Genomic DNA, 115343 nt, shown 5'->3' with positions numbered 1-115343 from the left:
ACGTGCGGCAAATTCCATCGCTTTTTCGTTTTCCCCGATGACGATAGGAACAATTTGTGATCGACTTCCGCAAATATTAAACCCGTTATATGTGAGTTCTTCTCTAAAGTGTTCTGAATGTGTTTGGAGCAGTGAGCGGCGTTCTGGTTCTTGCTGTACAAGTTCCATCGCTGTTGTTATGGCACCGAGAATGGCCGGGGGAAGTGCAGTTGAATAAATGAATCCGCGCATGCGATTTTTTAAATAGTCGATTAGCCATTTTTTTCCGACGACATAGGCACCGAATGAACCGAGCGCTTTACTGAATGTTCCCATTTGGATATCTATTTTATTTTGAAGTTGGAGATGACTGGCATAACCTTCACCGTTTTTACCGTAAATGCCACTTCCATGTGCTTCATCTGTCATTAACATTGCGTTATAACGTTCCTTTAACCGAACGAGGTCTTCGAGATAAGCAAAGTCACCGTCCATGCTGAAGACTGTATCCGTCACGATTAATTTACGTGCTTCAATTGGTGCTTTTTTCAAAAATGCCTCTAAATGATCTAAATCATTATGACGATAGCGTATATGCTTTGCACGGCTTAAAAGAGCTCCATCGACAATGCTTGCATGATTCAATTTATCGCTATAAATAATATCGTTTCGGGACAGCAGGGTGGATATAATTCCAAGGTTCGCGTTATATCCACTGTTGATAATAAGTCCTGCCTCGGCTTTCTTCCAATCGACAAGAGCTTGTTCCGCTTGCTCGTAAAGGGGATGATTGCCAATAATTAAACGTGAAGCCGTTGCTCCTGCACCATATGTATGTATTGCATCCACCATCGCCTTTTTCAGCCGCTCATCCCCTGCATAACCTAAATAGTTATTAGAAGCTAGATTTAGCATCCTGCACCCATTGATCATAAGCCATGGCTGGTCGGCGAATGCCGTCGATACAAGTTCACGTTTTTGCGATATCTCTTCTAAATAAGCCAGTTCTTTCTTTATTTTTTCTTCCCAACAAGGTAATTGTTTTTCACTGTGCATGCCCATTCTCCTTTTTTTATGTTAACTAAAATAAATATAGGTTAACATATAAAATATTCTAATCATGACTCAATGAAACTGTCAAGCTTTGAAAAGGGACTGATAATAAATTAATAATCCAATCTGGGAGTAATCAAAGGTCAAAAAAAGACACTTATCAAAAGCGTGCTGATTGGTTATTTGAACCAAGTCGAGGAACATGAAACTTACATAAAAATAAGTTTAAGGAGAAGGAGGCTAATGATGTTCGATTGGGCAGTGGCTTTGTTAAGCTAATGTATAAAAGAGCTTAGTGAAAATTAGTGCCTTTGTATGTATTAAGCCCGTTCATTGAAGATAATCTAACTTCCAAGGTAGTCTTTTTGTTAAACCTTCAAATCTTTGAAGGATTAAATGGAATTCCATGTTACTATAGAGCAGTGAAATTACCGAATTCACATTAACCATTACATAAAGGAAGGGTAATAAATATGAAAAAGATTTCTTTAGATGTTTTCTTTATATTAATAGGAGCTTTTATTTTCGCTTTGGCAATAAATCTTTTCGTCATTCCCAATGAACTTGGTGAGGGGGGAGTCACGGGGATAACCATCATTTTATTTTATGTTTTTGAATGGTCACCAGGGCTGTTAAGTTTGATCATTAACGCTTTCCTGCTCATCGTCGGTTATAAATATTTGTCGAAAATGACAACTGTATATACAATCATAGCCGTTGCATTTAATTCACTTTTCCTTCATTTAACTGAAAGTTGGACGATATCTTCAGATGAATTGGTCATCAATGCGATATTTGGCGGGGTTTTTGCCGGTGCAGGAATTGGCATGATCATTCGTGTTGGAGGCACTACTGCCGGTACGACGATCCTGGCCCGAATTACGAATAAGTATTTGGGATGGAGCTTAAGCTATGGACTTCTGTTTTTTGATTTAATCGTTGCGTTCTCATCTTATTTCATCATTGGTGCAGAAGGCCTGATGCTCACTATCCTTATGCTTTATATTGGAACAAAAACGATGGAATTCATCATTGAGGGATTGAACCCGAAAAAAGCGATCACCATCATTTCAAATGAGGCGGACCAGATTGCAAAACAAGTAACCGAATTGATGGACCGGGGGGTCACTGTTTTTAGCGGTCATGGATACTATACAAAAGCATCCAAGGATATTTTATATATCGTTATAAGTAAGCAAGAGGTACTAAAGTTAAAGAGAATAGTGCAGTCGACGGATAGCAATGCTTTTATAGCCATACATGATGTTAGGGACGTATTTGGTGAAGGATTCCTGGATATCTCGAAGTCCTGATGCGAATGATCGGGAGGCGGATATGGTATATGCGAATGAAAAGGCCTAATAGGCTTTTTTATTTTGCATTGCAAAAAATCTGTAAATTCCTAATATTTTGTTATATTATGTAAGTAAGAAAACACACAACCTGAGGAGTGCAGCCATTAAATGTGGAGGTGTCCAAGATGATCCTTTTAAAAGTGGATGACAGAAAGTTCGGGAAAAGCAATATCAAGTACAGTGTCGTTGATAAGGAAACGAATGAATTGATCATTAGCGGTGTGTTTAAAGAATTTGGACAAGCAAGCGATAAATATTATGAATTAAAGGATGAATACGGTTCATCCAATGTGAAGATGATATTGAAGTGAAAAAGAGGGGGACCGACGGGTTTCCCTTTTTTCGTAAGCAATGCCACGAATGAAAATGGCCCGTACAATAAATAATCGGATAAAGGAATAATCATAGGTTTCTGAATCATATAATTAGGTTAAGAGAGTTCTTAACATCCTTTTTTTACAATATACTACAATTTTATTGTAAAGTATGGAATTTGGTGGTAATATAAAGCGCATAAATGTAAACGTTTGCAAAGAGTTTTGTGAGGAGGTGATGTAAAAGAAGTACGATAGACTATGATTTTTGTAGAATGAAAGGCTTTTATTTTACTATTTTATGCAAACGTTTTCTTAAAATTGCATGAATCTTATGAAAAAGGGAGAGTCGGTAGGCATGAAGCGTAAAAAATGGTACGGGGGAATTCTTACTGTTTTATTAATTTTTAGTGTGATTTTGGCTGGATGCTCTTCTTCAACTGGTGGAAACAGCGACTCAAAAGATGTCGTGACGCTGGATGTATTTCAATTCAAGGTAGAATTCAAGTCGCAATTCGAGACATTGGCAAAACAATATGAAAAAGAAAATCCAGATGTGAAGATCAAGGTATCGACAGTAGGGGGCGGAAATGATTATAAATCAGCCATTACGGCAAAGTTCGCTTCAGGTGAGGAGCCAGCGGTTTTTAACATTGGCGGACCGGTAGATGTCGAACAATATAAAGATAGATTAACAGATTTAAAGGATACGAAGGCTGCTGCAGCAGCACTTGATGGCACTTTGGATGGCGTGAAAGAGGACGGGCAGGTCCTTGGACTTCCATTTAACCAGGAAGGATACGGCTTAATTTATAACAAACGGATATTTAAAGAAGCCGGAATTAATCCTGATGAAATTACAAATTATGAAGCCTTAGAGGCGGCAGTTAAGAAAATGGATTCACAAAAAGACAAATTGAAAATCGATGCAGTTTTCGCTTATCCGGTCAAAGAGAAGTGGGTGACAGGAAACCATTTATCCAGTGTATTCTTATCACCAGAGTTTGATGGGAATGTGTTAGAAGCAAGCAAGGCTCCAACGGTTAAATTCACGGATGGTGACAAGTTTAAACAACTGGTCGATATCCAAAATAAATATTCCGTCCAGCCGACAGCAAGCCTCGATTACTCCCAACAAGTGGAAGAGCTGTTCTCACTTGAAAAGGTTGCGATTATTCAGCAAGGTAACTGGGTGTATAACACAGTGTATGATATGGACCCTGAGTTAGCTGAAAAGGGAATTGGCATCATCCCGATTCCAAATGGAGACTCTGCAGGCATGCCGGTCGGCGTACCGAACTATTGGGCAGTGAACAAGAAATCGGATGAAAAGGTACAGGAAGCAGCGAAGAAGTTCCTCGACTGGATGTATACATCCGAAGAAGGGAAAAAAGCCGTTTTGGAAGACTTTAAATTCATTCCTGCATATGAAGGATATGACGTAGAAAAAATTGCCGATCCAATTTCAAAAGAAATTTATAAATACTCCCAAGAAGGAAACACGATTGGTTGGGTGTTTAATGGATATCCGGTTGGTTGGAATGATGATCTTGGGGCAAGCGTCCAAAAATACGTAACTGGTAAATTGACTTGGGAGGAACTTGTTCAACAGAACATTGAAAATTGGGAGAAGATTCATAGCAAATAAGTATTGGGAAATGCAAGTGACCGATCGGCATGAAAAGTGTGCCGATTGGTTGTTCCTTGTTATAGAAAAGTCGCCTAGGGAAATTGCCTTAACCAGGGATTCATCAAATAACCCAGTCATGATCTAAAACCATTAACTATTAAATCATTTCAAGGAGGTCGGTTTCGTTGAGAAATCGGGATGCCGCATATTGGCTGTTTTTGACACCTGTTCTTGCTGCACTCATTTTGGTTGTGATCGTGCCACTCATCTACGGATTCTATTATTCCTTTACGAATTGGAACGGTTTAGGGACACCGGATTTCATCGGTCTTAAGAATTATATAGACTTGTTTACGGATAAAGGGTTCCTTGATACATTTTGGTTCACCATTAAATTTTCCGTAGCGGCAATTGTGGTAATCAATATCATCGGATTAAGTTTAGCTCTCATCGTGACTTCGAAAATTAAATCAAGCAACATACTGCGGACAGTTTTCTTTATGCCCAATTTAATTGGCGGCTTGATTCTCGGCTTTATTTGGCAGTTCATTTTTATTAAGGTCTTCGGTGCGATTGGTGATTTGACTGGGATCGAAGCATTTAATGGATGGTTATCAACGACTGATACAGGTTTTTGGGGATTGATCATTTTAACATCATGGCAAATGGCCGGATATATCATGATCATTTATATTGCCTATCTGCAGGCTGTTCCTGAAGACTTGATCGAAGCGGCAAAAATTGATGGAGCTAACAGCTTCCAGCGTTTTCGCCATATAACTTTTCCACTAGTGGCACCTGCTTTTACCGTCAGTTTGTTTTTGACGCTTTCCCACTCGTTCAAGATCTATGATCAAAACCTTTCTTTGACGAATGGAGCTCCCTATAATTCAACTGAAATGGTTGCGATGAATATTGTAAAATCGGCCTTCACCGAAAACGATATGGCATATGCACAGGCAAAAGCCGTTATCTTTTTCGTGATCGTGGCGGTCGTTTCGCTGACACAAGTCTATTTCAATAAAAAACGGGAGGTTGAGCTGTAATGAGGGGAAAATGGAAATTGTGGCTAATTGGATTCATCGGATTCATTATGGCCATATTATGGCTCACTCCGTTTTATTTAATGCTTGTAAATGCCTTTAAAATGAAACGGGATATATTTGCCGATACACTCGGACTGCCTGAAACCTGGACATTCGAAAACTTCACTCAAGCTTTCGAGCAATTGGATTTCCTCCGGACTTTATTCAATTCTTTATTGATATCGGGCGTCAGTGTAGTCATCATCATCATTTTTTCTGCGATGGCAGCATACGCTCTTTCCCGAAACAAAAGTAAAATAAGTTCCCTGCTTTTCTTCGTATTTGTAGCAGCCATGCTAATTCCGTTTCAGTCTGTGATGATACCGCTCGTTGCCCAATTCGGACAGCTTGGGATGTTGAACAAGGCCGGACTGATTTTCATGTATTTAGGTTTTGGCTGCAGTCTTTCGATATTCTTATATCATGGTACCTTAAAAGGGATTCCCATCTCACTTGATGAGGCAGCAAAGATTGATGGTGCTAACCGGTTTCAAGTATTTTGGTATATCATATTTCCATTATTAAAACCGATGTCGATTACAGTTGGTATCTTAAATGTCATTTGGATATGGAATGACTATTTGCTGCCATCCCTTGTTATTGGCGGAGCGGGATCGGAGACCATTCCGCTTAAATTATTCTTCTTTTTCGGTCAATATACGAAGCAATGGCATCTTGCCTTGGCTGGACTTACTTTATCCATCATTCCAGTCATCATTGCATACTTTTTTGCTCAGAGGCAAATTATCAAAGGAATTGCAGATGGGGCCGTTAAATAACTATTTAAATATAGGGAATATTAAACCATGTGCGGTGAACGGGGAGTGTTGATGAAATTGTCTGTTACTATAAAAGACGTTGCCAAAAAAGCGAATGTCGCTCCATCAACGGTATCGCGTGTAATCCATAACAGCCCGACAATCAGTGAAAAGACAAAGCGTAAAGTACGCAAGGTATTAAAGGAAATGGGCTATCATATGAATGAAAATGCCCGGAACTTAGTCACGAAGTCAACTAAGGCCATTGGGATCGTCATGAAAAGTTCGGCAAGGGAATCACTTTATAATCCCTTTTTTCCAGAAGTGATCCGGGGCATCGGGGATTTCTGTAATAAAGAAGGGTACAGTCTTTCTCTGACAACCGGCGAGACGGAGGATGCCATCTTTGAGGATGTCGTGAAGATGGTTCAGGGCAGAAGAGTGGATGGCATGATTGTTTTGTACTCTAAAAAGGACGATAAAGTGGTGCCGTATTTATTAAAGCAGGGCTTCCCGTTCGTTTTGATCGGGAAGCCAAGCACGAACATGAGCGGTATCACATTCATTGATAACGATAATGTTCAAGCGGCCAGGGAAGTATCGGAGTTTGTAATCAGTCTTGGACATGAGCGAATTGCCTTTTTAGGGGGCAGTCCCGAGTTTGAGGTGATCCAGGACCGCTTGACAGGCTTTCAACAAGCGATGGAACAGGCCGGGTTGGATATACGACAGGAATATATCAAATTGATTCCTTTGAATCGAACGGATGGGATAAAGGCGATTGACGAATTGCTGGAATTGAAAGAGGCACCAACCGCTTTTTTGGTTATGGATCTTTTATTGGGTGTTCTCTTGCTTGGAGTGTTGGCTGAAAAGAACTTGAAAGTGCCACAACAAATAAGCGTCGTCTGTTTTAACCACTCAGAATTCATAGAATTTTTAAGTACGCCGCTGACAACGGTTGATATCCATACGTATCAGTTAGGGTATGAGGCGGCAAAATGCGTGTTCGATCTAATTGCAAATCCGGAAATGATGGAAAAGAGTATTAGCATTCCTACCAAAATCATAAAGCGGGAGTCGCATTTTGTTGTCGAAAAGGAAATTAAAAGAAAAATGTAGAAATGTTTTACCAATTAAAGCTTGATTTTTGCTAACATAAATTTACAATATAGATTATCACTATTATTTTTAAAAAATCATACTTTGAAGGCATAAAGTATGTTCTTATAATTTGATCTTCTCTAACGCAAACGTTTGCGTTATGAATAAAGAGGTAATAGTTAAACATGCAAAGCAAGTTGCCGTGAAATGAATCTTGAATGGAGGAGGTTTTTCATGAGAGTCCTAGTATGGAATGAGTTTCGCCACGAGAAAACAAAGCCTGAAGTAGCAAAAGTATATCCGGATGGTATCCATGGTGCAATTGCCGGCTTTTTACAAAGTGGGCAGGTCGAGGTGAGAACCGCCACTCTAGATGAAGAAGAGCATGGATTAACCGAAGAAGCACTGAAACAAACCGATGTACTTCTTTGGTGGGGGCATATTGCACATGATGAAGTTCAGGATGAAATCATTGCAAGGGTTCACAAGCGAGTACTCGAGGGAATGGGTCTCATCGTCCTCCATTCTGGTCATTTTTCAAAGATCTTCAAACGATTAATGGGCACGACTTGCGATTTGAAATGGCGGGTGGCGGATGAAAGGGAACGGCTCTGGGTTGTCGATCCAAGTCATCCTATCGTTGATGGAATCGGAGAATATATAGAGCTTGAGAAGGAAGAGATGTACGGGGAACATTTTGATATTCCTGCACCAGATCAATTGATATTCGTCAGTTGGTTTGAAGGCGGGGAGATATTCAGAAGCGGTTGCACGTATCAGCGGGGGAAAGGGAGGATTTTCTATTTCCGTCCAGGTCATGAAACATATCCTACCTACCATAATCCCGAGATTCAACGAGTGATTAAGAATGCCGTTAATTGGGTCAAGCCGGAATTTGGAATCGTAACGAACTACGGGAAATCCGAACCGTTGGAATCCATCTCAGGCAAAGGGCTGAAGTGAAGGAGAGAACAAAATGGGCAAAGTGAAGGTAGGAGTCATTGGATGCGGGAGTATTGCAAAAAACAGGCATTTTCCGGAGTATGATGCACATCAGGAAACGGAGATCATTGCCGTTTGTGATATTGTACCGGACCGGGCGAATGCAGCAGCACAAAGGTATGGCGCGCAAGCATATACTGATTATATAGAACTTTTGAAGAATGAGGAGATAGAAGCGATCAGTGTATGTACCCCGAATTACCTGCATGCACGCATCACAGTTGCGGCCTTGGAAGCTGGTCAGCATGTCCTTTGTGAGAAACCAATGGCTACTTCTTTAGTAGACGCTGAAAAAATGAATGCAGCAGCAGCGAAAAGCGGCAAAATACTAATGATTGGTCATAATCAGCGTTTTGTTCCCTCTCATCAAAAAGCGAAGCAGCTTATTGAGAGCGGGGAGGTAGGGAAGGTCTATAGCTTCCGGACGGCTTTTGGACATTCAGGGCCGGAAACCTGGAGCGTGGACGGACGGGAAAGCTGGTTTTTTAAAAAGGATCAGGCAGTCATTGGTGCAATGGGCGATTTAGGCGTTCATAAAGCTGATTTATTAAGGTATATCCTTGGAGAAGAATTTGTTGAAGTGGGAGCCTTTGTGGAAACGACTGCCAAGAAAAATACAGACGTTGATGACAGTGCGGCCTGTATCCTCCGGACGGAGAGCGGTATCATCGGAACGCTTACCGCCAGCTGGTCTTATGCAAAAGAAGACAATGCTACGGTCATTTATGCGGAAAAAGCGGTATTGCGCCTTGAAGACGATCCGAAATACTCACTGATCATCCATCATGATAATGGAAAGACAGAAACCATCCAATTAGGAAGCATCCAGACTAATGACTCAGAAGGACAGCATGATTCCGAAGTGATCAGCCACTTTGTAAAATGTGTGGTGGACAATGAGGAGCCACTTGTCTCAGGAGTTGAAGGATTAAAATCATTAAAAGTCATTCTTGGCGCGATGGAATCAAATGCATCCCGAAAAATCATCCGCTTATAAAGGGGTTAAAAGTCATCATGTACAAATTAAAAATGGGTATTATCGGTGCTGGCGGAATTGCCCAAAAAAGGCATATCCCAGCTTTTCAAAAATTTCAAGATAAAGTGGTTTTATACGCCATTCAGGATATAGATGAAATGAAGGCGCGAGAAGTGGCGCGTGAATTTCATATCGAGAAGGTTTTCACCAATTATGAGGAAATGTTTGCCGAAGTGGATGCTGTTACGATTGCAACGCCAAACAAGTTCCATGCGGAGATTTCCATTGCTGCTCTGCAAGCGGGTGTACATGTGTTATGCGAAAAGCCAATGGCCATTACAACTGAGGAATGTTTAGCAATAACCGAGGCTGCAAACATATCGGGAAAAGTTTTATCGACAGCTTATCATTACCGCTTCATGAAGGAAGCCCAGGCTGCAAAGAAAATGATTCAGGCCGGTGAAATCGGTGAACCATATGTAGCGCGTGTACAGGCAATCAGACGGCGAAAGGTCCCTGGCTGGGGAGTGTTTACAAGCAAGGAATTGCAAGGCGGGGGAAGCGTGATCGATTACGGCTGCCATTTGCTTGATTTGGCTTTATGGCTGATGGATGACCCAGAACCGATTGAAATCGTAGGTTCGACATATAATTATGTCAGTAAGGGTGTCGATCAAGTCAATTTGTGGGGAAATTTCGATGCCTCTGTATTTGAAGTGGATGACCATGCCACTGCATATATCAAATTTGCCAACGGAGCATCTCTATTATTCGAAACATCTTGGGCAGCGAATATCCGTGAAGAAGCAACTGTTTTAAGTTTATCCGGAACGCAGGGCGGACTTGATGTGTTCCCGCTGGTCTTGAATCAGGCTAAGCATGGCATGCTTTTAAATAGTGAGGCAGTATGGATGCCAGGGGAGGATACACCAGACCTGCAGCAGGCAGAAAACTTTATTAATAGCTGCCTAGGGTTGGCAGAACCATTGGTAAAACCATCGGAAGCCATGAAAGTTTCGAAAATAATCGAAGCCATTTATCAAAGCTCGGCAAGTGGGAAGGTCATGAGCATAAATTAATGAAAAGGTGAGGTGGGGCTTGTGAAATTAGGGATTTTTACAGTGCTATTTGCTCAAAAATCATTCGAGGATATGCTTGATCATGTCGCAGATTCCGGATTAAAAACAGTTGAAATCGGTACAGGCGGGTATCCAGGCAATATCCACTGTCCGCTCGATGAACTGCTGGAAAGTGAAGAAAAACGCCAAAAATACCTCGAAGCCGTTCAAACAAGAGGATTAACGATCAGTGCATTCAGCTGCCACGGCAATCCAATCTCTCCAGATGAAGCATTCGCTAAAGAAAGTGATGAAACACTGATTAAAACAATCAAGCTTGCATCCTTACTGAACGTCCCGGTAGTCAATACCTTTTCTGGTACAGCCGGTGATCACGAAGGAGCTAAATATCCAAACTGGCCTGTCGCCCCATGGCCGAATGAGTATACAGATGTGCTGAAATGGCAATGGGAAGAAAAGTTGATCCCCTATTGGAAAAAAGCAGCCGCCATTGCCGATGAGCACAATATAAAAATCGGTCTTGAACTGCATGGTGGCTTTCTCGTCCACACACCCTACACCTTGTTAAAACTGCGGGAAGCTACATCTGATGCAATAGGCGCCAACCTTGACCCAAGCCATCTTTGGTGGCAGGGCATCGAACCAGTCGGGGCCATCAAAATTCTAGGGAAAGCGGGAGCAATCTATCACTTCCACGCAAAAGACACATACTTGGATCAGGATAACATCAATATGTATGGTTTAACCGACATGCAGCCATATGGAAATATCCAGAGCCGTGCCTGGAACTTTCGCTCTGTAGGATGCGGCCACAGCCTGCAAGAGTGGTCCGACATTATGAGCGCCCTTCGCACATACGGTTACGATTACGTCGTCAGCATCGAACATGAAGATCCGCTGATGTCAGTTGAAGAAGGATTCCAACGGGCTGTTACCAATCTGAAAACTGTACTCATCAATGAAAGCCCAACTGATTTATGGTGGGTATAATTTGTAGCCCATAACGAGCAGCCTAATGCAGGTTGCTTTTTATTTTGGCCCTTACTCGTGAAAAAGTGGAATTCACGAGTAAATGAGCAAAATTCACGAGTAAAAGTGCGAAACTCACGAGTAAAAGCGTGAAACTCACGAGTAAAAGCGTGAAATTCACGAGTAAAAGTGCAAAATTCACGAGTAAAAGTGCAAAATTCACGAGTAAAGTGGAATTCACGAGTAAAAGCGTGAAATTCACGAGTAAAAGTGCAAAATTCACGAGTAAAAGCTTAAATTCACGAGTAAAAGTGCAAAATTCACAAATAAAAGCTTAAAATTCACGAGTAAAAGTGCAAAACTCACGAGTAAATCAGCAAAATTCACGAGTAAAAGCGTGAAACTCACGAGTAAAGTGGAATTCACGAGTAAAAGTGCAAAACTCACGAGTAAATCAGCAAAATTCACGAGTAAAAGCGTGAAACTCACGAGTAAAGTTGAATTCACGAGTAAATGAGCGAAATTCACGAGTAAAAGTACCTAAATAAGAATAAAATAGCAAATTATTGCTGAAAATTCTTCTGAAATAAAAAAGAGATGCTCCCGGAAATCTGGGGCATCTTCTTTATCATCTTTGCCTTGGAGTATAATCCAATTCCTTAAATAGTTCCGTCAATTCATCCTCGGTTAGATCACGCCATTGTCCGATCGCCAGTCTGTCCAGATGGATGTTCATGATCCGGATTCGATGTAAATCACGGACTTCGTACCCAAGTGCGGAGCACATACGGCGGATTTGTCTGTTCAGTCCTTGCATCAAAGTGATGTTAAATGTATATTTGGTCAACTGTTCAACCTTACATGGGAGTGTTTTCGTATCCAAAATCTCCACTCCGGATGACATATCTTTAATGAAGGAAGCGGTAAGTGGTTTATCCACGGTTACGATGTATTCTTTTTCATGTTTGTTTTCTGCACGAAGGATTTCGTTTACGATGTCTCCATCATTTGTAAGAAGGATCAGACCGCTTGAGTCTTTGTCCAGCCGTCCGATATGAAAAATGCGAAGCGGATGATTTACAAAATCAACGATATTCCCTTTTATGTGTTTTTCCGTAGTACTTGTAATCCCTATCGGTTTATTCAGTGCAATATAGACATTTTGCTGTTCCACTTTTATCGGCTTGCCATCTACACGAACATCATCACCGGGTTCAGCTTGACTGCCGAGCTCAGCTACAGTTCCATTAATCGTCACACGGCCCTCGGCTATCCATTTGTCTGCGCCTCGTCGCGAGGTAATTCCGGATTCACTGATATATTTATTGATCCTCAACTAAAGCACACCTTTACATTCAGATTTTCTTCTTTAAAGGATAACGTAAATCATGGTGCATAGACAAGGGGAAAAGACAAGAAAGCATAGTTGGTGAGAATTACTGAATGTTCTTTACATGTTCTTCGTGAAATCTGCCGGATATTCCTATTTCTTTTTGCTTGTCAGGTAGACGCCACTGAAGACAAATAGACCTCCCAGGATTTGGACGATGGTAATAGTATGACCCAAAATCAGGCTAAGAATGGCGGTAAATACAGCTATCAGATTTAGATAAATTCCAGTCTGGCTAGCATTGATATGACGAAGGGAAATATTCCAGAAAATAAAGGAACCGACAGACGGGAAGATTCCAATATATAAGAGCCCCGTGACGGCTTCACTGCTTAAATCAAGGTTCATTCCCGAGCCAATGGCGAATGGAGCGACGAGAATCAAACCGAGAAATACGGAAACGGCAGTGGCTGAGATGATCGGAATGTCTTTCAGTTTTTTACCGATTATTGAATAAAAGGTCCAAACGAGAATCGCCAGGATCATCAATAAGTCGCCTTTATTGTAAGTGAGCTGGAAAATATCCAGAAGGTGTCCTTTTGTCAAGACCAATAAAACGCCGAATAAAGATATGATGAGTCCGAGTGCATGGAGGGATGAAATTTTCTCCTTTAACAGCCAAGCGGAAAAAAGCACAATTAAGGCAGGGTTCATGGAATTGACAAGAGCGGCATTCATGGAAGTTGTATAGGTCAGAGCCCAATAAAGGAAAAAATTATAACTGATGATTCCGAGCACACCCATGACTAACAGCAATCTCCATTCTTTCCATACACTCTTCCAATTTGGCTTTTCAATCCATTGGGCTAAAGGAAACAATAAGAAAACGGCTATTAGCCATCGCGTAAATGTTAGTTGGATCGGGGAAAGTTCGGTCACAACGTATTTTCCGAAAATGTAATTGCCGGCCCAAAACAAATTTGCCAAGATAAGAAATAAAATAACAATAGATTTTTTCATCAGACTGCCTCTTCCTTAATTGGTGGAATATTCACTAAATATATCAAAACGGAGTACCTAAGCAATATAGCGAGCCTAGTAGTCAATTTTTATACAAGGATGAACCACAGAGCAGGATAAATAAAAAAAGGCCGTTCAACTTGAGCTGAACAGCCTTTTTATGTTAAGCGAAAATGGCACTGATTTCGGCAATTTCATCCATGGTTAAATCGACATCCAATGCTTGTAAGTTACGTGTGACCTGTTCTGGCTTTTTCGCTCCGGGAATCAGTACATCTATCGAGTGCCGAGTTAAATACCAAGCTAGTACGACATCTGCGACATCGGTATGCTTCCTGTTGGCAATCGCCCGGACTTCTTCCACTTTTTGCAGGTTGCTTACAAAGGCTTGTCCTTGGAAAAGCGGACTTTTTGCCCGGCCGTCCTCGAATGTTGATTCCTGATTATATTTGCCGCCGAGCAGACCGGAAGCAAGGGGGAAATAAGGAATGAAGGAAATATTATTTTCAGCTGTATATGGCAGCAGGTCTTGTTCTGCCTCCCGTTTGAATAGATTGTACTCGGATTGCAACACATCGACATAGCCGTCTTTATTCGCTTCCTTTAATTGTTCGAACGAAAAGTTCGAGACGCCGATCGACTTGATTTTGCCTGCATCCTTCAATTCCTTTAAGGCACCTACCGCTTCATCTTTAGGGGTATCCTCATCAGGGAAATGGATATAGAATAAGTCGATGTAGTCCGTTTGGAGCCTTTTTAGACTCGATTCCACAGCATTTTTCAGAAAGGCCGGAGAGTTATCAAAGACGATGTTGCCATCGGCAAATTTATGTGCCCCTTTAGTGGCAAGGACTATGTCCTCGCGTTTGCGACTCTCTTTAAGGATTTCACCGATAAGTTCTTCTGAACGCTCAGGACCGTAAATGTAAGCTGTATCCCAAAAGTTGATTCCCTCTTCCAATGCCGTTCTCAAAACATCCCTTCCTGTATCCTCACTTAGATTAGGGAACAGGTTATGTCCGCCAATTGCATTCGTGCCAAGGCCAATCGGATTTACATACAGATCTGTTTTACCAATACGGGTTTGCTTAGACATATTACTTATCATCTCCTTTGACCCCATCATAACAAAAAGTGGATGTCGATTTCCAAAATAAAGCAGTGCAGGCGTGTACAAAATAAGCAGATGACCCGTAAAATCACCTGCTTACTTCATTATTATAGTGTTTCGATTTCCAACTCTTCAGCTCGAGCCGTTTGTCCAAATTGACTGAGAAGCAAACCAAAGGCTGTACCGACGAGAGCGGGGATGATCCACTCCATTCCGTAGGCAGAAAGGGGAAGGACAACACTCAACGTTTGCACGGGTCCTAATTCTAAGCCGAAAGCATTCAGTCCATCCATCAAGGCGAAAACTCCTGTGAAAATCATTGCACTGCGATAAACCTTCTTCGGGTTTTTGAAATGACGGCTGAAGAATGTCAGGACAATCAGGACGATGGTTAACGGATAAGCCATCACAAGGAATGGTACAGATACTTTTAAAATTTGATTCAGACCCATATTTGAAAGGATGAAACCGACGATTGTTACAATCAGAATGACGGTTTTATAGTTCAGCTTGGGGAAAAGTTTCGAGAAATACTGTCCGCAAGCAGTCGTCAACCCGACGACGGTGGTGAAGCATGCTAAAGTGAAAATGATGCCGAGAAGGACCTTCCCGCCAGTTCCAAGTAAAAGGGTGGATGCGACAGTAAGGATATCCGTTCCGTTTTCGAAGGATCCATCGGCTGCCATGCGTGCTCCCATTACACCTAATGAGATATACACTAAAGAAAGCAAAACACCAGCGATGAGACCAGCTTTTACTGTATATCTCGTCAATTGTTTTCGTTCGGAAATCCCCCTTTGCTGGATTGAAGTCAGGATGACGATTCCAAAAGCCAAGGCAGCTAGTGCATCCATCGTGTTGTAACCTTCAATGAACCCTTTCGAAAATGCTCCTGCAGCATATGCTTCGGTTGGGGCTTGGAATGGAGCATCAAGCTTTACGAACCCAACGACACAGAGAATGACCATGGACAGAAGTAGAACGGGTGTAATCCAGCGTCCCATGAAGGTTTCCATTTTTTCTGGATTCAATGAAATGGCATAAGCCGTGATGAAAAATATGGTTGTGAAAATGAATAGGAATAGTGATTGATTCATTGAGTCGCCCAAATACGGCTTGAAGCCCATTTCATAGGCAACATTCGCATTTCTTGGAATGGCCAGAAAAGGCCCGATGCTTAAATAGATGACCACCATGAACAACGTGCTGAATAGAGGATGTACACGGGCCCCGATAGTTTGTGCCCCGCCTTTAACAAGTGAGACTGCAAGAAGCACCAAAATTGGCAGGCCGACTCCGGTTACAACAAAACCGGCAATGGCTGGCCAGAAGGAAGTTCCTGAAGATGCGCCCAAAAATGGAGGGAATATGAGATTCCCCGCTCCGAAGAACATTGAGAAAAGCATAAGGCCGATAAATAATGTGTCTGTTTTTTTCATGGTGATTTCTCCTTTTTTTTAAAAATGATAACTCTCGCCGACTGGCCTGAAAAAGGCTAATTAAAGTGTTTTGTGCAAATAAAAAACTCGCCCCTGAAAATCAGGGACGAGTTTGTGCTCGCGTTACCACCCATATTCCGCACTAAAAAAAGCTGCGGCACTCAGTCAACGTACGTATTCATACGTGATCCATTGTAACGGCGGAAACCCGTCAAAGCCTACTGCATTTTCAGCTTTGCATCTCAGAGATGATTTTCGGATAGGCCTTGGACATCGACTTCCACCACATGTCGACTCTCTGTGGAACAGGGTTCTCATCTTACTCTTTCTCTTCATAGATTTTTTAATATATAGACAATTTAGCAAATTCTGATTATGAAGTCAATATAATTTATCATTAATCCTTTTAAAGGAGTAGGAAATTAGTCCCCCATTGGCGAAACTTCCTATATCCAGAGGATATTTTCAAGAAGAATAGGATATTACTCCCTATTATCTTTCTAATCGCAACTATATTATAATAGAAGGCAGAACACTAAAGGAGACAACAGTATGTCTGAAAATAAAAAATTAAGCCTGGCGGATGCAGTCAAACAAAAACTGGCTCAAAAGCAAGCGGGATCAAGTAAAGATAAATTGGAAACAGGCGTTGTGAAGAAAACGAAACAGCTTAAAAGCCAGTTGACCAAAAAGCCGAATAACCAACGTAAGCGTACAGGGGTATAATCCTAATTTGTCAAAGGACAACGACTGTTCGGAGCTTATCAGAGAGCAGTTACCTTTTATGAATGAGGGTACTGCTTTTTTATATGAACGAAAAAAATGGGAATTTAGTAATGGACGAGGTAAAGTGATTATTTTTTATTACCGTTTTTAGGTAGTTGAAGGGCTGGGCTTCTGGTAATTTAGAGGTATAAAGAATGGTTCGCCCAGCTCTATCTGATATGTGGTAAAACTAGAAAAAACATATTTTCTCGAATATGGAAATGACATTTCTGTATCGGTTTATTAAAAACATTACAGTTCCATTTGTTTCTGTTTTAAAATTGTAAGAGTGGTGACATGTTGTTACCATATTGTTTTGCTAAAATAATATTTTAAGGTTTTGTAAATGACTTTTTAACTAAAGGAACCTATAGATTGAATGTTAGGTCTACTAGAATGCTTATAGAATCAGTGATTATCCTTTAATTGAAAATATGAAATATATCGGGGGAATAAAGATGGACGAACGGCTGATCGGAAAAAAATATTTTGAAACGATGATTGAGGATACAAGGAAGCATCCGATTCAAGCTTTGGGTGAAATGTTTCTCGTGGAACAAAAAAAGGAAAGAGCGGATTTAACCGCAATTCGATTTGCTCAAGGAGAAGTATATTTTCAGCATCATGACTATGAAGCAGCCATTTTTAAATGGGAGAACATAGAAGGGGAACTTGGTTCATGGGCGAAGAAAAACATCGCTGATGCTTACTTTGAACTGGAAATGTACTCTACCGCAGAGGATATCTATAAATCCGTCAATACGGATGAAGCGGTCTTAAAAACAGAGGTTCTTTTGCAACTTTTTTCGCTGTACATAGTGGAATCGAGAAATGACCTGGCTTCCAAAGTCGTGAAAGAAGCAGTCGAGTTTCAACCGGATTACCCGAATGTCACGGAAATCGCACGCGCCTTTTTTGAAGAACAAAAGGATTGGAACAGTGCAGTGGTATTAGCGGCTAATGAAAGTATCCGTACAGAATCAGTGGGCTGGTTCGATGTGCTGAAGACGTATATCCAGCAGGGTGTTGCCCAATCGATTGATCCGGATTATTTTTCAACTGTCCTTGGTTCGCTTTACACACTCGACCAGGAACGTTTCGAAAAGGTGACGGTTGCCCTTTGGAAAAATTATAAATATACGGATTCTTATTTCGAATGGCTAAGAGTGATTAATAACTTGATAGATACCATCGAATTGAACCATGCTGATGTATGGGATGAGCTTTCCGTCTATTACAGGGATGCATATGCAGGTCTTTTAGAAGGAACGCACCTAATCAAAGATTTAAGTCCTGTCGTGCCAAGGTTACTGGAAAACTGGCTCAAAATCGCAGATGGGGAGCTCTCGCTGTTTGCGGCGGCATCCGCGTTGTCCTGGAATGAAATCTTCCCGGATACAATCAATGCGCTGGTCATTCAGGATGCAGAAAGCCTGTTGGCGAAATCGCCTAAATTAGGAGGCGGACTGGAAGCGGGAGAGAAACTGTTCAATTCCATTATCCAGTGGGCTGAAGATAATGATTTAATGGTTGGCAATAAGCTTAAATGGATGGTCGAGGGGCTTAAGGATACCGATAATTTCAATCTTCTTCTTGTAGGGAGTACAGGAAATGGCAAGACATCCTTCATTCAGTCAATTGTTGGCGAGAGCATTGCCGCTGAAGATCATTCGTCATTAGTCAGTGTCAAAGACGGGGATGATTTGGAAATCCTTGAAATTACCGATACAGATAGAAAGGTTGTCATGGAGCTAACTGAATTAGATGAAACACGCCGCCAGCGCGGGACTATTGTTGATGTGACAATCATAAGTGACTACCTAAGAAATAATGGTCTGCGATTATTGGATACACCGGGGTTCAATGGGGAAAAAAGCGTGGAATCGGATTTCCAAGGCTATTTACATGGCAGTGATGGACTGATGTTCGTTCTTGACGCCCGGGCGCCTTTCACCGGCAGCGAACGGGATCTGTTATTGGAAATTCAAATGATGGCTCCGAAACTGCCAATTCATTTCTTATTAAATAAAATGGATACGATATACAGTGATCAGGTCGCAGTCCGGATGGAAGACGAAACATGGGATAAAGTGAATGCATATTTCCCGAATGCGAAAGTATTCGCTTTCTCCAAACTGTATGATAGCAAGCAGCAATTGAAGGACCTTTCAGCCTTCCTTCAATCGAATTATCAAGAGGATAATTGGAAGGAAAGAAGATCTGAAAAAATCCTTGCATTCATTCGTAAAACTTTATCTTATCTGTTAGAAAAACGGGCAGCCAATGAGCGGAAATGCGAGCATTCCATCTCTTGGAATGAACAGATGGAAGTCAAACTGAATGGGGCGGTCAATCAACTGGCTGATTTGGAAAAAGAAAAAAGTGAAAATATCATAAGGTCGTATCGTCTGCTTAAGGATGAAGTGAAAAATCAGCTTTCTTCTAAAATTCCTGAATTACTGAGGGATTGCTCTAAATCATTAACGGAAAGCAGTGATTTCAGTCAGGTCCATGTGCAGTTAAACCAAGAAATGAATGAGCGGATTCAAAACTTCATTTCTGATAAGATCATGCCTCAATATTACCGTTCTCTTCAAGACTGGATTGCCAGTTCCCAAATGGAGTTCTCACAAAGCCAGCAGTTTATGGATGAGATGAGTGCCGGATTCAATGAATTATACAAAGAAGAACGGATTACGCTTGCTGGTGACTTCAGGGTATTGGATGACTGGCGCCGTGATGCCGATCGGATGACAAGTAGTATCCGCATCGAAAACGTTAATATCCTTTTGCGCAGGACTCCATCACAATTGCTGCTTAAAGGAGCAGGGAAGCTGTTTGGGGCGATACCGCAAAATAAAGCCAATATGTACAATCGTTATAAGAAATATCTGGAAAGTGAAGATTACTTGGATGTTGCGGAAATGATCACGGAACGTTTCCTTACCCAATTTGGATTGTTTGAAAAATCTTTGGATCGGGACATCGCACTTTTCTATCGCAGTTCATTTGCCTTACTTCAAAAAACGATTGAACAAACGCAGACCGAGATAAAAGACTTCCAGGCTGCATTGGAGCATATGAAAGAAAATCCGGAAGTTTACCGTGACCCGATCACTTTGTTTGAAGTGAAATTAAGGCAGTTGGAGAGGCTTGATAAAATCGAGAAAAAGCGTCTAGCCCAGCTTCAAAGGAAATAAAAAATAACGGGGAACATTTCAAATATTCAAAAATCTATTGACTTTACGACTATATCCCTATAAAGTGATAATTACGAAAACGTAACACAATATATCTCTTATCAAGAGTGGCGGAGGGACTGGCCCTAAGATGCCCAGCAACCGTTCCATTAGGAATTGGTGCTAAATCCTGCAAAACAGAAATGTTTTGACAGATAAGAGAGGGACAAGTCTGCAAAACAGCCGATTAAACCTCTCTATATTAGAGAGGTTTTTATTTTGGGATTTACACCGACTTAACTGATAAGACTAATTAGAAAACATGGAGGGAAAACAAGATGAGAAGGTCTATTAAAGGGATATGTATTTCAGCCATCGCTTCAGCTTTGCTTTTAACGGGTTGCTCTACTGGGGAGAGTTCCACAGAATCGAAGAAAGAAGAAAAAGTATCATTTGAAAATGTACCGGAAAGATTTGCAGATGGGGATGGTGCCAAGATCAAAGTGATCCGTAAAATTGGCGGTGATGATCATACGGCCCAATACTTGGCGGGGGCGAAGGAAGAAGGAGAAGCACTGGGATTTCAAGTGGATACATATACAGCCAATGGTGATACGGCTAAATTTCATGATGCGATAGCGCAGGCTTTGGAGGAAGATTACGACGGCTATATCATTTCCCATGGTGATGATGCAGCAACTGTGAATGACGTTCAAAAGTTGGTTGATGCAGGTAAAAGCGTTGTCACGTTCGATTCAATAAGCGATCTATCTAAAATAGATGGTGTGACATTAACTTCACAGGATGATGAAGCGTTGGCAACCCTGGCTTTTGATAAACTGATAAAAGAGCAGAAAGGTGAAGCGGCAATTGCATATCTTTGGGTGGATGGTTTCCCACCAATGGTAAGAAGAAATGCAGTCTATCAGGAAAAACTAAAAGAAAATCCTGGGATTAAAGAAGTCGAAAGATTCGGAGTGGCATCTGCCGATACTTCGGTTCAGACACAAAATGCTGTAGCCGCAATGCTGAATAAATACCCTAAAGGTAAATTGGATGCCATTTTCGCAACATGGGATGCCTTTGCCATCGGTGCAGCCCGGGCAATTAAAGAAGCGGGCCGAGATGAAGTGAAGATATATGGTATTGATGTATCTAACGCAGATCTCCAGGAAATCCAATCGGCTGATAGCTCATGGTCCTACACGGCAGCAGTCGATCCCAAGTTGATCGGTGCAGTGAATATGAGGATATTGGCTAAAAAATTGGCGGGCGAAGATACGCCGCAAACCTATGACTTAGAGGCTTCACTTATTTCACAAAAGCAGATCCAAGCTTCAAAAGAAGCGGTAAACATGGCAAATCTGTCTGGTATTGTCGATGGATGGGGTGCCTCCACGGAATTTGAAGAAGATTGGATGAAAGTTTTGAAGGATCATTATAAAAAGTAAAAAAGAGACACTCTCTTTCCAGTGAAGGGGGTGTCTGTTCAATAAGGGGGAATGGACATGGGCACGCAACTAGAAATGAAGAAGATTTCGATTGAATTTCCGGGGGTGAAGGCGCTGAGTGAAGTTGATTTTTCCGTACAATCAGGGACAGCCCACGCATTGGTCGGTGCAAACGGAGCAGGGAAATCGACGTTAATGAAAGTTTTATCGGGAGCCGATGTTCATTATTCAGGTGACATTTTTATTGATGGGATGAGGCGGGATATCCGCTCGCCAAAAGCGGCTCAGGAACAAGGCATTCAAATTGTTTATCAGGAAGTGGATACAGCCCTCATCCCTTACTTAACGGTTGGGGAAAATGTAATGTTGAATGATATGGTCCAAAACATGGGAAAAAAACAGAGGGTCCAATGGAAAGAGCTGCACAAACAAGCCTCTCATATTCTTGAAGATATGAACATTCGTGTCCCTTCGAAAAAGCTGGTAAGAGACCTTACCTTGGCAGAAAAACAGATGGTCCTGATAGCAAGAGCCGTTTCGACAGAATGCAAATTCCTTATTCTCGACGAGCCAACTGCTCCGTTAAGTCATACGGAGACGACAGAACTTTTTCGAATTGTAAATGAATTAAAGCAAAAAGGCGTGGGAATCATTTTCATTTCACATCGTCTGCCTGAGATTTTTGAAATCTGTGAGGAAATTACGATCATGAGGAATGGGGAGCGTGTCACTTGTCGAAAGAAGGGGGACATAACCCGTAACGAAGTGGTAGAGAATATGCTCGGTAAAGCCATGGATGACCAGTTTCCAGAAGTCAATGCTTCGATTGGAGACGTCATTCTGGAAGTGAACGGATTGTCAGATACCGAGAAAGTCAGGAATGTCAGTCTGAATATTAAAGCAGGCGAGATAATCGGCTTGGCAGGGTTAGTCGGGGCGGGAAAAACGGAACTCTGTAAAACCCTTTTCGGTCATACTTCGATCACAGCGGGGGAAGTAATCCTGAATGGTCGAAGGCTTTCTTTGAAATCACCGCACGAAGCAGTAAAAAGCGGTCTGGCACTTGTACCTGAGGAACGCAGGAAAGAAGGGGTCCTCGTTCAGGAATCAGTCTCGGCGAACTTGACCGCAGCCAGTCTCGGCAAATTCTGCAAGACGTTCAGCTTCGTGGATCGTAAGGCGGAAAAGGAAAAGGCGAAGGAAATGATCGCAAGTCTCGGCATTAAAACTCCTTCAGGGGAAGCGAATGTCGAAAACCTTTCAGGTGGTAACCAGCAAAAAGTTGCCATCGGAAAATGGCTTATGGCCGATGCGGATGTATACATATTCGATGAACCAACGAAAGGGGTCGATGTTGGAGCCAAGAAGGATATATTCGAATTGATTGCAAAGCTTGCAAGGAATGGGAAAGCGATCATTTATGCATCATCCGAGCTTTCCGAAATCATTGGCATTACCAACCGGACATATGTGTTATATGACGGGAGCACTGTCATCGAATTAGAAACGAGCAAAACGAATGAAGAAGAACTACTATTCTATTCAACAGGAGGAAAATAGGATGAGCATACCCATTCCTGTTACACAGACAGCGAAAGCGAAGAAGAAGCTGGAACTATTCGACTTTTTCTATAAATACGGCACAATATTGACGATTATCATTCTGATTGGAATTTTTGCCGTGTCCAATCCATCTTTCATTCAAACGAATAATCTGATCAACATCCTGCGTTCCATTTCAATCGTGACCATCATTGCGATCGGCATTACGATATCCCTGACCGTGGATGGCTTCGACCTTTCCGTCGGCTCCGTCGCATCATTGGCCAATGCCATCGTCATATCAATGTTTGTCTGGTTTTCGCAGGATACATTAATCGCCATATTTGCTGCGATCGGCGCCTCACTTGTCGTAGGAGCTTTGAATTCATTCATGATCGTTAAATTGAGAATTCCCGACATGCTGATGACATTGGCTACCATGTTCATTATCCAGGGAATTGCCCTTACTTATACAAAAGGGGCAACGGTTTCGCAAAATATGGTCATGCCCGACGGGACATTCGCAACAGGACTGATCAGCCCATTTTTCGCCAAAATTGGCCAGGTACCATGGATAATCCTGATCATGGCAGTCATTGTGATTGCGACCCATATCTTTTTGACTTATACGAAGCACGGTCGTTATATGTACATTATTGGGGGAAATAAGGAAGCGGCGAGACTTTCCGGGATATCGGTTAATAAATACAAAATCCTTGCCTATCTGCTTTCAGCTCTATTAGCTGCAATCGGGGGGATTGTCCTAGCTTCAAGGGTCATGACATCGGAAATCAATTCAGGGTCCCCCTATTTAATGGATGCCGTTGCAGCAGCCTTCATTGGTTCCTCCGTTTTAGGAGCGGGAAAACCGAATGCATTTGGAACCTTTGTCGGTGCAGTCCTGATCGGAATCCTTCAAAATGGTTTGATCATGATGTCCGTTCCGTATTATGCGATGGATATCGTCAAAGGAACAGTGCTGGCCCTTGCGCTCGCGGTAACCTATTACAAACAAAAACACTAAAATGAATTCGTTACGTTAATCTACAAGAAAACTATCATTGGGATTGTTGATTATTGATAAAGATCCTGTTGGATATGCAACAGGATCTTTCCTTTTTTAAAAGGGACGGGTCATGGATATAAATTTACGTAACTTCATCATTTTACTTAATAATAATGAACTCTTTTTACTTTCGCTAAAATGGGGGCAGGAGGACCTTTTGCTCCCTCATTGTTGGAGTATAAACAGTGACCACAAAAAGTAAATTTTTATAGGGAACTTACTTTACCTTTTAATAAAATTGATAATGATCTATTGTAAAGTATGAACATTCATATCCTACTTATCTAAAGGAGAGTGTAAACTTATGCGTGAAACCTGTGTTCCGACTGGCGTGAAACCAAATGACACTGGCTTTGGATATACGTTGTCCTTAATAGGCGGTAAATATAAAATGATCATAATGTATTGGCTGTCTGAAAATAAGGTTATGCGGCATAATCAGCTGAAGCGAAGTATCGGTACCATTTCCTTTAAAACACTAAGCATCATGTTAAAAGAGTTGGAGGCAGACGGCCTTATCATACGCAAGGAATTTCCCCAAATACCCCCAAAAGTAGAATATTCATTATCTGAACGTGGTTTATCTCTCATTCCATTATTAAATTTGATGTGCGAGTGGGGAGAAAAAAACAGTTTGCCAGCTCAGGAGACTGTACAGCCGTAGGTGTAGCTATTTTGATTAATTCAAAAGAAGTATTTCCCTAACAAGGAAATACTTCTTTAATGAAACTGCCTATTAAAGGTTGTCGACAAAATTCAAATAATCTTGTGCACTATTTTCCAATTCGCTTGCGGACGGCTCATTTTCAGCACCATAAAACGCAAAGAATGAACGATAATCTGCATTGCAGTATAGGAAGGTAGTTTCAAAGGGAGATAATAAATGTTCAAGTGTATAGCGATATCTTCCCTCTTCACTAAAATCAACTTTGTTAATTCCGGCAGATACAGCTAAAGCAGCTTTGCGATTCTTTAATTTATCGCCTCCATTTGAACCATAAGCCCATCCATAAGTAAAAACATCGTCAAGCCATCTTTTTAGGAGAGGCGGACAATTAAACCAATAAAAAGGGAACTGTAAAACAAGATTACTATGTGATTCGATTAATTGCTGTTCTTTTTCCGCATTAATGTTTCCGTCAGGGTAAACCTTATTCAATTCGTGTACTGTATACTTTTCCGGATACTTCCTGAGCTCTTCTACCCATCGCTTATTTATTACGGATGTTTCTAGACTTGGGTGTGATACGATAACAAGAGTTTTCAAAGATTTCTCCTCCTTAATTATTATTTATCTTAAGTATAAAGTGCACTCTGCAAGTACGTAAGTATGCACTTTTAGTATAGGTACTTACCTAAAGGAGAGTGTTAAATCAGGTATAAGTCTTTAAAGAGATTAGAAAAGAATGAATGGATTTCTTTTTACTGGGGGGGTGAGCAAGGACCTCGTTCTTTGTCGTTCAGCTCTTTTCCTTTTGGTCTAAAGTGACCGGTAGTTGCATAAGATTTTTTTTACTTTATAATTAGTACCAGGTATTAATATCAGTTATAAAATTGATGCAATTCATAACACGAGGTGGTTATTTTATGTTCAAATCCAAAGCACGTATTACTGCGATAGGTTCTTATGTTCCAGAAAAAAGGTTAACAAATAAGGACTTAGAGAGAATGGTTGAAACCAATGATGAATGGATTGTTAAACGTACTGGTATTAAAGAGCGAAGAATTGCACATGAAGAAGAGTTTACTAGTGATATAAGTTATAAAGCTGTAAAGGATTTAATGGAACGGTATGATAAATCTGTCGAAGATGTTGATATGATTATTGTCTGTACCTTTACACCTGATTTTAACACTCCAAGTGTAGCTTCTTTAGTCCAAGCAAAGCTAGGTATTAAGAATACTGGAGCTATTGATTTAAACGCAGCTTGTGCAGGATTTACTTATGGGTTGCATGTAGCTAATGGATTAGTAACATCTGGTTTAAATAAGAAAGTTCTTGTTATTGGAGCTGATACTTTATCTAAAATTATGGACTATGAGGATCGAGCCACTTGTATTTTATTTGGAGATGGTGGAGGAGCAGTTCTTGTAGAATATGATGAAAAACAGCCAAGTTTTATTTCTTCACATTTATATTCGGAAGGAGAAGGCGGAAAAAATTTATATAGTACAAACCTATCGACACGTATAAATGGTGAAGACTTGAATAATAGTGGTAACCTTGTTCAAAATGGACGTGAGGTTTATAAATGGGCTGTTACTACTGTTCCAAAAGGAATGCAAACTGTGATGAAAAATACTGATTTTCATTTGAATGATGTTGATTGGTTCGTTCCGCATAGTGCAAATTTAAGAATGATTGAGTCAATATGTGATAGAAGTGGCTTTCCAATTGAGCGTACTTTATATAGCTTAGTGGAGTATGGAAATACTTCTTCAGCAACCATACCATTAGCTTTAGATCAAGGAGTAAGTGAAGGAAAGCTCAATAATGGTGAGAAGATTTTATTATATGGTTTCGGTGGTGGGTTAGCACAAGCAGGATTGCTTATCAATTGGACCCTATAACACTTTTTTCTGCTACTGATCAGCCGCTTTGTTCTTATTGATATAAAGGGTCAGTTTAAGTTAACTAGGATACTAAAATAACAAAAGACACCGTACTAATAGGTATGGTGTCTTTGACTTATCTTAAGGGATTTCAAAATCTCCAAATGGGCGGAAGTCGTCTTTAGTAAGAAGTTTGGGTTGGTTAGTGATAAGTGAACAGTGAAAAGGGCCAAAATATCATGTTTACTCCTATATGTAGTGGGAATGCTATTTACAGTAAATATCCCTGGGATTTGAGGAGGAAATTTTAACATGCTTGATGCTAAGACCATAGAAATCGTTCAATCAACAGCACCTGTTCTAAAGGAACATAGTAAACCAATAGGAAAGAGATTTTATGAAATACTATTTTCAAAAGCTCCTGATTTGTATAACCTTTTTAACCAAACGAACCAAAAAAGAGGAATCCAACAGGAGGCCTTGGGGTATGCTGTCTATGCTGCAGGTGAACATATTTCGAACCTTGAAGCGATAAAACCGGTAATTAAAAGAGTTACTGAGAAACATCGTGCCATAGGGGTCAAGCCTGAACAGTATCCGGTTGTAGGTGAAACGTTGCTTCAAGCAGTTAAAGATGTGTTGGGTGACACAGCCACAGATGAAATCATAGAGGCATGGGGAAAGGCCTATGGCTATATTGCCGATGCCTTTATTGATATTGAAAAAAACCTTTATGAGGAAACAGAACATCAGCCTGGTGGATGGGAAGGATATCGAAACTTCAATATCGATAAAAAGATAAAAGAAAGTGATGTGGTAACCTCCTTTTATCTAAAGCCTACAGACGGAAAACCCATTGCCTCCTATCATGCTGGGCAATACTTAACACTTAAGGCTGAAATTCCTGGCGAGAAATATACGCACATACGCCATTACAGTCTTTCGGATTCACCTGGTAAGGATTACTACCGAATTAGTGTTAAACGTGAAGATGCCCATGGAGATGCCCCATCTGGAATTGTATCTAACTATTTGCATAAACAGCTGCAAGTTGGAGATACGCTGCAATTTTCTGCTCCTGCAGGTGACTTCGAACTGGATAACACCGAATTACCCGTTGTTCTAATTAGTGGGGGTATTGGAATTACACCTTTGCTTAGCATGTTAAATACCATTATAGAAAAGCAACCACAACGTCAGGTTACGTTTATCCATGCAACAAGCAATAGTCAAACACATGCTTTTAAAGATCATCTGCAACAAATAGTGAATGAACACCAACATATAAAATCATATGTAGTCTATGGTGCACCAACAGAAGCCGATCGAGCCTCTGGACATTTTGATAAAGAAGGATACGTGGGTTTAGACTTCCTGCAATCTATCGTTCCATCAAAAGAAGCTAATTTTTATTTCTGCGGACCTATTCCTTTTATGGAAGCAATCAATGAGGCCTTGAATAAATGGAGTGTATCGAAAGACCATATTCATTATGAAGTATTTAGTCCACTCGCTATTTTAGGAGAAAAATAAGTAAACTAAATTTGTGAATAAAAAGGGTCTTTCATTGAAGTGAACCCAAAAAGTTAGGCACTTGCAGCCTTGAGGACATGAACCTGGTAATCTACCGGGCTCATGCCTTTTAATTTTATCTTGATTCGTTGATGATTTTAGTAATGGAAATATTCTTCTAGTTCTTGTTGAGATGCTTCATGTCTTTTTTGTGCAATAGATTTAGGTTTTTTTTTCCTTAATGGTATAAAGTAAAAAAACTGCACCTCAAATTGTTAGTTGGTGACTAACGATTGGGGTGCAGTTCATTTTAGGGTTCTCTGTTATCCGACACTTGAAATTAAGTTACTTAACATTTTTCTCGGAAGCGTCTGTATTCTCTATCGAACCATTCTCTTGTTTATTTATTGCATTTTCAGCGATATTCAACTTTTTTCTCATTGGGAAGTAATACAAGACAGCTGGGACAACTAAACCAATAATCCAAGCGATATCTGCCCCTTCAAAGACCTTGGCTATCGGTCCTACATAGAATGATGTATTTATAAAAGGGATTTCCGCCAAGATTGATACAAGAAATGCCATACAGGTAATCCAATTTATTTTCCCATATTGACCGTTCACATCAAAAATATCTTTTACATTGTAACGGCCATGTCGCAGCAAATAATAATCAACAAGATTAATGGATGTCCAGGGAATTAAAAAATAACTAATAAAAAAGATGAAATTCAAGAAAAAGGATAGAAAATTACTCTGACCCAGTAAGCACAATACGGTTCCTGCAACTGTTACACAGAATATCATTCCTATTCTAACTTTCGGTGTGACCTTTAATTTAATGAACGGTTCAATTGTCGTTATCGTTGCCATGAATGCCCCATATAGGTTAAAGACATTTATAGCAAGCTGTCCAAAGATGATTATAAAGAACATGATTAAAGCAAAATTTCCAAACAGGCTGGCCAAATTACCGCCAGAGTGATCAAGGAAGTTAGGAATGGCTATGGTTAAGGTTGCGCCTAATGTCATCATCCATATAGTCCCGATGACTGTGCCAGCGTAACTATACCAAAATGTATGGGCAGTGGGTGTGGTTATCGGTAGATAGCGAGAATAGTCTGCAACGTAGGGGGCATATGCCAATTGCCAAGTAGCAACCATACTGACCGCCAGCAAAAACACTGGTAAATCCAAATTCCCCATTGCCCAACTACCTGCCGGAACTTGCAATTGGAAGACTATATATGTAGCTACAATATAAATACAGAGAGACGCCCAGGACAATAATTTTTGCATTTTATGAATTAAGTTATAGCCATAAATGGTGGCCACGAAACAAAGTACATTTAACAGTATTATGCTCCATGTTTGGTCGATTTTTGTTAAGCTGCTTAAGGTTTGCGCTGCAAGCAAACCGCTGCTGGCAAAGAAACCTAAATAGACAAACATAACGAGAAACAAGGGGAAAATGGCTCCGATTACACCAAATTGAGCTCGGCTTTGGATCATTTGCGGAATTCCGAGCTGAGGTCCTTGAGCTGAATGGGAGGCCATGAAAATGGCGCCTAATAAGGTACCGACAATTATTGCAGCCAGACTCCAAAATAAATTAAGACCTAATGTAATGGGCAATGCCCCAGTCACAAGGGTGGTAATATGCATGTTTGCCCCAAACCAAATTGGAAATAAATCACGGGCCTTGCCATGACGTTCATCTGCCGGAATATATTCTATACTGCGAGTTTCAACTTTCATCAATTTACCCCCTATCAAATTCGGTATACTACCATGTACCATGCAAGCTTATTTTATAGAATCACTATAATTGTAAGCGTATACAGATGTCAATATTTTCAGAAAAAATAATTTTTTAGGGAATTACCCTAAATGATCAGTTCATTCATCTAGTAAATTTCAATAAATCAGATTAATTATTAGATTGAAAGATTGAGAATATGAAACTCTTGTTTGAAAATTATGGAACAGTGTATCTACGAATAAAAAATAAAATTTTATATTTTTTGAATTGACAGTCTATTTAACATGACCTATAATTGCACTTATCAAGAGCTTGCATGGTACATGGTACAAACTTTTAGAAGGAGGGGCTTTTCATTACAGCTATCTTAACGTTGGGGATTACGGCTCAGGTTACGAACGCCATACGCGAATCAATAGTAACTGGAGAATATGAACCAGGACAAAAATTATCGGAAACTGTTTTATCTGAATATTACAAAGTTAGCAGAACCCCTATTAGGGAAGCATTTAAACAGTTAGAAAGAGAAGGGCTAGTCGAGATCATTCCAAGAGTTGGAACGTGTGTGACCAAGCCAACTGAAAAGGAACTAAATGAGTTATTTACTTTAAAGGAAGTAATGGAAGGGCTTGCAGCGGGTTTGCTTGCAGAAAGCGGCGGTGCTGAAGACATTAATAAACTTAAGCAAGCGGTGTCCGACATGGAAATTGCTATACAAACTTCGGATAAAAAGCTATATGTCGAGGCTAATGATGTTTTTCATTCAGTCATTCAAGAAGGCGCCAATAACTCTAAATTAAGTTACATGCTGAATTTGCTGCTCAATCAAATACCTTATAGACAGTATGTCTTTTTAACCATTGAAGATCCGGTTCGCCGTGAGAGATCACTAAAGGAACATCAGGCGGTCTTGATAGCCATAGAAAAAGGCAATCGGGAGGAAGCGGAGAAGGCAATGCGAGAGCATGTAAAAGCAAGTGGAATGCAGCTTAAGATGGACATAGCAAAAAAACTTGGTCAAAAAAAGTGATATGAGGGGGAATGAGTTTTATGAAATTTGGAATCTTTGCAAATCTTGCAGGACAGGGAAGACATGATGAGTATTATAAAGTGTTGGATGAAGCCCGTGAGCAAGCGATTTACTGTGATGAAAATGGTTATGATTCGATTTGGTATACCGAACACCACTTTGGTCATGAAGGAAATGAACTGATTTCTAACCCGATCTTAATGGGTGCCGATATTGCTGCACGTACAAAGAACATTCGAATTGGCCAAGCTGCCAATGTCGCCACTTTCTGGCATCCACTGCGTTTGGCGGAAGACATAGCAATGCTTGATCAGTTAAGCAAAGGTCGTGTGGAAGTGGGCCTGGCTCGTGGATTATACGGAAGGGAAGCGGCTAATCTAAACACTTTGGCAGATCCAGCAAATCAAGAACAAAACCGGGCACTGTTTGAAGAAACATTGGAAATTTTAAAAAAGGCTTGGTCAAACCGTTTCTTCTCACATCAAGGTGACATCTATCAATTTCCTCCTAAAGGGTTAAAGTGGAGTCACCCTATGAGTCCATCAACTTCGGAATTCATGGATATGGAAAAAGGCGAAATTGATAAAATATCCCTTATGCCTAGACCTTACCAGCAATCACTTCCTCTGTGGCAAGTAATTGATTCACCGCGTTCTATTGAATTGGCTGCGGAAAACGATATACAAGGAATGTTTTGGATGCCTACCGTCAAAGAACTAAAAGGCCGTTTTGAACTGTATCGGGAAAGGGCTTCCAAAGCAAAAGGCTATGAAGTCCCACTTGGTCAGGGTATTGCTTTAGTACGTGATGTATATGTAGCGGAAACCATGGAACAGGCTCGTCAAGATGCGGCAGAAGCAGTATTGAACAATTATCGCTGGATTTGTCACTGGAGGGGGCTAAGCAACCTTATGGATCCGGGCGAAACAGTAAAGGAAGGACAGGAATTGAACTATGAATTCTTACATCCAAGAAATTTATTGTTTGGTACACCTGACTATGTAGCAGAGAAAATTCAAGAATTGAAGGAAGAGCTGAATTTAGAAACATTACTGCTTTGGGTCAACCATAATGGTTTGCCACATGAAAAAATGATGAAAAGTTTAAAATTGTTCACGGAAGAAGTTATGCCAAAATTCACAGAAACTAAAATGGGGGTAATGTAAATGTTAGATATTCGTAAAGTGTATACAGCTATTGAAGAAACACGTATTGAGGGCGGTAAAAAAGTAGAGAATCCCATCAAGATGATAATAACTATGGCGGTTATCAAAAACCCATGGGCTGGCAGAGGGTATGTTGATAATTTAAAACCGGAAATTGACGAATATGCACCGCAAATTGGTGAACTATTAGTTGCTGAACTATTTAAGCACATTGATTCGGCTGATGATGTCGAGGCATTCGGCAAGGCAGCTGTCGTGGGAGTGGATGGGGAAGTTGAACATGCATCAGCTTTTATCCATACTTTGAAATTCGGTAACAAATTCCGGGACGCTGTGAAAGGAACGAGTATCTTGAGCTTTACTAATAAGCGTGGTGGAGCTGGAACTGCGGTGCTCATACCGATGGTACATAAGACAGATGATTCTGAACGTTCTCATTTCATTACATTCGAAGCTTCTATACCTGATGCACCGAGGGCCGATGAGATTGTTGTTGCTATTGGGGTTTCTACAGGAGGACGTCCTCATCCAAGAACAGGAAACAGGCATCAAGATATGGTTGAAATGGGGCTGGTTTAATGCCAACTGCATTGCATGGAAAAGTTTCACTTCATTATGAAGAGAAAGGGATTGGTCAATCGCTTATCTTTATTCATGGTGTTGGTCTTGATCTTACGATGTGGGAAGAACAAGTTGAAGATTTGTCGAAACATTTCCGTGTTATCACATATGACATGGTTGGGCACGGAGGATCTGAGCATCCTCCGGGTCCTTATTCCCTTTCTCAGTTTGTTGAGCAGTTAGCAGAACTGATGAATCACCTACGAATTGAGAGAAGTCATATTATTGGTTTCTCCATGGGTGGTATGGTCGCTCAGGCATTTGCATTAAAATATCCGGATAAAGTGAAAACGCTAACAATCATGAACGCAGTGGCCAATCGGACGAAGGAACAGAGGAAAACCGTTTTAAAAAGAGTGGAAGAAGTGAAAATAACGGGACCTTTAGCAACAATTGAACCAGCCATTAAACGCTGGTTTAATCCAGAATTCTTAAACTTACAGGAAGAAACCGTCAGTAAGATTCGGAAAAGACTTCAGACAAACGACGCTGCTTCATATTTAGCTGCCTATACACTATTTGCAACAGCGGATGAAGATTTGTGGCCGCAGATTCACCAGATTAATATACCGACCCAAATTATAACAGGGGAGCATGATGTAGGTTCAAATCCCGAAATGGCGAGACAAATGCATGAAAAGATTGTACATTCAGAACTAATTATAGTACCTAATATGAGGCATATGCTACCGATGGAAGGATCCAAAATAGTGAACGAAGCTATTAGGTCGTTTATTGAAAGGCAAAAGCAAAGGGGTGACTCGATGTGAAAGAGCTGAAGAAATATCAGATGTATATTAACGGAGAATGGGTAGAATCATCAAGTGGTGAATATTTCGATAGTTATAACCCTGCAACTGAAGAAGCTTGGTGTCAAGTCGCAAAAGGGAATGCTGAAGATGTAAATCGTGCCGTTCAATCTGCGCATAATGCATTCTTGCATTCAGGATGGACTGATATGACATTCACAGAGCGGGGGCGCCTGGTTAGAAAGCTTGGAGAGCTGATTGCTATACACTCTGAAGAGCTTGCGAAAGTCGAATCACTGGATAATGGGAAGTTAATACGTGAAATGCGTGGTCAGGTAAAGTATTTACCTGAATTTTTCTATTACTATGCAGGGCTAGCAGATAAAATCCATGGTCAAACCTTACCTATTGATAAAAAAGATATGTTCGCTTTTACGTCCAAAGAGCCGCTGGGGGTAGTAGCCGCCATTACTCCTTGGAATTCCCCTCTTTATTTAACAACCTTGAAGCTTGCACCTGCACTTATAGCAGGAAATACTATAGTCATTAAACCTTCAGAAATGACTTCGGCATCTCTATTGGAGCTGGTGAAACTGGTTGAAGAGGCTGGTTTTCCACCTGGTGTAGTCAATGTTGTTACCGGATTTGGAATGCCTGTAGGCGATACACTCACCTCCCATCCTCTTGTAAGGCGTGTGGCCTTTACGGGAGGTTCGGAATCAGCACGGCATATTGTTCGTAATTCGGCTCAAAATTTTGCTCAGGTATCACTTGAACTTGGAGGGAAATCACCGAATATCGTGTTTGAGGATGCTAACCCGGATAATGCCGCGATGGGAATCATAGCTGGTATATTTGGTGCTTCGGGACAAAGTTGTGTGGCTGGTTCACGTGCATTTTTACATGTCGACATTTACGATGAAGTGATGCAAAAACTCGTAGACCGTGTATCGAAAATTAAGATTGGTGATCCTTTTCGAGATGATACTGAAATGGGACCGCTGGCAACGCAAGCCCAATTGGAGCGTGTCCAAAAATACGTAGCTATCGGGTTAGATGAAGGTGGAAAACTTGTTTGCGGAGGTAAAAAGCCTGAATATTTAGATAAAGGATGGTATTTTGAGCCCACTATTTTCGAGCATCACGATAACGATTCCCGCATTACTAAAGAAGAAATATTTGGTCCTGTGTTAAGTGTTATCCCTTTTAAAGATGAAAAAGAGGTTATTCAATTAGCAAACAGTACTGATTACGGATTAGCGGCCGGAATTTGGGTGAGTGATATTGCAAAAGCCCATCGAGTCGCGAAAGCTATACGTGCTGGAATCGTTTGGGTGAATACCTATCGAAGTATTTCACCAATTGCTGCAATCGGCGGCTCTGGCCTAAGCGGTTATGGAAGAGAAGGCGGTTATGAAGCGATTCATGAATATATGCAAGATAAAGTGGTTTGGATCAATACATCATCTGAACCGATTCCTGACCCGTTCATAATGAGGTAGTGAAATTTGAAGGGTAGACGCCTTTTATCGATGTGTATTAATAAGGAGGAAAGTGAAATGAAATTACTAGGAATTTCAGGAACGATCATAGGAACAAAGACGAAAGTTGTTATTGAAAAGGTTTTAGAGGAAGTTAAGAATAACCATCCAGATATCGAGGTCGAACTGCTTGATTTGAAAAAGTATGATGTTCAATTTTGTGATGGCCGTAATCCGTCAACATACACCGGAGATACGAAAAAAGTAATTGATATCGTTACCTCAGCAGACTTTTACATTATAGGAACACCAATATTCCAAGGATCGATTACGGGTGCTCTTAAAAACTTATTTGATTTAATCCCCCCGAAGGATTTCCGTAATAAAGTAATGGGGCTTGTGGCTACTGGTGGAACCTACCAGCATTATTTAGTCATTGAAAATCAGCTGAAACCTATAGCCAGTTATTTCCGAGCATTTGTTGCACCTGGCTCTGTTTATGCTCATAACGACCATTTCAATACACAAAACGAACTGGTTGATGAGGAAGTTTTGGAACGTATTTCAATGCTGGGTGAAGAAGTCGTTTTTATGCAAAAAGCATTGAAGAGTACTAAACCAGAGCACCAATTAAGCTAAAAAATAGTAGATTTACAAAATGAAAAAACTCCAGCTGATAAATCGTTTTGGAATTGAGTACATTTCAATTAGCAGAGCTAAGTAGCAAGGAGGGGACAAATTGCTATTAGATGTAGAAGAGATAATAAACTTAACTGATTTATCCTTTATTAAAGTCTGTAATGAACAGTATGGGATTAATAGAGGGGTTTATAATACCATTGATGCTTGGTTTTATAAGCAAGGAATTAGTAACATTCTAGAAAGAAGAAATAGCATATTATATTTTCTTGAATTTATTAAGCAAAGTTCCGGGAAAGAAAATAACCACTATAAATTCGGTCACGGTGGATTAACGACAAAATTAGAAGAATATTATTTTCTAAGATTGGAATCGACCGTTTCAAAAATTGCCTCTAATCTTTAGATGAAGCACATACAAAGAGTGAAGGGTGGCTGAGAACATGACAATCATAGATAAAGTAGAAAAAAAACATTTACTAATTAAAGGGGAATGGGTGGAGGCCAAGGAGTATAGTCAACTTCGATCTCCTTTTTCAGGTGAAGTCATAGCTGAAATCCCCTTGGCTACAGACGAGGAAACCGACCAAGCTATCGAAGCAGCGCAAAAAGCTACAAAGGTGATGGCAAAAATGCCGGCCCACCAACGTGCGAAAATCCTTGAAACATTGGCCCAACTTCTTGAGGAGCGCGCAGATGAAGCCGCTCAAATCATATCTATTGAGTCAGCAAAGCCGGTTACAACCGCGAAGGGCGAGGTGGCGCGGACAATTGAAACGTACAAGTTTGCCGCTGAAGAAGCGAAACGAATTCATGGAGAAACGCTTACGCTGGATGCCGCCCAAGGTGGCGAAAACCGACTTGGTTACACTGTACGTGAACCAATTGGAGTGATTGGGGCCATAACACCTTTCAATTTCCCTATGAATCTAGTCGCCCATAAAGTAGGTCCGGCCATCGCCGCAGGAAATACAATTGTATTAAAGCCAGCAAGCCAAACGCCTTTATCCTCTCTATTCCTTGGAGAACTATTACAGGAAGCAGGATTGCCTGCAGGAGCATTAAATGTGGTCACGGGTGGAGGAAGAGTGGTTGGAGACAAGTTGGTCACAGATTCTAGAGTAAGCATGATTACTTTTACCGGTAGCCCAGGAGTTGGGATTGGCATCCGCAACAAGGCAGGATTGAAACGAGTGACGCTGGAGCTGGGATCCAATGCAGCTGTCATCATTGACAGTGGTGTGGATATCGATAAGATTATTTCCCGTTGTGTGACTGGGGCATTTTCAAACCAGGGACAAGTATGCATTTCTTTGCAAAGGGTTTATGCTCATGAAGAAGTCTATGATCGTTTTGTTGAAAAGTTTATAGAAGCAACGAAACTATTAAAATTAGGTGATCCGCTTGATCCAGAAACGGATATTTCCGCTTTGATTTCCCCGAATGATGTTGATAGAACCCTCAATTGGATTGAGGAGGCGAAACAAGATGGAGCCAAGATTGCAACAGGTGGAATAGCGGAAGGCAATATCCTTCATCCGACCGTCATATTAGATGCTGATGCATACTCAAAGGTATCTTGTCATGAAGTGTTCGCCCCAATCGTGTTGATTAACAAGGTTCAATCAGTAGAACAAGCAATTGATTTAGTGAACGATTCCAATTACGGCCTGCAAGCAGGGATTTATACGAACGATGTACGTACAGCACTGGATGCGGCAGAAAATTTACAAGTTGGTGGAGTCATGATCAACGACATTCCGACATTCCGTGTGGATAATATGCCGTATGGTGGAGTGAAGGAAAGTGGAACTGGCCGTGAAGGATTAAAATATGCAGTGGAAGAAATGACAGAAATGAAGCTGGTTGTCTGGAACCGAAATTAGGGAGTGGAAAAGCATGGCTTATTATGCAGCAATTTTACATATGATTGATGCTGAAAAAAATATAGAAGTGCGCCCACAGCATATCGAGTATTTAAACGAACTTGATCGTAAAGGGAAGGTTTTTGCAAGAGGGCCTTTTGCAGATGGCTCAGGCGGCTTGGTTGTCTATATTGCAGACACATTTGAAGAAGCACTCTCATTAGCGGAAAATGATCCCCACGTTGTATATAAAGTTCGTAGACTGGAATTAAAAGAGTGGAACATTTAATAACGAAACGTTATGAGTGCGTGTCATTGCATTATAAAGAGGGTTGCCTCAGCAACCCTCTTTATAATGCATGTGCAGGTCAACTCCATAAATAAAGTTCTACCAAAAGTGAGTAACTATATTAATCAGACCTTACGACCCTTTGATAACTGCCGGTTGTTAAATGCGAAAGTATTAGTGCAAAAAGGTTCAAAGAGCGAAATAAATCCTTCGTGAAGTTAAACAAGCGTGGATTACACCGATATATATAAATAGGTTTAAAAGTCTTGTCTATACAAGGCTTTTTTTGAATTATGGTCAATTGGCAAATTCTTGATATATGTGATGGCAAGATGGCTTATTAGATTAAACAATTATATGATTGAGTAGCTGCTTACAATAAAATTTCTGAAAACAGCTGGAACGTTTTTTTTGAGGGTTTGTTAAATATGCACGTTGAATTCCACTCCAGGCACTCGCTTTCCGCGGGCGGTCCGGGAGCCTCCTCGGCGCCTTTGCGCCTGCGGGGTCTCCCCTGGACTCGCTTTTCCCGCAGGAGTCTCGCACCTTCCGTTCCAATCAACTTTGTGTTAAAAATTTAGATAGAAACCCTATTGTCTACAAAGGGGGGGGCGGAATGGTCTTCATCCCGAAGCATGATTTTAAAACTCTTCATGGTTTTTTACTGTAATCCTTAATGGATTGCAGAAATTTGCGACACTCCTGCCGAAAAACTGGCTAGTCGAGACACCAAAGGCGCTTGCTTTGATGAGGCTTGGCAGACAGCCGGCAGAAAGGAAGCGGATTTCTGAAATCAACTGAATCTTTTTAAAAGAAAAAACTGTAGGCAAAACTCCTTTCCTTCGAATTTGTCTACAGTCTGTGAGAGGCTGCTTACATAGCTGCTTTTTTTGTTATTTCCAAAGTCACCGCCGCTTTTTTTTGACTGTCTGCAATTTCTTTTTAGTTTGAACTTTCTACAGCAGTTCCTGAAAATTAAACTGATTCCCTTGATATATCAAGGTTTTCTTCGGTGTCACTCATAAGTTGCATAGTAATGCGCTTATTACTATCTTTACTTTGCATAATTCATCTCACAATACTAGGAGTAGGAAAGGCGATGAACTCATTATGATTTTTAGCGAACGATTAAAAAAAGAACGGGAAAAAAGAAATTGGTCACAAAATGATCTTGCAGAGAAGATTCACGTGAGTCGCCAATCTGTGTCCAAATGGGAAACGGGAAAAAATTATCCAAGTATTGAAGTACTCATTAATTTAAGTGATTTATTTCAAATTACGGTAGATGAATTATTAAGGAGTGACGAGGAATTGAAAGAAAAAATAATAAGGGAAAGTAAGCAGTTAGCATTTCCAAAAAGGAAAATGTTTTTTGATATCGTGCTATTAATAGGAGCATTTTTGTTAGTGTCTAAATTAACCATTTTTGGTCTTAACAAATTTGCTGGGACCGATATTACAATTTTAAAAAGCATGCCAGTTGTATCGAACTTTTTACCATTAGCTTTGATGGTTATTGGTGGTGTAGGTTCAGACTATTTGAAAGATAAATATGTAGATTGAAAGGACCCTGCATATAAAACTGCATAATGAATCACAAAATGGAATCTTTTTTTCCTATATTAGGAGATGGGGAGACTATTTGATTGAACTTGATCATAAAAGAACAGAACCTTTGAATTTTAGGTTCTGTTCCTATTTGTTATTTGAACTTTTGCACTTCTTCTTTTCCCTCGAATTTGTTATCTTTCAATATGCCGATTTCTTCAATATGGTTTCGTGCCGTTTCATCCCCTAATTTATAAATGAGGGCATAAAGTCTTTTCATGGCTGCATCGTATTTATCATTTGCCCGGTCATGATGATAGAGAAGGTAGGGCACATGTGAACGGGCATATGCCTCCAGGTCATCTGTCCGGTGTTCCTCCAAGCATTGTTTCAATTCTGCAAGTTCCTCATCAGTTGCGTGTATAGTGAAGCTCGGATTCTCTTCAAGTTTTTGTCCGAGTACGTCGCCGCTGACCAAATCGACATGGTAGGTCTGTTTTTCCTGTATCATTCTGCACATCATCCTTTCAAGCATTTATCTATTCTGTACCACTATTTGTAAAAAGTTAATCATGAACGTAAACATTTCCTTAATGAAAAAGATAGGAAATAGAGGTATCGGATTTCTTATCAAATGGTTTAAGATGGATTTACAGAATATTATGGAAAAGTGAGGGAGTGACATAGTGAAGAGGTCAATCATGGTTATTTTTTTTGTGTTGATTGCTTCAGGCTGCGTAACAAGGAATTATGATTCCAATATGGATTTAGGGAAAAGTCAGTTGAATGAGGAAAATTATTTAGAAGCCCATGAGGCATTTGAATTAGCTTATAAAGAAGCAAAAACACCGGAAGCAAGGGAGTTAATGGATCTTTCAGGTTTTCTGGCAAGTGGGATGAAGTATTACGACGAACAGGATTTTGGTTCGGCCAAAAGCGATTTTGAAAAAGCAACCGCATATAAAGCAAAATATCGGGAAGGTAAACAAATGGTTTCAAAGGCGGTGGAAATGCACCCGGTATCAAACTCCGCCACGATAGAAACTGTAGAGGGGAATGACGAACCGGTGGAGGAAGCAACTGAGGACGGATCCAAAGTAGAAGATAAGGCGGCAACGGAAACAAAAGGCAAAGGAAGCAAGGATTCGGTTAGTACATTAAGTAAATCTCAGGCGGAGAAGCTTGTGAAGGATTATGTGGACATGGGAAATTTCCCGAATTTGCATATCGAACATGATCATGATTCCGAAAAGGGAGATTATATTTTTCATGTTTTCGAGGTGGATGAACCTAGTCAGAAAAGTGGCCACAAAACCACTTGGGGCTGGTATGGCGTGAATAAGAAGACTAAAGAAGTTTATGAAGTCATGTAAGGATAACTGAATGGTCGGATTAAAGGCCCCTGTTGAGGCCTTTTTTATTTTGTGGCGCGGCAAAGTACAGGATTCGATAAAATTTTATAATTTTTGTAAAAAGGTCACCTTATTCTTTATTTTCTTAAGGATTTTTTAATATTTACTGTTTATGATTGAGCCAAGTAAAGGACAATCCTAGGAGGGGTAAAGATGGAGAATTATAATGGTGATGAGCAAGTCAGAGTCAAGGCAGAACGGAAAAAGGGTAAATCTCTTTGGGTAACCAGTCTTGTTTCCGGAGCGGTTGCTTCTATGGTTACATCGTCTGTATTTCTATTTGGCGGGGATTTTATAGATCATGGGAAAAGTTCAGTGAATGAGGCAACAGAAACGGCAGGTGTACAGCAAACGGAAAGTGTTGAAAAGGATAAAAGTGTCACGGCGGAAAAGTTATCGACAAGTACGGATTCAAATGATAGGGCAAAGATGGTCGAATCAGCATCCAAATCAATTGTAGGGGTCGTGAATTTACAGGAGATGCAAAACCAGAACCCGTACCAACAGCAAAGCACGGAGAGCGAAACGGTTGAGAGCGGCACTGGCTCAGGGGTCATTTATAAAAAAGCTAATGGGAAAGCCTATATCATTACGAACAATCATGTTATTGAAGGAGCTAAGGAAGTCGAAATTTCATTGTATGATGGACAAAAAGCAACGGCAACGGTTGTCGGCGCGGATGCTTTGACAGATTTAGCGGTTTTGACAATTGATGCCTCGAAAGCACCGGAGGGAATTAAATTCGGTAATTCTGATAGCATGCGTCCAGGTGAAGAAGTATTGGCAATTGGCAACCCACTTGGACTTGATTTTTCACGATCGGTTACACAAGGGATCGTCAGTGCGACCGGACGCTCCATTTCAGTCGATACCTCGGATGGGGAGTGGGAACTTGATGTCCTTCAAACAGATGCAGCGATCAACCCTGGCAATAGCGGCGGTGCTTTGATCAACACCGCTGGGGAAGTGATCGGCATAAACAGCTTGAAGATTTCCGAAAACGGTGTGGAAGGCTTAGGGTTTGCCATACCAAGCAATGATGTGATTCCGATTGTTACGGAGCTGATTGAAAATGGAAAAATCACGCGTCCATATTTAGGAGTCAGCTTGGCCAGTATGGAAGAACTGCCGCAATATTATATTCAAAATGTTCCTGAAGCCGTGAAGTCCGGTGTAATGGTGACGAGTATTGAAGCAGGATCGGCTGCAGCGAATGGAGGGCTTAAGCAACAGGATATCATCGTTGAAATTGATGGAACGAAAATAAATACAGCCGCTGCATTAAGGAAGTACTTATATACAGATAAGAAAATCGGCGATAAAGTAAAGGTTAAAGTATATCGGGGTACTGAAGAGAAAACGGTAACGTTAACCTTGCAAAAACCATAGAAGGTAGTTAGCCCCCTGATTATTCATCAGGGGGCTTTTAATTGGAAGTCGAGAAGTTTTTAGTAGTATACAAAAGGTTAATATCGGAAAAAATAGATAGTGTATTTGCACTGTTTTTCGAATTTTTCATATAGTCTTTAATACCTAAAATCTAATAGCAGCGTGTTCTACTTGTCAAGGTTTTCATTGTGAATATGTTAAAATATAGAAAAGATTTGACAAATTTGTGAAATGTCATAAAATAGAAAGAAAGGGGATGAAATTATGGAAGCTAATCAGAAGATGTTAGATGCAGTGAAATGGGTATCGGGCACAGGTTGTGTAATCGGAATTATTATTTTTGCTTTAAGTTTCTTTGTAAGCGATTACAATAAAGATTATATATTTACCGCCGTTGGAATCGCCATCACACTAAGCGCAGCTGCAATTTTTCTAGTTGGTATATTTTTTGTCCTGACAGAAGAAATGGTAATGAAAACACATAAAGGTGAAAGAATTGTACCGGAAACGACTAAAATCATAAAAATGAAGTCAAAGGCTAACACTCAAACAAAAAGAAGTACAGAATTCAGTAACTAAAACGAGGAATATAGCATAATGAACTTGCATTCTATCATCAGATTTACTAACATGGATGAACGCCTGTCTAAAGAATTTAAGTCAAAGTGATCCGAATGATTGAATGCGCTTTCATTTTGTGAAGGACTTGGATTAATTATCAGTTGGCTACTTTTTAATTCAATACAATATACTGCACTCGTCATGTACCAAAAAAATATTTCAAGTAACCCTTTGTATTTGAAATACATACGATGTGCTTGGACATTCAAACCAAACTGCCTGAACGCCAGGAAGTTTTCACTTTGCATTTTGAACTATATCCACGAGAAAAGGACACTTTTAAAAAGTCCTTTTTTTGTGGTTTTTTTATGCACTTTTCCTTGAAGATACAAAAGGGATGTCGTTGATTTTTGAGTAGTGAGTTTCCAAAAGCGGAGTTTATTGAACCACAAAATGTATTTTTTTGTAAAATGGTTGTTGTCCTGTCCTACTGATATTGATTGATAAACAACTTGACTAGTTGTAATTAGTTTGACTGACCCCTGAATTACTTCACCCAAGACTACTGCTAAACGGCTGTTTAGGAACACTGACAGGGCAATAAGTATTGCGAGGAGAATAAAGCCAATTACATTTCACACTCGTTATTTCCTTATATATATATAATATTGACCAGTGTTGGATCATAAGGGTATTGAAGCATGGAAACAACATCGTATATAATGCGGCTACCATTTACCAACTTCCATGGCCGAGTGAAAAAAATCCGCTATAAATCATGTTTTCCAACGATAGATACCTAATTAACAGGATAGGTAATATAATTCATAATCTTTATAAGTCTTAAGGCAATAAACGTGGTGAATATAATGTGAAAATTTTATTTCATTATATTAGAGTAATATTAAACGGAAAGTGACCGAACTGTCAGCAATCCTGTTCTAATAAGTGAATTTTCCATGGGTAATTTATTAAACAATTATTATATTTCATTTGTTGAAGATTTTCGAACATTTCTGTTCATTTACCATCTTCTTACTGCTCTTTATTGAACTTTATGTGACAGATGTCACTTTATATTGTCTTTTTTTACACTTGGGATTAATATTGGTATGTCGGGTTTGTGAACATGGTAACACTTTGTCCGAATAATTACCAATTGGAATTTTATTATGTAAGAAAGGGGTAGTACTATGAAAATAAAATGGGCTCTATTAACTATACTTTTTACAATTGCCACTGTGCTAACCGGTTGCGATAACCCATTAATGGTCTTGGACCCTAAAGGGCCAGTAGCTGCAACACAAGCAGATGTTATTATGATTTCGATATGGACAATGGCCTTTGTCGTCCTTGTCGTTATGGTACTGTATATCTTCATGATAATGAAATATCGTGCTTCCAAACAGCGTGATGATTATGAACCACCTCATATTGAAGGAAGTAAGGTTCTTGAAATAATTTGGGTTGCGATCCCGATTTTGATCGTCGCTTTCCTATCCGTTGTTACTGTTAAAACAACAAATGAAGTTGAGGCAACACCTAAAGGGTACGGAGATCAAGAACCTTTAGTCATTTACGCTTCATCTTCCAACTGGAAGTGGCATTTTAGTTATCCGGAAGAAGATATCGAAACGGTCAACTATCTGTTTATACCGACTAACCGACCAATCGAATTTAAACTTTACTCATTCGGTCCAATCTCAAGTTTCTGGATTCCACAACTTGGAGGACAAAAATACGCGATGTCGGACATGGTTAATACGTTGCACTTAGCAGCTGATGTACCAGGTGAGTATATGGGTCGAAATTCAAACTTCAGTGGTTCAGGTTTTGCTCAGCAAACGTTCAACGTTAATGCATTGTCAGCAAAAGATTACGATAAGTGGGTAGATGAAATTAAAGCTACTGCTAAACCGATTACTGAGGAAAAATTCAATGAATTATTAAAACCTGGTCATGTGGGACAATCCACTTACACTGGAACTCACTTAGAGTTTTCACCAGCTCCTGAAGGGGAAAATGCTGGTCATGACCACGGATCTTCTGATACTGAAGAAAATGATTCCAAGGATTCACACGAGGAACATTCAGAACACAGCAACATGAATCACTAAGAATTAATTTCATTCGATAAAACAACTAGGTTTACAAGATAAGGAATATTTTCCTGAAAGGAGTCACAAAAGTATGGATTACTTTGATCGATTTGCCGTACCTCATCCAAGTCCTGCGATTTATGCATCCATGATTGCCATTGGTTTAACCATGATTGCGGTTGTTGCCGGAATTACCTATTTTAAAAAATGGGGTTACTTATGGCGTGAGTGGTTAACAACGGTTGACCATAAACGTATTGGTATCATGTACATCTTGGCAGCACTGCTTATGCTTTTCCGCGGTGGCGTCGATGCTCTTATGATGCGTGCTCAAACGGCTATTCCAGATAACGGTCTTTTGGATGGACAGCATTATAATGAGGTATTTACAACACACGGGGTCGTCATGATCCTGTTCATGGCTATGCCATTTATCATTGGGTTAATGAACATTGTTACACCATTACAAATTGGAGCGCGTGACGTAGCATTCCCACGTCTGAACGCAATAAGCTTCTGGTTATTCTTCATGGGGGCAATGCTATTTAACATCTCTTTCGTAGTCGGTGGTTCTCCTGATGCAGGTTGGACATCTTACTTCCCGCTGGCAAGTAACGATTTCAGTGAATCAGTCGGTTCGAACTATTACGCGATTTCACTTCAAATCGCTGGTATTGGTACATTAATGACTGGTATCAACTTTATCGTAACCATCTTGAAAATGAGAGCACCTGGCCTGAACTTAATGAAAATGCCAATGTTCACATGGTCTATCTTGATTACAAACTTCATTATCGTTTTCGCTTTCCCTGTATTGACAGTGGCACTTGCGTTGATGACAATGGATCGTCTATTCGGAACTCAATTCTTTACGATGGCCAATGGCGGTAGCGATATGCTTTGGGCGAACTTGTTCTGGGTTTGGGGACATCCTGAAGTTTATATAGTAATTCTTCCAGCTTTCGGTATTTACAGTGAAATCATTTCGACATTTGCACGTCGTAACCTGTACGGGTATAATTCGATGGTTATCTCCATGGTAGCTATTTCTACATTATCTTTCGTTGTATGGGCTCACCATTTCTATACAATGGGTCATGGTGCAATGGTTAATGGTATCTTCTCGATTACCACGATGGCAATTGCCGTCCCGACTGGTGTTAAGATCTTCAACTGGTTGTTCACACTTTGGAAAGGTAAAATCGTATTTACCGTTCCAATGCTATACTCTTTAGCTTTCATTCCGATTTTCACGCTCGGTGGGGTAACAGGGGTAATGCTTGCCATGGCAAGTGCTGACTACCAATACCATAATACAATGTTCTTAGTAGCTCACTTCCACTACGTTTTAATCCCTGGTACTGTATTTGCCGTACTTGCCGGTTTTACGTACTGGTGGCCAAAAATGTTCGGTTTCATGTTGAGCGAAAAAATTGGAAAATGGTCGTTCTGGTTCATTATAGTCGGCTTTAATGTAACATTCTTCCCGATGTTCATCACTGGTTTAGATGGGCAGGCACGTCGTATGTATACGTACTCTGAATCAACAGGATATGGTCCATTGAATATGCTCTCTTTCGTTGGAGCGATTGGTTTAGCGATAGGTTTTGCACTTATTGTGTACAATATCTATTGGAGTACTCGTTATGCATCAAGAAATATCTCAAACGATCCATGGGATGCACGTTCTCTAGAGTGGGCTACACATACACCTATCCCTGAATATAACTTTGCAATTGTGCCAACAGTTGCTTCTACAGAAGCATTCTGGGATTCAAAGAAAAAAGGCTTTAAATTATTTGGCGGTAAAGTAGAAAAGATTCATATGCCAAATAACAGTGGCGTGCCGTTTATCATGAGCTGTATCTTCTTCGTTTGGGGCTTTGCTTTGGTATTCAGCATGTGGATCATTGCAATCATTGCAACGATCGGTATCTTTGCTTGTATGATTCACCGTTCATTCGAAAAAGATCACGGACGTTATATCTCTGTTGAAGAGATCGAAGAAACTGAAAATAAATTGCGAGGTGCTAAGTAATGAAAATAGATAACTCGCTGCCACTAGAATATAGCACGGAAGAAAATCGCTTAAAGATTTTTGGATTCTGGATTTTCCTAGGAGCAGAAATAGCTCTTTTCGCTACACTGTTCGCCACTTATTTTGTTTTAGTTAATGGTACTGGAAATGGTCCAACAGGGGAACATCTTTTTAAAGTCCCAACACTAATGTTTCAAACAATCTTTCTTTTAACTAGTAGTTTTACCATAGGTCTTGGAATCAATGCAATGAGACTTGGCAGGCAGAAAGCAACGATTGGTTTCTTCATTATCACCCTTATTCTTGGTTTAGGATTCTTAGGAGTCGAAATTTATGAATTCGTGGAGTATGTACATGAAGGAGCAACGATTCAAACAAGTGCTTTCTTATCTAGTTTGTTCACATTACTAGGTACGCATGGAGCTCACGTTACACTTGGTTTATTCTGGGGAACCTTCATCACCATGCAGATTAAAAAGCGTGGTATGACTCCACAGACAACAAACAAGGCTTTCATCTTTTCACTTTACTGGCATTTCTTGGACGTTGTCTGGATTTTCATCTTCAGTTTCGTCTACCTGAAAGGAATGATGTAATATGAAAGAATTATTCCCACGGGGCCAAGTTATGGGATTTGCTTTTTCGCTAGTTCTGACTTTGGTCGCACTATCAGTTATTGTGTTTGATCTCTCACTTAAAATGGCTGTGATCATCCTACTTGTTACAGCTTTCATGCAAGCTGCACTTCAATTTGTTATGTTCATGCATGCAGGAGAGTCTGAAGATAAAGCATCGATTTACACAAACGTTTATTACGGATTGTTCGTTGCATTGGTTACAATTTTCGGTACATTGCTAACAATGGTTTGGGGATATCAATAATCCATTCCGGAAAAACTGGGCGTCTTAATGACGCCCAGTTTTTTTGTTTTTAATTTACAATATACCGCTCTATCCACTTCATACTTTGAAGATGTGGATGAACCCATTTTGTTTAGTATAACCATTTCGGAACATTATATTTATAAACGAAAAATTTCCCCCTTTGGAAGCGTGGCCGTGCGTTCAAGTGCGATGTTTTACAAAAGTAAAACGTTAATAGAACATACGCATTTTCTAAGAAAAACTGTCAGACCTTTTGGCGATATAAGTATTTATAAACGTAGCGGAGATGATGAAATTGACATTGCCGGTCTTGATTTTGACAATTATCTTAAGTTTGTTAAAAATATTGGTTACCTGTCTTCCAACCGATGCAGTTAATTGGATTATCAGCAAATTTAAAATACACTCAGAAATTAGTGACGAGAATGCGATCGTAACCTTTGACGGAAAACGTTTGGAAGGTGAAGAAAAAATTCAAGTCATTAATTATTTTAATAACTAGATTTTTGAAAAAAAATCATATATTCCCTGGGAACGAGCAATTGTTTTTACATCCAGAGCACAGTGGGACTCCATTGGTCATAGATACTAAAAGAAGCAAAAAGGATGTTAGGTTATTTGTGTACATTTACAATGACCACGTGGATGTAGTTAAGCAGTACAAGAAGAAAGTCATTTCTTATAGCCTGCTTTCCGATAGCCTCCAAGAACGTTCCGTGCCATTAATAAGAAATTTAGTTTAAAAGAACATAAAAAAGACGGTCCTTAAAAAGACCGTCTTTTTTATAAGTCTTTTATAATGTAATCCATTTCAATTTAGGTACAATTCTAGATTACTTGGTATTAAGAGGTTAACGTACACACTGAAGTCTCAATTTTAGTTTATTTTGGAAAAAGCAATTAAAAGTGAGGGAATTGCTGTAAGAGGTTCTTTAATCGTGCATATGAAAGTATTTAAATGGTATTAAAAAAGCAGGTATCTATTGCGATGCCTGCCTTTTTATGCTTTCCATTGTTTTTCAACTTGATGAAGGGCTTGTTGTAAAATTACTTCATGATCAGTACCCGGTTTAGTTAGGACGTTTGTTTGATAAGATTTCCCTTGGAAATCAACTGTTACTGTAACTTTTACCATTATGCATCTTTCCTTTCTTAATTCAGAATTAAATGAGGTGGTTGTACCTAATTCTTTAATACCCGTGGCAGAGGGTTTTTCAAACATTTCAAAAGCTGTAAAATATAAAGAATTAATATTCAAAATTATCTGATATTTTTAGGGATGTGTCAACATATTTTTTTGACCAACCCCATTTCCCTGCTAAATACAAAAACGACCTGGCTTGTGTGCACATGACGGCCAGGTTGTTTTTGCAAAAGAACTATATTCATATTTTTGTTAAGATAATGCCTATTAATGCTGCAAGTACGCCGGCAATTTGATAGTTTTTAAGTTTTTCCTTGAATAAATAACATCCTGCGAATACGACAACTAAACAGTTCAGGCTGACGACAGGGAAGATGATGCTTGCGATGCCGGTGTTCAACGCAAAGAAATAACATCCATAGCCTATAGTGCTTAAAAGGCCTACTAAGGAACCGATTCTGACTTCCTGTAGCTTGATTTTTTCCTTTTTAAAGGCCAAAGCCGAAAGAAGATAAAGAGTTCCGCCTCCATACATTGATACCAGGATATCAAGGGAATTTAAATGAAGACGTGTTGATGTCGTCATAAGAACGCCGAGCACACCAAAAGATAAAATGGATAATAATGTGTGCATCATCCAAGGGACATATTGATGGTTACCTTTAGCATTAGGTGTATACTGAATGACTAATGTAGCAAGAAACATGCAGACGATTCCAGTCCACTGCAAAGTAGAAATATGTTCGTGAAAAATTAAAGCTGCACAAAGAATAGGGAATATTGCATTCGCTGCGATTAATGGGGATGTCAAGCTTGCCGGCCCTTTTTCAAAGGCGCTTGCCATCTGGATATTACCATTAGCGTTCAGTACCCCAATGGCTCCACCAAGCATGATGGACAGCCAGTTAAACTGTAAACCATCCACAAATACTCCATAAAATATGGCCAAAATAAAAGCTGAAAAATAAAAGAAAAATTGGATATGTACTTTTGAGTAACCCTTTCCGCTACTCCATTTAAAAATGCTGTTATTGATTCCGAAACATAAACTAGTGATGAGGGCTGCAAAAATCCACATTGACGTAATCTCTTCCTTCATGTAGGATAAACTTCTTCTACATTTTAAGCTGAATGCATGCAGGAATCAAACCAAATTTAAAAAGTATGATTGACAGATTAGATATTTTTTTCTATATTTACTATGACAATTTTAAAATATTTCCCGATAAACGGGAGAGGTTCATAGCATCACCCTCTTAAAAAAACTATGGCTTTGATATTTTTCGCGAATCAACCATATCTTTGAGGAGATATGGTTTTTGTTATATAGAGGCCCATTTTATGAATCTCCCTGAAACGTGGGATTAGGAGGACTTTTAATGTCTGGAAGAAAAGAAGAAGAATTAAAAAAAGATATCACACTGCTTGGGAATCAAGGAACAAAATATACATTCGACTATGCGCCTGAAATCCTTGAGTCATTCGATAACAAGCATCCGAACCGGGATTATTTCGTCAAATTCAATTGCCCGGAATTCACTAGCTTATGTCCGATAACGGGCCAGCCGGACTTTGCGACCATCTACATCAGCTATATTCCAAGTGTGAAAATGGTGGAAAGCAAGTCATTGAAACTTTATTTATTCAGCTTCCGCAATCACGGTGATTTCCATGAAGACTGCATGAACATCATCATGAATGATTTAATCGAATTGATGGATCCTAAATATATTGAAGTCTGGGGCAAGTTTACACCTAGGGGCGGAATTTCCATCGACCCTTACACGAATTATGGGAAACCAGGTACGAAGTATGAGGAAATGGCGGATTACCGCTTGATGAACCATGACCTATACCCGGAAACAGTGGATAATCGCTAAAGAATAGGAGAGACAATGGGCAAATGCCCGTTGTCTTTTTTAGTTCTCGATCAGTGGTCTTGCCTTTTTGTCCTTTTTATAAATACAAATGTCCTCCTATAGCGGAATTTCCACTTGATTGTTTCGAGAAAAAGCGTAATAATAGGGAGAGCTAATTATGACAGAATATTTACGAAAATAGGGGATGTCGAGATGAAAGTTGCGAAGTTTGGTGGAAGTTCACTTGCGTCAGGTGAACAGTTGAGAAAGGTGTTCGAAATTGTTGTTTCTGATCCAGAGAGGAAAATTGTAGTCGTTTCAGCTCCAGGGAAACGCAATTCCGATGATATAAAGGTGACGGATTTATTGATTGAAGCTGCGGAACAGCAGCTGCGCGGGGATAACGGAGAGCATTTGATAGAAGATGTGGTATCCCGCTATGCGAGCATTGCTGAAGAACTGGATATATCCGAGAGTGTCATCACTGGGATCCATGAAAATTTAATGGCACTGTTGCATGCGGACCAGACTGACCCGAAGCGCTATTTGGATGCCTTGAAGGCCAGTGGCGAGGATAATAATGCGAAGCTGGTCGCAGGTTATTTCCAAAGCCGCGGGGTAGTGGCGCAGTATATAAATCCGAAGAAGGCTGGCTTGATCGTAACGGATGAAGGTGGATTTACCAAGGTGCTGCCAGAGTCTTATGATCGGTTATATGCTCTGCGTGATGAGCCTGGAATCGTAGTATTCCCAGGATTCTTCGGTTATACGTTAGATGGTGATGTTTTAACCTTTTCAAGAAGCGGTTCCGATATTACGGGTTCGATTCTTGCGAATGGGGTCAAAGCTGATTTGTATGAGAACTTCACGGACGTGGATGCCGTTTATGCGGTGAATCCAAATGTGGTTTCCAATCCCAAGGGAATCCGGGAATTAACTTATCGTGAAATGCGTGAGCTTTCTTATGCAGGTTTCTCGGTATTTCATGATGAGGCACTGATTCCAGCCTTCCGTGCGGGAATACCTGTCCATATTCAGAATACGAACAATCCGGCGGCACAAGGGACCCGCATTGTGAGTACACGGGATAATACGAACGGGCCGGTCATTGGTATTGCAAGTGATAAAGGATTTTGCAGCATTTACATTAGCAAATATTTGATGAACAGGGAAGTTGGTTTTGGACGGAAACTGCTGCACATCCTCGAAGATTATGGAGTTTCATATGAGCATATTCCATCAGGCATCGATGATGTGACGCTTATTCTAAGGCAGGACCAGATGAAGGGTGAAGCCGAGAAGAAAATCATTTCACGGATTAAGAAAGAGCTTCATGCTGATGAAGTGAATGTGGAGCATGATCTTGCCTTGATCATGGTTGTAGGGGAAGGAATGCGGCATAATGTCGGTACAACGGCAAGAGCGTCAAAGGCCTTGGCCGAAGCAAAGGTGAATATTGAGATGATTAACCAAGGCTCTTCGGAGGTAAGCATGATGTTTGGTGTGAAAGGGCATAACGAAGAGACGGCAATTCAGGCATTATATCACGAGTTCTTTTGAGAATAATAGTTCAGTGACCTCCTTTTAGAAGGGGGTTTTTTGTGAGTAATCTTTTAGTCACTATACATACGGCTGGACTTTTCATCTGGTTCTTTATGATAGTGGCAATGACCGTATGGGGATAATCATTCCAAGCTAACAGACGCGCTGTAGGGTTCAGCGCGTCTGTTTTAATTCAATATTACCCATTTGTCAAGTGGCTAAAGCAATTGGAGGAGAACGGAGTTGACGCTCTTGAAACGGATAAAAAGGGGCGTCCAACCTCTGAATACATATCTTTCACCAAATCATAAATGAAAGAGGGTGTCAATGTCAGCATCAAGTTTACTAGCCAAATGATTCACTGGCACCAATTGATTTAAAGTAATCACTTCGAGTGGATCTTGCTGAATAGAATCATGTTTAGAAAGCATCCTTATCACCTCAAGTTTAATATTTCTATATAATACAAAAAAGACTGTAGACAAGCTCGATTTTCATCGAGTTTGTCTACAGTCTGAGCCTCCAAATAGAAGATTGGAGGCTTTCCTTTTATGTTAGTCCATAATTGTAAGGAGTTGATCGATCGCGTTCCTTGGACGTGGGGCAGGAATCATATCGGGATAGCCGACATGAAGGCTGCCGACGATCTTCTCGCCGGGTTTCACGCCTAAAGCTTCACGAAACTCCATGCTGTGTATCATGCCGTATGTTTCCCATATCATCCCAATTTCTTGTTCCCAGGCAAGCAGGCTGAAGTTCTGGATCAATGCACTTGTGGCCGCATAATCTTCTTCACGTGTCATGGGATTCGGATTCTCTTCCATGATCACCGCGACAAACATCGGTACACCTATAAGTTTATTATATCCTCGCTGACCGGCCGCTTTTTTCTTTTCAGGTTCCTTCTCTTTGCCTGCCATGAATGCACTGGTTGCTTCCGCGAGTTTTAAACGGCTATCACCATGCACCACGACGAAGCGCCATGGTTGGGTCATTTTATGGTTCGGTGCCCATGTCGCAGTTTCCAATAATGATTGGATGGTATCAATAGGAACAGGAATGTCCTTAAATCGTTTAATGCTGCGCCGTTCTTTAATGATATCTTCTAGTTTCATGATCATCCTGCTCCTTTAATCATATATGTAAGTTTAATAGTTGAAAAAAAATAATCCCCGGCTGCCTAATATGCTTCCAACGTGAATAAATTACTTGAATAAAGAGGGGGCAATATTCTAGTGACTTGCATTCGCTAATGAGCATATAATTTTACTAGGCACAGAGAAGCCGGGGCGACATTGTAGCTATGTACAATATCAAAAGGGTACGATAATAGAATATCGTAATTGCTTATCAAATTTCAGAGATCGATAATGAAATTGAAAATCATTATCAATTAGAATTTTCGCTTATTTCCTTTAATTTGTCAAGGGTATATATTAAAAAAATTTCAATATATTTACCAATCCTATATAATAGTTAAATTCTTTTAAAAAATCTGTATAAAAATGTATAATGAGAGGATGAAAAGATGCTATCTACATATGAAGAATCGAAGGGTGTCATAGATGAAAAATTTGTCCTCATTTCTTAAGCCCTACTGGCTTTTGATCATTCTTGCTTTATCCTTAATGATTGTCGAGCTCGGGGTAGAGCTGTTGCAACCTCTATTTATAGCAAAAATAATTGATGATGGCATTTTGCAGAAAGATTTATCGGTGGTGATTAAATGGGGAAGTGTCATGGTTGGACTTTCCGTTTTTTCATTCCTTGGCGGGATCGTTAATTCCTTTACGGCATCACATGTAAGTCAAAGCTTTGGACATGATGTAAGGAAAAGCCATTTTGGTAAAATACAGGCGTTTTCTTTTGCGAATTTGAATAATATCCCGACTTCCTCGTTGATAACAAGGATGACCAATGATGTGACCCAACTTCAAAATACGGTTTTTATGGGCCTGCGTATCATGGCAAGGGCGCCATTGATCGTAATCGGCGGGGCGATAATGGCTATTACGGTCGATTTGAAACTATCCCTTGTTTTGGTCATTTCAATTCCGGTTCTTGTCTTCTTCCTGGGATGGGTGATGAAACGAGCGGCCAAGCTGTTTAAGCTCGTACAGAATAAACTCGATAATGTCAATGGCGTCATGAGGGAGAACCTGATAGGCATGCGCTTGATCAAAGCTTTTCTTCGTAAGGAGCATGAAATCGGCCGATTTGACGATGCGAATGAAGAGTTGAAAAGAAAGACTGTGACTTCCCTTCGTTTAATTGAAACGACGATGCCTGTGCTGATGCTTGTCATGAATGTGGCGATTCTGATCATTCTCTGGCTTGGAAGTGAATTTATAACAACGGGAGATATACAGGTAGGGGAGGTTGTGGCGATTGTCAACTATGCCACGAGGATTGCGGCATCCCTTTCCGTTCTTTCATGGCTGATCATGGTCATTTCCCGTGCGAAGGCTTCAGCGGATCGTGTGACGGAAATATTTGAAACCCCGATAGATATTGATGAAGGCAAGGCGGAAAGCAAGAGTGGGGCCGTCAATGGGGGAGGCATCAAGTTTCTGGATGTATCTTTCCGCTATCCTGGAACCGATACCCCGATATTGAAAAACTTGAGCTTCTCCATCGATCCGGGAGAATCGCTTGCTATCATAGGAGCGACAGGATCAGGGAAAACATCACTGTTTCAGCTGATTCCGAGATTATACGAAGTTGAAAGCGGCTCCATTCGAATTGATGACCAGGATGTGAAAGATATTCCCTTGAATTCGCTGCGGAAAAGGATCGGCTATGTACCGCAAGAGGCCCTGCTTTTTTCAGGAACCATAAAAAACAATGTCGCCTGGGGAAAAGAAGATGCCTCGATGGAGGAAATCGTGACAGCGGCCATGCATGCTCAGGTACATGAGACCGTAATGAAACTTCCGAAACAATATGAAACCCAGTTAGGACAAAAAGGTGTGAATCTGTCCGGAGGGCAAAAACAGCGCTTATCGATTGCAAGAGCATTGGTGCGCAGACCAAAGATTCTCCTTCTGGATGATAGTACGAGTGCACTGGATTTGAAAACGGAAAGTAAATTGCTTGCCGCTTTAAAGGACTATACATGCACAACGCTCATCATTACACAAAAAATCAGTACAGCCATGGAAGCAGACAAAATATTGTTGCTGGAAAGTGGTCAAGTGCTTGCGCTGGGGAAACATCAGGATTTGATGCAAACAAGCAATCTTTATCGAAAAATCGTTCACTCACAGTTTGGGGAGGAGGGGGTTTCTCTTGAGTCGAAGAATATCTTCCGATAAGGCAATGACTAAACCGGTCAACTCCTGGAATACGATAAAAAGGATCATTCCCTACTTAGCAACGAATAAAAGCCTGCTATTTTGTGTCCTTTTCATGGTACTGATAAGCTCGGTTTTGGGATTGCTTGGCCCATTTCTTGTTGGAATGGCCATTGATGATTATATTGTCACAAGAGATAGCGGGGGGCTGATCAGCCTTCTTTTCGGGCTTCTCGGGGTCTATATATTCTATTCCATATCTATGTGGCTTCAGAATTATTGGATGATCGGAATCGCGCAGGATACGGTTTATGCAATGCGCAATCAATTGTTCAAAAAGCTTCACCAGTTGTCCATTCCCTTTTTTGACCGGCGTCAGCATGGGGAATTGATGAGTAGGGTCACGAATGATATAGAAAATGTCAGTTCCACTTTGAATAGTTCAGTCATTCAGATTTTTTCCAGTGTGCTGACACTGGTCGGTACGATCGGAGTTATGCTGTATTTGAGCCCTTTATTAACTGTTTTAACCTTATTAATCGTTCCTCTTATGGTCTTCGGTCTGAGGTGGATAACAAACCGGACGGGAAAGCTGTTTAAACAACAGCAGAAGAATCTTGGAGAACTGAATGGGTTTATAGAAGAAACGATTTCCGGACAACGGATCGTAAAGGCTTTTTCACAGGAAGATAAAGTGATCCGGGATTTTGTCATCCGGAGTGAAAACTTAAAGAAAGCTGGCTTCCTATCACAATCATACTCTGGGCTGATTCCAAAACTGATGAATTTACTGAACAACTTAAGCTTCACGGTAATAGCCGCTGTAGGCGGGTTTTTGGCGCTGAGTGGCATAGGGACGGTTTCCATCGGGGTCATTGTCATTTTCACTGAGTATTCAAGGCAATTCACCCGTCCACTCAATGACCTGGCTAACCAATTCAATACCCTTCTCTCAGCTGTTGCCGGTGCGGAGCGGGTTTTCACCATACTTGATGAAAAAGAAGAGGAAGTGGATGAGAAACAGGCCTCTGAACTTCGTGATGTCCGTGGTGAGGTGGAATTTGAGGGTGTTTCCTTTTCGTATAATGATGAAGGGCAAACGATATATGATGTAGATTTCCGTGCGGAAAAAGGGGAGACCATCGCGCTTGTAGGTCCTACTGGGGCAGGTAAGACTACGATCATTAATCTTCTTGCCCGTTTTTATGAGCCGAACAGAGGCCGGATATTGATTGATGGCCAGGACATCCAACAGGTGACGAGGACCAGTCTCCGTAAGCATATGGGCTTCGTTTTACAGGATTCTTTTTTGTTTCAAGGTACGATTCGTGAAAATATTCGCTACGGTCGACTGGATGCCGAAGATGAAGAAGTGGTGAATGCAGCCAAGCTTGCCAATGCCCATTCCTTTATCATGAAACTGCCGGATCGGTATGATACCATCTTGAATCAGGATGGCAGTGGAATAAGCCAGGGACAGCGCCAACTATTATCGATTGCCAGGGCTATTTTAGCCGATCCCGTTCTCTTGATTTTGGATGAAGCGACAAGTAGCATAGATACGATTACAGAGCTTAAAATCCAGGAGGCTTTACACCGTTTGATGGAGGGAAGGACAAGTTTTGTCATTGCCCACAGATTGAATACAATTCAGCAAAGTGACCAAATCCTTGTACTTGATGAAGGAAGGATCATTGAAAAGGGATCCCATGAAGAATTGTTGCGGCAGAGAGGTTTTTATTACGAACTATTTCGCAGTTCATTAAGGGGAAACCAGCTTGGATGAAGAAAGAATGTGTGCCGTCAGGGCGCGCATTTTTTGTGTTGGTCCCATTATAACGACCTTAAACTTGGGGATTGCCCTCCATTCAGTTAAAGATGCACTTTAAAAATGTGGATTTTTCAACCAAATGCGGTTTTTATAAAGCGTGAAATCACCAATTCCATCCTGGTGGGAATAGAGGGAATTATCGACAAAATAATGGAAAATACTTTACAAATTGACCAATTTGCTATTGCTAAAAAACCTTTTGGTAACATATAATTCAGAATATATATAAAATTCTTTAAATTTAATGGGTTAGGGGAGAAATATAGCCAGGGCCCCTTATGAATGAGGTTTTTTATAGTTGCACACCAGTTCAATAGAGAGGAGATGGAAAAAAATGAAAACGCTTAAGTCAGTCATTCTTTGGGGGATCATATCTGCGTTGGGTGCGGTGAGTTTTGGTTTCGTCGCGCTAAACCGGGGGGAAAGCATCAATGCCATGTGGATTGTCACTGCAGCACTCTGTGTTTATTCAATTGCATACCGCTTTTATAGTAAATTCATTGCACGGAAAGTGTTTGAGCTAGATGACAATCGCCAGACTCCATCGGAAGCGAATAATGATGGGAAAGATTATGTTCCTACAAACAAATGGGTGTTGTTTGGCCACCATTTTGCAGCGATTGCCGGAGCTGGCCCTCTCGTTGGTCCCATCCTTGCAGCGCAGATGGGATATTTGCCAGGGACACTATGGCTTGTAGTCGGAGTTGTATTGGCTGGTGCCGTACAGGATTTCATCATTCTCTTCGGCTCGATGCGTCGTAACGGCAAATCATTGGGAGAGATGATCAAGGAGGAAATTGGACCGATTACAGGCCTGATAGCGATGATCGGTATCCTGGGTATCATGATCATTTTATTAGCGGTACTTGCCCTGGTTGTCGTGAAGGCGCTCGTGGGAAGTCCATGGGGGATGTTCACGATTGCCTCGACCATACCGATCGCTGTGCTTATGGGCATTTACATGCGCTATATAAGGCCAGGCCGGGTTGGCGAAGGATCGATTATCGGAATCATACTATTGATGCTCGCGTTATACTTCGGTCGCTTTGTATCCGAGAGCGCAACATTGGCGCCAATGTTCACTTTCACTGGGGAAACGATTGCCATCATGTTGATTGTATACGGATTCGTTGCCTCCGTTTTGCCTGTATGGATGTTATTGGCACCGCGTGATTACTTAAGCACATTCTTGAAAATCGGTACGATCATCGGACTTGCACTTGGTATCTTTATTGTCATGCCGAGCCTTGAAATGCCTGCTGTCACTCAGTTCATCGATGGAACAGGACCCGTATTTTCCGGAAACTTATTCCCGTTCCTATTCATTACGATCGCTTGTGGGGCGGTATCAGGTTTCCATGCACTCGTTTCTTCAGGTACAACTCCTAAAATGATCGAACGCGAATCCCATTCACGTCCAATCGGATACGGGGCGATGTTGACTGAATCCTTTGTAGCAATCATGGCGATGATAGCAGCCTGTGTACTGACTCCTGGTATCTATTTTGCCATTAATAGCCCGGGTGCCGTTGTGGGAACAGAGCCAGCTCAAGTGGCCGCTACGATATCCGATTGGGGTTTCATTTTGACACCTGAGATGATTACCAGCCTTGCCGACGATGTTGGGGAGGAGACCATTATATCCCGTACTGGAGGAGCTCCAACCTTTGCTATCGGCATGGCCCATATCTTCTCGCAAGTGATTGGCGGAGCGTCCCTGATGGCGTTCTGGTATCATTTCGCGATCCTGTTCGAGGCATTGTTCATATTGACCACCATTGATGCTGGAACCAGGGTAGGGCGTTTTATGATACAGGATATCATCGGGAGCTATTACAAACCTTTTGCCGAAACGAATAAATGGCTGCCCAATATTATTGCGACTGCCATTTGTGTAATCGGTTGGGGGTACTTCCTTTATCAAGGGGTCATTGATCCTCTTGGCGGAATCAATACCCTTTGGCCATTGTTTGGAATTGCGAATCAAATGCTTTCCGCCATTGCGTTGCTGCTTGGGACGACGGTCCTTTTCAAAATGGGCAAAAAAGCGTACACATGGGTCACTCTTGTACCTACTACATTCTTGTTGATAGTGACCATGACGGCTGGGTGGCAAAAGCTGTTCCACGAAAACCCGGCTATTGGCTTTTTGGCACATAAGGATAAGTTTAAAGAGGCCTATGATAATGGGGAAATTCTTGCTCCGGCAGCTAACCTTGCCGAGATGAAACGGGTTATCGTCAATGATTATGTCGATGCTGCCCTGTGTGCGATTTTCATGATCGTTGTGATCACGGTCCTGATTTCTGCAATTCGGTTATGGATAAAAGTCTTGAAGAACCAGAAAATAGATTTACATGAAACACCTTATGTATCAAGGTCGTCATAAGGGAGGGAAGGCAATGTTGAAAAGATTAATTAAAATTCTCAGCTACAGAAAGCAATTCGTCAGTTTGCTAGTCGGGGTGCCAAGTTATGATACTTATGTGGCGCATATGAAAATGCATCATCCTGAAGATCCTGTGAAAACCAGGAAAGAATTTTTCTGCGAAGCCCAGGATGAGCGGTATAACGCAAAGGGCGGGAAAGTGTCTCGTTGCTGTTAATGATATTTTTTAAAAGGGTCCTCAATAGGAGGGCCTTTTTTAATGGGATTTTGTAGAACGGGACATAAGTAGAGGGGGAAATGTAATGGGGATGGAGTTGTAAAAGTGTTGAAAAGTATTTAAAAACGAAAAAATCCATATTCTCTGATCCTTTATTCATAGTTATGTTATATAACCTTACATATTTTCATGGAAAACAAAAATTAAGTTGAATTTTTAGAAAATTAAGTATATGATAAAAAACATAACATAATAGTGTTAATAAACATAACATATACAAAAACAAGGGGGAAAAAACAGTATGCAAATGGCGGATTCGGTATTCATGTTTTTGGCGACGATGATGGTTTGGCTAATGACACCAGGGATTGCCCTATTTTATGGAGGGATGGTAAAAAGTAAAAATGTCCTGAATACGGCAATGCATAGTTACATGCCACTGGCTGTCATTTCGATTCTTTGGGTGCTGATTGGATATTCATTATCGTTTTCACCTGGTAATACATTTCTGGGCGGTCTGGACTGGGTTGGTTTAAAGGATGTAGGTTTTGCACCAGGACCATACAGCGAAACAATTCCTCATAGTTTGTTCATGTTATTCCAAATGACTTTTGCCGTGTTAACAGTCTCGATCATTGCAGGTGGCATTGCCGAGCGGATGAAGTTTTCAGCATTCCTGATTTTTACGATCCTTTGGTCTTTATTCGTATACGCTCCCGTTGCACACTGGGTATGGGGAGGCGGCTGGTTAGCGGAACTGGGGGCACTTGACTTTGCAGGTGGCAACGTCGTTCATATTTCTTCAGGGGTTGCGGGTCTGGTTTTGGCGATCATGTTAGGTAAAAGGAAAGAGTCGGGTGACAGTGCACCACATAATCTTCCGTTAACATTCCTTGGCGGTTCATTAATTTGGTTCGGTTGGTACGGCTTCAACGTCGGGAGCGCACTGACAATCAATGAAGTGGCGATGAATGTATTCGTAAATACAGCTGTTGCAGCAGCTGCTGGTATCATTGGCTGGCTGATCGTTGAGTATATGGCTAATAAAAAGGCAACATTGCTGGGTGCAGTATCAGGAGCTATTTCTGGCTTGGTAGCCATTACACCTGCTTGCGGATTCGTAACGCCCGCATCATCAATGATTATCGGGGTCGTCGGCGGTGCCGTTTGTTTCTGGGGCGTTTTCTTCCTGAAGAATAAACTGGGTTACGACGATGCACTTGATGCTTTCGGATTACATGGGATCGGTGGGACATGGGGTGGTATCGCTACAGGTTTGTTCGCGACCACTTCTGTAAACGACAGCGGTGCAAATGGTTTATTCTATGGCGATTTCAACTTATTGTGGAAGCAGCTTGTAGCGATCGTCGCGACATATATTTTCGTTGCCGTGGTCACTTATATCGTTGCGAAAGTCATTAACCTTTTCGTGCCATTGCGTGTAAGTGAAGAAGATGAGTCAATGGGGCTCGATCTTACACTTCATGGAGAAAAAGCTTATCACGAATCAATTTAAAGGGGGGGCTCATATGTCCGAGGTTTTAACGAAAATAGAAATCATTACACGTCCTATCAAGTTTGAACAATTCAAAGCGGAACTTGCAAAAATTGGGGTAAGCGGAATGACAGTATCGGAAGTAAAAGGAACGGGTCTTCAGAAAAGTTATGTGGAAACATATAGAGGCAGAAATCGTGAAATGTCATTGCATGACCGAATGAAAATCGAGATCGTCGTGTGTGAGGTGCCAGTTCAGGATGTTGTGGATGTAGCAAGGAAATTCTTGAGTACCGGTAAGCCTGGTGACGGTAAAATCTTCATATATGAATTGGCGAATGTTGTGAATATCCGGACCGGAAAAGAAGGTCATGATGCGTTAAAGAATGACATCTGATGCTGTGATTAGTTCGGCGAATGTGCCGGATACAGTAGATTAAGGAAAGGGAGCTGAAAATGGGGAGACTGGTCCGAATTGTTAATGCGAAAAAACAGAAGATCGTTAATACGCTCATTTCAGAGGATGTATATCAACCTGATGACCGACCCTTTTTATTGGAATTGCCACTAAAAAACTTAGAAGAGATATTATCCCTTCGAATAAAATCCTCGTTTCAAAATTCCCGTTTTAAAAAATAACCTTTCGGCCGTTATCCAATATTGGGAGAGCGGCTTCTTTATGCGTATGATGCCCCAACCTCGGCTGTGGAGTTTAATGTTAGTCATAAGGATACCTTTTTCTAGAATCCCCCATGGAAATCGGGGAGCTTTCCAACTATAATGAATAAGGATATAAATTTAAATACTATTTTTTTGCTTTTTTTGACGTTTTTCGCTTAGTTACTTCCATTTTTCTTTATTTTACGAAACGTGGATTCAAAAAAATGTAAGTTTTCCAGAAAACGATGAATTATTTCATGAATGCCCTGTTTAATAATAGGGAAATTATTAATATGTTCTTTTAAGAGGTGAAAGGAAATGGATCAATTTACGGTCGAATCCGTTTTGAATATCATCAGGGAGTTTGTACCGAAGGATGCTTCAATTTCTGTGGCTGATTCTGAAAAATACATTTATTATCAACCGAGCAAACAAGTTGACTTAAGAATAAAACCAGGTGATTTATTCAGTGAAAAAACAGCGACATATAAAGCGCTGAGCGTTCGTAAAAAAATAGGGGTGCAAGTTGAAAGTAATGTATTTGGCGTACCTTACTATGGGCTGAGTGTTCCTATCATGGACGAGGGCAATCCTTTAGGGGCGGTAACGGCCATCTTGCCGTCAAAGCCATTAATTTTACCGACATCATTCTTGACCATTAAAACAGATGACCGCTGGATACCGCTTCCATATGATGAAATTATGTATTTGGAAGCTCAAAATAGGAAAACTAAGATTCAGTCCGAACGTGTGAGTGGATTTCATAAAATGAACTTAAGTGAATTGGAATTCATTTTACCTAGTGATTTATTCATTCGTGTGCATCGTTCTTACATCGTCAATATCAATTATATACAAGAAATCCTTCCCGATTTTCATTCTACATTTTTATTGATAATGAAAGACAACTCCAAAATCCAGGTCAGTCAAACATATGCAAGTCAATTTAGAAGGGCTTTGGGGTTTTAGTGATTCTCCTTTGTGTGAAAAAAATGCTGGTTTATGCTCTATTTAAGGCTTTTCATTCGAAATCGAATGTGATGATTACACAGGATTGGTAAAATTAAGTGTAAGAAAAGCGAAAAATGGGGGTCTTTTGTATGAACGAAAGCGTTTTCAAAAAAATTCGCAACGAACAATTTAAGGGGAAAGTAGTTACAGCGGAAGAAGCAGCTTCATGGATTAAAGATGGGATGAAACTCGGTATGAGTGGATTTACGCGTGCTGGAGATGCTAAAGTTATTCCGATGGCTCTAGTTGAAAGAGCTAAAACAGAAAAATTCAAAGTTGACGTATATACAGGTGCCTCATTAGGACCGGAAGTCGACCAACATATGGCGGAAGCAGGTATCATAAACAAACGTTTGCCGTTCCAAGCGGATAAAGGTATTCGCAATAAAATCAATGCTGATGAAGTCACTTATGTGGATCAGCATTTATCTCATACAGCTGAACAAGTTCGTCAAGGTATCGTCGGACCTATAGATTTTGCAATCATCGAAGCATTGGCGATTACGGAAGGTGGATTAATCATTCCGACAACTTCTGTAGGGAACTCAGCCATATTCGTTCAAGAAGCTAAACATGTAATCATTGAATTGAACGTGTCCCATCCAGAAGGATTAGAGGGGATGCATGATATATATACACCAGCTAAACAAGGGGAACGCGAACCGATTCCTATGGCTAAAGCAAGTGATCGCCTTGGTTCGATCGGTATTGCGGTTGATCCTGAAAAAGTAATGGGAATCGTCGTTTCCACAGATCTTGATGCACCATCTACAATCGTGCCGCCAGATGAAGAAACTGCAACAATCGCTAACCACCTTATTAACTTCCTTCGTGAAGAAATCAAGGCTGGACGTTTAACTGAAAGCCTTGCTCCGCTTCAGTCGGGTGTAGGGTCAGTTGCAAATGCGGTATTCGCTGGCTTCCTTGATTCTGAATTTAAAGATTTGGAAGTTTATTCAGAAGTGCTTCAAGATGCGGTATTTGATTTAATCGATGCTGGAAAAGTTAAATTCGCTTCAGGTTGTTCGATTACATTAGCTGAGGAAAAAGGTAAACAAGTTTACGGCGAGCTTGAAAAATACCGTGATAAACTAGTTCTTCGTCCACAAGAAATATCTAACCATCCTGAAATCATCCGTCGCCTTGGCTTGATTTCAATCAATACAGCGTTAGAGTGTGATATCTATGGTAATGTGAACTCGACACATGTTTCTGGGACAAGAATGATGAATGGAATCGGTGGATCAGGAGATTTTGCCCGTAACTCACGCCTAGGCATTTTCGTAACGAAATCATATGCAAAAGGCGGCAAAATTTCTAGTATTGTTCCTTTCGTTTCACATGTGGATCATACTGAACATGATGTGGATGTATTAGTGACAGAGCGAGGGATCGCTGATTTACGTGGTTTGGCACCAAAAGAGCGAGTTGAGTTAATCATAGAAAACTGTGCGCATCCTGACTACCGTCCACAGCTTCGTGCATACTTCAGTGAAGCTGTTGCGCAAACTGGTGGGCATCAAACTCCACACATTCTTGAAAAAGCATTTTCATGGCATACAAACCTAGCTAAAAACGGTACGATGCTTGAAGCAGTACTTCAAGATCAAAAATAAGACTTAAAACCACCCCGCCGATACAGCGGGGTTTTTTTATTTGGGTCCGTATCCCTTATTGGTGAAAATAAACCCATGAACCTTTCGCCACCACTGGAAATAGAATAATTTAAAATGAAGCTTAACCATCAAAAAGATAGGGAACTGTATCTTTAGGCTTTTTCTTTTATTTTTGTATATAATTATTCATTCAAGTTATGGAAATATGGTAAACTGCTAACAATGAGAGATTATCATACATAGGATTTTTCGTATTTATGATGTTGTTTCCTTAGAAATAGGGAGTTAAATAGAATGGTTATAGTGGAGGAGATAATTTGTTCAAGACAAAATTACATTTTTGGACGTTAGAGTTATTACTATTGTCTTTACTTTTTTATGTTGGTACAAAGATTTCTTTTCTTTTTGAACCGATAGTCATCTTTACATCTACATTGTTCTTTCCAATCTTGATTTCAGGTTTTCTCTACTTTTTGTTCAACCCCACTGTTGATTTCCTGGTTAAGAGAAGGGTGCCTAGGGGATTGTCGATATTATTGCTATATGTATTTTTCCTGGGATTGATTAGTTTGTTGGTCGGTCTGGTTGGCCCATCACTATCCAAACAGGTCACAGATTTAGTCAATAACCTTCCGGATTATTTCAATCAAACAAGGAAGTTCATTGAAGACTCAGCTGAGTCGAAATGGTTCTTGTGGACGGTGGAACAAGATTATGTTCCTTTGCAAGAAGTAGGAGATTCGCTTCAAAAATATTTGACGAATTTACCGAGTAATATAACGAATAGTTTGTCTTCGGTTTTCAGTGTAGTGACGAATATTACGTTAGTTGTCGTGACGGTTCCTTTCATCCTGTTTTATATGCTGAAAGATGGGGATAAGCTTCCGGCCGCCATCATGAAATTCGTACCGGTTGGCTATAGAAAACCGGCTTTAACGGTACTTAAGGAAACTGGCGGGACGCTTACCACATACATACAAGGGCAGATGCTTGTTTGCATGTTTGTCGGAATCGGAACGTTCATCGGGTATTTGATCATTGGTTTGCCTTACGCGTTCTTATTCGCGCTGATTGGTGCTGTAACCAATATCATTCCATATGTAGGTCCGTTTATTGGAGCGGCTCCTGCGGTCATTGTGGCGTTGATTCATTCACCGACCGAGGCGTTATTGGTCATTCTGGTTGTAACGGTCATTCAGCAACTGGATGGTAATTTCATATCACCGTTAGTCATCGGGAAGAAATTGAACACACATCCGCTTACCATCATCATCCTTTTGCTCGTCGCCGGAAACATTGCTGGTATCATCGGCATGATTTTGGCCGTTCCGACTTACTCTGTTGTTAAAACGATTGTTTTGAATATCGTAAAATTCATCAGGATCCGAAAAGAGGAAAAGCTTGAAGAAGATATATTGGAATGAAAAAACGGGTCCGACTCAATTGAGTCGGGCCCGTTTTCAGTGCGCCTAAATAGGTTACAAACCTAAAGAAATATATTTTACTTCCAGGAATTCCTCGATGCCTTGATGTCCACCTTCGCGGCCGAGCCCGCTTTGCTTGAATCCGCCAAATGGAGCTTGCGGAACGGAAGGGAGTCCATCGTTCAAGCCAACAATACCGAATTCAAGTGCCTCGGTGAATTTGATGCCCTTGGTGATATTTTCAGTGAAGACGTAAGCTGCCAAGCCGAAGATGGAGTCATTTGCCCTCTTGATTGCCTCTTCATCAGTCTTAAAGGAGGCGATAGGAGCTAGAGGACCAAATGTTTCTTCCTTCATGCAGAGCATGCTGTCATCAATGTTGGATAGTACGGTTGGTTCAAGAAAAAGGCCGTTTATTGATTTACCGCCAGCTTCGAGCTTAGCACCGCTGCTGATAGCTTCATCAATTTGTTTTTGAACCTTATCAACTGCATTTTGATCGATAAGAGGACCTATATCGACGCCATCCTCCAGTCCATTTCCTACCTTCAGTTCTTTGACCTTGGCAACGAGCTTTTTGATGAAGGCATCTTGAATGGCTTCGTGGACATAAATACGATTTGAACAGACGCATGTTTGTCCTGCGTTACGGAATTTTGAACTGATGATGCCATCAACCGCTTTATTAAGGTCGGCATCCTCAAGAACGATTGCTGGTGCGTGACCCCCGAGTTCAAGCGAGATTTTCTTTACAGTGTCAGCTGAGCCCCTCATAAGGGTTTTACCGACTTCTGTAGAACCGGTGAACGTCAATTTACGAACCCTTGTATCTTGAAGCCAAGTTTCGCCGATTTCTGATGACTTTCCTGTCACGACATTGATGACTCCTTTTGGAATGCCAGCTTCTTCAGCTAATTCAGCCATTTTTAGAGCTGTTATGGGAGTCAGGTTTGCCGGTTTAATGACGACTGTGCAGCCGACTGCAAGCGCTGGTGCAACTTTTCTTGTAATCATGGCTGCAGGAAAGTTCCAAGGCGTAATGACAGCTACAACTCCGACAGGCTGTTTTGTCACGAAAAGCCGCTTATTGGATACGGAAGCAGGAATCGTTTCGCCGTACACCCGTTTTCCTTCTTCGGCAAACCAAGATAAAAAGCCATTTGCATATGTCATTTCACCAAGAGCCTCTTTAAGGGGCTTGCCTTGCTCTTCCGTCATGATTTTGGCTAGTTCTTCTTTATTATCATCAATCAATCGATGCCATTTCCAAATTAGTTCAGCACGTTCGTAGACTGAGAGTGCAGCCCAGCCTGTAAAGGCTTCATATGCGGCATCGGCAGCCTTAGCCGCTTCAGTTGCACCGCCTTTAGGAACGGTGGCAACTACTTCATCCGTTGCCGGGTTCCTCACTTCAATTTTATCCAATCCAAAATCCGACCACTCACCGTTAATAAATAAACCGTAATCCTTCATGATAAAACCTCCTAATTTGGTTAAATCCATCAAACTACTAAAACTTTTAACTATATACTTTTACCTGTTACATAAAAGTATAAACACTTTTCAATGATTCTGAAATTTATTTGATTGGCTATTTATAGAAAATCGGCTATTCATTGATAGAAAAGGAGCAAGACATAAAAAAAAGAGGTGCAAGTTGCACACCTCTTCATTCAAGATTCGCTTATTTTTCCGATGAGACGGCAACTTCACCCATATCGCCTGAGATGGCTTGATTTGGATTGAACTCACCTTCCGATTTAGAAATGACCACTGTAGCAACACTGTTACCGATTAGATTAGTGATGGCACGTGCTTCAGACATGAAGCGGTCGACTCCCAGCAGTAATGCCATTCCTTCAACTGGAATCATTGGGAAGGCAGCTAATGTTGCAGCAAGTGTAATGAAACCGGATCCCGTTACACCGGCAGCTCCTTTTGATGTTAACATCAAGATTCCTAGAAGGGTCAATTCCTGCCAGATGCTTAAATCGACACCATAGGCTTGTGCGATGAAAATCGCTGCCATGGATAAGTAGATGGATGTGCCATCAAGGTTGAAAGAATAACCTGTTGGGACAACTAAACCGACTACCGATTTTGAGCAACCGTATTTTTCGAGTTTTTTCATCACGCTTGGTAGAGCGGATTCCGACGAAGATGTTCCTAAAACTAAGAGGATTTCTTCTTTTAAAAAGGCTATGAACTTGAAAATATTAAAGCCGTAGATTTTTGCGATCGTACCAAGGATAAAAATGATGAATAGTGCCATTGTGATATATACACTACCCATTAATTGTCCTAAAGAGCTTAGAGAACCAAGACCGAACTTACCGATTGTATAAGCCATTGCTCCAAAAGCCGCCAATGGAGATACTTTCATGATCATACCGACGATGCCGAAGAAAATATCGGCAATATGCTGAAAGAAAGATACGACTGGCTGCACTCTCGGTCCCATTGCCGCCATTGATAATCCGAATAATACAGCAAAGAATAGAATAGGGAGTAAGTCTCCGCCAGCCAGTGCGGCAACAGCATTATCAGGAATGATATTAGAAATGAAAGCAACGGCGCCATGTTCCGTTTCGGAAGCTGCTGTTGTATATTGTGATACATCTCCGCCCTCGACTGAATCGATGTTAAAGCCTTTACCAGGTCCCAGCAGATTGACTACGATGATTCCGATGGCAAGTGCAAAAGTGGTAACGATTTCAAAATAGAGCAGGGCCTTTCCGCCGATGCGGCCAACCTTTTTCATATCACCCATACCGCCAATTCCGATTACGACGGTTAAGAAGATGATTGGTGCAATGACCATTTTAATCATTTTAATAAATAAATCAGCTAATATCTTCAGCTGTTCACCGAAAGCAGGAAAGAAGAAACCGACTGTTATACCTAGAATGATACCGATGATGACCTGAACTGTTAGATTTTTTAATATTTTCAAGGTGCATTCTCCTTTGTTATATGATAGCGCTTTCTAAACTTTGTTATAGTGTAACAGAAAGAAGAATCAGAATATTCTTTTGGTGATATTGTTTTCTTTTTGTTCTTTTTGGTCTTGGGATTTTTAATACCTGAAGGGTGGAAGAGGAATTAAAGTGTCTATTAGGATTCATGATAGATTAATAAACTGCAATAAAAAAATACCGGTGGGGCGCCGGTATTGGGAAAAATCAATTTTCGAATGGTTTTATGAGTGCATAAAGGGTTCCAATCACAGGAAGTCTCAAACCTGCCTTGTCGGCAAGGCGCAGTGCACCGCCCTGTAAATGTTCCACTTCTAGGGTAAGGCCCTTCCGGCGGTCCTGGTGCATGGAAGAGGTGGATTCATCAGGTAAACCTGCCATGTTTTCCAATGCCTGTGCAATATTCTCCACAGTAATTCCGACGCCATAGGCATTTGCGAGCTCCTTCATTTCAACAAGGACCTTTTCCAGCAATCCATTGGTTTCAGGGAATCTCCGTATCGTGCCGATAGGGAGGTTGGAGGCAGTTGTCACACCGGAGAAAGCGGTGATGAACATGTATTTGATCCACATCCTGATTAATATGTTTTCCGTTCTGCCAGCCTTCATGATAGCTGATCCGGCCGCCTGCTCGAATTCATCGCAAATCTCTTTTTGTGACGGATGAAGTGGGCCATAGATTAAATCGTGATTATCATTGGAGTGAATGACATGACCTTTTTCATCAAGAGTGGCGATGATGAAGGCACTTCCTCCCAAAACGGCTTCATCGCCCAGTTCTTCCTGTAAAATGGATACATGTTCCAATCCATTCAAGAGTGGGAGGACCTTTGCGCCCTTTTCAACAAGGACCTTTAAATCTGTAAGGGTGCCCTGCAGATGCTGACCTTTTACGGCGAGAATCACAAGGTCGACCTTTTCAATATCATTTACGTTCTCTGTGATATGAAGGTCGTTAAATTGGTAGTTTCCATGTGGGCTGGTTATGCTGATGCCATTTTCTTTCAATTGTTTGGCGCGGTTTTTTCGGACAAGGTATTGAACATGCTGCCCCGCCTGCTGCAACCTGCCTCCAAAGTAGGAGCCGAGTGCCCCGGCCCCTATAATGACAATATTCAATGTGCACACCTCTCTTTTAATTAAGATGTACTAATCATAACATTGACTGAAATTTCAGTAAATAATTCCGTTTGAAGGTTATCTGGTTGTTTAGGTGTTTGTAAGAATGGGAAAAACAAAAGACCAGCCTGAATTAGGTTTCAGGCTGGTGCTTATCATTATTTATAAATTTTTACTTTAACGGTTTTTCTGCCCCAATTGATAGCTTTGGAGTGAGAAGAGTAGAAGACGTCAATTTTATTCCCTTTGATTGCGCCGCCTTTATCTGCCGCAATGGCATCCCCGTATCCTTCTACATGAACTTTTGTTCCTAGTGGAATGACCTTAGGGTCGACTGAAATGGCTTTTGCGTTAGGGTTTTTCTTTAAGTTAAGACCTGATGCTGTAATACCGCTGCAACCTTTGCAGTTCGCAGTGTAAGCTGTTGCCTTCACAGTGATCGTTTTATATTTCTTGGCTGATGATGTTTTAGCTGTAGCCTTAGGTTTAGCAGATGTCGATGTTTTCTTGACCTTTAAAACTTGTTTTGGATGGATGTTATCTTTTTTCAGGTTGTTCCAACTTTTGAGTTGATTGACTGTTATATTATGTTTATTGGCGATACCCCATAGTGTGTCGCCGCTTTTAACTTTGTATGTAGTAGTAGCAGCCGATGAAACTCCGGAAAAACTAAATACCAAAAAGAAAGCAGTGAATAGTGGAAGTAGTATTTTTTTCAAAATGAATAGTCTCCTTTGTTTTAAATCGTAGACTTAGAATAACAGGTATTTATGACAACAATGTTTCGCTGGAATAGTAATTGTGTTACAAAAAGGTTTCCCTTGATAAATAAATGTAATATAAACTAGGACAAAAGGACTTATCTATTAATTGTAAATATATTATTTTTTATGTCAGAATAAGCGAATTTTTGGTAAATAGTGCTGGTCTTATGGCGTATCCTGTTTAATGAGGTAAAATATGGATATGTATTCCTTGGATTAAAAGTCCTGTATATTTTGTAAAAAAACAACGCAATAATGAACAATTGAGTGCCTTTTATTTTAGTAGGAAAGGATATTCGGAGCATGAAAAAAGCCCGCATCTATGTGATGCCGGCTCGAACTGTAGACAAACTCGATGAAAATCGAGTTTGTCTACAGTTTTTTTGAGAGTATGTAAAAATTCGAACGTTGATTTCCATTCCAGGCACTCGCTTTCCGCGGGCGGTCCGGGAGCCTCCTCGGCGCTTTTGCGCCTGTGGGGTCTCCCTTGAACGCGCTTTTCCCGCAGGAGTCTCGCACCTCCGTTCCAATCAACTGTGTTTTATGATTGAATTCCTTTTGCCTACAAACTGATCCGACATCTATGTGATGCCGGCTTTTTTCATGCTTTGGATTAATTTAAAACAAATTCAGAAGCGAAATCGACTAGCATTTTTTGAAAGACTGCCACTGAGTCGAGGTTGACGCATTCCCTATCTCCATGCCAGTTCTCACCTTTTGGACCGAATTCAATGGCTGGGATATCATATGCCGCAAAAAACACGGTATCTGCGGAGCCGTGCTGCCCAAAAATGACAGCGTCCTGCTTTGTGTTCCTTTCGATAATCGGGCGGAGCAGAGTGATGAATGGGTCTGACTCTTCGGTTTTCACAGGTTTACTATACATATTAAGGTGGACATTATTTCCTGTCACACTTTCGATCTGAGCAATGATATCTTCCATTGTTTGCGTAGGAAGATAGCGTATATCAAGACTTAGCAAACAGGCATCCGGTACCTTATTATAAACATCCCCGCCTTTTATTTTTGCTAGGTTAAGTGATGGGGAAGCGTAAAGGGGAGTATGATCCCGGGTGAAAGGAAGTTCCTTTATTTTTTGATAGAGATCATAGGCCTTTTCAATTGCATTCACGCCTTCCCATGGGCGGCTTCCGTGTGCGGATTTGCCGGATACTTCAATATCGAGACGAAGGGCACCCTTTGCCTGGAGTCCGATTCCCAATTGCGTAGGTTCAGCACAGATTACAAAGTCCCCTCTATAACCATGTTTCGCTAAGTATCCGGAACAGTTCAACCCGCCAATCTCTTCATCCGATACGATCTGTAGCTGGATTTTCAAACCTAAGTCCTTATCTTTCAGTTCGGTAAATGCACACATCATCCCTGCAACTCCCGCTTTCATATCGGCTGTCCCGCGTCCATATAAGTTTCCTTCATGAACCTCAGGGAAAAATTGATCCGGCGTTCCGCTGACAACATCGACATGGCCATTCCAAATTACGGTTTTATCTCCGCTGCCAATCTCGCTAACAAGCATTTTATAACCGTTATTTACGATCACATTCACGGTAAGCCCTTGTTTTTTAAGCCAGTCCGCACAGTAATCAACTGCTTGGTTAGCTCCTTCTTTCGCTGAACTGTCAATAGATACTAAATCTTTAAGTAACTCGATGAGCAAAAAGAAAACCCCCTAAAAATGTGCATACTCTTATTATATATACCCTTTCTAAGTAAGAGTTAACTCAAAAATATTTTCCTGTTAAATAACGTTTAGCCTTTTCATCCCCTGGGGTATGTAAAGGGGGAGCGACAATTTACATTCTTTAAGGAGGATGATAGATATGGATAAACGTATAATTGGTGTATATGAAACTGGAGAAGAAGCCATAAAGGCTGTTGAATCATTACAGGCCCAAGGGTATGATCGTGAAGATATTTCGGTGGTAGCTAAAGATAAAGAAGAATTAAATACAGTGAATGAAGAAACGGGTACAAAAGTTGAAGAGGGGCTCGCAGCTGGTGCGGCGACCGGAGGTATTTTGGGCGGTGCTGCCGGATTATTAGCTGGTGTGGGTGCGTTGGCTATTCCGGGAATCGGACCAGTACTGGCAGCTGGGCCGCTTGCTGCAACATTAGCCGGAGCGGCAGTAGGTGCTGGTACAGGAGGATTGGCCGGTACATTAATCGGTATGGGCATACCTGAAGACGAAGCTAATCGTTATGAAGCGGATGTAAAGAGTGGAAAGCTGCTTGTGTTAGTCGATTCGGATGCGAGAAAAACCAGTTCTTCTTACTCAGGAATAACTGAAACCGATGAAACGCTAACGAACAGTAGAAGAACTCTATAAATCGTAAGGTAAAAAAGGACGGATCCCTTAGGACCCGTCCTTTTTTTGATTAGAATATGAATTTCTTTATTTCTTTGTGCATTTCCTGGGATAGGGCATCCAATTCACTAGCCAGGGCATTTAATTGTTCCATGGAAGCATTCGTTTGTTCTACGGAAGCTGATACTTCTTCAGTTCCTGCCGCAGTTTCCTGACTGATCGAATTTAATCTTTCTGCATTGCTCTCCATACGTGTGACCTCGTTTACCATATCGTCCATCATCTTTTTTATTTCGTCGAAATTGCTGAATGTGTTCGCGATAATGGATGCAATGTGACTGAAGGCAGTTTCCGTATCCGTTACAGAAGTATCCTGAAGATGGATTTTTTGATTGACTTGATCAATCAAATAAACGGTATTGGTTGTATCGGTTTGCATGGCTTGAATGATTTCAGAGATTTCTTTCAGTGAGTTTTCCGTCTGTTCGGCCAATTTCTTCACTTCATCGGCAACCACTGCAAACCCCTTTCCGTGCTCACCAGCCCTGGCTGCTTCGATGGCGGCATTCAGAGCGAGTAAATTCGTTTGTCCTGCAATCCCGCTTATGGTCTTTACGATCGCACTAATATCATTGGAGCGTGCATCCAATGATTTGACTGCCGTACTCATCTTACTGGAAATCAGTGACGTTTCATTGAATTGCTGTTTTAGGCCTTGCACTTGTGTGATTCCGTTTTCGGAAGCCTTGAACATATTTTCGGAATCCGTGGCCATTTTGCTCGCTTGTGCTTCAAGATCATTGATCTTGTCAGCCAATAGCTTTACAGCCATTTCGTTATTCTGCCCGACTTCAATTTGGTCTATGGCACCTGCCGCTATTTGTTCCATCGTCAAGGCCACCTCGTTAGCCGCCGCTGAATTTTCATCTGCACTAGCCACTAGCGTCATGGAGGATTCCGATACTTTATCGGAAAGGTTGTTGACAACCCCTAACATATGACTCATATTCCTGGTCATTAAGCTGGTGTCTTCAGCAAGTTGCCCAATCTCGTCTTTCCTGGAAATGGAATTATTGGATGTGAAATCGCCTTCAGCCATTTTTCGTATGGATTCCTGCAGCTTTTTAATGGGATTCGTTAGCGAACGGGTGATGAAGATGGCAGATAGTGCAGTGACCGTAAAGACGATCAACAGTGTGATGATATTATCGATTATCATCGGACTTGCACGGACTTTCACTTCATTTTCATCCATTACCCCTGCTATTCTCCATCCAGTTGTCGGATTGGTGGCGTATCCGATAATCTGGCTTTGCCCTTCGTATTCCTCGATCATTGATCCGGATGCACTTTTCATTTTTTTGAACATATTTTCCTTTGATATATCCTGTTGGATTTTTTCCTTGTCTGGATGTGTAACGAATGCCCCTTTCTTATCCAGCAAAACCGTATAGCCCGTTTCATCGAATTTCGTTTGATTGACCATCGTGATCAATGTATCGATCGAGATGTCAATACCGAGCACGCCTATTAATTCATCTCGATCATCATATATGGCTTTTGCTGCCGTAATGACAAGTGCATTCGTCGCCTGATCCGTATAAGGTTCCGTCCAGATGGTCTTGTTTTTTTGGTTCAATGCCGATTGATACCAATCCCTTTGTCTTGGATCAAAGTCAGCCGGCAATTCAGCTTTTGGGAATATCAATGTTTTTCCGTCGTTCTCTGTGCCAAGGTATAAACCATTTATTTCAGAATTGCTTGACTGTGTAAGGGAAAACTCATCCATTATCGATTCGGGGTTCTTATCATAAGTACTCATGATAGGATACTTTCCGATCCTATCCAATTGATTTTCCGTTTTTTGAAAGAAGATTTCGAAAGAATCGTTCATTGACTTGACTTGTTCTTCCGTCGTTCCGGTAAGGTCCTGGGTCGTCAACTCGATACTATTTTTATAGCTCATGTAAGAGATGGCCATTCCGCTTATCATGATCAAAGCTAAAAAAGGAATCAAAATTTGTTTTTTTAGCGAATTAAAATACCAGTCTGTCAGTCTTTTCATTTGGACAATTCTCCTTATATTCCTCAAAATAATTTAGGTTCTATAAGATATTTCGGTCTGTTTTGACTTTTTTGAAGTTTTAAGTTAGAAAATTTCCAATATTAATTTTGACGTGAGTGGGGGATATAGAGGATAAAAAAAGAGCTGACTGCAATGGTCAACTCTTTCATTCATTGATTGCTATTCGACTTGGATATTTTTTGTCCTGCCCATATACCATGTGTAAAACTCGTCTGCATATTCAACGGATACATCTTGGAGCTTTGTATGGTGTACAGGCTTGGAGCGGTTGATCGTTTCAATTGTGGCAAGACCGAAAAGCTTTTGCAACTTCGAACGTTCCACCTCAATTTGAATGACCTTGCTTCTTTTGGTAATGAATAGTGATGTTTCCAAACTTCCGGATTTGAACTGAATGAACTCATCATTTAACAAGTAACGGCTATTTTTGTAATCCATTATTCTCAATGAATAAATGAGGACGAGTAAAATCAGCGAGATATACCATAGGGAGGGTTTGAAATAATAGATCGCCAATGTTGTGAGAATCCAGAAAAAGCTGGGCCGCAGCATTCGGATTTTGAAGGCCTGTTTCGATAGCGGCTTCATTGACCGTTCCACTTTGTAAGCGGGTAAAATCTCTTCTACCATCCCATATGCCCGTTCGATCGATAAAAAAGGATAGAGTGTATTCGTTTCCAGCTCTTCATCGCCTGTATTTCCTGCACTGACCAGTTTCACTTCTGCCAAGCCTAGCAATCTTTTAATGATTGATTGGGTGATTTCTACAGCTTGTACTTTTTCTTTCTGAATGGAAAAAGCGGATTCATCCAGTACACCTTTCTTTATATATATACGCTCGTGATCGGATGAAATTTCATATTTTCCATATTTGACGAATGTGGAAACGATTCCGAAGGCAACGGCGACACATATGAGGCCTGCAAGAACGATGGTTATGATCCACCACGTATCCAATAACTTGGCAAGAAACCCTTCGGCATTCTCCAAATTAATAAAATCATCGAGTGTATTATATAAAGTAGCCAATATTGGGATAAGAGCCAGGAAGCTGAGTGATGTAAAGGAAGCTTTCAGCACATCTTGTTTGGTTGGTGTGAAATGGATCGTTTTTCCATGGGTTGGTTCTGCTATTCGTTCTTCGGGAATATCCACTTCGATAACCGGAATTTCCGGTTTTGAAGCATATTCCCCCTCAAGCCGTTCGGCCTCTCTTCGGGAAATCACCTCAAAAGGTACGGTACCCTGATCACCCGTCATCCCCGTTTCGAATGTTAAAGAGGTTAATCTGAAAATTTTATGAAATAACGTCGTGCGTTGCTGAACATTCTGTACCTTATGAAGCGGGACCGTTCGATACGATTTCGAGATAAGCCCTGAAGTAATATATATGGTTCCTTCTTTGATTTGGTATTTATACGTATACCATTTTAGGATGATGGAAATGACTTTCCAAATCAGATAAACTAGAAAACCGATTTGGAGTACCTTCATATACGTCTTTTCAGAACCGAAATTCAGGACATAAAGCATGATGATGAAAAACGCATTTCCTTTCAGCAATTTCCAAAACTCGAAAGGGATTTTGAAAGGGTGTAATCGTTTTGCATGTTCTTCCATCATTAATCCACTTCCTTAATTTTTGCGAAATGGGCAATTTTATCTCGTAATTCATATGCTTCTTTCTCGGGGATGGCAGGTATGTCATGAGAGTCCCCCATTGTTCCGATGCTAAGGGAATAAAGGTTATATTTTCGCAAAAACGGTCCTTGGTTCAATTTGACGGATTGGACCTTCGTCATCGAAATGAGTTCATGCGTTTCACTCCAGGCTCCACGTTTTGTTTGAATGAACTCTTCGTCCACGTCGTAACGCCAATACTTTTGCAACAAGATCGGTTCAATGAAGATGGACCAGATTGCATGAAAAAAAGATAATACGATAAGTCCGTTTAAAATCCATCCAATCCATTCTTTCCAAGTGAAATAATCATCAACAAATAATAGGATGCCAAGGACGGCGAGGATAATGAGATTGGTAATGGCTTCAGTCATCCGCCAAACCTTCACTGATTCTTTGGAAATTTTCTTGGTTGGTGGCTGTATCTTTGAATACATATTTTTCACTCCTTACTATGTCTTTATACTTATACGGATTAACCGACAAGAAAGTTTCCTATTATCCTTTTGGGCCAAGAAATCATGAAGTCGGGGTTCCTATCGATTCCGTGGAGTGGCGGCAGAATAATCCTCCAGTTTCCTGAGTATGTATATATAAGGACTTCTAGTGGATCTTTTCTTTTTATATGACTGTAAATTGGACAAGATAGAAGTGGTGAGCTTTTAGAGTGGGAGTGATAGGTTTGACATACAAAAGGAAGTTGGGTTTTATATTCTTCCTGTTTTTGATTTGTTTTTTTAATGGAGAATCGATGCAAGCTGCGAATGATGATGAAAACCTAGGGAAGGAAATTCAACAAATATTGGATGAATCGCCGGGATTGGCTGGCGCGTTAACGGGAATTTCCATCCGTTCAGCTGAAACGGGGGAAATGATTTATGAACGGGGGTCGCAAACGAGATTGCGTCCTGCTTCGAACCTTAAGCTATTGACTGCAGCAGCTGCGCTGGAAACTTTAGGGGAAGATCATGCTTTTCAAACGGAACTATACATAAAAGGAGTACAAGTTGGCCATGTTCTGCAGGGCAATGTGTACCTGAAAGGAAAAGGAGATCCCACATTATTGGAAAAGGATTTCGATGAGCTGGCAGCCTCACTGAAGCACAAACAAGTTAAGGTGGTTCATGGGGATCTTATAGGCGATGATTCTTGGTATGACGATGTTCGCTATTCCAAAGATTTAGTTTGGAGCGATGAACAGGAGTATTACGGGGCGGCCGTTTCAGCTTTAACGGCTTCCCCGAATGAAGACTACGATACCGGTACCCTCATTGTGGAGATATCCCCTGGGAAAAAGGCTGGTAAAAAGGCAACGGTGAAGCTGAAGCCGGAAACGGATTATGTGAAGGTCATCAACAAAACGAAAACTGAATCGGAAGACGGCAATAAGAAAATTGAAGTCGAACGGTCTCATGGCACACAAGTCATTACGGTGACGGGGACCATCCCGGAGCATGCCGGGGTGACCAAAGAGTGGATCTCGGTGAAAAATCCCACAGAATATGCCCTGAGCCTATTTGAAAACTCAATGAATAAACATGGAATTAAATTGTTGGGAAAAAGGAAAAAAGGGAAAACGCCAGTAGGTGCGGACATGATTGCCACTCATCAGTCCATGCCGCTTTCACAACTGCTTATTCCTTTCATGAAATTGAGCAATAACAGCCATGCCGAGGTTTTGGTGAAAGAAATGGGCAAAGAGGCAGAAGGGGAGGGAAGCTGGAAGGACGGTTTGAAGGTTGCTCGAAATCAGCTGAAGAGTATGGGTCTCGATATGCAAACGATCATGATGCGTGATGGATCTGGAATTTCCCAAGTCAATATGATTCCAGCGAATGAAATAACGAAGCTGCTGTATGCCGTACAGGAAAAAACGTGGTTTCCTGCTTACTTGAATGCTTTGCCGATTGCAGGCAACGAAAATCGGATGGTGGGCGGTACGCTAAGAAAGAGGATGAAAGGGACATATGCAGCCGGGAATGTTCGCGCTAAAACAGGGACGATTTCAGGAACGAGCTCCTTATCAGGTTATGTTACGACCAAAAGAGGGGAAAAAGTCATATTTTCGATCATCTTGAATAATTTTGTAGAAGAAAAAGGCATTACGGCAATCCAGGATAAGATAGCCGTGATGCTCGCAGAAAAGGAAAACCGGTTGGGGAGTGGCCTTTAGTATCCATTCGGAAAACAAAGTTTGAAGTTCAGGGAAATCTGCTAGAAACAGATCGGCATCTGCCAATTCATTTTCTTCGGCAAATCCGAATTGGCAGAATGCAGCCGATGAGCCATTTTATTTGCTGACTCGATGTCGATTTCGATCGCAAATCGGAATGGCGTACTCAATTCGATGGTCATTCAATAACATTGCCAGCACCTCCTTCTAGTTTTTTTTCATTTTATCCTCTCGAGGAAGGAATTTGAGGGAGGATGAATAGAAATAAGTAGTATAGGAGGAATGCTCATGAATTTTCCAACACTTGATGGACAGTATACGATTAGCAGTCTTATAGCTGAAATTCACGAAATTCCCAAAAAACGATCTCCATATATTTTGGCCATAGACGGCCGGGGCGGATCTGGAAAAAGTACACTCGCTTCCCGTATCCAAGCTGAGTGTCCTGGTAGCGCGGTCGTTCATATGGATGATTTTTATTTGCCATCATCAGACAGGGTCCAACTGCCTCCATCCCAAAAGCAGATTGGTGCGGATTATGATTGGAAACGGGTGTTAAATCAAATTCTGAAACCGCTTACGAATAGGCGAGATGCAAGGTACCAAAGGTATGATTGGAAAACGGACACTATGGCCGAATGGCATGAAGTTCCTGCTGAAGGCCTTGTTATTATAGAAGGAACATATTCCATCCGTAAAGAATTGGCAGGGTACCATGATTTCACGATTTGGGTGGAATGTCCCCGCGATCAGCGTTTGAAACGGGGGCTTGAGCGGGATGGTGAAGAAGCGCGGCAAATGTGGGAGGATAATTGGATGGTGCATGAAGATCTCTATGTGGGTGCGCAAAGGCCTCAAGAAAGAGCGAATCTTGTTGTGGACGGAACGAGCTGAATCCTTGGATTTCTGGAACTCGCTTTTAATTGTAAGGGTTTACCTATAAAATTGTATGTATGTTTAGTTAAAGCTGGAAACTTAGGGGGAAACTATGTTTACTAATGAAGAACAAGCTGCCGTATATAAAGCCATTTATAACCGAAGGGATATCAGGAGTTTTTTGTCTAAGCCCATTTCAAAGGATATACTCCGCAGAATTTTGGATGCTGCACATCATGCGCCGTCTGTAGGGTTCATGCAACCTTGGAGTTTCATCGTGATTTCATCTCAGGAAACCAAGAACAGTTTGGCATGGGCAGCGGATAAAGAAAGAAGGGCACTCGCTATTCATTATGAAGGAGATAAAGAAAATAAGTTTCTTAGCTTGAAAGTGGAAGGGTTAAAAGAAGCACCTTACACCATTTGTGTTACATGCGACCCGACACGGGGCGGCTCCCATGTTTTAGGGAGGAACTCCATTCCAGAAACGGATATCCTATCCACAGCCTGCGCGATTCAAAATATGTGGCTGGCTGCCTGTGCGGAAGGATTGGCAATGGGGTGGGTAAGCTTTTATAAGAAAAATGATATTCGTGATATTTTGGAGATTCCGCCGCATATAGAACCTGTCGCACTCCTGTCGATTGGCTATACGGATCAATATCCGGATAAACCCATTCTTGAACTTGCTAATTGGGAAAAAAGAAGGCCGATGGATGAACTTATTTTCAAAGATAAATGGGGTAATAAATAAAACTATATATTATGATTCTAGCCCCTGTTTCAGGGGTTTTTTGTTGGGAGGAATTGATTTTTTTACATAAAAAATGAAAGGAAGCAGTGAAAAAATAGAAGACCCTCACGATAGATAAATCCTTTGTAAGAGTCTTTTAAAATACAACATTCCGTAATAAATATGGACATAAAATTTGGTTTGAATTTAAAATCTGCGCCGTTTTGAAGATCCCGGTATACCGAGACCTTCACGGTATTTTGCAATAGTGCGGCGGGAGATCTTCATCCCTTCATTTTCGAATATTTGACAAAGTTTCTGATCTGAAAAAGGCTTTATCTTATCTTCATCAGCAATCAAGACCTTTATTTTTTCTTTGATGGTGGTCGTTGATTCGGTTGCTTGGCTGTTCACGCGATTTATCCCTCTAGTAAAGAAGTTCCTAAGTTTAAAGAGACCATGCGGCGTCTGGATATATTTATTGCTCGTCGCCCTGCTGATTGTTGATTCATGAACCTGAAGTTTTTCCGAAATGTCTTTCAGTGTCATAGGTTTTAACCCCGTAATTCCCTTCATGAAAAACTCTTGCTGCTCGTCCACTATTGTCGCTGCCACTTTGTAAAGTGTCATTTGCCTTTGTTCGATCCCTTTTAAAAGTAATTGGGCATCATTTATGTGCCCTTTTATATAATCTTTAGCTAGATTGACAGGATTCAGAGCGATGTGGTCCTTGTAGAAAGGACTGATGGAAAGTTTAGGTGTGCAGCTATCATTGACCGTTATCAGAAAGCCTTCTTTTTCTTTTTCCACATAAACGTCCGGAATGATGTAATGAGTCAAATCATTGGAAAAGTGACTGACGGGACGCGGGTTTAACGTACGGATGAAATCCGACGCTTCTTGTACTTCCTGAATGGTCACTTTGTATAGGGCGGCAATTTTCCTGTAGCGTTTTTCTGCTAAGTCCGTTAAGTGCTTTTTAACGATCTTTTCCGCCAATTCATTACGATCCTCATCCTCATGCTCACGCAGCTGAATGAGTAAGCAATCGGTCAAGTCTTTAGACCCGACTCCAATCGGGTCAAGGGATTGCAAAACTTGAATCATTTTTTCTATTTCTTCGACGGACACGGAAAAATGCGAGGCAGTCCAATTGGTATCCAATTCAAGAAATCCATATTCATTTAAGTTCCCAATTAAAAATTGGAGAATCCTCCTTTCAATTGCTTTCAACGAACTTAGTAAACTCAATTGTTCTAGTAAATGGCTTTCCAATGTTTCTGTGTTGATTGAATAATTGTTGATTGGGTTGTAATTATTGTCTCCGTTGAAACTTTTACTTTTAGAGGACCGTTTCAAAGAATTTATTTTAGGTGTAAGAATGCTAGATTCAGTAAGTGATGCGAGGGGGTCTTTAAAGCTTATTTCGAGAACGGGATTTTCGTAAGCTTGCCGGTTTAGGAAACCTATTAGTTCATGGGTCGAATATTGAAGGATCTTGATCGATTGCTGTAATTCAGGGGTTAATGACAGTTTCAAAGTTTGTTTTTGGTATAGTTCAAATCCTACCTGCAAATATATCAACTTCTTTCGTTTAGATTAATATGGCGGCTCAAGAGGGCTGGAAAAATATTAACATGATAATAATACAAATCTTCCGAAAATTCAACATTGTGTGTTAGGTTTTGTAACATCAATTAGTAAATAAAGAGGGGGACGAATTTATTCTAATGAATGGGCGTTGGGTGATTCGAATATGAATTGAATGATTTATATATGAATCAACACAAACTCCTAATGATTTATATATGAATCGTTTTTAACTTGAATGCCTTTAATATAAGGCTCATATAATTTGGCATGCATCTTGCTATATCTAAATATATAAATAAAAAATAAACTAGCTTGAAAAAATCCACTACAAGAGAAGGGTGTTTTTTACATGATCAAAGAAACGACGGGTATTCAGGAATTAATCGATTTGGATAAAAAGCATTTTATTCATCCGACTACGGCAATCGAGCAACAGCAGGCAGATGGTCCAAGTTTCATCTTTAAGGAAGGGAAGGGAATATATCTTACGGATGTCACGGGCAGGACTGTCATTGATGGCATGGCTTCACTTTGGAATGTGAATATTGGACATGGACAAGAAGAGATGGCTGAAGTCGCGAAGGAACAAATGACGAAGCTAGCTTTCACCTCAAGTTTCGCCACTTTCAGCAATGAGCCGGCAATCCGGTTGGCGGCCAAAATCGCTTCCATCGCTCCTGGGGATTTGAATGCAGTTTTCTTCACTTCAGGTGGATCGGAGTCGAATGATACGGCCATCAAACTTGCTCGTCATTACTGGCTTTTGAAAGGGCAGCCTAATCGTCAAAAAATCATTTCCCGCTCGAAATCCTATCATGGAGTGGCAATGGGAGCTACTAGTGCGACTGGCCTGAAGCCGTTCCGAGACTTCACGAATTCAATCGCACCGGATTTTTACCATGTAGACGGTTCCTCCATTGAGGAGTTGCGTAAGGTCATAGAACAGGAAGGGCCGGAAACGATTGCGGCATTTATCGCTGAACCGATTCAAGGGGCTGGTGGCGTGAACCTTCCTCCTGAAGGCTATTTTAAGGAAGTAAGGGAGATTTGTAATGAATACGGCATTTTAATGGTGACGGATGAAGTCATTACAGGTTTCGGAAGAACAGGGACTTATTTTGGGATTGAACACTTTGGTGTTGTACCTGATATGATGTGCTTCGCAAAAGGTGTGACGAGCGGATATGCACAGTTAGGCGGGGTCGTCCTGAATGATAAGATGCATCAGGACTTCATTGCCCTTTCAAAAGGCACGCTTTTACACGGCTACACATACAGTGGCCATCCTATGGCATGTGCGGTTGCTTTGAAAAATATTGAAATAATTGAACGTGAAAACTTGATAGAAAACTCGAAAAAGCGTGGTGAAGAGTTGCTTGCCGGCTTTAAGAAGCTTCAAAGCAAACACCCGATTGTTGGTGATGTCAGGGCACTTGGATTAATTGGAGGCATCTCCATCGTAAAGGACAAACAAACAGGCGAAGGCTTTGAGACACAGCTTGCTCCAAGACTGGTTGCTGAAGCGGCGAAGAATGGTTTGATTTGCCGGTCTGTTACGTTTGACCAAGATACACTCGTATTCGCACCGCCTCTAATCATTACTAAATCTGAAGTCGAAAGAATAATTGAAATCCTTGATGAGACATTTACTGCTGTCGAAAAAGAAATTTTATAAGAGGTGAAAGTGATGGTCATGACGGAAACGCTGAAAAAGAAATTATTCATTAATGGTAAATGGCAAGAAGCTGAAAAGTTCACGACACTAAAGTCTCCATATAGCGGGGAAGTTCTAGCGGAGATTCCTTCGGCAAGCCTTGAAGATGTAGAGTTGGCAATAGAATCAGCCTATCAAGCTAGAAAAACAATGGCAGCTTTACCTAGTCATAAACGCGCTGCAATACTTGAAAAGCTTGCGAGCCTTTTGGAGAGCCGCAAAGATGAGGCAGCTGAAATTATTGCTAAAGAGGCAGCGAAACCGATCAAAACGGCAATTGTTGAAGTATCCCGGACGATTGCCACATATAAATTTGCAGCAGAGGAAGCAAAAAGGATTCATGGGGAAACATTGACGATGGATGCTACAGCTGACGGAGAAGGAAGGATAGGATACACAGTCCGTGAGCCTCTAGGCGTTGTGGGTGCAATTACCCCTTTTAATTTTCCGATGAACCTGGTTGCCCATAAAGTAGGCCCGGCCATTGCTGCCGGAAATACACTTGTCCTGAAACCTGCGAGCCAAACACCGCTATCTTCGCTATTTCTTGCTGAACTATTAGCAGAAACGGATTTGCCGGCTGGTGCGTTTAATTTAGTTACCGGAAGCGGTTCGGTAATTGGTGATAAATTAGTCACCGATTCACGGGTGAAGAGCATTTCATTTACTGGAAGTCCGGCTGTCGGAATCGGGATCCGTAATAAGGCAGGATTAAAGAAAGTGAGTCTTGAACTAGGTTCGAATGCGGCTGTCATCGTTGATAAAGGGATCAATATCGATAAAATCATCCAACGCTGTGTATCGGCAGCATTCGCTTTTCAAGGGCAGGTCTGTATTTCCTTACAGCGCGCATATGTTCATGAAGAGGTATATGATGAGTTCGTCAAAAAATTCATAGAAGCAACGAATGGCTTGAAACTAGGAGATTCTTTGGACCCGTCTGTGGATCTTTCGGCATTAATCAGTGCTGGTGATGTACAGCGAAGCCTGGATTGGATCGGGGAAGCTAAACAACACGGTGCGATCGTTGCAGCAGGAGGTAAATCTGAAGGGAATATCCTGCATCCGACTGTGTTGCTGGAAGTGGATGCAATGCTTAAGGTATCTTGTCAGGAAGTCTTCGCTCCCATTGTTTTGATCAATAAGGTTTCATCTGTTGAGGAAGCGATTGACTTGGTCAACGATTCCGAATTCGGATTGCAGGCCGGGATTTACACAGAAAATATCAATCTGGCTCTTTCTGCCGCAGAAAAATTGGAAGTCGGCGGTGTTATCATTAATGATATCCCAACTTACCGTGTCGACAACATGCCGTATGGCGGAGTCAAAAAAAGCGGGACTGGCCGCGAAGGGTTAAAATATGCGATTGAAGAAATGACGGAAATGAAACTGGTCATTATTAACCGAAATTAATCAGAAAAGAGATGAGCAGATGCTCATCTCTTTTTTTGAGCTGCAGGTTTATTTTTCTATGAATCTTGAATGAGGTTGAGATGAAGGATTGCCCATATGTTATGCAAAAATGAATAGGTAATTCACGATTGAATTTAAATGAGACAGGAAAGGGTAAAAAAACGTGTTTTACCTATTATTTCAAACTGGCATGAATCTTGCTCATATCTTATATATAGGTAGATAACTTAAAACCGAGGAGGAATTTACATGCAGGAAACTTTGCAAAATAACACGAAAAAAGAGGGAACGGGAGCACGGGACTTAAAGATGTTCATCAATGGGGAATGGGTGAATTCGACTTCAGGAGAGAAGAGGGATGTATTGAATCCGGCCACCGGGGAAGTTATTGCCAAAGCTGCGGAAGGAACACAGGAAGATGTGGATGCAGCGGTCGAGGCAGCAAAATATGCTTTCTATGAAGGTGGTTGGTGGGGAACTCCTGCAGTGGAAAGAGCTCGCATTTTATTCAAAATAGCCGACAAAATAGAAGAAAAAGCTGAAGAATTAGCTGCGTTGGAAACATTGGATAATGGGAAACCATTGCGTGAGGCTCGTTATGATATAGCGGATTCAGCAGCCTGTTTTAGATATTATGCAGGATTGGCTACAAAACCGACAGGTCAAACTTTTGAAGTTCCTGACGGTCAGCAAGCGATGGTCGTAAGGGAACCAATCGGTGTATGCGGGCAGATCGTTCCATGGAATTTTCCGCTAATGATGTCAGCATGGAAACTCGCCCCGGCGCTTGCTGCAGGAAATTCGGTTGTGTTCAAACCATCTGAGATCACCCCTGTGACAGCGGTCAAACTATTCGAAATCATGGATGAAGTCGGATTGCCAAAAGGTGTCGCAAACCTTGTGTTAGGAGCGGGGCCAGTTGTCGGGCAAGCCATTGCCGAACATGAGGAAATCGATAAAGTGGCCTTTACAGGAGGGACGGAAACAGGACGTAAGATCATGGAGGCTTCACTGGGTAACCTAAAGAAGGTGACATTGGAGCTCGGCGGGAAATCGCCTAATATCGTATTTGCCGACTCTGACTTTGAGACTGCCGTAGATTATGCTCTATACGGGATTTTCTGTAATCAAGGACAAGTGTGTTCAGCAGGTTCCCGTTTATTGCTGGAAGAGTCCATTTACGATCAGTTCATTGCAAGTCTTACTGCGAAGGCGAAAAAGATCAAAGTAGGTTCAGGTTCTGATGAAAGCAGCCAGATGGGTCCTATCGTTTCAGAAGCCCATATGAACAAAATATTATCGTATATCCAAATCGGAAAAGAAGAAGGTGCCAAAATAATCGTCGGTGGAAATCGAATGAAAGAAGAAGGCTTGGATAAAGGTTACTTTGTCGAACCTACTATTTTTGTTGATACGACACCGGACATGCGGATTGTGCAGGAAGAAATTTTTGGACCGGTGCTTGTCGTTCAAAAGTTCAAGGATGAAGCGGAAGCACTTCAACTGGCCAATGATACGAAATATGGTTTAGCGGGAGCGGTGTTCACGAATGATATCGCAAAAGCGTACCGTGTCATAAAAAAAGTGCGTGCCGGCATCACGTGGATAAACTCATATCATCCAACTTATAACGAAGCTCCTTGGGGAGGGTTCAAGCAAAGTGGAAATGGACGCGAACTGGGAACTTTCGGTTACGAAGCTTACACCGAATTGAAGCAAATCAATAACAACTTGGATATCCAGCCAACAGGCTGGTTTGATGAAGAGTAAATAAGCTTGACGAAAAGGCTGTTCCTTGTGGAACAGCTTTTTTTTGTGGAATCACAGATAAAATGCCGGAAATCAGAGATATAATCCGAAAAGTGCAGATATATTTCAAAAACCGCAGATAAAATGCCGAAATCGGACATATAACTCCGAAAACCGCAGATAAAATGCCAAAATCACAGATGAAATTCCGAAAACCGCAGATATATTTCAAAAAGCGCAGATAAAATGCCGAAATTGGAGATATAACTCCGAAAACCGCAGATATATATCAAAAAGCGCAAATAAAATTCCGAAAACCGCAGATATATTTCAAAAACCGCAGATAAAATGCCGAAACCGGAGATATAATCCGGAAATCGCAGATAAAATGCCGAAATCGTAGATATAACTCCGAAAACCGCAGATATATTTCAAAAAGCGAAAATAAAATGCCGAAACCGGAGATATATTCAAGGATTGCTAAACATTGATTTACTTTTGCTGGACTTTTTCAAGATCAACCCGTCCTGAAAAGAAAACGGCGCCATTACCCATATCTGCGAGGCGATCTGGGGTAAGGGAATTGATGTGTTGTTTTGTTTCAGGTGTATTCTGCCACAAGCCTTGGCTGACAAGAACGCCGGGTAACACATTTTCACCGGGAGCAGCGGTAAGTAAACATTCACCGCGATCGTTCCAGATTTTAACCATATCTCCGGAGGATATCCCCATTGTTTTGGCATCAGCGGCATTCATGTGCAGTTTCGGTTCCTTTTCCATGGAGATATGTTTGGCATTATTTGAAAAGGTTGAATTCAAGAAATTGTGATTAGGTGCCGGAATGAATAAAAATGGCAGGTCGCTGTCTTTTATGATTGGCGTATATGTTGGCAAAGGCTCGTATCCATCCTGCTTCATCCGTTCGGAATAAAGTTCGATTTTACCGCTTGGTGTCGGGAGTTTTCCTGGGAACATCGGCTGCATCTTGGCTTTGACAAATTGATTCCTTGAAAGGGAGTCATAGGTGATGCCTTCTAAATGCGGGTTATCGGGAAAATCCAGCGCCTGACGTATCATATCTTCCTCAGAATCTCTAAATGCTTGTTCCTCAAATCCCATTCCAGCAGCTAACAGTTTGAACAATTCAACATTCGATTTCGACTCGCCATATTTTTCGACTACAGGTTTTTGTATTTGCACGTAATTATGCCAGTATGAATTATAAAAATCCTCCGTTTCATAAGATGATGTGGCAGGCAGGACGAGGTCGGCAAACATGGCCGTTTCGGTTAAGAATAGATCATGTACAACTGTGAATAGATCTTCCCGCATTAGGCCTTCCTGCACCTTATTTGCATTCGGAGCGACAAGTGCTGGGTTGGAGCCGTATACAAACATGGAGCGAATCGGGTTTTCCTTTTCCAGGAGAGCTTGACCGATTTGGTTCATATTAATGGTCCGGGTAGCTTTATTATGCAATAAATCAGGACGTCTTAAGGCATTTGTATTAAAAGCCAGATATCCAGAATTTCCTTTGATGGCTCCGCCGCCTTCGGTCATCCATTGGCCGGTAAGTGCAGGCAGGCAGGCGATGGTACGTACCGCCATGCCTCCATTGTCATGGTGCTGCAGGCCATTGCCTATCCGAACGAATGATGGACTTGTGGTGCCGTACATCCTGGCTAATTCATATAAGTCATCAATTGGAACGCCAGTGATCGCGGAGACGGTTGCAGGGTCATATTGGCGGACGTGTTCGCGCAATTCGGCAGCACCAACTGTGTATTCATCCAAAAAGGGCTGGTCGACTAGATTCTCGGCATATAGTATATGCATTAATCCGAGGGCAAGCGCACTATCGGTGCCAGGCAAAATCGGAATGAACCAATCTGCCCACTTGCCGGTTTGGTTTTTATGTACGTCAATGACAACTACTTTGGCCCCGTTTTTTCGGGCTTGCTGGGCAAGCGTTACTTGGTGCATATTTGTGCTCACAGCGTTAATGCCCCACATGATGAAAAGCTTTGTATGAATCGTTTCTTCTGGATCGATGCCGAATGAACCACCCATTGTATAGCTGTATCCGACTGAGCCTGCCGCGTTACAAATGGAACGCTCGAGCATGCTTGCACCGAGTTTGTGGAAAAAACGGCGATCCATCCCCTCAGCGCTGAGGTTGCCCATGTTTCCGTAAAAGCTGTAGGGAAGTATGCTTTCCGGTCCGTGCATTTCAATCAGGTCTTTCCATTTGGAAGTGATTGTGTCAATGGCCTCTTCCCAGCTGATTGGAGCAAAATTCCCGTCCCCTTTCGGACCGATGCGCTTTAATGGCTGTTTTAAGCGATTGGGGTCATATAGGCGAGCGGTCATGTTTCGAACTTTGTTGCAAATATTCCCTTTTGTGACTGGATGATCAGGGTCTCCTTGAACTTTAATGATTTTCCCGTCTTTTTTGTGCAGCAGTAAACCGCACTGATCAGGACAGTCAAGAGAGCAAACAGAGGGAAAGACTCCATCTGGCTGATTGATATAGGATTGCATGGCGTATTCCTCCTAATAATTTAATCTAATAAAAAGAATTTTCTTAATTATATTGAAAGTGAAATCGTTGAAAGGTGCAAGAACTTCTTAACATATGTTTTTTTTTCTGATAAGCTTACAAGATGAAAATTAACCTATAAATAGGAGGATTCATTTTTGGATTATGGAATTATAATATCAATAGGAATATACATGGCAGGCATGCTGTTAATTGGTTATTTTGCCTATCGGAAAACGGCCAACTTAACCGATTACATGCTTGGCGGCCGGAACTTGGGCCCGGCTGTAACTGCATTGAGTGCAGGGGCTTCCGATATGAGCGGCTGGCTGTTGATGGGTCTTCCCGGTGCTATGTACATAAGCGGGTTAAGTGCTGGCTGGATTGTCGTCGGCCTGTGTACAGGGTCTTATTTAAACTGGTTATTTGTGGCACCAAGACTTCGGACATACACGGAATTGGCCGGCAATTCGATTACGATTCCTGATTTTTTGGGGAATCGGTTTAAAGATGGCTCCAGGGTCTTAAAAGTGGTATCAGCATCGGTCATTTTAATTTTCTTCACCTTTTACACATCTTCAGGCATGGTAGCAGGCGGTGAGCTTTTCCGCTCCGCTTTCAATTTGGATTATCGGTGGGGCATCTGGCTGACGGCGAGTGTTGTTATTCTTTATACATTATTTGGCGGATTCCTGGCTGTTAGCTGGACCGACTTCGTACAAGGTACAATCATGTTCATTGCCTTAATTCTAGTGCCAGTTGTCACGATTGTAAATATTGGTGGCTGGGATCCTACCTTCAATGAAATAAGATCGATCAACCCGAATTTATTGCATGTCTTTGAAGGAACATCAACCATTGGAATCATATCTCTTCTGGCATGGGGACTTGGTTATTTCGGGCAGCCTCATATTATCGTTCGATTCATGGCGGTTTCATCTGTTAAAGAATTGAAAAGTGCACGCCGAATCGGTATGGGCTGGATGATTTTTGCTATCGTCGGAGCGATGTTCACCGGATTGGTGGGGATAGCTTACTTTAACCTGACAAACAGTCCTTTAGGGGAAAAAAATGCTGAGACCGTCTTCATCATTTTATCTAAAGAGCTGTTTCCTTCTTTAATTACAGGCTTCTTGTTGGCTGCTATTTTGGCAGCGGTCATGAGTACGATTGCATCACAGCTTTTAGTATCGGCAAGTGCTTTGACCGATGATTTCTATAAGCAGTTCATTCGGCCGAATGCATCTGATAAGGAATTAGTGCTGGTAGGCCGGTTTGGTGTATTGGCAATATCCGCCATTGCCCTATTATTGGCTTTTAATCCAAGCGGTACGATCCTTAAATTGGTGGGTTATGCATGGGCTGGCTTTGGAGCGGCCTTCGGTCCTGTCATTCTGTTTAGCCTGTACTGGAAACGGATGACGAAATGGGGAGCGCTGGCGGGAATGGTTGTCGGTACGGCAACCGTGATCGTCTGGGATATGATCGATAAGTTCGCTGAAGTATACGAAATCATTCCTGGTTTCATCGCTGGTTCAATAGCGGTAGTCGTTTTCAGCTTATTATCGGCCAAGCCTACAAAAGATATAGAAGAAGAATTCAATCAAGCCATTAAAAACCTCTCTTGATCATTGAAGGTCCAGTTAAAATGCTGCTGTTTTTTTTAGCGATATAAAACAATGAATGCAATATATATGGTACAATACCGATAGAGTCCTTATGTTGAAAACATGAGGGCTTTTTTTGAGTGATTTGGGAATAATAAACCAAAAAACAATACAAAGGAAAAAATATGAACCAATCTCATAAAATTGCATGTAAAGTGGCTTTTATATATATAATCATTGGGGTCTTATGGATTTTCGTTACGGATTATATCTCTATGACACAGGCAAGGGCAGATGTTCAGATATATGCAATGTTCCAACATTCCAAAGGGTGGATGTTCATTTTCATAACTGGGCTTTTCCTATACTTCATAATCAGGTATTGGACGGGGAAAATGTTGAGGTCCCAACAGGAATTCATTCTGAAGGATGAACAGTATCGGTCGCTGTTCAAGCATAACCCGGATTGTGTGCTTGAGCTGGATCTCGAAGGAAATGTCGTTTCGATAAACCCTGAAGCTGAAAAACTATTAGGTCATAACAGTGACGATGTGAAAGGCAAGAATGCGAATCATCTACTCAATTGGAATGAAAGTGATAAAGTATCTGTATTCTTTAAACAGTCCCTTCAAGGGGAGGCTGTAAAATTCGAAACGACCATTCAGAATGGCAGCGATGAAGAACGGATAATCCGTGTAACTTTTTTACCGATCATCGTTCACGCGGAAATGCTTGGAGTATATGCAATCGTTCGGGATATTACTGAATTGCGGCGCGAAGAGGAATTGATGATCATGTCTGAAAAGCTATCTGTAATCGGACATCTGGCTGCAGCGGTCGCACATGAGATAAGGAATCCGCTGACATCGTTAAAAGGATTCGTTCAGTTAATGGATATGACGCAGGAGGTAAACCCGCTGCATTCTGATATCATGTTGAAGGAAATTGACAGGATTAATATTATCTCAAGTGAACTTTTGATTCTTGGGAAGAAACAGGATGTAGCATTTCGCAGGATCGATCTTGCCGACAGTTTACAACAGGTATTCACGTTGATGAAAGCAGAAACGAATTTGAATAATATCGAAATGGGGTTCAGGGTTAAAACCGCCGAACCGATTTATATTATGGCTGATCCAATTGAAATTAAACAGTTGATAATCAATATCGTCAAGAACAGCATTGAAGCGATTGAGGATAATGGGAAAATTGATATATCACTGCAAACCAGCGATGGACAAGCTGTAGTCAGCGTTAGTGATAATGGCATGGGAATGGTGCCCGAGCGCCTTGAAAGGATTGGTGAGCCTTTTTATTCGACGAAGGAAAAGGGCACAGGGATCGGGCTAGCGATTTGCCGGAAAATCGTTCATCGACTTCACGGGGAAATGCATTTTGAAAGTGAGATAAACAAAGGGACGACGGTTACAATTCGTATTCCGTTGGCTACTGGACAAGAATAAATGGTACTATGAAAGATAGGAAAAGTTATATTTTAAAGGAGAACGATATGAGCGAATTACCTGAATTAGTGAACGATAGAAAACCATATATACAAGAGGTCTGGAAAAAGTCCGGATTCGGACAACTTACCCCGATTCAAACGAAAGCGATTCCGGTGATTGTCGAGGGAAAAGACGTCATGGCTGAATCACCGACTGGTACGGGAAAAACATTAGCATATTTATTGCCATTGCTAGAAAAGATAGATCCTGAAAAGAAATCGCCCCAAGCTTTGATTTTGGCATCATCACGTGAACTGGTCATGCAAATTAATGAAGAAATTCGCATTTGGTCAGAGGGAAGCGGCATTACGGGTGCAGCATTCATCGGCGGTGCTAATGTGAAAAGGCAGTTGGACAAACTGAAGAAGCGTCCCCAGGTGATTGCTGGAACACCGGGGCGTATTTACGAATTGATTGCCCAAAAGAAGTTGAAGATGCATGAAGTTAAGACGATAGTACTTGATGAAGGTGACCAATTGATCACTCCAGAGCATATGGGTACGATCAATAATATTATCAAAACAACGTTAAAAGACCGGCAAATCATGGTATTTTCAGCGACCTTGCCGGAGGAAACGGAAAAAGCCGCCCGGGGATTCATGAATGAACCCGAAATGATCAAGGTCGATAAGCATGAAAAAATGGAATCAAAAGTGGATCATCTTTACTTTGTTGTTGAGAGACGGGAAAAGTCCAAGATCCTCGAGAAAATAACAAGAATTAAAGATGTGAAGGCCCTTGCCTTCCTGAATGATATAGCAGAGCTGAGTGTCTTACATGAGAAGCTGAGTTATAAAGGTATTGAAATGGGCGTGCTTCACGGTGAATCAAATAAAGTCGACAGGGAGAAAGCGTTGCGCAAGCTTCGTTCCGGAAAATCCCCGATGCTGATAGCAACGGATGTAGCGGCAAGGGGGCTTGATATTAAAGGTCTTACTGCGGTCGTTCATATTGATATGGCTGACAACATCGAACAATATATCCATAGATCTGGGAGAACTGGGCGAGCAGGTACAGATGGCACTGTCATTTCAATTGTAACGGAAAGAGAAGAGCGAGAGTTGAAAAAAATGGGTCGTGAACTGGAGATTCCATTAACGAGAGTAACCTTCTATGGTGGAAACATCGTAGTCGATGAATGATACGGAAAAAGGGACGGCCATGGCGGCTGTCTTTTTTTTTGCAAATGCCCGTTAAGATTTAAAATTAAAAAGTTGCTCATTGTGCAGAATCTCCACGACATGCCTTTTCCGCTTTCTGAATATGGTGGGATTCCAGTAGAAAAGTGCTTGTTATTGCTGAATCAAATTGAACGATGGGTGCCTCGGCAAAAGGGCTGAAATAATCCAATAAAGATCAGGATAATATCCCTTCATAGCATTTGATACTATAAATATTGGATTGTGAAATTATACTAAATTCAGGAGTTCATTAATGGGGGATAATCATGAATGAAAACGCTTCCTTTATATGGTTTTTTGACATATGATAGCAATAGACATAGGTTAGGAGGAGACGGTATGACAGGAAAGTATAAACAGTTTGAAACGGCAGTCATCCATGAAGGATATGACTCGAAGAAGCATTTAGGAAGCTTGGCAACACCCTTATTCCAAACCTCAACATTCACTTTCGAAAATGCCGAGCAAGGGGAAAGGCGTTTTGCCGGTATGGAAGATGGATATATTTATTCCCGCCTAGGAAATCCAACGGTACAAGTGCTTGAAGAAAAGATCGCCGCTTTGGAAGGCGGGGAAGCTGGCCTAGCTTTCGGTTCAGGCATGGCTGCCGTTTCAGCAGTACTTTTTGCGTTAACAAAAACAGATGACCACATCCTGTGCTCACAGGGGCTATATGGTTGTACATTTGGCCTTCTGCAGCTAATGAAAAATAAATACCGCATCACACATGATTTTTGTGAAATGGATTCAGAAGAACAAGTAAGGAAAATGATCCGGCCGGAAACGACCTGCATATATGTAGAAACCCCGATCAATCCGACGATGAAAATGATTGACTTACAGATGGTGGTGAGAGTTGCGAAGGAATATAATGTGACGGTAGTAGTCGATAATACGTTTTCGACTCCCTACCTACAGAGACCGCTTGAATATGGCTGTGATATCGTCCTTCATAGCGCTACGAAATATCTTTGCGGGCATGGTGATGTCGTTGCAGGGCTTGTCGTTGGTAAGAAGGAATTCATGAATCAGGTAGCCGGGACTACACAGAAGGATATCGGTGGAATCATTTCACCATTCGATGCCTGGTTACTATTACGGGGGGTAAAGACCTTGCCTGTCAGGATGGATCGTCATTCGGCCAATGCAATGGCAATCTTTCAAGAGCTTAAGAAACATCCAAAGGTGAAAAAGGTATATTATCCAGGTGATGAAGCTTCACCGGATCATTATATAATGCAAAAACAAATGAAACATGGCGGCGGCCTTATCTCTTTCGAATTGCATGGCACAAAACAGGATGCACAGGAATTCCTCAATAAATTGAAACTTATCAAAATTGCTGTAAGTCTAGGGGATGCCGAAACATTGATCCAGCATCCCGCTACCATGACGCACTCTGCCGTTCCTGAAGATTCACGGGAACAAATGGGCATCAGTGACCAGCTTGTCCGTCTTTCAGTTGGCCTTGAGGCTTGGGAGGATGTCTGGCAAGATCTTCAGCAAGCATTTTAGGGTACCATATCCCTCATTTGTTCCTCCTGTTTTTAATGAAGATGGTGATGGATACGATAAAAGTGATGGCAGCCAGGATATAAGAAATGTCTGTGATTACCGGATAGGCGTCGCTATTTCGTATCCCGATGCCTATGAACGCCCAAACGAATACGAGAGGATAGCACCAATCCCGGTATTTACCTGCAAAAACAAAGGCCAAGGCTGTTGCTGCAATCAGCAGGACAATCGTCCAGGTTATACTGGAAACCCCAAAACCGTCCCATTTGATATAGGTGAGGTAATAAGAAATGTCAGCTATGGCTGCAACACTTACCCAGCCTGTATAAACGGAAAATGGAATTAGGTCGAAAGTAGCATGCTCCACTTTTTTCATTCTTGTATAAATGACCATTAAAGTAGCCAACAGAGCAATGATAATGAATACGGATAACAAAAAGCGTTCATAGTGCCAAGCCAAAAGCCAAGCGCCATTCAGGACACAGCTTAAAGCGAACCAAGGGAAGGATGCCTTATAAGCAGGGCTGTTTTGATGTTTACTTAAAAACTGCCTGAATACCCAGATGGCGAGCAGGAAATAGATCAAGCCCCATATGGAAAATACATAACCGGCAGGAGTGAAAAGGACATCCAGTTTATCGGAAATCTCTCCCGATGTTTGGCCGTTCAATGGCAGGAAATTGGCTAAAAAATTCATCGTGACGACGAACAGATAGAAAATCAAGTTAATGATGGAAATAATCATGGGCTTCCTCCTTGTATGATTTGTGATCCTTCTAACCTTATTCCACATATTTAGCCTGGTTAACCTTTTCGGAGAACATCGGGGGTACTTGGGGGTCATTTTTCCATAAAGAGAGGAAGTTCCTGTAACAATTGAACCATTTAAGGTTAGAAATTTTACATCTTCACTTTATGGTGATAAAATATTCAAAGATTCATATTATTTTAGTCCTTCGGGGTCGGGTGAAAATCCCAACCGGCGGTGATGAAGAAATTCTAAGCCCGCGAGCCTGATAAAGGCAGGATTTGGTGAGATTCCAAAGCCGACAGTACAGTCTGGATGGGAGAAGGACGTGTGGAACCCAAGTGTATACGTACGCCTAATTTTTCGAAAATGAAATTATTAGGCTTTTTAGGTATACAATTTTTTTCACTCATTTCTCCTGCTAACTCCTTAGGTCATCCTAAGGGGTTTTTTATATTTTATAAAAGGGGGAAAAACATGTTTACGGGAATCATTGAGGATATCGGTACCGTACATTCCTTGAAAAAAGGAAAAAGCAGTATGGAGTTATCGATTCGTTCTGAAAAAATCCTTGAAGATGTGCATCTGGGGGATAGTATTTCAGTCAACGGGGTCTGCTTAACGGTAACATCCTTCACGAAAAGTTTGTTTACGGTCGACGTGATGCCGGAAACGGTCAAAGCTTCCACGATCCGGACGTTAAAATTGGGATCACCTGTTAATCTCGAACGAGCAATGAGTGCACAGGGAAGGTTTGGCGGTCATTTTGTTTCAGGTCATATCGACGGAACCGGAACGATCATAAAAAAAGAACGGAAAGAAAATGCCGTATATTATGTAATCCAATTGGAAGAAGGGCTTAGTACCTTCTGCATTCCAAAAGGTTCCGTGGCCATTGATGGAACGAGCTTGACGATATTTGGGATCGAAAGGAACCTTTTGACTGTATCATTGATTCCATTGACTCATCAGGACACCATATTGGGACAAAAAGCGGCTGGCGATATCGTTAACATCGAAAACGACATGATAGGGAAATATATAATACATCAAATGAAAAATGGCAATCCAAAACCAGGACTGAATTTAGAGTTTTTGGCAGAGCATGGATTCTAATAAAAGGGCGGTGTAATGATGTTCCATACAATAGAAGAAGCAATAGAAGATTTGAAGGCTGGCAAGGTAGTAATCGTATCCGATGATGAAGACCGTGAAAATGAAGGGGATTTTGTAGTGTTGGCCGAAAAGGCGACACCGGAAGCAATTAATTTCATGGCGACTCATGGACGTGGTCTGATTTGTACAACCATCACTGAAGAACTGGCAGCGAAATTGAAACTGCATCCTATGGTAGGTGAAAATACCGATCATCATGGCACTGCTTTTACGGTAAGTGTCGATCATAAAAGCACCTCTACAGGAATCAGTGCTTTTGAAAGGTCCTTGACCATCCTTGAACTTCTTAATGAACATTCTGTCGCTGAAGATTTCCAAAGGCCTGGTCACACTTTTCCGATAGTCGCTAAAGAAGGCGGCGTATTAAAAAGGGCAGGACATACGGAGGCATCGGTGGACTTGGCGAAGTTATGCGGTGCCGCTCCAGCTGGTGTCATTTGTGAGATCATGAATGAAGATGGATCGATGGCCCGCGTATCCGATTTAGAAGTCATTTCTGATAAATTTAACCTGAAATTCATTACGATAGCCGATTTGATTCGGTATCTTGAACAAAATGATACAATTGGGAAACAGGAACTTGAACTGAATATCCCGAAAGCTTGAAGGATTATAAGGAATTAAAACTTAACGTGAAAAAAGATGATATTGTTTTTTAAAATTAGGAGGAATTGGACATGGGGAAAACTATTGAAGCACAATTAATCGGATCAGGATTGAAAGTCGGAATCGTGGTAGGAAGATTTAATGAGTTTATCACAAGCAAGCTTTTAGGAGGGGCATTGGATGGCCTTAAGCGTCATGGCGTTGATGAGAATGATGTGGACATCGCGTGGGTCCCGGGTGCTTTTGAGCTTCCGTTAATTGCTAAGAAACTTGTGAATACAGGTAAATATGATGCTGTAATCGGTCTTGGAACGGTAATCAGGGGTGCCACTTCACATTATGATTATGTCTGCAATGAAGCAGCTAAAGGCATGGCTTCCGTTTCATTGGAAACAGGTGTACCGGTTATCTTCGGTTTGCTGACAACTGAGAATATTGAACAAGCCATTGAACGTGCAGGAACAAAATCGGGTAACAAAGGCTATGAAGCTGCGGTTAGTGCCATTGAAATGGCCAACCTTGGAAAATTAATAGAACAGTGATTTCACATAAGGAAGCCGCAGGGAATAACATTCCTGCGGCTTTTTTAATTGTCAGATTGGAAATACCCCGATTTCAAAGTAATGTGTTTTTATATATAAATCTTGGAAAATAAAGAATCATTAGGAAATTTCAAAAAAAAAAACGAACAAAAGCATCACGTAATGGAAGCATGATAAAATATGCGGATATGATTATGCTACAATTGTAAAGATTGCAATTGAAATTCATGACTTTAGGGAAAAGTAATTTTATTAGTTATTAGGAGGGGTTTGTGTGTACCATCTCTTTACACATAATGATTTAGATGGAGTCGGCTGCGGCATTGTAGCTAAGCTGGCATTCGGAGAAGAAGTAGTGGTTAGTTATAATTCAATTGGCCGCCTTAATCAGAATGTAGGAGCATTTCTTGAGCAGGCCAAGATTGAAGATACATTGATCGTTACTGATCTATCGGTTGATGAAGATAACGAAAAAATGATTACTCAGTTTGTGGAAGATGGAGGCAAGGCACTGCTGATTGATCATCATAAGTCAGCACTGCACTTGAACGAACATGATTGGGCAGCTGTAACTGTCGAACAGGAAGATGGTAAACAGACGGCAGCGACATCATTATTCTATCAGTATGCAGTTGAAAATAAATTGCTGGAACCTTCAAGCATTGTCGCTGAATTTGTTGAATTGGTCCGTCAATACGATACTTGGGAATGGGAAGTCAATAAAAATACAACAGCAAAACGATTGAATGACCTGTTTTTCATGATTCCGATAGAGGAATTCGAAATGAAAATCGCAAATAAGCTGTCCACGGCTGAAAGTTTTACTTTTGACGAAGTGGAGCAAACCCTTCTGAATGTTGAAGAGAGTCGAGTAGATCGGTACATAAACAGGAAAAAAAGAGAAGTCTATCAGGCTACTGCCGGTCCCCATACAGCTGGTGTGGTCCATGCAGAGTCATACCACTCTGAATTGGGTAATGAACTGTCGAAAGAGTTCTCGCATCTGGATTATATAGCCATCCTGATGGTAGGAAGTAAAAGAATCAGCTTCCGGACAATCCACGATGATATAGATGTTTCTGAGGTTGCCGGCAAGTACGATGGGGGCGGTCACCAAAAAGCAGCCGGTTGCACCATGTCCGAAAAGGCATATAGCCAATATGTCGAAAAGACCTTCCATGCCGAGCCCCTTAAACGAGACGCACATAAGAATCAATTGAATGTAAAGGAGTCCCCAGAGGGTTGCCTATATTCAACGAGAGACAAACAGGACATATTCATCTATGAAGATGAAGAAGAGGAATGGATTGTTGAAATCAACGGAAAACAACAGAAAAAAACATTCGATACATTTGCGGAAGCGGAAAAATACATGAAGCGGAAATACGCTGCATGGCTGGCCCATGATGAAAGATATGAAGAGTTTATCAATAAGGGATGAATAGGAAAGCGGCTGTCCAAATGGGACAGCCGCTTTTCAATCTTCCATTGTCATTCATGATTTACCTTTTAAGCGGGACAGGATGAACGATCGTGCGGGACTGTTTTTTCGGAATGGAATTTTGGCGATGTAGAATTGCATTGATTTCTCCGCCGATCACAAAAATCAGACCACTCAAATACAACCATAGCATCAAGATGATCACGCCTCCTAAACTGCCGTAAGTGGAAGAGTAGTTGGCAAAGTTACTGACATAGAATGAAAATCCAAGTGATATTCCCAGCCAAAGTACAGTTGCGGTCACTGCCCCAGGGATGACATGTTTAATGGGAAAACTTTTATTCGGTGCAAAGCGATATAAAAAGGCCAGGACAAGTGAGATGACCACAACCGCGATAACCCACCGTAATAAGCTGAATAATATTTGCATTTCTTCAGGGATTGGAATGACTTGCTGTAATAAATCAATGATGACCTTTCCGAAGACGGGGAGACCCAACATGACGATGAATGCTACAACAAGGCCTAATGTCAATACAATGGAAATGATGCGGGCTTTGATGAAATTCCTTGTTTCTTCAACATCATAGGCGATATTCATGGAATGGATGAACGCATTCATTCCGTTGGAAGCGGACCAAATGGTTCCAAGGAAACCAAGAGTCAGTAAGCCGCCGTTCCGTTCAGATAATATGTTGATGATATTTTTCTCGACGACTTCCATCGTTTCCGCAGGCATGAAGGTTTTTATCGTGTCAAGGGCTGTCTGAATATCGATGTTCAGATAAGGTAATATGGACAGAAGTAAAATGAGCAAAGGGAATAGTGCCAGTAAATAGTAATAAGCTTGTTCTGCAGCCAGCCCGGTTACACGATCTTCCTTTATTTCTTTAATCAGTTTCTTTGAAAATTTTATCGACTTATTCATCTGGGCATCACTCCTGAATAGTTACTTAGGTTATCTCTTCTTTTCCCTCTGTTCATGTAAGTTAATCCTCAAAAGAAAAAAAATTGAAAGTTCTAATCCGCGCGCATGTAGAAGCTTGTGATAATGACATAATCTCATAATAACCAAAAACAAATTTGGGGAGAGGCAAATCAATTTTAAATGCTCCAGCAAAGTGCAAAATCGTAATGGTGGAAAGGTGAAGAAATGGCAAGCCAAGGATGATGCCGATACCCTTTGGAAGGTTTTACGATTAACTGTAAATAGGTGCTGTTGATGCTTCAAGACTACGAATAATATGGCTAAACACTACTACTAGGTATGATTTTATGCCCTCTTTATAACAAGTATAATAATAATTATGGTAGCAAGTTATGGAAGGTAAACAGAAAAAAGGCCAGACAGCAAAGCCTGGCCTTTTTTCTCTATTGCACTTCTTTTCCCTGCTCCTTTTGAACCTTTGGAGGGGTCCATTTGAATACTTTATTTAGGATATTATAGATGTGTTTGGATTCTTTTGTAAGGATCGGCCCAAGAATCGCTAAGGTTAAAACATAAAGTGCCGCAAACGGGGTTAGTATAGGCATTAAACCGCCTGCAATGCCTAAGTTGGCTAAAATGATGGAGAATTCGCCGCGTGAAACGATCGTTAAACCGATGTTTGCGGAAGCTCTGTGAGATAAACCGGATTTGCGTCCGGCAATCATACCAGCTGCAAAGTTACCGATTATGGTGATGATGACTGCTCCAAGAACCATCCAGACAGCTCCCCCAAGGGTCGTCGGATCGATACTCAAGCCAAAGCTGAAGAAGAATATGGCCCCGAAGAAGTCTCTAAAGGGAATGACAAGTTTCTCAATCCTGTCGCTATGTTCCGTTTCAGAAAAGACTAGGCCGAGCAGTAATGCACCGATGGCTTCCGCAACATGAATCGTTTCCGAGAAACCGGCAATGAAGAATAGTAATGCGAACACGACGATGATAAAAATCTCATCAGAGGTTATATTGAATAATTTGTTAAGGACCCCAGAAGCTTTCCGGGCGATAACAAAAAATATCAGCATATACCCAATCGCGATAAATGTAGAAAGTAATGTTCCCCAAACGGAACCAGAAGAGCTTAATACCAATCCGGATACGACTGATAAATAAACGGCGAGGAAGATATCTTCAAACATGATGATGCCAAGGATTAGCTCCGTTTCATTGTTACCGGTCCTTTTAAGGTCCACAAGTACCTTTGCCACAATGGCACTTGAAGAAAAACTGATGATCCCGGTTAATATCAGAACCTCTTTTAATGGAAGACCGAGCAGGAAACCATACAGCAAGGCCATTCCCACGTTGATTAAAATGTAATAGGTTCCGCCTGTCACGATATTTTTTCCGGACTTCATGAGCTTTTTCACGGAAAATTCAAGCCCTAGGTAAAACAGAAGGAATAAAATACCGACACGACCGAGGAATGCAATGATTTCATCACTTTCAATGAAACGCAGGTCAATTAATCCGAAGTGCGGGGCATGGGGGCCAACGAGCATCCCGATGATAATCAATAGTGGAACATTTGATATTTTGAATTTACCTGCTACGAGAGCGGCTAATGCCACTAGAAGTAGGGCAGTACCCACTTCAAAGACTAAATGGTCCATATGAGCTTAGTCACTCCTTTCGTCAGTCAATAATTCTCTTGTCAGGTTTCGGATATCTTTTCTTTCACCGGATATCACAAGAGTGTCGCCTGTTTCGATGATGGAGTCGGGACCAGGATTACTCAATTGTTTTTTTCCTTTTTTAGAATGGGCGATGACGGTCACGTTATAATTACTCCTGATATCAATCGAACCGATCGTTTGATTGATGGCCTTTGAACCTGGTTCGACTTTGAACCATTCAATCACCAAGTCACCCAATGACATTTCAATTGTTTCAAGTGCTTGTGGTTTATAAACCATGCCGCCTATGATGGAAGCCAATTGCCGGGATTCCTGATCGTTAAGGGTGATGCTCGATATGACGTCCTCATGTTCATTATCAAAATGGTATAATTCCCGACGGCCGTCATCGTGAATGACGATTACTAACTTTTCATCATTTCTCGTTATGATTTCGAATTTTTGGCCAATACCAGGAAGTTCACTTTCTCTAATTTTCACTGGAATTCCTCCTTAAAATGTTGGTTAGAGTAATAGAAGATAGCTGGATGTTTATAAGTTAACGTCAATATTCGTCTTGAATTTCTTCTCCTTGGATATGCCGATGTATTTTAATGTCTCCGATGGACTGGAATGATGGTAATGCTTCTGTATCAAGGCCAGTGAAACTCCTTGTTTATAGGCATGGTAGCCAAAAGTTTTACGCATCGAACTTGCTCCGAATTTGCCTGTCAGCCCTGCACCTTCCACAGCATCATGGATGATTCGGTGCGCCTGTTGACGTGTTATCGGCTTTTTTGTCTTAGGGGAAAGAAATAAAAATTGACCTTCGATAACCTTAGAGCCTTTAAGGTATTCTTGTAACGCGGTACGGACTTTCAGGTTCAAATAAATTTGATTGACTTCGTCATTTTCCGTCCGTTGTTCATAGAACTCCTTGATTTTGCCCGTTTCATCCAGAACGCTGGCCACGGTGATTTCAAGCATTTCATTTATCTTCATACCTGTATTGATGCCGAGTACAAACAATAAATAATCCCGACTGGAGTGAGCGCGTAAGTATGTTTTAATTTTGCTGATTTGATTGATATCCTTAAAGGCTTCTACATATTCCATAGATCTTCTCCTCTTGCTAATGTAACATAATTACATTATAACACAAGTTATGTAACATTGCATACATTTAGTCCTGCAGGTGATTCCTATCCAAACAGTAATGCATGCTGTCGAACGTAAAAAAAACCTTTTCCTTATTCTCTGCTCAAACGAGATAAAATATTTCAGGGGAGTTATTTAATGTGGAGATTGCTGTATGCATCATCGGGGACATCAGTCTGGAACAAAAAAAAAAAACCCCAAGTTGGGGTTTACTCATTTTTTTAGTATACGGCTTTTTGTAGTTTGTGAATGACCTCAAGTGAAAGCCCGGTTCCGATGGCAACTGATTCAAGCGGGTTATCTGCAAGTTGGACTGGGACGACAATTTCATTCGTCAGCCATTCTTGTATCCCATTGAGAAGTGCACCCCCGCCGGATAAGATGACACCTTGATCGACGATATCCCCGCTCAATTCAGGAGGACAATCTTCCAAAGTGGCCCTGATTGCTTCCAGTATATGAAGAAGCGATTCCTGAATGGCTTCCTGGACGTCAGTGGATGATATTGTAATCGGCTTTGGAAGACCCGTTACAAGATCGCGGCCCCTGACTTCCATGCTAATCACGGAATGTTTAACGAGTGCGTAGCCGATTTCTTTTTTTATTTCCTCGGCTGTTCTTTCCCCAATCAGCACATTATGTTTTTTTCTAACATATTGGCTGATATCTTCATCCAATTGATCTCCGCCAATTCTGATTGAATTGCAAGAAACGACGCCGCCATAAGAGATGATTGCGACCTCAGTCGTTCCGCCGCCGATATCAACGATGACATTGGCAATGGGCTCTTCGACAGGCAGGCCCGCACCTATTGCTGCTGCTACTGGTTCCTCGATAAGGTGGACCTGTTTCGCTCCGCAGCTTTTGACTGCATCCTGAATGGCCCTTCTCTCAACTGATGTGGAACCTGATGGTGTACAGACCACTACACTAGGTTTGCGGATCGATAAACCTAGGGCCTTACTTGCTTTTTTCATGATTTCCCGAAGCATTTGCGCGGTTACATTAAAATCCGCAATGACACCATCCTTAAGCGGACGGATTGCCACGATATTTCCGGGTGTTTTCCCGATCATGTTTTTTGCATCCACACCGACTGCCAATACTTTATTAGTCTCTATATCAATGGCCACCACAGATGGCTCATTAAATACGATTCCTTTATTTTTACTGTAAACTAGCGTATTTGCAGTCCCTAAGTCAATGCCTATTTCTGTATTTGATAACATTTAGTCACCCCTCCATAAGAGTTTGACCCCTATATACTCATTCTACCTTTTATTGCGAGTTTGTGGGGGTGGGAAATCTAGTAAATGGTGGAATTGCCATGCCATTTCTTTTCATAGAGCGAAAACATGATGAAATATAAAAGTGCACCGGCGATGGCAAGAGCGCGGATAATGGCAATTGTCGCCAACATTCTGCCTATTGTAAAATATTGCCCCCTCATATGTGCGTTTTTAGTATATTTCACACTGCGCCCCTCGCTTTAGTCGAAAACAAGCGTGGATGGCAGCTTTGAATCAGCTTGTTTTATGTTAAGATATAGATGAAAATCCGCTTAGATAAAGAAGGTAATCTTGTGAGTGCAAATTTAATCGAGAGTAAGAGTTTTAGAGTCATCTTTACAGCTTTCCTAGCTTTCCTGGGTGGTTATGCATTTGATAGCCTTGGAATTTACCTCCCATGGATGCTTGGACCATTATTCGTCGTGATGATCGCGAAAGTGAAGTTAAGGAAGTACTTGTTTTGGTCTAAAACCTTTAGAAGTACTGGATTGGTCATTCTAGGTTTACAATTGGGCAGTTCATTCACGAAACAATCGTTAAATGAGATGATTGAATTTTTGCCTGTTATGCTTTTTACGACAATCGCAATCATTTTATTTACAGTTTTGACTGGCTGGTTTGTCGGGAAAAGAATGAACTTAACCTTGGGCACATCCATGCTTGGCAGTTTTCCGGGAGGACTTTCCCAGATGGTGGTCTTAAGTGAGGAAATGAAGGATAGTGATGAAACGGTTGTAGGTTTCATGCAAACACTGCGGGTCATCCTGGTGATATCCATTGTTCCTTGGATCGTGACCCATGTAATGTCAGTTGGATCAGGTACGGTAATGGCCATATCGGAGCGGCCGTTTTTCTTATTTGATTATGATGGGAAATTAGCCATCATGATGTTGTTAACCTTGCTATTATTCATCTTCATCACAAAGAAAGTGAATTTTCCGCTGCCTTTTTTGCTAGGGCCTCTCATGGCTGCAGCACTATTCAATTTAGCAGGCCCAGGTGCTCCGCAGATTCCTGATTTTTGGTTGAACTTGTCACAATTGTTGATTGGCGCACATTTAGGCTATACACTGAAAGTTGATAATCCCCGACTTTTCAGAAAGATGTTTGGGGCTGTATTCGTCAGTAATGTCCTATTGATTGGATTTTGCTATTATCTTTCCATTCACTTTGCCCCGATCTTATCTTTGCAGCCGAATGAATTATTTTTGAGCATGGCGCCAGGCGGCGTAGCCGAAATGGCCGTCACAGCCATGTCTGTGCATGTGGATTTATCCGTTGTCACTAGCTTTCATTTATTCAGGATCCTATTCATTTTATTTTTTCTGTCACCCATCATAAAATGGCTGGTTGGAAGAAGCAAGGGAAAACAAGAACAGGGACAAAGCTGACAGGCTTTGTCCTTTTTCTTTTTGGAAAAACTGAAGAGTGAAAAGAACAAATGCCAGGCGTTATGCGGAACTCACGAGTAAAAGCAGGAAATTCACGAGTAAACTACTGAAACTCACGAGTAAAAGCAGAAAATTCACGAGTAAACCAATGAAACTCACGAGTAAAAGCAGGAAATTCACGAGTAAACTACTGAAACTCACAAGTAAAAGCGCATATTCCAGACGTTATGAGAAAAGTACGAACGGAACATGCTTGAAATTCAATTCTCGAAAGAATATTGTACCCGAACCATGGAAATGTGCTGTTGAATAAGCTCATGTAGGCGCCGGAGTTGGTAGATTTTGTGAGAATTTAATGAAAAGTGAAATCGAATAGTAAAATAATCCTCACCTTTTTTGAACTTCATCCGATATAAGGAGGAGACGAGACTTTAAATGAATGGGTGAGTATTATGGATATAACATCAGTTTTGGGCGTAGTTCTCGGTATTGTGGCCATCTTGGTCGGAATGGTGTTGAAAGGCGTAAGTGTAACGGCGTTGATTAACCCGGCGGCTATTTTGATCATTATTGTAGGGACGATAGCTGCTGTCGTAACGGCTTTCCCTTTGTCGGAATTAAAAAGACTACCAAAAATATTCAAGATTTTATTCTTTGAACAAAAATTGACAAAGCCTGAAGATTTAATAAGAACCTTTTCGGAATGGGCGGTCATTGCCAGGAAAGAAGGATTATTGGCATTGGAAAGCATTTCGGATCAAGTGGATAATACCTTTTTGAAAAATGGTTTGAATCTTGCAGTCGAAGGTCAGAGTGCCGATTATATTCGTGATATTTTAGCAGAGGAAATAGACGCGATGGAAGAACGTCATTTAAGCGCGGCAGCGATTTTCAGTCAAGCCGGTACATACGCACCGACGCTCGGTGTATTGGGTGCGGTAATCGGGCTGATTGCTGCATTGGGGAATATGGCTGACACGGAGGCATTGGGACATGCCATATCTGCCGCATTCGTCGCAACCTTGATGGGGATTTACACGGGGTATGTGTTATGGCATCCATTTGCCAATAAGCTCAAACGGAAATCGCGGCAGGAAGTCCGAATCAAAGAAATGATGATCGAAGGTATTTTATCGATCATCGAAGGGGAAGCGCCAAGAACGATTGAACAGAAATTAACATCCTATTTGCCTGCTGGAGATCGTAAGAAGTGGTTAGAAGGCGATGTGAGAGAAGATGGCTAGGCGCAAAAAGAAACAAAGGCATGAAGAGCATATCGATGAATCATGGCTGGTTCCCTACGCCGATATCTTAACATTGCTTCTTGCGCTTTTTATCGTCTTGTTCGCTTCAAGTTCGGTTGATGCAGTAAGGTTCCAGCAGTTGTCCAATGTATTTAACCAGGTTTTTACAAGCGGAACGGGCTTTATGGATTTCCCAAGTGATTCCCCCAGCAATGAGCCGACGTCACCAGAACAAAGAACAGGTGCAGAAGATCTTGAGAAACTAGGGAAAAACGAACAAGAAGAACTTATGGAAGTTCAGGAGCGTGTAAATGCCTACATCCAAAAAAATGATTTAACGGATAAATTGGGAACGAACCTTACTGATGAAGGGATGTTGATTTCAATTAGGGAAAACGTGCTATTCGAATCGGGGGTGGCTGAGGTGAGACGTGAAAACCGAAAAATCGCTAAGGAAATCTCGGATTTACTGGTCATGGACTTACCCAGAAACATTATCGTAAGCGGACATACCGATAATATTCCCATTAAAAATTACCAATATGAATCCAACTGGGATCTGAGCGTGATGCGATCCGTGAACTTTATGAAACTTCTCCTAGAAAATAAAGAGTTGGATCCCGAAATGTTCAGTGCTAAAGGACATGGGGAATTCAAGCCGGTTGCTTCTAATGAAACGAAAAAAGGAAGAGCGAAAAACCGGAGAGTTGAAATCCTAATTGTTCCACGGACAGCGATAAATGAGTGAAAACCTGTCAGGAATGGACGGGTTTTTCTTTTTGAAGGAGAATATATATGGAAAGAGAATATACAAATGTGATGGAAGAAATCGTTGTGACATGGGTGCAGGTATTAATGTCAGGTACGGAATACCAAACATTTTGTTCGTGCAGGAAATGTAAGAATGACATCATCACATTATCATTGAATAACCTGCCTAATTACTATGTAACCACGGAAGAAGGGCGGAAAAGGATATTTGGAAATTTGAATAAAGAAGAAAACAGGAAATGGATCAATAAAAGAATCATCAATGCGATACACGTTGTTGGCCAGTATCCTAAACATTGATCAAAAGGCTGCCATTATCTTTTTTCCTCCGATATTAAAAAAGGCAGACAGTGACCACCGAAGGGATTTAGGAAATATAGCGGTATATTACTCATAAACAAAAGGGACAACCATTAATTATGTGTTTTATTTATGGTGGCAGAGGGAACATAAATAAAGTACAAAGTTGGTTCATTCGATCAAAAATTGAGGAGATGAATGATTATGGGTAAAAATATCGCATGTGTTGTAACGAATATGTTTGAGGACTCGGAGTATAGTGAACCGGCAAAAGCATTTGAAGAAGCCGGCCATACGGTAACGACGATTGAAATGATAAAAGGGAAAACTGTTAAAGGGAAACAAGGGGAGGTAGAAGTCGAGATTGATGAAAGCATCGACTCGGTGAAACCAGAAAATTTCGATGCATTATTCATCCCCGGTGGGTTTTCCCCTGATCAACTGCGTGCTGACGAACGCTTCGTATCTTTTGCCAAATCGTTCATGGATGATAAAAAACCAGTATTTGCGATCTGTCATGGACCGCAGTTGCTGATTACGGCTAAAACACTTGAAGGACGCCACGCAACAGGATATACATCCATTAAAGTCGATATGGAGTATGCAGGTGCCACATATTTGGACAAAGAGGTTGTGGTTTGCGGCAACCAGCTTGTAACCAGCAGGACACCTGAAGACCTTCCGGCATTTAACCGGGAATCGCTCAATCTATTGAAATAATGAAAAATCCCGGCAACTGCCGGGATTTTTCATTTTAAAGGATTCATATACTTCAATCTTTGCAGTAAAATAAAAGGAGAGACGAATTAAAAAGGAAGTGTCACGATTGATCGTATTAAAATCTGCACGTGAAATTCAAGCGATGCATGAATCGGGTAAAATTTTGGCAGCTTGTCATAGGGAGATTGCAAAGTTGATTGTTCCTGGGGTGACAACATGGGAAATTGAAGAATTTGTTGAAGGATTCTTAAAAAAACATGGTGCGAAGCCGGAACAAAAGGGTTACAAAGGGTATGAGTATGCGACATGTGCCAGCATAAATGAAGAAATTTGTCATGGTTTTCCTCGTAAGACCCCTTTGAAAAATGGAGATATCGTAACGATTGATATGGTCGTCAATTATAACGGGGCCCTTGCTGACTCTGCCTGGACGTATACGGTCGGTAAGGTTTCAAAGGAAACCGAACATTTAGTGAATGTGACGAAGGAATCTTTATATAAGGCGATTGATGTATGTGTGGAAGGCAATCGGATTGGAGATATAGGTCATGCCATACAAACATATGTCGAAGCGGAAGGCTTCTCTGTCGTTCGTGATTTCATCGGACACGGGATAGGAAATGTCATTCATGAAGAGCCGCAGGTTCCGCATTATGGACTGCCAAATAAAGGTCCGCGTCTTAAGGAAGGCATGGTATTCACCATCGAGCCAATGGTAAACGTAGGTACATATAAAGCAAGCCGGGATCCGAATGGTTGGACGGCATCCACTGCAGATGGGAAATACTCGGCACAATATGAGCATACGATTGCCATTACGAAAAACGGTCCGCTTATACTGACCGAACAATGAACAAAAAAAACAGCATCAATTATGATGCTGTTTTTTCATTTTAATCAATTGGACGTTCCAATGAATACAAATCTTCTTCAATATTTCCTAATCTGTCCTCAATGATTTTTTTAGCATCTTTGATACCTTCATTATAAATAAAGGGAGCAATATTTTCGAAAATGAACTGCAAATGATTTTCAGCAGCGATTTCACCGATTTCCTTGCCTTGTTCCTGATACACATATTCTTGGATGCTTTCGATCATCTTGCGGCGCTTTTCAATGGGAAATTGTATGAACATTGTGCCCTCCTTCATATTTGTTCTAAAAACCATGTAATGAATTGATCCGAATCCAAAGGGAAGACGGGTACTGAAGCATGATTCCTTGTTCGTTCCAGACATTCGGGCCAAGCCACAGCTGCTTTTACATTAGTAAGCCGTTCCAATAACAGGAGGTCACTTTTTTCTTTGATTAAAATGACCTTAGGAAAGTCCTCTTGCTTATAACCTTCAATTAAAATCACATCAGGGAGAAATAGACACAGTAATTGAACCAGCTCAGTGATAGGGGCTTTCCCCTTGAAATTGCCGAGCAGCTCGATTGTGCCATCTCCTTCAACAAGTGAGGCGGCCGCCCCTGCATGAAAGTGTTTATTGGAATCCTTCGTGCCTGTGACATCTGGTTTTCCGCCATGTCCATGATGTTTTAAAACGGCTGTCTCTAATTTTGCTTCGCGAAGCTGTTTGATTATATTCGTTATGAAGGTCGTTTTTCCTCTATTTTGGTAGCCAACCACCTGGAAAATAAAGGGCTTCACCAAGGCCATTTGCATCCTTCTTGTTCATCGAGAAGCAGGATGTCCACAAAGTCTCCAGTTTGGAAACCACGTGTCCCCCCAGGTAAGACGGTCAGTGAATTGGCACCTGCCAAGCTTGTTGTAATATTGGATTTATCCACACCGCTAGGAATTACCTTCAACTGGCCAGATTCGTAAAATAATCGGGTCCGAAGCAAACGTGAGAATGGATTGGGTTTTAAGAAGTCTTCTGCCAATTGTGCCGTCTCTTTTCGTAAATGCGGATGCTCCGAAAACAGCATGGTGCGGATGATCGGTCTTGCAAATAGTTCAAAGCCGACATAACTGGCGGATGGATTGCCGGATAAACCGAATAAAAATTTGTTATTATATACGGCTACGGTCGTCACGCTGCCGGGGCGCATGGCCACTTTGTTGAATAAGACATCAGCGCCGATTTTTTGATAAATATCCGGGAGAAGATCAAAATCACCGACAGAAACTCCTCCTGTCGTGATGAGCAGATCCACTTCCTCCAAGGCAGTTGAAATGGCATCGTAGCTTAATTCGAATTCGTCCTTTAGCTTTCCATAGAAACGGACTTCTCCTCCGGCCCTCTGAATTTGGGCGGAGATGGCATGTGAATTGCTGTTGCGAATTTTACCGGGCTGCAACGGTTCATTAACATCAAGAAGTTCAGACCCCGTAGCGAATAATCCGACGACAGGCTTAGTGGCAACTGGCACTTCGGCATAACCGAATGTTGCGAGCAAGCCGATGATCCCTGGATTGATCGCTGTTCCTTTTTTTACAAGTACATCGCCTTTCTTTGCATCCTCACCTTGAAAAGAAACGTTTTCGCCTTCCTTAAGCGAGCGTTTAAATGATATGTACTTCTTTCCGTACTTTTCGAATTCCTTCGTAAGCTCGAGCATGATTACGGCATCACACTCAGCTGGCATCTGAGCTCCAGTCATGATCCTTGCCACTTGATTTTTTTGAACAGGAATATTCGATACCATACCCGCAGCCAACTCTTCAACCACTTCGAACTCGAGAGGATTATTTATGGAACCTCCAGCCGTATCCTTGGACCTAAGGGCGAATCCATCATATGGCGAGCGGTTAAAATGCGGAACATCATTTGTAGCTACAATATCTTGAGCCAAAAAACGGTCATGGCTTTCCTCGAGGGGAATCAGTTCCATATGTCCTGTTAATTTATGCTTCATCACTTTTTCCACTGCTTCTGCAATACTGATGGGCGTTCTTCTTTCTACCATGCTTACAACTCCTGTCGGTTTTCAATTTCTATATCAAATGTAGCAGAATTTTTTTAAAAATGAAAAAAATCCTCACCGGTATGGGAGGATTTGAATGTTACTTATTACGCAGTCTTCCAAGTTCTTCAGCGATAGCTTCCATTTCACGGACACTGAAATTCGTTTTTTTCATCACCATTGTATAAATATCGTGCAGTTCTTCGTACATCTCGATATCAAAATGGGTCGATTTGATTGCACCAAAGTTCATTACTTTTAATTTATCCTTGATTGCTTCAATCATATACTCGACACTTTCGGCTGTGTTTTGCGTTAAATCCATTTCCCTCATCCTTTCATACGTTCCTAAATTATTTTCATCTTTGCATGATTACCTTGAGAAGTCAATGAATATTCGGGTGGGAAGCGAAGCCTAATCCCCGATATACTTGGTCATCTCCACGTTTTAAAGTGTGAGAGTTTGGGAAAAGATAGGAAAAAAAATATTTAAACATTGTATAATGGAGATAGCTACCATAATACATCAACTAATATATGACGAGGAGGAGAATATATGAGCAACATTCGAGAAGAATATAAGTGTGCCAAGAAAAGCAAATTTATGCAAGCGGTCTTTATTGGGGCGTTGGCTGGGGCAGCGATAAGCCTTTTTGATAAGGATACGCGTAATTCTGTATTGGAAAACAGTAAAAGCTGTATGGGTAATATGAAGGAATTCATAAAGAATCCCAATGGGGTGCTTACACAAGTACGTGAAACATCATCAAAGGTCCGTTCCACTGTTGAAAAAATTTCCGATGATGTCTCCTTCATTTCCCAAAAGGTGGAGGAAATGAAGGATATTCCTTCGCAAGTTGCCCAAGTGGTGATGGAGACGAAGGAAGTTTTTGCTGCAGAGGAAGAAGAGCCAACTTCAAGTCACCATGAACGGATTTCCTTAAATTAGAAAATGGGGTGGTGGTATGGCCAATAAAAAAGAATGGCTGAAAAGCTCATTCTTCATGACTTTCATAAAACGGTTACAGGTCGATGATGTGTCGGGGCTTGCCGCACAGCTGTCTTATTTCTTTTTACTTTCCCTGTTTCCGTTACTTATTTTTTTATTCACCTTATTGGCCTATCTGCCATTTTCCCAAGAAGATATATTGAATACCGTCCGTACATATGCGCCTGACGATTCGATGAAAATCATTGAGGCAAACCTATCGGAAGTGATGGAAGCGAATGGGACTTTATTGTCGTTTGGTGTCATCGGAACGATATGGTCGACATCGAATGGGATGAATGCAATCATTAAAGCATTTAACCATGCATACGGTGTAAAAGAAAGTCGAACTTTCTTTATTTCCCGGGGAATGTCGATTCTTCTCACTTTAGCGATGATTTTTGTTTTTATTGTCGTTTTATTGCTGCCGGTATTCGGAAAACAAATCGGAGTGTTTTTATTTGCCGAAATTGGACAATCCGATGAATTTCTTACGATTTGGAACCAACTTCGATGGGTGATCAGTACGCTTGTATTTTTAATTGTGTTCACCATCCTTTATTGGATTGCCCCCAACATAAAGCTGAAGTGCATAACCGTACTGCCTGGTGCTATCTTTGCAACGGCAGGATGGAGTCTCGCTTCCTTTTTGTTTTCATTTTATGTGGAGAACTTCGCTAATTATTCCGCAACATATGGCAGTCTTGGAGGAATAATCGTATTAATGGTCTGGTTTTATTTGTCGGGGCTCATAATCATAATGGGCGGGGAAATAAATGCTCTCATTAGTGAAAAGGAAAAACCGGAATGTGGATGAGCTTCCTGGAGTTTCCGTAATAGCGGACTATCATGCTGCGGATACTATTCAAGAAATGACAACTTTTGTAGAGGAGGAGTTCATTCATGAGTAAAAAGGATGGCAGCACAAAGCAAAAAGGAAAAAATAAAGGTTCGAACCATAAAACATCAGGTTCTGCAAACGGTAAGAACGGATATCACTAAATGAAAAAAGCATAAAAAAGGGAGCCCTCGAGGGCTCCTTTTTCATGCTTAGTTTCTCAAAAGTCTTAAGCTGTTCAGTATAACGAGAATTGTGCTTCCTTCATGGCCAATCACGCCATATGGGAGGTCTAGAAATTGAAGGAAATTGGTTGCTATCAGGATCATGATGACCGAAATTGAAAAGATGACGTTTTGTTTGATGATCCGATTCATCTTCTTGGATAATTTGACAGCTTCCGCAATGCGCGGCAAATCATTCTTCATCAGAACGACATCCGCTGTCTCCAAGGCAACATCCGTGCCTTCACCCATTGCAATTCCAACAGATGCTGTTGCTAGTGCAGGTGCATCATTGATGCCATCCCCAACCATTGCTACAGTGCCAAAATGCTCTTTCAGCCTTTTCACTTCAGTCACTTTGGTTTCAGGTAGGCATTCGGCAATATATGCATCAATATGGCTCTCCGAAGCAATCGCTTTAGCCGTTTTTTCCCCATCCCCTGTAAGCATGACGGTATGGATGCCCTCATTTTTCAAGGCTTCGATGGCTGTAACGGTTTCTTCACGCACGACATCTTTCAAAGTGAGTATGCCTGCAATTCCTTGATCATCTTTTG

The 115343-nt window shown here is 41.2% G+C and carries 108 protein-coding genes, 2 pseudogenes, 3 riboswitches and 1 other annotated feature (2 of these 114 only partly in view); of the genes and pseudogenes, 73 read left to right on the top strand and 37 right to left on the bottom strand.

All coding sequences use genetic code 11. The annotated features are described in order from the left end of the window. Window positions 1-1035, bottom strand: the 5' portion of a protein-coding gene (bioF, locus tag J7J00_RS04765; RefSeq protein WP_214788014.1) for an 8-amino-7-oxononanoate synthase. 165 nt of this gene lie to the left of the window's left edge; only the first 1035 of its 1200 coding nucleotides appear in the window; it begins with the start codon at window positions 1033-1035; the stop codon falls past the left edge of the window. A gap of 470 nt (window positions 1036-1505) precedes the next feature. Between bioF and J7J00_RS04760 the strand changes: the two genes are divergently transcribed. The 10 genes from J7J00_RS04760 to J7J00_RS04715 all read left to right on the top strand — a co-directional run bounded on the left by J7J00_RS04760 (window position 1506) and on the right by J7J00_RS04715 (window position 11325). Continuing rightward, entirely contained in the window at window positions 1506-2345 is an 840-nt protein-coding gene (locus J7J00_RS04760; protein WP_214788012.1) for a YitT family protein, read from the top strand. Window positions 2346-2512: 167 nt separating this feature from the next. Next, window positions 2513-2698: a hypothetical protein gene (locus tag J7J00_RS04755; protein WP_063235290.1), complete on the top strand. Its 186-nt coding sequence runs from the start codon at window positions 2513-2515 to the stop codon at window positions 2696-2698. Between the two features lie 361 nt (window positions 2699-3059). Next, window positions 3060-4349: an ABC transporter substrate-binding protein gene (locus tag J7J00_RS04750; protein ID WP_214788009.1), complete on the top strand. Its 1290-nt coding sequence runs from the start codon at window positions 3060-3062 to the stop codon at window positions 4347-4349. A 167-nt stretch (window positions 4350-4516) separates the two neighbouring features. Next, window positions 4517-5377, top strand: a complete 861-nt coding sequence (locus J7J00_RS04745) for a carbohydrate ABC transporter permease (RefSeq protein ID WP_098370419.1) — start codon at window positions 4517-4519, stop codon at window positions 5375-5377. Then, complete coding sequence (locus J7J00_RS04740; RefSeq protein WP_214788006.1) at window positions 5377-6195, top strand: carbohydrate ABC transporter permease; 819 nt, start codon at window positions 5377-5379, stop codon at window positions 6193-6195. The genes J7J00_RS04745 and J7J00_RS04740 overlap by 1 nt, the downstream gene beginning before the upstream one ends. Window positions 6196-6252: 57 nt before the next feature. Beyond that, on the top strand, window positions 6253-7296 hold the full coding sequence (locus J7J00_RS04735) for a LacI family DNA-binding transcriptional regulator (protein ID WP_214788283.1): 1044 nt from the start codon (window positions 6253-6255) through the stop codon (window positions 7294-7296). Between the two features lie 216 nt (window positions 7297-7512). Then, on the top strand, window positions 7513-8241 hold the full coding sequence (locus J7J00_RS04730; RefSeq protein ID WP_214788003.1) for a ThuA domain-containing protein: 729 nt from the start codon (window positions 7513-7515) through the stop codon (window positions 8239-8241). 13 nt (window positions 8242-8254) lie between these two features. Next, the gene (locus tag J7J00_RS04725) at window positions 8255-9277 is read left to right on the top strand and encodes a Gfo/Idh/MocA family protein (RefSeq protein WP_214787999.1); all 1023 of its coding nucleotides are present in this window, start codon (window positions 8255-8257) and stop codon (window positions 9275-9277) included. 17 nt (window positions 9278-9294) lie between these two features. Next, the gene (locus J7J00_RS04720; RefSeq protein WP_034305944.1) at window positions 9295-10335 is read left to right on the top strand and encodes a Gfo/Idh/MocA family protein; all 1041 of its coding nucleotides are present in this window, start codon (window positions 9295-9297) and stop codon (window positions 10333-10335) included. A 21-nt stretch (window positions 10336-10356) separates the two neighbouring features. Further along, entirely contained in the window at window positions 10357-11325 is a 969-nt protein-coding gene (locus J7J00_RS04715) for a sugar phosphate isomerase/epimerase family protein (protein WP_214787996.1), read from the top strand. A 22-nt stretch (window positions 11326-11347) separates the two neighbouring features. On the opposite strand, the gene J7J00_RS04710 is transcribed toward J7J00_RS04715, so the two are convergent. From J7J00_RS04710 to brnQ, 6 genes are all read right to left on the bottom strand, one after another. After that, window positions 11348-11587, bottom strand: a complete 240-nt coding sequence (locus J7J00_RS04710; protein WP_214787993.1) for a hypothetical protein — start codon at window positions 11585-11587, stop codon at window positions 11348-11350. Continuing rightward, window positions 11584-11832 (bottom strand): hypothetical protein, encoded by a 249-nt coding sequence (locus J7J00_RS04705; protein WP_214787990.1) that lies wholly within the window; start codon window positions 11830-11832, stop codon window positions 11584-11586. Before J7J00_RS04705 ends, J7J00_RS04710 begins: the two co-directional genes overlap by 4 nt. Before the next feature lie 100 nt (window positions 11833-11932). Further along, window positions 11933-12640 carry a 23S rRNA pseudouridine(2604) synthase RluF gene (gene rluF / locus J7J00_RS04700; RefSeq protein ID WP_214787987.1) on the bottom strand — a complete coding sequence of 236 codons (708 nt, stop codon included), beginning with the start codon at window positions 12638-12640 and terminating at the stop codon, window positions 11933-11935. 147 nt (window positions 12641-12787) lie between these two features. Beyond that, window positions 12788-13654 (bottom strand): DMT family transporter, encoded by an 867-nt coding sequence (locus J7J00_RS04695; protein ID WP_214787984.1) that lies wholly within the window; start codon window positions 13652-13654, stop codon window positions 12788-12790. A gap of 163 nt (window positions 13655-13817) precedes the next feature. Next, window positions 13818-14750 carry an aldo/keto reductase gene (locus tag J7J00_RS04690; protein WP_144527863.1) on the bottom strand — a complete coding sequence of 311 codons (933 nt, stop codon included), beginning with the start codon at window positions 14748-14750 and terminating at the stop codon, window positions 13818-13820. Window positions 14751-14872: 122 nt separating this feature from the next. Beyond that, entirely contained in the window at window positions 14873-16204 is a 1332-nt protein-coding gene (gene brnQ / locus J7J00_RS04685) for a branched-chain amino acid transport system II carrier protein (protein WP_214787981.1), read from the bottom strand. A gap of 99 nt (window positions 16205-16303) precedes the next feature. Continuing rightward, window positions 16304-16549 (bottom strand) — a binding site (T-box leader). Window positions 16550-16756: 207 nt separating this feature from the next. Here brnQ and J7J00_RS04680 point away from each other — a divergent pair. The 6 genes from J7J00_RS04680 to J7J00_RS04655 all read left to right on the top strand — a co-directional run bounded on the left by J7J00_RS04680 (window position 16757) and on the right by J7J00_RS04655 (window position 24871). Beyond that, window positions 16757-16930 carry a hypothetical protein gene (locus J7J00_RS04680; RefSeq protein ID WP_164468807.1) on the top strand — a complete coding sequence of 58 codons (174 nt, stop codon included), beginning with the start codon at window positions 16757-16759 and terminating at the stop codon, window positions 16928-16930. Window positions 16931-17427: 497 nt separating this feature from the next. Further along, window positions 17428-20169, top strand: coding sequence for a GTPase domain-containing protein (locus tag J7J00_RS04675; RefSeq protein ID WP_286201171.1), 2742 nt, complete (start codon window positions 17428-17430; stop codon window positions 20167-20169). 95 nt (window positions 20170-20264) lie between these two features. Then, a riboswitch (SAM riboswitch) is annotated at window positions 20265-20370 on the top strand. Between the two features lie 116 nt (window positions 20371-20486). Further along, complete coding sequence (locus J7J00_RS04670; RefSeq protein WP_214787978.1) at window positions 20487-21599, top strand: sugar ABC transporter substrate-binding protein; 1113 nt, start codon at window positions 20487-20489, stop codon at window positions 21597-21599. A 57-nt stretch (window positions 21600-21656) separates the two neighbouring features. Then, complete coding sequence (locus J7J00_RS04665; protein ID WP_214787962.1) at window positions 21657-23159, top strand: sugar ABC transporter ATP-binding protein; 1503 nt, start codon at window positions 21657-21659, stop codon at window positions 23157-23159. 1 nt (window position 23160) lies between these two features. Next, window positions 23161-24165: an ABC transporter permease gene (locus tag J7J00_RS04660; RefSeq protein ID WP_214787959.1), complete on the top strand. Its 1005-nt coding sequence runs from the start codon at window positions 23161-23163 to the stop codon at window positions 24163-24165. Window positions 24166-24511: 346 nt separating this feature from the next. Then, a complete protein-coding gene (locus J7J00_RS04655; RefSeq protein ID WP_214787956.1) occupies window positions 24512-24871 on the top strand; it encodes a winged helix-turn-helix transcriptional regulator in 360 nt (119 codons plus the stop codon). A 72-nt stretch (window positions 24872-24943) separates the two neighbouring features. On the opposite strand, the gene J7J00_RS04650 is transcribed toward J7J00_RS04655, so the two are convergent. Then, on the bottom strand, window positions 24944-25474 hold the full coding sequence (locus J7J00_RS04650) for an NAD(P)H-dependent oxidoreductase (RefSeq protein WP_214787953.1): 531 nt from the start codon (window positions 25472-25474) through the stop codon (window positions 24944-24946). A gap of 320 nt (window positions 25475-25794) precedes the next feature. On the opposite strand from J7J00_RS04650, the gene J7J00_RS04645 reads away from it, so the two are divergent. Beyond that, the gene (locus J7J00_RS04645; protein ID WP_214787951.1) at window positions 25795-26778 is read left to right on the top strand and encodes a ketoacyl-ACP synthase III; all 984 of its coding nucleotides are present in this window, start codon (window positions 25795-25797) and stop codon (window positions 26776-26778) included. Window positions 26779-27072: 294 nt separating this feature from the next. After that, window positions 27073-28293, top strand: coding sequence for an NO-inducible flavohemoprotein (gene hmpA / locus J7J00_RS04640; protein ID WP_214787947.1), 1221 nt, complete (start codon window positions 27073-27075; stop codon window positions 28291-28293). Between the two features lie 324 nt (window positions 28294-28617). Here the strand turns inward: hmpA and J7J00_RS04635 are convergent, their stop codons facing one another. Beyond that, a complete protein-coding gene (locus J7J00_RS04635; protein WP_214787944.1) occupies window positions 28618-30030 on the bottom strand; it encodes a purine-cytosine permease family protein in 1413 nt (470 codons plus the stop codon). 377 nt (window positions 30031-30407) lie between these two features. Here J7J00_RS04635 and J7J00_RS04630 point away from each other — a divergent pair, with 377 nt between their 5' ends. The 10 genes from J7J00_RS04630 to J7J00_RS04585 all read left to right on the top strand — a co-directional run bounded on the left by J7J00_RS04630 (window position 30408) and on the right by J7J00_RS04585 (window position 39437). Continuing rightward, window positions 30408-31064, top strand: coding sequence for a GntR family transcriptional regulator (locus J7J00_RS04630; RefSeq protein WP_286201170.1), 657 nt, complete (start codon window positions 30408-30410; stop codon window positions 31062-31064). Window positions 31065-31084: 20 nt separating this feature from the next. After that, window positions 31085-32230 carry an LLM class flavin-dependent oxidoreductase gene (locus J7J00_RS04625; protein ID WP_214787941.1) on the top strand — a complete coding sequence of 382 codons (1146 nt, stop codon included), beginning with the start codon at window positions 31085-31087 and terminating at the stop codon, window positions 32228-32230. Further along, complete coding sequence (locus J7J00_RS04620; RefSeq protein ID WP_192207708.1) at window positions 32231-32809, top strand: amino acid synthesis family protein; 579 nt, start codon at window positions 32231-32233, stop codon at window positions 32807-32809. It abuts the gene before it with no gap. Continuing rightward, a complete protein-coding gene (locus J7J00_RS04615; RefSeq protein WP_214787938.1) occupies window positions 32809-33621 on the top strand; it encodes an alpha/beta fold hydrolase in 813 nt (270 codons plus the stop codon). Before J7J00_RS04620 ends, J7J00_RS04615 begins: the two co-directional genes overlap by 1 nt. Next, window positions 33618-35102 carry an aldehyde dehydrogenase gene (locus J7J00_RS04610; RefSeq protein WP_309487132.1) on the top strand — a complete coding sequence of 495 codons (1485 nt, stop codon included), beginning with the start codon at window positions 33618-33620 and terminating at the stop codon, window positions 35100-35102. The genes J7J00_RS04615 and J7J00_RS04610 overlap by 4 nt, the downstream gene beginning before the upstream one ends. Window positions 35103-35159: 57 nt before the next feature. Then, on the top strand, window positions 35160-35720 hold the full coding sequence (locus J7J00_RS04605) for an NADPH-dependent FMN reductase (RefSeq protein WP_214787935.1): 561 nt from the start codon (window positions 35160-35162) through the stop codon (window positions 35718-35720). A 100-nt stretch (window positions 35721-35820) separates the two neighbouring features. Next, a complete protein-coding gene (locus tag J7J00_RS04600; RefSeq protein WP_214787932.1) occupies window positions 35821-36126 on the top strand; it encodes a hypothetical protein in 306 nt (101 codons plus the stop codon). Between the two features lie 37 nt (window positions 36127-36163). Continuing rightward, window positions 36164-37606, top strand: coding sequence for an aldehyde dehydrogenase family protein (locus J7J00_RS04595; protein WP_214787929.1), 1443 nt, complete (start codon window positions 36164-36166; stop codon window positions 37604-37606). Between the two features lie 13 nt (window positions 37607-37619). Further along, window positions 37620-37874 carry a YciI family protein gene (locus J7J00_RS04590; RefSeq protein WP_214787926.1) on the top strand — a complete coding sequence of 85 codons (255 nt, stop codon included), beginning with the start codon at window positions 37620-37622 and terminating at the stop codon, window positions 37872-37874. A gap of 1110 nt (window positions 37875-38984) precedes the next feature. After that, window positions 38985-39437 carry a helix-turn-helix domain-containing protein gene (locus tag J7J00_RS04585; protein ID WP_214787924.1) on the top strand — a complete coding sequence of 151 codons (453 nt, stop codon included), beginning with the start codon at window positions 38985-38987 and terminating at the stop codon, window positions 39435-39437. Between the two features lie 139 nt (window positions 39438-39576). Here J7J00_RS04585 and J7J00_RS04580 read toward each other — a convergent pair whose 3' ends face one another. Next, on the bottom strand, window positions 39577-39933 hold the full coding sequence (locus J7J00_RS04580; protein WP_214787921.1) for a hydrolase: 357 nt from the start codon (window positions 39931-39933) through the stop codon (window positions 39577-39579). Window positions 39934-40123: 190 nt separating this feature from the next. On the opposite strand from J7J00_RS04580, the gene J7J00_RS04575 reads away from it, so the two are divergent. From J7J00_RS04575 to J7J00_RS04535, 9 genes and pseudogenes are all read left to right on the top strand, one after another. Next, the gene (locus J7J00_RS04575) at window positions 40124-40795 is read left to right on the top strand and encodes a hypothetical protein (protein WP_214787918.1); all 672 of its coding nucleotides are present in this window, start codon (window positions 40124-40126) and stop codon (window positions 40793-40795) included. 192 nt (window positions 40796-40987) lie between these two features. Next, the gene (locus tag J7J00_RS04570) at window positions 40988-42223 is read left to right on the top strand and encodes a S1C family serine protease (protein ID WP_214787916.1); all 1236 of its coding nucleotides are present in this window, start codon (window positions 40988-40990) and stop codon (window positions 42221-42223) included. A 264-nt stretch (window positions 42224-42487) separates the two neighbouring features. Further along, the gene (locus J7J00_RS04565; RefSeq protein ID WP_179891008.1) at window positions 42488-42802 is read left to right on the top strand and encodes a hypothetical protein; all 315 of its coding nucleotides are present in this window, start codon (window positions 42488-42490) and stop codon (window positions 42800-42802) included. 1175 nt (window positions 42803-43977) lie between these two features. Further along, window positions 43978-44901: a cytochrome aa3 quinol oxidase subunit II gene (gene qoxA / locus J7J00_RS04560; RefSeq protein WP_214787913.1), complete on the top strand. Its 924-nt coding sequence runs from the start codon at window positions 43978-43980 to the stop codon at window positions 44899-44901. Between the two features lie 73 nt (window positions 44902-44974). Then, window positions 44975-46921 (top strand): cytochrome aa3 quinol oxidase subunit I, encoded by a 1947-nt coding sequence (gene qoxB, locus J7J00_RS04555; protein ID WP_214787910.1) that lies wholly within the window; start codon window positions 44975-44977, stop codon window positions 46919-46921. Then, window positions 46921-47517: a cytochrome aa3 quinol oxidase subunit III gene (gene qoxC, locus J7J00_RS04550; protein WP_214787907.1), complete on the top strand. Its 597-nt coding sequence runs from the start codon at window positions 46921-46923 to the stop codon at window positions 47515-47517. Before qoxB ends, qoxC begins: the two co-directional genes overlap by 1 nt. A gap of 1 nt (window position 47518) precedes the next feature. Then, window positions 47519-47803 (top strand): cytochrome aa3 quinol oxidase subunit IV, encoded by a 285-nt coding sequence (gene qoxD, locus J7J00_RS04545; RefSeq protein ID WP_076370787.1) that lies wholly within the window; start codon window positions 47519-47521, stop codon window positions 47801-47803. A 27-nt stretch (window positions 47804-47830) separates the two neighbouring features. Next, window positions 47831-48184, top strand: coding sequence for a hypothetical protein (locus J7J00_RS04540; protein ID WP_214788309.1), 354 nt, complete (start codon window positions 47831-47833; stop codon window positions 48182-48184). Next, a pseudogene (locus J7J00_RS04535) lies at window positions 48096-48549 on the top strand (YfmQ family protein). Before J7J00_RS04540 ends, J7J00_RS04535 begins: the two are co-directional and overlap by 89 nt. Before the next feature lie 257 nt (window positions 48550-48806). On the opposite strand, the gene J7J00_RS27880 reads toward J7J00_RS04535, so the two are convergent. Together J7J00_RS27880 and J7J00_RS04525 are read right to left on the bottom strand one after the other, a co-directional pair. Then, window positions 48807-49064: a BA3454 family stress response protein gene (locus tag J7J00_RS27880; RefSeq protein WP_286201169.1), complete on the bottom strand. Its 258-nt coding sequence runs from the start codon at window positions 49062-49064 to the stop codon at window positions 48807-48809. Between the two features lie 127 nt (window positions 49065-49191). Continuing rightward, window positions 49192-50049: a DMT family transporter gene (locus J7J00_RS04525; RefSeq protein WP_286201168.1), complete on the bottom strand. Its 858-nt coding sequence runs from the start codon at window positions 50047-50049 to the stop codon at window positions 49192-49194. 130 nt (window positions 50050-50179) lie between these two features. Then, window positions 50180-50225: riboswitch (PreQ1 riboswitch) on the top strand. A 104-nt stretch (window positions 50226-50329) separates the two neighbouring features. Between J7J00_RS04525 and queF the strand changes: the two genes are divergently transcribed. After that, the gene (gene queF / locus J7J00_RS04520) at window positions 50330-50830 is read left to right on the top strand and encodes a preQ(1) synthase (RefSeq protein WP_061461394.1); all 501 of its coding nucleotides are present in this window, start codon (window positions 50330-50332) and stop codon (window positions 50828-50830) included. 192 nt (window positions 50831-51022) lie between these two features. Continuing rightward, on the top strand, window positions 51023-52369 hold the full coding sequence (locus J7J00_RS04515; RefSeq protein WP_214787892.1) for an aspartate kinase: 1347 nt from the start codon (window positions 51023-51025) through the stop codon (window positions 52367-52369). 536 nt (window positions 52370-52905) lie between these two features. On the opposite strand, the gene J7J00_RS04510 is transcribed toward J7J00_RS04515, so the two are convergent. Then, complete coding sequence (locus J7J00_RS04510) at window positions 52906-53466, bottom strand: nitroreductase family protein (protein WP_214787889.1); 561 nt, start codon at window positions 53464-53466, stop codon at window positions 52906-52908. 450 nt (window positions 53467-53916) lie between these two features. Between J7J00_RS04510 and J7J00_RS04505 the strand changes: the two genes are divergently transcribed. From J7J00_RS04505 to J7J00_RS04460, 10 genes are all read left to right on the top strand, one after another. After that, a complete protein-coding gene (locus tag J7J00_RS04505) occupies window positions 53917-55665 on the top strand; it encodes an ABC transporter ATP-binding protein (protein ID WP_214787886.1) in 1749 nt (582 codons plus the stop codon). Between the two features lie 4 nt (window positions 55666-55669). Then, window positions 55670-57430, top strand: a complete 1761-nt coding sequence (locus J7J00_RS04500) for an ABC transporter ATP-binding protein (protein ID WP_214788266.1) — start codon at window positions 55670-55672, stop codon at window positions 57428-57430. A 105-nt stretch (window positions 57431-57535) separates the two neighbouring features. Continuing rightward, window positions 57536-57688, top strand: coding sequence for a hypothetical protein (locus J7J00_RS04495; protein ID WP_214787883.1), 153 nt, complete (start codon window positions 57536-57538; stop codon window positions 57686-57688). 121 nt (window positions 57689-57809) lie between these two features. After that, window positions 57810-59864, top strand: coding sequence for a carbon starvation CstA family protein (locus J7J00_RS04490; protein ID WP_214787880.1), 2055 nt, complete (start codon window positions 57810-57812; stop codon window positions 59862-59864). Window positions 59865-59877: 13 nt separating this feature from the next. Continuing rightward, window positions 59878-60081 (top strand): YbdD/YjiX family protein, encoded by a 204-nt coding sequence (locus J7J00_RS04485; RefSeq protein ID WP_076370801.1) that lies wholly within the window; start codon window positions 59878-59880, stop codon window positions 60079-60081. A 301-nt stretch (window positions 60082-60382) separates the two neighbouring features. Beyond that, window positions 60383-61597 (top strand): ammonium transporter, encoded by a 1215-nt coding sequence (locus J7J00_RS04480; RefSeq protein WP_141992691.1) that lies wholly within the window; start codon window positions 60383-60385, stop codon window positions 61595-61597. A 13-nt stretch (window positions 61598-61610) separates the two neighbouring features. Next, window positions 61611-61973, top strand: a complete 363-nt coding sequence (locus J7J00_RS04475) for a P-II family nitrogen regulator (RefSeq protein ID WP_063235326.1) — start codon at window positions 61611-61613, stop codon at window positions 61971-61973. 581 nt (window positions 61974-62554) lie between these two features. After that, window positions 62555-63205, top strand: coding sequence for a LytTR family DNA-binding domain-containing protein (locus J7J00_RS04470; RefSeq protein ID WP_098370453.1), 651 nt, complete (start codon window positions 62555-62557; stop codon window positions 63203-63205). Window positions 63206-63336: 131 nt separating this feature from the next. Then, a complete protein-coding gene (scpC, locus tag J7J00_RS04465; RefSeq protein ID WP_214787877.1) occupies window positions 63337-64863 on the top strand; it encodes a succinyl-CoA:acetate CoA-transferase ScpC in 1527 nt (508 codons plus the stop codon). Between the two features lie 317 nt (window positions 64864-65180). Continuing rightward, complete coding sequence (locus J7J00_RS04460) at window positions 65181-66287, top strand: AI-2E family transporter (RefSeq protein ID WP_214787874.1); 1107 nt, start codon at window positions 65181-65183, stop codon at window positions 66285-66287. 54 nt (window positions 66288-66341) lie between these two features. Here the strand turns inward: J7J00_RS04460 and J7J00_RS04455 are convergent, their stop codons facing one another. The 5 genes from J7J00_RS04455 to J7J00_RS04435 form a co-directional block, all read right to left on the bottom strand. Further along, a complete protein-coding gene (locus tag J7J00_RS04455; RefSeq protein WP_214787872.1) occupies window positions 66342-67760 on the bottom strand; it encodes an NAD-dependent succinate-semialdehyde dehydrogenase in 1419 nt (472 codons plus the stop codon). Between the two features lie 211 nt (window positions 67761-67971). After that, the gene (locus J7J00_RS04450) at window positions 67972-69240 is read right to left on the bottom strand and encodes a dicarboxylate/amino acid:cation symporter (protein WP_214787869.1); all 1269 of its coding nucleotides are present in this window, start codon (window positions 69238-69240) and stop codon (window positions 67972-67974) included. A 229-nt stretch (window positions 69241-69469) separates the two neighbouring features. After that, complete coding sequence (locus tag J7J00_RS04445; RefSeq protein WP_214787864.1) at window positions 69470-70381, bottom strand: ketopantoate reductase family protein; 912 nt, start codon at window positions 70379-70381, stop codon at window positions 69470-69472. A gap of 158 nt (window positions 70382-70539) precedes the next feature. After that, complete coding sequence (locus tag J7J00_RS04440) at window positions 70540-71100, bottom strand: 3D domain-containing protein (protein ID WP_214787861.1); 561 nt, start codon at window positions 71098-71100, stop codon at window positions 70540-70542. A gap of 658 nt (window positions 71101-71758) precedes the next feature. After that, complete coding sequence (locus J7J00_RS04435) at window positions 71759-72823, bottom strand: M20 family metallopeptidase (RefSeq protein ID WP_214787858.1); 1065 nt, start codon at window positions 72821-72823, stop codon at window positions 71759-71761. 163 nt (window positions 72824-72986) lie between these two features. Between J7J00_RS04435 and J7J00_RS04430 the strand changes: the two genes are divergently transcribed. Then, window positions 72987-73493 carry a general stress protein gene (locus J7J00_RS04430; RefSeq protein ID WP_098370460.1) on the top strand — a complete coding sequence of 169 codons (507 nt, stop codon included), beginning with the start codon at window positions 72987-72989 and terminating at the stop codon, window positions 73491-73493. Between the two features lie 49 nt (window positions 73494-73542). Here J7J00_RS04430 and J7J00_RS04425 read toward each other — a convergent pair whose 3' ends face one another. The 3 genes from J7J00_RS04425 to J7J00_RS04415 all read right to left on the bottom strand — a co-directional run bounded on the left by J7J00_RS04425 (window position 73543) and on the right by J7J00_RS04415 (window position 77675). After that, on the bottom strand, window positions 73543-75438 hold the full coding sequence (locus tag J7J00_RS04425; RefSeq protein WP_483861517.1) for a methyl-accepting chemotaxis protein: 1896 nt from the start codon (window positions 75436-75438) through the stop codon (window positions 73543-73545). Window positions 75439-75717: 279 nt separating this feature from the next. After that, window positions 75718-77181, bottom strand: coding sequence for a PH domain-containing protein (locus J7J00_RS04420; RefSeq protein ID WP_214787852.1), 1464 nt, complete (start codon window positions 77179-77181; stop codon window positions 75718-75720). Further along, window positions 77181-77675, bottom strand: a complete 495-nt coding sequence (locus J7J00_RS04415) for a PH domain-containing protein (protein ID WP_214787839.1) — start codon at window positions 77673-77675, stop codon at window positions 77181-77183. Before J7J00_RS04415 ends, J7J00_RS04420 begins: the two co-directional genes overlap by 1 nt. 314 nt (window positions 77676-77989) lie before the next feature. Here J7J00_RS04415 and dacB point away from each other — a divergent pair, with 314 nt between their 5' ends. Continuing rightward, window positions 77990-79411, top strand: a complete 1422-nt coding sequence (dacB, locus tag J7J00_RS04410) for a D-alanyl-D-alanine carboxypeptidase/D-alanyl-D-alanine endopeptidase (RefSeq protein ID WP_214788263.1) — start codon at window positions 77990-77992, stop codon at window positions 79409-79411. Between the two features lie 41 nt (window positions 79412-79452). On the opposite strand, the gene J7J00_RS04405 is transcribed toward dacB, so the two are convergent. Then, window positions 79453-79593: a hypothetical protein gene (locus tag J7J00_RS04405; RefSeq protein WP_179891009.1), complete on the bottom strand. Its 141-nt coding sequence runs from the start codon at window positions 79591-79593 to the stop codon at window positions 79453-79455. A 106-nt stretch (window positions 79594-79699) separates the two neighbouring features. On the opposite strand from J7J00_RS04405, the gene J7J00_RS04400 reads away from it, so the two are divergent. Further along, complete coding sequence (locus J7J00_RS04400; RefSeq protein WP_214787826.1) at window positions 79700-80305, top strand: uridine kinase family protein; 606 nt, start codon at window positions 79700-79702, stop codon at window positions 80303-80305. Window positions 80306-80399: 94 nt separating this feature from the next. Then, entirely contained in the window at window positions 80400-81041 is a 642-nt protein-coding gene (bluB, locus tag J7J00_RS04395) for a 5,6-dimethylbenzimidazole synthase (protein ID WP_214787823.1), read from the top strand. A gap of 186 nt (window positions 81042-81227) precedes the next feature. On the opposite strand, the gene rpoN is transcribed toward bluB, so the two are convergent. Beyond that, a complete protein-coding gene (rpoN, locus tag J7J00_RS04390; protein ID WP_286201166.1) occupies window positions 81228-82595 on the bottom strand; it encodes an RNA polymerase factor sigma-54 in 1368 nt (455 codons plus the stop codon). Between the two features lie 367 nt (window positions 82596-82962). Here rpoN and J7J00_RS04385 point away from each other — a divergent pair, with 367 nt between their 5' ends. The 3 genes from J7J00_RS04385 to J7J00_RS04375 all read left to right on the top strand — a co-directional run bounded on the left by J7J00_RS04385 (window position 82963) and on the right by J7J00_RS04375 (window position 87510). Beyond that, a complete protein-coding gene (locus J7J00_RS04385; RefSeq protein WP_141992679.1) occupies window positions 82963-84288 on the top strand; it encodes an aminotransferase family protein in 1326 nt (441 codons plus the stop codon). A gap of 18 nt (window positions 84289-84306) precedes the next feature. Continuing rightward, window positions 84307-85740, top strand: coding sequence for an aldehyde dehydrogenase family protein (locus tag J7J00_RS04380; RefSeq protein WP_214788260.1), 1434 nt, complete (start codon window positions 84307-84309; stop codon window positions 85738-85740). 249 nt (window positions 85741-85989) lie between these two features. After that, on the top strand, window positions 85990-87510 hold the full coding sequence (locus J7J00_RS04375) for an aldehyde dehydrogenase family protein (RefSeq protein WP_214787818.1): 1521 nt from the start codon (window positions 85990-85992) through the stop codon (window positions 87508-87510). A gap of 471 nt (window positions 87511-87981) precedes the next feature. Here J7J00_RS04375 and J7J00_RS04370 read toward each other — a convergent pair whose 3' ends face one another. After that, on the bottom strand, window positions 87982-90030 hold the full coding sequence (locus tag J7J00_RS04370) for a molybdopterin oxidoreductase family protein (RefSeq protein WP_214787816.1): 2049 nt from the start codon (window positions 90028-90030) through the stop codon (window positions 87982-87984). Window positions 90031-90186: 156 nt separating this feature from the next. On the opposite strand from J7J00_RS04370, the gene putP reads away from it, so the two are divergent. The 4 genes from putP (at window position 90187) to megL (ending at window position 95836) form a co-directional block, all read left to right on the top strand. Then, window positions 90187-91656 (top strand): sodium/proline symporter PutP, encoded by a 1470-nt coding sequence (putP, locus tag J7J00_RS04365; RefSeq protein WP_214787813.1) that lies wholly within the window; start codon window positions 90187-90189, stop codon window positions 91654-91656. Window positions 91657-91850: 194 nt separating this feature from the next. Continuing rightward, complete coding sequence (locus tag J7J00_RS04360; RefSeq protein WP_214787810.1) at window positions 91851-93098, top strand: ATP-binding protein; 1248 nt, start codon at window positions 91851-91853, stop codon at window positions 93096-93098. Window positions 93099-93145: 47 nt separating this feature from the next. Next, entirely contained in the window at window positions 93146-94282 is a 1137-nt protein-coding gene (locus J7J00_RS04355; protein ID WP_214787807.1) for a DEAD/DEAH box helicase, read from the top strand. A gap of 378 nt (window positions 94283-94660) precedes the next feature. Continuing rightward, on the top strand, window positions 94661-95836 hold the full coding sequence (megL, locus tag J7J00_RS04350; protein ID WP_214787804.1) for a methionine gamma-lyase: 1176 nt from the start codon (window positions 94661-94663) through the stop codon (window positions 95834-95836). 13 nt (window positions 95837-95849) lie between these two features. On the opposite strand, the gene J7J00_RS04345 is transcribed toward megL, so the two are convergent. Then, window positions 95850-96581, bottom strand: coding sequence for a TspO/MBR family protein (locus J7J00_RS04345; protein WP_214787802.1), 732 nt, complete (start codon window positions 96579-96581; stop codon window positions 95850-95852). Window positions 96582-96784: 203 nt separating this feature from the next. Continuing rightward, window positions 96785-96915: riboswitch (FMN riboswitch) on the top strand. 146 nt (window positions 96916-97061) lie between these two features. On the opposite strand from J7J00_RS04345, the gene ribE reads away from it, so the two are divergent. The 4 genes and pseudogenes from ribE to J7J00_RS04325 all read left to right on the top strand — a co-directional run bounded on the left by ribE (window position 97062) and on the right by J7J00_RS04325 (window position 100349). Further along, on the top strand, window positions 97062-97700 hold the full coding sequence (ribE, locus tag J7J00_RS04340) for a riboflavin synthase (RefSeq protein WP_144527892.1): 639 nt from the start codon (window positions 97062-97064) through the stop codon (window positions 97698-97700). An 18-nt stretch (window positions 97701-97718) separates the two neighbouring features. Further along, window positions 97719-98357, top strand: a pseudogene (gene ribB / locus J7J00_RS04335) (3,4-dihydroxy-2-butanone-4-phosphate synthase); the annotation flags it as partial. Window positions 98358-98437: 80 nt separating this feature from the next. Continuing rightward, window positions 98438-98908, top strand: coding sequence for a 6,7-dimethyl-8-ribityllumazine synthase (gene ribH, locus J7J00_RS04330; protein WP_048685088.1), 471 nt, complete (start codon window positions 98438-98440; stop codon window positions 98906-98908). A 274-nt stretch (window positions 98909-99182) separates the two neighbouring features. Next, entirely contained in the window at window positions 99183-100349 is a 1167-nt protein-coding gene (locus J7J00_RS04325; RefSeq protein ID WP_214787796.1) for a DHH family phosphoesterase, read from the top strand. 61 nt (window positions 100350-100410) lie between these two features. Here the strand turns inward: J7J00_RS04325 and J7J00_RS04320 are convergent, their stop codons facing one another. From J7J00_RS04320 to J7J00_RS04295, 6 genes are all read right to left on the bottom strand, one after another. Then, on the bottom strand, window positions 100411-101277 hold the full coding sequence (locus J7J00_RS04320) for a YihY/virulence factor BrkB family protein (RefSeq protein ID WP_214787793.1): 867 nt from the start codon (window positions 101275-101277) through the stop codon (window positions 100411-100413). A gap of 443 nt (window positions 101278-101720) precedes the next feature. Next, window positions 101721-102947, bottom strand: coding sequence for a cation:proton antiporter (locus J7J00_RS04315; protein ID WP_098370480.1), 1227 nt, complete (start codon window positions 102945-102947; stop codon window positions 101721-101723). Between the two features lie 6 nt (window positions 102948-102953). Next, window positions 102954-103451 carry a cation:proton antiporter regulatory subunit gene (locus tag J7J00_RS04310; protein WP_214787790.1) on the bottom strand — a complete coding sequence of 166 codons (498 nt, stop codon included), beginning with the start codon at window positions 103449-103451 and terminating at the stop codon, window positions 102954-102956. A gap of 51 nt (window positions 103452-103502) precedes the next feature. Further along, entirely contained in the window at window positions 103503-104066 is a 564-nt protein-coding gene (locus tag J7J00_RS04305) for a tyrosine-type recombinase/integrase (protein ID WP_063234693.1), read from the bottom strand. A 263-nt stretch (window positions 104067-104329) separates the two neighbouring features. Then, the gene (mreBH, locus tag J7J00_RS04300; RefSeq protein ID WP_214787787.1) at window positions 104330-105337 is read right to left on the bottom strand and encodes a rod-share determining protein MreBH; all 1008 of its coding nucleotides are present in this window, start codon (window positions 105335-105337) and stop codon (window positions 104330-104332) included. Window positions 105338-105414: 77 nt separating this feature from the next. Then, window positions 105415-105582: a hypothetical protein gene (locus J7J00_RS04295; RefSeq protein ID WP_214787783.1), complete on the bottom strand. Its 168-nt coding sequence runs from the start codon at window positions 105580-105582 to the stop codon at window positions 105415-105417. Window positions 105583-105690: 108 nt separating this feature from the next. On the opposite strand from J7J00_RS04295, the gene J7J00_RS04290 reads away from it, so the two are divergent. Beyond that, window positions 105691-106788 carry an AbrB family transcriptional regulator gene (locus J7J00_RS04290; RefSeq protein WP_214787780.1) on the top strand — a complete coding sequence of 366 codons (1098 nt, stop codon included), beginning with the start codon at window positions 105691-105693 and terminating at the stop codon, window positions 106786-106788. A 60-nt stretch (window positions 106789-106848) separates the two neighbouring features. On the opposite strand, the gene J7J00_RS04285 is transcribed toward J7J00_RS04290, so the two are convergent. Next, on the bottom strand, window positions 106849-106989 hold the full coding sequence (locus tag J7J00_RS04285) for a hypothetical protein (RefSeq protein WP_214787777.1): 141 nt from the start codon (window positions 106987-106989) through the stop codon (window positions 106849-106851). 251 nt (window positions 106990-107240) lie between these two features. Between J7J00_RS04285 and motA the strand changes: the two genes are divergently transcribed. The 5 genes from motA (at window position 107241) to map (ending at window position 110676) form a co-directional block, all read left to right on the top strand. Then, window positions 107241-108032, top strand: coding sequence for a flagellar motor stator protein MotA (motA, locus tag J7J00_RS04280; RefSeq protein WP_214787774.1), 792 nt, complete (start codon window positions 107241-107243; stop codon window positions 108030-108032). Beyond that, window positions 108025-108780 (top strand): flagellar motor protein MotB, encoded by a 756-nt coding sequence (gene motB / locus J7J00_RS04275; protein ID WP_214787771.1) that lies wholly within the window; start codon window positions 108025-108027, stop codon window positions 108778-108780. The genes motA and motB overlap by 8 nt, the downstream gene beginning before the upstream one ends. Window positions 108781-108827: 47 nt before the next feature. Then, window positions 108828-109103 carry a late competence development ComFB family protein gene (locus J7J00_RS04270; RefSeq protein WP_286201163.1) on the top strand — a complete coding sequence of 92 codons (276 nt, stop codon included), beginning with the start codon at window positions 108828-108830 and terminating at the stop codon, window positions 109101-109103. A 204-nt stretch (window positions 109104-109307) separates the two neighbouring features. Continuing rightward, window positions 109308-109823: a type 1 glutamine amidotransferase domain-containing protein gene (locus tag J7J00_RS04265; RefSeq protein ID WP_076370894.1), complete on the top strand. Its 516-nt coding sequence runs from the start codon at window positions 109308-109310 to the stop codon at window positions 109821-109823. 106 nt (window positions 109824-109929) lie between these two features. After that, window positions 109930-110676 carry a type I methionyl aminopeptidase gene (map, locus tag J7J00_RS04260; RefSeq protein ID WP_214787768.1) on the top strand — a complete coding sequence of 249 codons (747 nt, stop codon included), beginning with the start codon at window positions 109930-109932 and terminating at the stop codon, window positions 110674-110676. Between the two features lie 40 nt (window positions 110677-110716). On the opposite strand, the gene J7J00_RS04255 is transcribed toward map, so the two are convergent. From J7J00_RS04255 to J7J00_RS04240, 4 genes are all read right to left on the bottom strand, one after another. Beyond that, entirely contained in the window at window positions 110717-110959 is a 243-nt protein-coding gene (locus J7J00_RS04255) for a DUF2164 domain-containing protein (RefSeq protein WP_214787765.1), read from the bottom strand. 11 nt (window positions 110960-110970) lie between these two features. Then, on the bottom strand, window positions 110971-111486 hold the full coding sequence (gene mobB, locus J7J00_RS04250) for a molybdopterin-guanine dinucleotide biosynthesis protein B (protein ID WP_214787762.1): 516 nt from the start codon (window positions 111484-111486) through the stop codon (window positions 110971-110973). Then, on the bottom strand, window positions 111474-112739 hold the full coding sequence (locus tag J7J00_RS04245; protein ID WP_214787758.1) for a molybdopterin molybdotransferase MoeA: 1266 nt from the start codon (window positions 112737-112739) through the stop codon (window positions 111474-111476). Before J7J00_RS04245 ends, mobB begins: the two co-directional genes overlap by 13 nt. 97 nt (window positions 112740-112836) lie before the next feature. Further along, entirely contained in the window at window positions 112837-113061 is a 225-nt protein-coding gene (locus J7J00_RS04240) for a DUF1128 domain-containing protein (protein WP_144527905.1), read from the bottom strand. Window positions 113062-113292: 231 nt separating this feature from the next. Here J7J00_RS04240 and J7J00_RS04235 point away from each other — a divergent pair, with 231 nt between their 5' ends. From J7J00_RS04235 to J7J00_RS27870, 3 genes are read left to right on the top strand one after another with little or no spacing between them, the layout of a single operon-like run. Further along, entirely contained in the window at window positions 113293-113685 is a 393-nt protein-coding gene (locus J7J00_RS04235; RefSeq protein ID WP_214787755.1) for a YtxH domain-containing protein, read from the top strand. Window positions 113686-113701: 16 nt separating this feature from the next. Further along, window positions 113702-114541 (top strand): YihY/virulence factor BrkB family protein, encoded by an 840-nt coding sequence (locus tag J7J00_RS04230; protein WP_286201162.1) that lies wholly within the window; start codon window positions 113702-113704, stop codon window positions 114539-114541. Next, a complete protein-coding gene (locus J7J00_RS27870; RefSeq protein ID WP_286201161.1) occupies window positions 114513-114635 on the top strand; it encodes a hypothetical protein in 123 nt (40 codons plus the stop codon). Before J7J00_RS04230 ends, J7J00_RS27870 begins: the two co-directional genes overlap by 29 nt. A gap of 139 nt (window positions 114636-114774) precedes the next feature. Here J7J00_RS27870 and J7J00_RS04225 read toward each other — a convergent pair whose 3' ends face one another. Then, a protein-coding gene (locus tag J7J00_RS04225; RefSeq protein WP_214787752.1) for a heavy metal translocating P-type ATPase crosses the window boundary here: on the bottom strand, window positions 114775-115343 show its final stretch. It continues 1351 nt past the right edge of the window; 569 of the gene's 1920 nt are visible here — the last part of the coding sequence; its start codon lies beyond the right edge, outside the window; the stop codon is at window positions 114775-114777.

It is taken from the genome of Bacillus sp. ISL-4, from assembly GCF_018613275.1.
In the GTDB taxonomy this organism is placed as follows: domain Bacteria; phylum Bacillota; class Bacilli; order Bacillales; family DSM-1321; genus Peribacillus; species Peribacillus simplex_E.
This window is presented reverse-complemented; position numbering and strand designations above follow the sequence as displayed.

Excerpts from the sequence above, each read along its gene's own strand:
- ribH (WP_048685088.1), top strand. The coding sequence starts at position 98,438 with ATGGGGAAAACTATTGAAGCACAATTAATCGGATCAGGATTGAAAGTC.
- J7J00_RS04635 (WP_214787944.1), bottom strand. The coding sequence starts at position 30,030 with ATGAAAGTTGAAACTCGCAGTATAGAATATATTCCGGCAGATGAACGT.
- J7J00_RS04585 (WP_214787924.1), top strand. The coding sequence starts at position 38,985 with ATGATTTTTAGCGAACGATTAAAAAAAGAACGGGAAAAAAGAAATTGG.
- J7J00_RS04655 (WP_214787956.1), top strand. The coding sequence starts at position 24,512 with ATGCGTGAAACCTGTGTTCCGACTGGCGTGAAACCAAATGACACTGGC.
- J7J00_RS04725 (WP_214787999.1), top strand. The coding sequence starts at position 8,255 with ATGGGCAAAGTGAAGGTAGGAGTCATTGGATGCGGGAGTATTGCAAAA.
- motA (WP_214787774.1), top strand. The coding sequence starts at position 107,241 with ATGGATATAACATCAGTTTTGGGCGTAGTTCTCGGTATTGTGGCCATC.
- J7J00_RS04400 (WP_214787826.1), top strand. The coding sequence starts at position 79,700 with ATGAATTTTCCAACACTTGATGGACAGTATACGATTAGCAGTCTTATA.
- scpC (WP_214787877.1), top strand. The coding sequence starts at position 63,337 with ATGAACGAAAGCGTTTTCAAAAAAATTCGCAACGAACAATTTAAGGGG.
- J7J00_RS04270 (WP_286201163.1), top strand. The coding sequence starts at position 108,828 with ATGGAAAGAGAATATACAAATGTGATGGAAGAAATCGTTGTGACATGG.
- J7J00_RS04355 (WP_214787807.1), top strand. The coding sequence starts at position 93,146 with ATGAGCGAATTACCTGAATTAGTGAACGATAGAAAACCATATATACAA.
- J7J00_RS04315 (WP_098370480.1), bottom strand. The coding sequence starts at position 102,947 with ATGGACCATTTAGTCTTTGAAGTGGGTACTGCCCTACTTCTAGTGGCA.
- hmpA (WP_214787947.1), top strand. The coding sequence starts at position 27,073 with ATGCTTGATGCTAAGACCATAGAAATCGTTCAATCAACAGCACCTGTT.
- J7J00_RS04750 (WP_214788009.1), top strand. The coding sequence starts at position 3,060 with ATGAAGCGTAAAAAATGGTACGGGGGAATTCTTACTGTTTTATTAATT.
- megL (WP_214787804.1), top strand. The coding sequence starts at position 94,661 with ATGACAGGAAAGTATAAACAGTTTGAAACGGCAGTCATCCATGAAGGA.
- J7J00_RS04540 (WP_214788309.1), top strand. The coding sequence starts at position 47,831 with ATGACGCCCAGTTTTTTTGTTTTTAATTTACAATATACCGCTCTATCC.
- J7J00_RS04695 (WP_214787984.1), bottom strand. The coding sequence starts at position 13,654 with ATGAAAAAATCTATTGTTATTTTATTTCTTATCTTGGCAAATTTGTTT.
- J7J00_RS04505 (WP_214787886.1), top strand. The coding sequence starts at position 53,917 with ATGAAAAATTTGTCCTCATTTCTTAAGCCCTACTGGCTTTTGATCATT.
- qoxD (WP_076370787.1), top strand. The coding sequence starts at position 47,519 with ATGAAAGAATTATTCCCACGGGGCCAAGTTATGGGATTTGCTTTTTCG.
- J7J00_RS04615 (WP_214787938.1), top strand. The coding sequence starts at position 32,809 with ATGCCAACTGCATTGCATGGAAAAGTTTCACTTCATTATGAAGAGAAA.
- J7J00_RS04405 (WP_179891009.1), bottom strand. The coding sequence starts at position 79,593 with ATGACCATCGAATTGAGTACGCCATTCCGATTTGCGATCGAAATCGAC.
- J7J00_RS04385 (WP_141992679.1), top strand. The coding sequence starts at position 82,963 with ATGATCAAAGAAACGACGGGTATTCAGGAATTAATCGATTTGGATAAA.
- mobB (WP_214787762.1), bottom strand. The coding sequence starts at position 111,486 with ATGGCCTTGGTGAAGCCCTTTATTTTCCAGGTGGTTGGCTACCAAAAT.
- J7J00_RS04720 (WP_034305944.1), top strand. The coding sequence starts at position 9,295 with ATGTACAAATTAAAAATGGGTATTATCGGTGCTGGCGGAATTGCCCAA.
- J7J00_RS04760 (WP_214788012.1), top strand. The coding sequence starts at position 1,506 with ATGAAAAAGATTTCTTTAGATGTTTTCTTTATATTAATAGGAGCTTTT.
- qoxB (WP_214787910.1), top strand. The coding sequence starts at position 44,975 with ATGGATTACTTTGATCGATTTGCCGTACCTCATCCAAGTCCTGCGATT.
- J7J00_RS04305 (WP_063234693.1), bottom strand. The coding sequence starts at position 104,066 with ATGGAATATGTAGAAGCCTTTAAGGATATCAATCAAATCAGCAAAATT.
- bluB (WP_214787823.1), top strand. The coding sequence starts at position 80,400 with ATGTTTACTAATGAAGAACAAGCTGCCGTATATAAAGCCATTTATAAC.
- J7J00_RS04620 (WP_192207708.1), top strand. The coding sequence starts at position 32,231 with ATGTTAGATATTCGTAAAGTGTATACAGCTATTGAAGAAACACGTATT.
- J7J00_RS04380 (WP_214788260.1), top strand. The coding sequence starts at position 84,307 with ATGACGGAAACGCTGAAAAAGAAATTATTCATTAATGGTAAATGGCAA.
- J7J00_RS04670 (WP_214787978.1), top strand. The coding sequence starts at position 20,487 with ATGAGAAGGTCTATTAAAGGGATATGTATTTCAGCCATCGCTTCAGCT.
- J7J00_RS04425 (WP_483861517.1), bottom strand. The coding sequence starts at position 75,438 with ATGAGCTATAAAAATAGTATCGAGTTGACGACCCAGGACCTTACCGGA.
- J7J00_RS04490 (WP_214787880.1), top strand. The coding sequence starts at position 57,810 with ATGAAAACGCTTAAGTCAGTCATTCTTTGGGGGATCATATCTGCGTTG.
- J7J00_RS04740 (WP_214788006.1), top strand. The coding sequence starts at position 5,377 with ATGAGGGGAAAATGGAAATTGTGGCTAATTGGATTCATCGGATTCATT.
- J7J00_RS04255 (WP_214787765.1), bottom strand. The coding sequence starts at position 110,959 with ATGTTCATACAATTTCCCATTGAAAAGCGCCGCAAGATGATCGAAAGC.
- J7J00_RS04645 (WP_214787951.1), top strand. The coding sequence starts at position 25,795 with ATGTTCAAATCCAAAGCACGTATTACTGCGATAGGTTCTTATGTTCCA.
- J7J00_RS04420 (WP_214787852.1), bottom strand. The coding sequence starts at position 77,181 with ATGATGGAAGAACATGCAAAACGATTACACCCTTTCAAAATCCCTTTC.
- J7J00_RS04235 (WP_214787755.1), top strand. The coding sequence starts at position 113,293 with ATGAGCAACATTCGAGAAGAATATAAGTGTGCCAAGAAAAGCAAATTT.
- brnQ (WP_214787981.1), bottom strand. The coding sequence starts at position 16,204 with ATGAAAAAAACAGACACATTATTTATCGGCCTTATGCTTTTCTCAATG.
- dacB (WP_214788263.1), top strand. The coding sequence starts at position 77,990 with ATGCAAGCTGCGAATGATGATGAAAACCTAGGGAAGGAAATTCAACAA.
- J7J00_RS04690 (WP_144527863.1), bottom strand. The coding sequence starts at position 14,750 with ATGTCTAAGCAAACCCGTATTGGTAAAACAGATCTGTATGTAAATCCG.
- J7J00_RS04320 (WP_214787793.1), bottom strand. The coding sequence starts at position 101,277 with ATGAATAAGTCGATAAAATTTTCAAAGAAACTGATTAAAGAAATAAAG.
- J7J00_RS04495 (WP_214787883.1), top strand. The coding sequence starts at position 57,536 with ATGTGGATTTTTCAACCAAATGCGGTTTTTATAAAGCGTGAAATCACC.
- J7J00_RS04230 (WP_286201162.1), top strand. The coding sequence starts at position 113,702 with ATGGCCAATAAAAAAGAATGGCTGAAAAGCTCATTCTTCATGACTTTC.
- J7J00_RS04265 (WP_076370894.1), top strand. The coding sequence starts at position 109,308 with ATGGGTAAAAATATCGCATGTGTTGTAACGAATATGTTTGAGGACTCG.
- mreBH (WP_214787787.1), bottom strand. The coding sequence starts at position 105,337 with ATGTTATCAAATACAGAAATAGGCATTGACTTAGGGACTGCAAATACG.
- J7J00_RS04430 (WP_098370460.1), top strand. The coding sequence starts at position 72,987 with ATGGATAAACGTATAATTGGTGTATATGAAACTGGAGAAGAAGCCATA.
- J7J00_RS04470 (WP_098370453.1), top strand. The coding sequence starts at position 62,555 with ATGGATCAATTTACGGTCGAATCCGTTTTGAATATCATCAGGGAGTTT.
- qoxA (WP_214787913.1), top strand. The coding sequence starts at position 43,978 with ATGAAAATAAAATGGGCTCTATTAACTATACTTTTTACAATTGCCACT.
- J7J00_RS04660 (WP_214787959.1), top strand. The coding sequence starts at position 23,161 with ATGAGCATACCCATTCCTGTTACACAGACAGCGAAAGCGAAGAAGAAG.
- J7J00_RS04595 (WP_214787929.1), top strand. The coding sequence starts at position 36,164 with ATGACAATCATAGATAAAGTAGAAAAAAAACATTTACTAATTAAAGGG.
- ribE (WP_144527892.1), top strand. The coding sequence starts at position 97,062 with ATGTTTACGGGAATCATTGAGGATATCGGTACCGTACATTCCTTGAAA.
- J7J00_RS04375 (WP_214787818.1), top strand. The coding sequence starts at position 85,990 with ATGCAGGAAACTTTGCAAAATAACACGAAAAAAGAGGGAACGGGAGCA.
- J7J00_RS04475 (WP_063235326.1), top strand. The coding sequence starts at position 61,611 with ATGTCCGAGGTTTTAACGAAAATAGAAATCATTACACGTCCTATCAAG.
- J7J00_RS04485 (WP_076370801.1), top strand. The coding sequence starts at position 59,878 with ATGTTGAAAAGATTAATTAAAATTCTCAGCTACAGAAAGCAATTCGTC.
- J7J00_RS04570 (WP_214787916.1), top strand. The coding sequence starts at position 40,988 with ATGGAGAATTATAATGGTGATGAGCAAGTCAGAGTCAAGGCAGAACGG.
- qoxC (WP_214787907.1), top strand. The coding sequence starts at position 46,921 with ATGAAAATAGATAACTCGCTGCCACTAGAATATAGCACGGAAGAAAAT.
- J7J00_RS04575 (WP_214787918.1), top strand. The coding sequence starts at position 40,124 with ATGGTTATTTTTTTTGTGTTGATTGCTTCAGGCTGCGTAACAAGGAAT.
- J7J00_RS04455 (WP_214787872.1), bottom strand. The coding sequence starts at position 67,760 with ATGAAGGATTACGGTTTATTTATTAACGGTGAGTGGTCGGATTTTGGA.
- J7J00_RS04605 (WP_214787935.1), top strand. The coding sequence starts at position 35,160 with ATGAAATTACTAGGAATTTCAGGAACGATCATAGGAACAAAGACGAAA.
- J7J00_RS04590 (WP_214787926.1), top strand. The coding sequence starts at position 37,620 with ATGGCTTATTATGCAGCAATTTTACATATGATTGATGCTGAAAAAAAT.
- J7J00_RS04665 (WP_214787962.1), top strand. The coding sequence starts at position 21,657 with ATGGGCACGCAACTAGAAATGAAGAAGATTTCGATTGAATTTCCGGGG.
- J7J00_RS04480 (WP_141992691.1), top strand. The coding sequence starts at position 60,383 with ATGCAAATGGCGGATTCGGTATTCATGTTTTTGGCGACGATGATGGTT.
- J7J00_RS04370 (WP_214787816.1), bottom strand. The coding sequence starts at position 90,030 with ATGCAATCCTATATCAATCAGCCAGATGGAGTCTTTCCCTCTGTTTGC.
- J7J00_RS04680 (WP_164468807.1), top strand. The coding sequence starts at position 16,757 with ATGTCTGAAAATAAAAAATTAAGCCTGGCGGATGCAGTCAAACAAAAA.
- J7J00_RS04580 (WP_214787921.1), bottom strand. The coding sequence starts at position 39,933 with ATGATACAGGAAAAACAGACCTACCATGTCGATTTGGTCAGCGGCGAC.
- J7J00_RS04510 (WP_214787889.1), bottom strand. The coding sequence starts at position 53,466 with ATGAAACTAGAAGATATCATTAAAGAACGGCGCAGCATTAAACGATTT.
- motB (WP_214787771.1), top strand. The coding sequence starts at position 108,025 with ATGGCTAGGCGCAAAAAGAAACAAAGGCATGAAGAGCATATCGATGAA.
- J7J00_RS04675 (WP_286201171.1), top strand. The coding sequence starts at position 17,428 with ATGGACGAACGGCTGATCGGAAAAAAATATTTTGAAACGATGATTGAG.
- J7J00_RS04730 (WP_214788003.1), top strand. The coding sequence starts at position 7,513 with ATGAGAGTCCTAGTATGGAATGAGTTTCGCCACGAGAAAACAAAGCCT.
- J7J00_RS04625 (WP_214787941.1), top strand. The coding sequence starts at position 31,085 with ATGAAATTTGGAATCTTTGCAAATCTTGCAGGACAGGGAAGACATGAT.
- J7J00_RS04345 (WP_214787802.1), bottom strand. The coding sequence starts at position 96,581 with ATGATTATTTCCATCATTAACTTGATTTTCTATCTGTTCGTCGTCACG.
- J7J00_RS04245 (WP_214787758.1), bottom strand. The coding sequence starts at position 112,739 with ATGGTAGAAAGAAGAACGCCCATCAGTATTGCAGAAGCAGTGGAAAAA.
- J7J00_RS04500 (WP_214788266.1), top strand. The coding sequence starts at position 55,670 with ATGACTAAACCGGTCAACTCCTGGAATACGATAAAAAGGATCATTCCC.
- queF (WP_061461394.1), top strand. The coding sequence starts at position 50,330 with ATGTCTGGAAGAAAAGAAGAAGAATTAAAAAAAGATATCACACTGCTT.
- J7J00_RS04755 (WP_063235290.1), top strand. The coding sequence starts at position 2,513 with ATGATCCTTTTAAAAGTGGATGACAGAAAGTTCGGGAAAAGCAATATC.
- J7J00_RS04525 (WP_286201168.1), bottom strand. The coding sequence starts at position 50,049 with ATGAAGGAAGAGATTACGTCAATGTGGATTTTTGCAGCCCTCATCACT.
- J7J00_RS04415 (WP_214787839.1), bottom strand. The coding sequence starts at position 77,675 with ATGTATTCAAAGATACAGCCACCAACCAAGAAAATTTCCAAAGAATCA.
- J7J00_RS04565 (WP_179891008.1), top strand. The coding sequence starts at position 42,488 with ATGGAAGCTAATCAGAAGATGTTAGATGCAGTGAAATGGGTATCGGGC.
- J7J00_RS04240 (WP_144527905.1), bottom strand. The coding sequence starts at position 113,061 with ATGGATTTAACGCAAAACACAGCCGAAAGTGTCGAGTATATGATTGAA.
- J7J00_RS04515 (WP_214787892.1), top strand. The coding sequence starts at position 51,023 with ATGAAAGTTGCGAAGTTTGGTGGAAGTTCACTTGCGTCAGGTGAACAG.